The organism is Frigoribacterium sp. PhB160, from assembly GCF_003751785.1.
In the GTDB taxonomy this organism is placed as follows: Bacteria; Actinomycetota; Actinomycetes; order Actinomycetales; family Microbacteriaceae; genus Frigoribacterium.
In genome coordinates this window covers 340,266-453,241 of the sequence record NZ_RKIE01000002.1, presented here as the reverse complement: position 1 = coordinate 453,241, position 112,976 = coordinate 340,266, and the positions used below count along the sequence as shown (strand labels likewise).

Here is a 112,976-nt window from a genome sequence, read left to right as displayed (position 1 = left end):
GTCCCGACCACCGTAGACGCGCCTCCTCGTGTCGTCCGGGGCGGGGCCCCGCGAGCCCCCGGCGCCGCGGCGGCGACCTGCCTCGACGGGGCCTGTCAGGAGCGCAGGGCCGAGGAATAGGGTGCGAGCGTCATCGACCGCAAGGAGGCACCGTGACCGACCACGGAGAACAGTCCACCCCCACCGCCCAGGCGAACATCGGAGTCGTCGGCCTGGCCGTCATGGGCTCGAACCTCGCCCGCAACCTCGCCGGCCGCGAGGGCAACACCGTGGCGGTGTACAACCGCTCCCCCGAGCGCACCGACACCCTCATGAGCGAGCACGGCGACGCCGGCTTCGTGGCCTCGAGGTCGATCGAGGACTTCGCCGCGTCGCTCGAGAAGCCGCGCACCGCGATCATCATGGTGCAGGCGGGCAAGGGCACCGACGCCGTCATCGACCAGCTCGCCGACCTCTTCGAGGAGGGCGACATCATCGTCGACGGCGGCAACGCCAACTTCCAGGACACCCGGAGGCGCGAGGCGGCCCTCAAGGAGCGGGGCCTGAACTTCGTCGGCGCGGGCATCTCCGGCGGCGAGGAGGGCGCGCTCAAGGGGCCGTCCATCATGCCGGGAGGGTCGAAGGAGGCCTACGAGACGCTGGGCCCGATCCTCTCGTCGATCGCCGCGGTCGCCGAGGGCGAGCCCTGCGTCACGCACATCGGCTCGGACGGGGCCGGCCACTTCGTCAAGATGATCCACAACGGCATCGAGTACGCCGACATGCAGCTCATCGCCGAGTCGTACGACCTGCTCCGCCGCGTCGGCGGCCACGAGCCGGCCGACATCGCGGCCGTGTTCGAGACGTGGAACGAGGGCGAGCTCGAGTCGTACCTCATCGAGATCACGGCGGAGGTGCTGCGCCAGGTCGACGCGAAGACCGGCGGCCCGCTCGTCGACTCGATCGTCGACGCGGCCGGGTCGAAGGGCACCGGCGTCTGGACCGTGCAGAACAGCGTCGGGCTGGGCGTGCCCGTCGGCGGCATCGCCGAGGCCGTCTTCGCCCGGGCCGTGTCGTCGAAGCCCGATCAACGCGCGGCGGTGCAGGCCACGCTGCAGGGCCGCCCCGAGGTGCAGGAGGCGGGCGACGGCTTCGAGGACGACGTGCAGAAGGCGCTCTACGCCTCCAAGATCGTGGCCTACGCCCAGGGGTTCGACGCCATCGTCGCGGGCGCGCTCGAGTACGGGTGGGACATCGACAAGGGCGCGGTCGCGAAGATCTGGCGCGGCGGCTGCATCATCCGCGCCCAGTTCCTCAACCGCATCGTCGAGGCGTACGAGAAGGACTCCACGATCGCGACGCTGCTCGAGGACGACTACTTCGCCGCCGCCGTCCGCGACGGCGAACAGGCCTGGCGCCGCATCGTCGCGAAGGCGGCCCTCTCGGGCATCCCCGTGCCCGGGTTCGCGTCGGCGCTGTCGTACTACGACTCGCTCGCGTCGGAGCGCCTCCCCGCCGCCCTCATCCAGGGGCAGCGCGACTTCTTCGGCGCCCACACGTACGAGCGCGTCGGCGAGGAGGGCGTGTTCCACACCCTCTGGTCGGGCGACCGGTCGGAGATCGAGACGGAGCCGTCGACGCACTGAGGGTGCGGGGGGACTGAACGAACGAGAACGGCCGTGGTCGGGTGCAACCCGGTCACGGCCGTTCTGTTCGCGCAGGTGCGACAGTCCTCGGGGGCCCCGTCGGCTGTGCCTGTCGGTTCGACGGAGCCGCTACGCGGCACCGTCGAACATCGACGTGACGCTCCCGTTGTCGAAGACCTCGTGGATCGCCCGGGCGATCAGCGGGGCGATCGGGAGGATCTCGAGCTTGGGGAACTTCTGGTGCTCGGTCAGCGGCAGGGTGTCGGTGACGACGACCGAGTCGATGAACTCGCTGTTGAGGATCTCGGGCGCAGGGTCGCTGAACACCGCGTGCGTCGCCGCGACGACGACGCCGATCGCGCCGGAGGCCTTGAGGGCCTCGGCGGCCTTGACGATGGTGCGGCCGGTGTCGATGAGGTCGTCGACGAGCAGGCAGACACGGCCCTCGACATCGCCGACGATCTCGTGCACGGTCACCTGGTTCGGCACGAGCGGGTCGCGGCGCTTGTGGATGATCGCGAGGGGGGCGTCGAGCTTCTCGCTCCAGATGTCGGCGACGCGGACGCGGCCCATGTCGGGCGAGACGACCGTCAGGGTCGAGTTGTCGAGCTTGGCGCGGAAGTGCTCGAGCAGCACCGGCATGGCGAACAGGTGGTCGACGGGGCCGTCGAAGAAGCCCTGGATCTGCGGCGCGTGCAGGTCGACGCTCATGATGCGGTGGGCGCCGGCGGCCTTGAAGAGGTCGGCGACGAGGCGGGCCGAGATCGGCTCGCGACCGCGGCCCTTCTTGTCTTGCCGGGCGTACGGGTAGAACGGCGCGACGACGGTGATGCGCTTGGCGGAGGCGCGCTTGAGGGCGTCGACCATGATGAGCTGCTCCATGAGCCACTCGTTGATCGGCGCCGAGTGCGACTGGATGACGAACGCGTCCGAGCCGCGGACGCTCTCGTCGAAGCGGGCGTACAGCTCGCCGTTCGCGAAGGTGCGCGCGTCGGTCGGGATGAGCTCGGAGCCGAGCTCGCTCGCGATCTGGTTCGCGAGCTCGGGGTGCGCACGCCCCGAGATCAGGACGAGTCGGTTCTCGCCGGTGATCTTGATTCCGGACACGTCACTCGCTCTCCGGCCCCGAGGGGCCAACCCGACCGGGTTCAGTCGGTCGTTCGTTCGGCACGAGCCGCGGCCTCGGCAGCCGCGGTGCCGGGGCGGTTCGCCTCGACCCATCCGCTCGCATTGCGCTGTGGAGCGATGCTCAGGGCCAGGGCACCCGCCGGCACGTCCTTCCGCACGACGGTCCCGGCCCCTGAGTAGGCTCCGTCGCCAATCCTAACGGGGGCGACGAAGACGTTGTGCGACCCGGTGCGCACGTTCGACCCGACGGTCGTGCGGTGCTTGTGGACCCCGTCGTAGTTCGCGGTGATCGTGCCGGCCCCGATGTTCGAGTCGGTGCCGACCTCGGTGTCGCCGATGTAGCTGAGGTGCGGCACCTTCGAGCCCGCGCCGATCTCGACGTTCTTCGTCTCGACGAACGTGCCGATCTTGCCGCCCTCGCCGAGGGTCGTGCCGGGTCGCAGGTACGAGAACGGGCCGACGGAGGCGCGGGCCCCGATGACCGCGAGGGTCGCGTCGGTGCGCTTCACGACCGCGCCCTCGCCGACCTCGGTGTCGACGAGCGTCGTGTCGGGCCCGACGACGGCGCCGGACGCGACGTACGTCGCGCCCCGGAGCTGCGTGCCGGGGAGGAGCTCGACGTCGGGGCTGAGCGACACGTCGCGGTCGATCCAGGTGGTCTGCGGGTCGACGATGCTGACGCCCTCACGCTGCCAGTGCTCGACGATGCGGTCGTTGAGGCGACGGGCGGCCACGGCGAGCTGCACGCGGTCGTTGATGCCCTCGAGCCGCCAGGCCTCCTCGACGGCACGGGCGCCGACCCGCTCGCCGGCGCCCGTGAGGAGGCCGACGACGTCCGTGACGTACTTCTCGTTCTGCGCGTTGGCCGAGCCGACGCGGGGCAGGTGGGTGCGCAGCGCGGCGACGGTGAAGGCGTAGGTGCCGCTGTTGACCTCGCGCACGGCGCGCTCGTCGTCGCTGGCGTCCTTGTGCTCGACGATGCGCTCGACGTCGCCGCCCGCGGCCCGGAGCACGCGACCGTAGCCCGTGGCGTCGGGGAGGACGGCGGAGAGCAGCGTGGCGGCCAGCGCCTCCTCGCGGTGCTGCTGCAGGAGCGCGCCGAGCGTCGTGTGGTCGAGGAACGGCACGTCGGCGCTGACGACGACGACGTCGCCGTCGAAGTCGGCGGGGAGGGCCTCGACGGCCTGCTCGACGGCGCGGCCGGTGCCGGGCACGTCGTCCTGGTCGACGATGAGGGCGCCGGGCGCCGTCTCGACGATGCTCGTGACGACGAGGTCGCGCTCGTGCCGGACGACCGCGACGAGGTGCTCGGGCTCGAGGGCGGCGGCCGATTCGAGCACGTGCTGGATCAGCGGCAGGCCCGCGAGGCGGTGCAGCACCTTCGGCGTCGACGACTTCATGCGCGTGCCCTGACCTGCGGCGAGGACGACGACGGCGAGGCTGCGTTCGGGCATGGGACTCCTTGGTGAGGCGGGCGCGTGACCAGCCGATCCTCCCACGGCGAGGGCGGGTCGGAGGCCGGGCCGACGCACGGGGCCGCGAGGGCTCCGCCACCAGGATTCGAACCTGGACCTAACAGCTCCAAAGGCTGTCGTGCTGCCGTTACACCATGGCGGACCGCGCTCGCGCGCGGGTCGATTCTGCCAGACGGCGCGCGGCGCGAGCCGTCCCTGCCGTCGAGGGCGGGTCGCGGGCGACCCGCCCTCGAGCACGGATGCCCGCCCTCGGTCGTGTGGGGGCGCGGCCCGGGGCGACGGGAGGCGCGGTGCCATGATGAGGGGATGTCCGCTCCCGGCGCCCACGGCGAGGTCGACCCGCACGACGAGGTCGATCGCATCGTCGACGCCTGGACGCGGGAGCGACCCGACCTCGACTTCGCGCCCCTGCACGTCCTCTCGCGCGTCGACCGGCTCGCCAAGCACCTCGAGCGCGCCCGCCGCGACGCGTTCGTCGCCGGCGACGTCGAGCAGTGGGAGTTCGACGTCCTCTCGGCCCTCCGTCGGGCGGGCTCGCCCTATCGGCTGAGCCCGAAGGCCCTGCTGCAGCAGACGCTCGTCTCGAGCGGCGCCATGACGAACCGCATCGACCGCCTCGTCGCCCGCGGGCTCGTCGAGCGGCGCACCGACCCGAACGACGGGCGGGGCGTGCTCGTGCAGCTCACCCGCGACGGCGGACGCGTCGTCGACGACGCCATCGAGCGCCTGGTCGGCGCCGAGCGCGAGCTGCTCGGCGACCTCGACGACGACGACCGGCGCCGCCTCGCGTCGCTGCTGCGCACGCTGAGCCTCACGCTCGGCGGCTGAGCGCACCGCGGCGGCGGCGGGTGGCCGCTGAGGGCCGCCGCTACGCCAGCAGCTCGCTGAGCTCCAGCCAGCGCACCTCGAGCTCGGCCGTCTTGTGGTCGAGCGCCGTGAGCTTCGCCTGCAGCGCCGCGAGCCCGTCGAAGTCGCCCTGGTCGAACGTCGCGAACTGCTCGAGCAGTCCCGCGCGCTCGCCGCCCGCCTTGGCGAGCTTGCGGTCGATCGAGCCGAGCTCCTTCTCCGCGTTGCGCTTCTCGGCGCCCGAGAGCCCCGAGGCGGCCGCCGCCGCGGCGACGGAACCGTGCGCTCCCTGGACCGCGGTCGGGCGGTCGGTCGCGCCTCTCTGGTTGTCCGTCACCTGCTTGCGGAGCGCCAGGTACTGCTCGACGCCGCCCGGCAGGTGCCGGAAGGCCCCGTCGAGCACGGCGTACTGCTGGTCGGTGACGCGCTCGAGCAGGTACCGGTCGTGCGAGACGACGAGCAGGGTGCCGGGCCAGCCGTCGAGGAGGTCCTCCATCGCGGCGAGCATGTCGGTGTCGAGGTCGTTGGTGGGCTCGTCGAGGATGAGCACGTTCGGCTCGTTCAGCAGGATCAGCAGGAACTGCAGCCGGCGCTTCTGCCCGCCGGAGAGGTCTTTGATGGGCGTCTGCAGCTGCGCGCTCGTGAAGCCGAGGCGCTCGAGCAGCTGGCCCGGCGTCATCTCCTTGCCGGCGGTGACGTAGGAGGTGCGCTGCCGCCCGATGAGGTCGTTCACCTTCTCGTTCGCCACCTCGTGCAGGTCGGCGAGCTGCTGGTCGAGGATCGCGAACTTGACCGTCTTGCCCTGCTTGACCCGCCCCTCCGTCGGCTGCAGGTCGCCCGTGACGAGCTTCAGCAGCGTCGACTTGCCGGCGCCGTTGACGCCGAGGATGCCGGTGCGCTCGCCGGGCGCGATGCGCCACTCGACGCCGTGCAGGATGCGCTTCTCGCCGAACGAGACGCCGACCTCGACGAGGTCGACGACGTCCTTGCCGAGCCGGGCGGTCGCCATCTGCGACAGCTGCACCGAGTCGCGCGCGGGCGGCTCGTCGGCGATGAGCTCGTTCGCCGCGTCGATGCGGAACTTCGGCTTCGACGTGCGGGCCGGGGCGCCGCGGCGGAGCCAGGCGAGCTCCTTCTTCATGAGGTTCTGGCGCTTCGACTCGCTCGCCGCCGCGCTGCGGTCGCGCTCGACGCGCTGCAGCACGTACGCCGCGTACCCGCCCTCGAAGGGCTCGACGATGCCGTCGTGCACCTCCCAGGTGTCGGTCGAGACCTCGTCGAGGAACCACCGGTCGTGCGTCACGACGACGAGCGCGCCCGACGTCGGCGACCAGCGACGACGCAGGTGCTCGGCCAGCCAGGCCACGCCCTCCACGTCGAGGTGGTTGGTGGGCTCGTCGAGGAACAGCACGTCCCAGTCGCCCACGAGGAGGCGCGCGAGGGCGACCCGACGCCGCTGGCCGCCGGAGAGGTCGCCGAGCCGCGCCTCCCACGGGATGTCGCTGGCGAGGCCCGAGATGACGTCGCGGATGCGGCTGTCGCCCGCCCACTCGTGCTCGTCGCGGTCGCCGACGATGGTCGCGCCGACGGTGTCGGCCTCGGGCAGCACGTCGCGCTGGTCGAGCATGCCGATGGTGAGGCCGCGACGCGTCGTCACGCGGCCGTCGTCGGGCTCGAGCCGGCCGGCGAGCACCGACATGAGGGTCGACTTGCCGTCGCCGTTGCGTCCGACGACGCCGATGCGGGAGCCCTCGTCGATGCCGAGGGTCACCCCGTCGAGGACGACCTTGGTCGGGAATTCGAGCTTGAGGGATTCTGCGCCGAGGAGATGTGCCACCCGACGAGCGTAGGCGACGCACGGGTGGGCCTCGGTCGCGGGTTCCCTCGGCTCCGGCGACGGGCGTCAGCCGAGCGAGGCGACCCACTCGTCGGTGCCGTCGGTGAACTCCTGCCGCTTCCAGATCGGCAGGCGCTCCTTGACGAGGTCGACGAGCGCCGAGCAGGCCGCGAAGGCCTCGGCGCGGTGGGCGGACGAGACCGCGCAGGCGAGGGCGACGTCGCCGATGCCGAGGTCGCCGACCCGGTGCTGCACGGCGACGAGCACCGCCGGGTGCTCGGACGCGATCTGCTCGGCGACCTCGCGCATGACGTCGCCGGCCGAGGGGTGCCGCTCGTAGTGCAGGGCCGTCACGCCGCGCCCGTCGTCGTGGTCGCGCACGACGCCCTCGAAGGTCACGACCGCCCCGGAGGCGCGGCTCGCGACGATCACCGAGCACTCGGTCGCCGAGAGGGCCGTCGAGACCACCTCGGCGAGCAGCACGCGTCCGCTCGGGCCGTCCGCCGGCGGGACCGCGTCGGGCGACGCCTCGAGGGCCGCGGCGGCGGGGTCGGGCGCCCCGGGGTCGTGCGCCTCGGGGTCGTGGGCGACGGGGTCGTGGGCGACGGGGTCAGTCATGCGCGCCTCCGGCGATCTGGTCGACGAGGTGGTCGAGGAGCGGGTCGAGGACGTCGAGCCCGTCGCGGACTCCCCCGCGGGACCCGGGCAGGTTGACCACGACGGTGCGGCCGGCGACGCCCGCGAGGCCGCGCGACAGGACGGCGGTCGGGGTGGCGGCGGTGCCGCGACGACGCAGCTCCTCGGCGATGCCGGGGATCTCGCGGTCGAGCAGCGGCCGCGTCTGCTCGGGCGTGAGGTCGGTCGGGGTGAGGCCGGTGCCGCCGGTCGTGACGACCACGTCGACGCCGGCGGCCACGGCCGCGGCGAGCGCCGCTCCCACCGGGTCGCCGTCGGGGACGACGACGGGCGGGTCGACCTGCCAGCCGCGGGCCGCGAACCAGTCGTGGAGGACCGGCCCGGTGAGGTCGTCGGCGCGACCGGCCGCGGCCCGGGTCGAGGCGACGACCACGACGGCCGTGCGGCGGCGCTGCGGGTCGCTCATCGCGACCAGGCCCCGCTCTTGCCGCCGCTCTTCTCGAGCACCTTGACGTCGCCGATGACGGCGAGGTGGTCGACGGCCTTGATCATGTCGAACAGGGTGAGGGCCGCGACGGTGGCCGCGGTCAGCGCCTCCATCTCGACGCCGGTCGCCCCGCGGGTGGCGACGCGGGCGACGATGGTCACCGACGACTCGGCGACCTCGAAGTCGACGGTGATCGCGCCGAGCGGCAGCGGGTGGCAGAGCGGGATGAGGGCCGGGGTCTGCTTCGCCGCCATGATGCCGGCGATGCGGGCCGTGCCGAGCGCCTCGCCCTTCGGCAGGGTGCCGTCGGCGAGCCGGGCCACGACGTCGGGGCGGGTGGTGACGACCGCCTGGGCAGCCGCCTCGCGGCTCGTCTCCGCCTTGCCGGTGACGTCGACCATGTGGGCGGAGCCGTCGGCGCGGACGTGGGTGAGGCCCTCCGGGGCCGCGGGGCTCGTGTCACTCATCGAGCGCCCACACTACGACCTGGTCGCCCTCGTCGAGGCGGTCGACGCCGACCGGCACGTGGACGAGCACCGTCGCCGCGGCGTGCGCCGCGAGCAGGTGCGAGCTCGGCCCGCCGACGAGCACGACCCGGCCGTCGACGTCGAGCCTGCCCCGGCGCAGCTGGTGCTTGCCGACCGGCGAGTCGGCGGACTCGCCCATGGGCGCCGTCCGCTCGCGACGGGCACCGCCGACGCCCGTGAACGCCTGCAGCACGGGCCGCAGGAAGACCTCGAACGACACGAGCGCGCTGACCGGGTTGCCCGGGAAGCAGACGGCGGCGAGCGACCGACCGTGCACGCCGACCGTGCCCCAGCCCTGCGGACCGCCCGGCTGCATCGCCACCGACCCGAACGTGACCCCGGCGTCCTCGAAGGCGTCGCGCACGACCTCGTACGCGCCCGCGCTGACGCCGCCGGTGGTGACGACGAGGTCGACGTCGGCCGCGTGGCGTGCGACGACGGCGAGCAGGGCGGCCGCGTCGTCCGACACCCGCTCGACGACGACCTCGACGCCGACGTCGACGAGGGCCGCCGCGAGGCTCGCCCCGTTGGCGTCGTGGATCAGGCCCGGCGCGAGCTCGCTGCCCGGGGCCGCGAGCTCCTCCCCCGTCGACACGAGCAGGAGGCGCGGGCGACGGACCACGTCGACGCTCGCGATGCCGGACGCCGCCGCCACGCCCCACCGCGCGGGGGTGAGCACCGTGCCGGCCGTGAACAAGGTGCTGCCGGCGGCGACGTCGCTGCCGGCCGGGCGGACGTAGGTGCCGGGCTCGACGGGCCCGGCCACGGTGACGCGGGCCTCGGCCGACTCGGCGGGGAAGGCGGGCGGGGTCGCCCGCTCGATCGGCACGACGACGGACGCGCCCTCGGGCACCGCGGCGCCCGTCATGATCGGGGCCGCCGTGCCCGGCAGGAGCTCGGGCCCGGTGCGCCCGGCGGGGATGCGCCCGACGACCCGGAGGTCGAGGTCGCCCTCGCCCGCGGCGTCGGCGGCGGTGAGCGCGTAGCCGTCCATCTGCGAGTTGGCGAACGGCGGCAGGTCGATCGGGGCGACGAGGTCGGCGGCGAGCACCCGGCGCCGGTAGTGGTCCGGCTCGGCGACGAGGCGGGCCGGGTCGACGACGAGCGACTCCGCGGGACGGGAGCGGAGCGCTGCCTCGACGAGGGCTCGGACGTCGGCCTGGTGCTGCTCGATGGTGCGCACGGATCCCTCTCACTGCGGTCGCCAGTAGCGTACCCAGGGTGACCGACACCGATCTCCCGCAGCGCGCCTCCTCGTCCTCCGCCCCCGTCGACGGGGGCCTGCCCCGCGTCGACGTCGCCGTCATCGGCGGCTCGGGCCTCTACTCGCTCTTCGCCCCGGGCACGGCGACGAGCCACGTCGTCGAGACGCCTTACGGCCCCACCTCGAGCGAGGTGACCGTCGGCGAGATGGGCGGCAAGACCGTCGCGTTCCTCACCCGGCACGGCAAGGGCCACTCGGTGCCGCCGCACCGCATCGACTTCCGCGCGAACGTCTGGGCGCTCGCGTCGCTGGGCGCGAGGGCCGTCGTCTCGTCGTCGGCCGTCGGCGGCGTCAGCCCGGAGTACCCGCCGGGCACGATGGTCGTCACCGACCAGTTCATCGACCGCACCTGGGGCCGCGTCGACACCTTCTACGACGAGCCGGGCTCGGTGCAGCACCTCGTCGCCGCCGACCCGTTCGACCCGACGCTGCGCGCGGCGGCGGTCGCCGCGCTCGAGGCGCAGGGCGAGCCCTTCGCGCCGACCGGCACGTGCGTCGTGATCCAGGGGCCGCGGTTCTCGACCCGCGCCGAGTCGCTCTGGTTCCGCGCCGCTGGGGCGCACACGATCAACATGACGATGTACCCGGAGGTGCCGCTCACCCTCGAGCTCGGCATGGGCGCCGTCAACATCTCGTTCGTCACCGACAGCGACGCGGGCATCTCGCCGGAGGAGGGCACCGACGACGACGCGGTCAGCCACCAGCTCGTCATGGAGCGCCTCGCCGCGGCCCAGCCCCGCATCGTCGCGGCCATCGAGTCGATCGTCGCCGGGCTGCCCCACGACTACGAGCCGCGCGAGCTGATCCCGGCCGCGGCCGTCGCCGAGGTGCTGGCGCGGCCGGTGCGCGGGGTGGGCGCATGAGCGGCGGGACGGGCGACCGCGGGCTGCTGCTCGTCACGGGCGGCGCCGGGTTCATCGGCTCGGCCATCGTGGCCGGCGCCCTCGAGGCCGGCTGGCGGGTGCGGGTGCTCGACTCTCTGCGCGCCGACGTGCACGGCGGAGAGCCCGACGTCGACCCCCGGGTCGACTTCGTCCGGGGCGACGTCCGCGACGCCGCCGTCGTCGACGCGGCACTCGCCGGGGTCGACGCGGTCTGCCACCAGGCGGCGAAGGTCGGCCTCGGCGTCGACTTCCAGGACGCCCCCGACTACGTCGACAGCAACGAGCACGGCACGGCCGTGCTGCTCGCCGCGATGGACCGCGCCGGCGTCGACCGACTCGTCGTCGCCTCGTCGATGGTCGTCTACGGCGAGGGCAGCTACCGCACGAGCACCGGCGAGACCGAGCGGCCCGCACCGCGCCGCATCGCCGACCTCGACGCGGGCGTCTTCGACCCTCGCGACGCCGCCGGCGAGCTGCTCGAGCCGCAGCTCATCTCGGAGGAGGCGCCCCTCGACCCGCGCAACGTCTACGCCATCACCAAGCTGACGCAGGAGCATCTCGCGACGTCGTGGGCGCGCAGCACGGGCGGCCGGGCGGCGGCGCTCCGCTACCACAACGTCTACGGGCCGGGCATGCCGCAGAACACGCCCTACGCCGGCGTCGCCTCGCTGTTCCGCTCGGCGCTGCAGCGCGGCGAGGCCCCCCGCGTCTACGAGGACGGCGCCCAGCGCCGCGACTTCGTGCACGTGCGCGACGTGGCCGCGGCCAACCTCGCCGCCCTCGACTGGACGGCGGAGCAGCCGCCCGACACGTCCCGCGCCTTCAACGTCGGCAGCGGCACGGTGCACACCATCGGCGAGATGGCGGAGGCGCTGGCCCGCGAGGCCGGCGGACCCGAGCCCGTCGTCACCGGCGAGTACCGCGCCGGCGACGTGCGCCACGTCACCGCCTCGTCGGAGCGGCTCCGCACCGAGCTGCGCTGGGAGCCGAGCATGAGCTTCGAGGAGGGCATGCGCGAGTTCGCGACGGCCCCGCTCCGGGCGGCCGTGACGAGCTAGCGACGAGCGGGCGCCGTCGACCGGGGCACGCTCGCGCCCGACCGCGCCCGCCCCAGCCGGCCCGCGAGGGGCCCGACCGCGCCCGACCCCGCCTGGCCGTCCCGCGAGGGGCCCGACCCCAGTCCGGGGCGGCGGCGGTCGTTCCCAGGACGGCGTCAGTACGGTCGTCCCATGAGCACAGCACTGGTCGACGTGGTGCTCCCGTGCCTGGACGAGGAGGGCGCCCTCCCCTGGGTGCTGGGACGCCTGCCCGAGGGCTGGCGGGCCATCGTCGTCGACAACGGGTCGACCGACGCCTCGGCCCGCGTCGCCGCCGAGCACGGCGCCCTCGTCGTCACGGAGGCGCGTCGCGGCTTCGGCGCGGCCGCCCACGCCGGCCTCGAGGCGGCGACCGCCCCGTGGGTCGCCTTCTGCGACGCCGACGCGTCGATGGACCCCGCCGACCTCGTCGCCCTCGCCGAGCCGGTGCTCCGCGGCGACGCCGAGCTCGTGCTGGGCCGTCGCCGCCCGACGACCCGCGGTGCCTGGCCCCTGCACGCGCGCCTCGCGAACGTGGCCCTCGCGCACCTCATGCGCCGCGCCTCCGGCGTGCGCCTCCACGACCTCGGCCCGATGCGGGTCGCCAGCCGCGAGGGCCTGCTCGGCCTCGACCTCCGCGACCGCCGCAGCGGCTACCCCCTCGAGATGGTGCTGCGGGCGTCGGAGGCGGGCTGGCGCATCCGCGAGCTCGACGCGCCGTACGCCCCGCGCGTCGGCCGCAGCAAGGTGACCGGCACGATCCGCGGCACCCGCCGGGCGATCCAGGACATGTCGCGCCTGCTGCGGGAGGCCGGCCGATGACGACCGTCGTCGTGATCGCGAAGGAGACCCTGCCCGGCAAGGTCAAGACCCGCCTGCACCCGCCGCTCAGCCTCGAGCAGGCCGCCGAGGTGGCCGCCGCAGCCGTGCAGGACACCCTCGCCGTCGTGCGCGCCCTGCCGGCGACGCGCCGGGTGCTGCTCTTCGACGGCAACCGAACACCGCCCGGCTCCGAAGACTTCGATGTGATCACCCAGATCGGCGGCGGCCTCGACGCCCGGCTCGGAGCCCTCTTCGACGAGGTCGAGGGCCCGACGCTGCTCGTCGGCATGGACACCCCGCAGCTGACCGTCGCCGACGTCGCCCCCGTCTTCGACGCGTGGACCGACGACGTCGACGCCTGGTTCGGCCCGGCCAACGACGGCGGCTGGTGGGCGCTCGCGCTCGCCCGGCCGACCGGAGACCTGCTGCGCGGCGTGCCGATGTCGCAGGACGACACGGGCGCCCACCAGCTCGCCCGCCTCGCCTCCGCCGGCCTCCGCGTCGGCCGCCTCCCCGAGCTCGTCGACGTCGACACCATCGACGACGCCCGCCTCGCCGCCGCGGCCGCCCCCGGCTCGTCGTTCGCGGCGACGCTGCGCCGGGTCGATCCCGAGTCCTCGGGCGACGCGCCCCGAACCCGCACCACGACAGAGGAGGCCCGCTCGTGACCATCGCGACCGACCCCCAGCCCACCTTCGGTTCCGGAGGCGCGGAGCCCTACGCCCGCGCCCTCCGCCGTGAGGGACGACTCCAGCTCGTCCGCTCACCGGGCAGCGCCCGCCCGGCCGCCCCCTCGCGGGGTGCCCACGGCGGCGCCCTCCTCGCCGGCCCGGCCGCCCCCGCCCTCGCCACGCCCGCCGCCGACGCCTTCGACGTGGCCCGGTGGAGCCGCGGCGCCGACGCCGCCGACCTCAGCACGATCCTCGGCGCGACCTCGGTGCTCGACATCGGCTGCGGCCCTGCCCGCATGGTCCGCGCCTCGGTCGAGCGCGGCCTCGACGCCCTCGGGGTCGACGTCTCGACGACGGCGGTCGCCATGGCCGCCGACGCGGGCCTGCCCGTCGTCGCCGGCTCGGTCTTCGACGCGGTGCCCGGCGAGGGGACGTGGGACGTCGCCCTCCTGCTCGACGGCAACATCGGCATCGGGGGCGACCCGGGAGCCCTGGTGGCCCGCGCCTCCGCCGTCGTGGCCCGCTCGGGCTCGGTCGTCGTCGAGACGGCCCCCGACGCCGAGACGGACGTCGTCTACGACGCCCAGGTCGTCGACGAGCAGGGCCGCGCCAGCGCGACCTTCCCGTGGGCCGAGGTCGGGCGCGAGGCGCTCGGCCGGCACGCCGCGACCGCGGGCCTGCGCGTCTCGCAGACCTGGTCGGTCGGCGAGCGCACCTTCTGTCGCATCGTCCGCGGCTAGCGGCGGGCCTCGCCGCACGCGGTGGGCCTCGCTCGCCGCGCGCGGGGGGCCGTCTGGCGGCGGACCGCGCCGAGTCGCGTCCTAGCGCCGGGCCTCGCGGCGGCGGGCGAGCACGACCCAGGCCGTCGCGACGAGCGCCGTGAGCACGGCGATCACGAGCCACATGACGCCGAGGCGCGCGCCGTAGTCGAAGGGCAGCACGGTGTCGTTCTTGGTGCCGCGGGCCTTCGCGATGATCTCGGGCACGACGACGATCGACAGGATCGCCCCCACGACGACGGCGGTCTGCACGATCGCGAGCACGGCCGGCCGGACGCGGCGCCCTGCACGGCGGACGACGAGCGAGACGCCGGCCACGAGCGGGGCGAGGATCGCGTCGTGCACGATCACCGAGCCGATCAGCCAGACGAGGAGTCCTCCGTAGCGGTTCGGACGCACCGTCTGGGTCAGCACGTAGCCGCCGAGCGCGATGAGCAGCACGCCGACGACGACCAGCACGGCGCGCGCGACGCGGACGCCGCGGCCCGTCGAGGCGGGCACGCCGGGGGCGGTCATCGGACGACCTCGATCGTGCTCAGCCACTTCGTCTGCAGCACCCCGGGCCGCCCGGGCGCGATGATCCGCGCCGGGTACCCGTGCTCGATGTCGAGCCGTTCGCCGTTCAGCTCGAGCGCGACGAGCGTCGCGGGGTCGGTGGCGTACTCGGGGCCCATGAGCATCACGCGGTAGCCTCCTCGCTCTTCGAGGCTCGTCATCTTCAGGCGGGCGTCCGCCGGCGCCCCGACGAGCGCCATGAGGTCGACGAGCCGCACGCCGCGCCACGACGCGGTCTGGCTCCACCCCTCGACGCACGAGATGGGGAGGCGCTCGTCGCCCTGCGTCATCCCCTCGAGGTCGGCCGCGGTGAACGCCCGCGACCGCGAGCCGTTCGACACCGTCAGCTGCCAGTCGGGGTCCATCGCGGTCTCGAGCACCTTCGCCGCGGCGGCCGTGCGGTTGATCGGGAGGTCGTTCGGGCCGAGGCCCGCCTGTCGCGGGCCGAAGGCGTTGAGCGGCGAGAGCACGGCGAACGACTGCCCCGCGGTGAGCGCGACGACGCCGCCGGTCGCGACGCCGATCGCGCCGAAGAAGCCGCGACGCGAGACGCGCACCCGGGCGGGCTCGCCGTCGCCCTCGCGGGCCGTGTCGATCCACCGGGCGACCCGGCCGACGAGGCCGCGGAGGCCCGGGGCCGGCGTCGAGGCCCGGGCAGCGGGCGCGGGGGCGGGCGCCTCAGGGGCGGGGCGTCGTCGGGACGCGACCCGCGCCTCCTGCCGGCCCCGGAGGGCGGCGAGCTCACGCGTCGCCGTGTGCTCGGCCCGCGCGGGGTCGAGCGCGCCGTCGGGCTCGACGAACACGCCGCGCTCGTCGTAGCTGTCGCGCGCTCGCCAGTACCGCGTGATGAGCGGCAGCTTGACGGCGATGTGCACCGCGAGCGAGCCGATGATGACGAACGACAGCGCGAAGTGCACCTGCTTGAACGGGAAGGGCCAGGGGTACCACTGGTACGTGTTGAGCAGTCCCGTGACGAGCTGCAGCAGCGACGACGCGACGAAGAGGGCGATGGAGGCGCGCTCCAGCAGCTGGACGGGGTGCCGCACCAACGGGTACTGGAAGAGCTGGGGGAAGACGGCCCACAGCTTGCCGAGCAGCAGGGGGATGCAGGCGATGCCCGCCGTGATGTGGACGCCCTGCGACACCTGGTAGAGCCAGGTCGGCCGGGTCGGGAAGCGCATCCAGGCGGCGGGCTCCTGGAGGAAGTGGCTGTAGAGGCCGGTCAGCAGGCAGACGACGAAGAGGGCGCCGAGCAGCCGGCCGAGCACCGTCGCGGTGCGCGCGTTCCGGGTCGGTGAGGAGACCGCCGTGCGGAGGGTGAAGAGCAGCTGTCTCATGGGTGCTTCGTCCTGATCGTGGTGCCGCGACGAGCCCTCTCGGGCGGCGTCGTCCAGACTGGTCGCGTGCGTACTCTATTCGCGGCCGTGGCCGTCGCCGGATTGGCGGTCTCGGTGGCCTGGGGCATCGCGAGCATCGGGTTCCTCGAGAAGGACCTGCGGGGCGACTACCTCGTCTGGACGGCCGTGTGCTGGGGCTTCTTCGCCCTCGCGGTGCTGCTGCTGCGCCGGGTGCCCGCCCGCGCCGTCACGGCGCTCGTGCTGGCCGGCACCGCGCTGGTCGGCGCCGCGGCCCTCACCGGCCCGCCGAACACGAGCACCGACCCGGCGCGCTACGCCTGGGACGGCATCGTGCAGGTCGACGGCACCTCCCCCTACGCCTACACGCCCGACGCGGGCGAGCTGCGCGACCTGCGGCCGGAGTGGATCTTCCCGCCCGCGGCCGACTTCACGCGCGACGACGGCACGATCGGGCAGCGCTGCAGTCGGCCCGACCGGCAGATCCACCGGGCGTACGACACCGAGACGGGCGACGTGGTCTGCACGGCGATCAACCGGCCCGAGGTGCCGACGATCTACCCGCCGGCCGCCGAGCTGTACTTCTGGGGCGTGCGCGCGGTCGTCGGACCCGACGCCGAGTTCTTCCCGCTGCAGCTGACCGGCGCGCTGCTCGTGCTCGGCACGACGATCGCGCTGCTCGTCACCCTCCGCCGCCGCGGGCTCGACCCGCGCTGGGCCGCCCTGTGGGGCTGGTGCCCGCTCGTCATGAGCGAGGGCGTCACCAACTCCCACGTCGACCTGCTCGGGGCGGTGCTCGTCGTCGCGGCGACCCTCTTCGTCGCGACCGGACAGCGCTGGCGGGGCGGCGTCGCGCTCGGGGCGGCGATCGCCACGAAGCTCATCCCCGTGATCGCGGCGCCGGCCCTGCTGCGCCGACAGCCGTGGAAGGTCGTCGTGGCGTCGATCGTCACATTCCTGCTGCTCTACGTGCCGTACGTGCTGTCGACCGGCCTCGGCGTGCTCGGCTACCTGCCGGGCTACCTCACGGAGGAGGGCTACGAGGACGGCAGCCGCTTCGTCTTCGCCTCGGCCTTCGTGCCCGAGGCCGTCGCCACGCCCGTCGTCGCCCTCGTGCTGCTCGTCACGGCCGTCGTCGTCTGGCGGCGCACGCCCCCGGCCGACCCGTGGCTCGGCCAGCTCGTCATGATCGGCGTGACGCTCGTCGCGGTGAGTCCGCGCTACCCCTGGTACGCCCTGCTGCTCGTGCCGTTCGTCGCGCTCACCGGACGGTGGGAGTGGCTCGCGATCCCCGTCGCCCTGCTCGTCCGGCAGCTGCAGCCCGGCATGGCCCTGCAGAAGTCGTCGCTCGCGGCGGCGGTGCTCGTCATCGTGCTCGCGTCGATCGTGCGGTCGGGGCCGGGGTGGCTCGACCGCCTCGCCGACGTCGTGCTCGACGAGGGAAGACGGATCCGGCAGCTGCCGGGGCGCGTGCGCGAGCTGCCGAGCTCCGTCCGACGACCACGGTCGACAACGGCCGCAGCCGCGGAGCGATAGGCCACACGTCACCGCATGTGCGGTGCTGCACGTAGGATCGAGGCATGCCCGAGACCTGGTACCGCGTGAGCGAGGCCGCCGCGCTGGTCGGCGTCTCGGACGACACGATCCGCCGCTGGGCCGACTCCGGCCGCCTCGACCTCGTCGCCGGCGCCGGGGGGCGTCTCGTGGTGGCCGGCGGCCAGCTCGCCCGGCTCGCCCGCGAGCAGGCCGACGCCGCGCGGGCCGCCGCCCCCGCGGCCGCGCACCGCGACGACTCGGGGGCCACGGTCTCCGAGCGCAACCGCTTCACCGGGGTCGTCACCGCGATCGTCCGCGACGCGGTCATGGCCCAGGTCGACGTGCAGGCCGGCCCGTTCCGCGTGGTGTCGCTGATCAGCCGCGAGGCCGCCGACGAGCTCGGGCTCGAGATCGGCAGCCCGGTCGTGGCGAGCGCCAAGGCGACGAACGTCAGCGTGACGCTCGGTCGGCTCGGCGAGGCCGGACCGACCACCACCGGCACGGGCACCGGCACCGGCACCACCACCGACACCGACACCGAGGACGACCGATGACGACCCTGCGCCGCACCCGCGCCTCCTCCTCCCGCACCGCCCTGACCGCGCTCGGGGCGGTCGCGGCGCTGACGCTGGCCGCGTGCTCGTCGAGCGGCGCCGGCGACGACGCGACCGCCGACGGCACGGTGGGCGCGAGCGCCACGCCGGGCCTCACCGGCGAGATCACCGTGCTCGCGGCCGCGTCGCTGACCGAGACCTTCGACGCCCTGGCGGCCGACTTCGAGGCCGCGAACCCCGGCACGACGGTCACCCTCAGCTACGGCGGCAGCTCCGCGCTCGCCCAGCAGATCACCGCGGGCTCCCCCGTCGACGACTTCTTCAGCGCCAGCGCCGCGACGATGACGACCGTGACCGACGCCGGGCTCGTCGAGGGCGAGCCCGCCACGTTCGCGCGCAACCGCCTCGAGATCGCGGTGCCGCCGGGCAACCCCGCCGACGTCGCCTCGCTCGCCGATCTCGCCTCGCCCGACGTCACCGTCGCGCTCTGCGCCGCCGAGGTGCCGTGCGGCGCGCTCGCGACGACCGTGCTCGACGCCGCGGGCGTCAGCGTGACGCCCGCGACCCTCGAGCCCGACGTGAAGAGCGCCCTGACCAAGGTCGAGCTCGGCGAGGTCGACGCCGCCCTCGTCTACCGGACCGACGTCGAGGCCGCGGGCGACGCGGTCGAGGGCGTGGAGGTCGGCGACGACTCCACCCCGACGACGTCGTACCTCGCGGGCCGACTCGTCGACGCGCCGAACCCGGCGCTCGCCGACGCCTTCCTGCAGCACGTGCTGTCGTCGACCGGCCAGGACGCCCTCGCCGCCGCCGGCTTCACGGTCGGCTGAGCACGCCGTGGCCCGGACCCGCGCCCCGGGCGACACCCGTCTGCCCGTCGCCGTGCTCGTGCCGGCGCTGCTCGGGCTGGCCCTCCTCGTGCTGCCCGCGGTCGCGCTCCTCGCCCGGGCCCCGTGGACCACGCTCGCGCCGCGGCTCGCCAGCGAGACCGTGGTGGAGGCGCTGCGGGTCTCGGTGACGAGCGCGGTGCTGGCGACCGTCGCGAGCCTCCTGCTGGGGGTCCCCCTCGCGTGGCTGCTGACGGCCAGCGACGCCTGGCCGGCCCCGGCACGGCGCCTGCTGCGCGCCGTCGTCACCGTGCCGCTCGTGCTGCCGCCCGTCGTCGGCGGCATCGCCCTGCTCTACCTGCTCGGTCGCACGGGACTGCTCGGACGCCCGCTCGACGCGGCGTTCGGCGTGACGATCCCGTTCACGCTCGCGGCGGTCGTGATCGCGCAGACGTTCGTGGCCATGCCGTTCCTCGTGCTGAGCGTCGAGGGCGCGCTGCGCGGCGTCGACCGCGGGCTCGAGGGCGCCGCAGCCTCGCTCGGGGCGTCGCGCTGGTACACCTTCCGCCGGGTCACGGTGCCGCTGGTGGCACCGGGCGTGACGGCGGGGGCCGTGCTCTGCTTCGCGCGGGCCCTCGGCGAGTTCGGCGCCACGATCACCTTCGCCGGCACCTTCCCCGGACGCACCCAGACCCTGCCGACGAGCGTCTACCTGGCCCAGCAGAGCGACCCCGAGAGCGCGGTCGCCGTCTCGCTCGTGCTGCTCGCGGTCGGCGTGGGGGTGCTGCTGCTGCTGCGCGACCGGTGGCTGACGACGGGGGTGCGGTGAGCGGGGGGTCGGCCGGCGGCGGGTCTGCCGGGCTCGTCGCCCGGCTGCGACTCGTCCGCGGCGGCTTCGCGGTCGCGCTCGACCTCGAGGTCGCCCGGGGAGAGGTCGTCGCCCTGCTCGGGCCGAACGGCGCGGGGAAGTCGACCGTGCTGTCGGCGCTCGCCGGCCTGCTGCCGGCGGGGTCGTCGACCGTGGTCCTCGACGGCGAGGTGCTCGACTCGGGCTCGGCGTCCGCCCCGGACGGCGTGCGGGACGGCCGACCGAACGGTCGCCGGGTCGTGCACGTCCCCGCGCGCTCTCGGCGTGTCGGCACCGTCTTCCAGGACTACCGGCTCTTCCCCCACCTCTCGGCTCTCGAGAACGTCGCCTTCGGCCTCCGCGCCCGGGGCGTCCCGGCGACCGACGCCCGGTCGCGGGCCCGGGCCGAGCTCGCCCGCGTCGGCCTCGCCGAGCACGCCGGGCGGACGCCGGGAGCCCTCTCGGGGGGCCAGGCACAGCGCGTGGCGGTGGCGCGGGCGCTGGCTCCCGACCCGTGCCTCCTGCTGCTCGACGAGCCGCTCGCGGCGCTCGACGCCGAGTCGCGGGTGCTGCTGCGCTCGGCGCTCGGCGACGTGCTGCGCGACGTGTCGGCCGCGACCGTGCTCGTGACGCACGACCCCGTCGACGCCGTCGCCCTGGCCGACCGGGTCGTCGTCCTCGAGGACGGCGTCGAGGTGCAGCACGGGACCCCGACCGCCGTGCTCACCGATCCCCACACGCCGTACGTGGCGTCGTTGACCGGAGCGACGCTCTGGCGGCCGACCTGGGCGCGGGGCGACGGCGGCGGGGCCGGCTCGTCGGCCGGGCTGCCCGGCGGGCTCGTCGTCCGGTCGGCCCTGCCGGCGGCGCCCGGGCCGTCGCGGGTGTCGTTCCCGGTCGAGGCCGTCTCGCTCGTCGACCTCGACGGAGCGGCCCTCACCTCGTCGTCCGCCCCGTCGACCCCGACGCCCGCCGCGACGACCGAGATGCCGTCGGGAGGCGCGTCCCCCTCCCCCGTCCCGGCTCACGTCGTGCGCGTCGAGCAGCGCCTCTCGCGCCTGGCCGTGACCGTCGTCACCGACGAGGGGGCCCTGTCCGCCACCGCGGAGCTCCCCCTCGCGACCGCCGCCGCCGCACGGCTCCGCCTCGGGGCGCGGGTGGGGCTGCAGCTCGACCCGGCGCGCGTCACGATCGCCTGAGCGGGCCGGATCGCGCCCGAGCCGCCACGTCGCGGTCTCGGTGCGCGGGGCGCGGGGCGCGGGGCGCGGGGCGCGGGACGAGGCGGCGCGGCATCACCATGAACTCCGACACGGCCGAGACGTCGACGGAACGCAGGCGCAGGCGCAGGCGCACGGCGACGAGCACCGGCGCAGGGTGACGGGCGCGCTCTCGCGCTGTCTCGCCGCCAGGCGGAACGGAGCCCCCGGCACACCCGCTGCATCGGGGCGGAGGATTCGCCCGGGGGCGAAATGTGCTGACCGAGTCGCAGCGTCCTGGCGGGCCGAGGTGGTGCGAGCCCGGCGGCGAGATCGCCCGAGCCCAGCCCGTGACACCAGCGCCGCGCGCCGTCGTCGCCTACGCTCGACGGATGACGATCTCGCTCGGCCTCCCCACGATCCCGCGGCGCCTCGCCGAGGGCGAGACGGCCGCCGCGGGCTCGGCCCTCCCGCCCCGGCCCGCGTCCGACGCCGCCCCCGGGCTGCTCGACCGCTTCGGCCGGACGGCGACCGACCTGCGGGTCTCGCTGACCGACCGCTGCAACCTCCGCTGCACCTACTGCATGCCGGCCGACGGCCTGCCCTGGCTCCCGAAGGACCAAGCCCTCAGCGCCGACGAGATCGTCCGTCTCGTGAGCATCGGGGTCCGCGAGCTCGGCGTCCGCCAGGTGCGCTTCACCGGGGGCGAGCCGCTCCTGCGGGCCGACCTCGTCGACATCGTCCGACGCGTCGCCGCCCTCGACCCGCGGCCCGACATCTCCCTCACCACCAACGCCATCGGGCTCGCCCAGCGCGCCCGGGCGCTCGCCGACGCCGGGCTCGACCGCATCAACGTCTCGCTCGACTCGCTGCACGCCGAGACGTTCGCGACGCTGACCCGTCGCCCGTTCCTCGACAAGGTGCTCGCCGGCGTCGACGCCGCCGCCGAGGCCGGGCTCACCCCGATCAAGATCAACGCCGTGCTGCTGCCCGGCGTGAACGACCACGAGGCGGCCGACCTGCTGGCCTGGTCGCTGGAACGCGGCCACGAGCTGCGCTTCATCGAGCAGATGCCCCTCGACGCCGACCGGACCTGGCACCGCGCCTCCTTCGTGACGGCTGACGACATCCGCGGCCGCCTGGCCGAGCGCTTCGTGCTCAGCCCGCACGCCGCCCCGCGCGACGGCGCCCCCGCCGAGCGCTTCGACGCGGTCGGCCTCGGGACCGAGGCCCACCTGCACGGCACCGTCGGCATCATCGCCTCGGTCAGCGAGCCGTTCTGCGGCGACTGCCGCCGCACCCGCCTCACCGCGGAGGGCGGCGTGCGCAGCTGCCTGTTCGGCGACGCCGAGACGGGCCTCCGCGACCCGATGCGCGCGGGAGCCGACGACGTCGCGCTCGCCGACCTGTGGCGCGGGGCGATGTGGGCGAAGCCGGCCTCGCACGGCATCGACCGCGACGACTTCGTCCAGCCGCTCCGCAGCATGAGCGCGATCGGCGGCTGACCGTGAGCGCCCTGACCCCCACCCCGAACCCGACCTCGGCTGCGACCCGCGCCACCCTCCGGTTCTTCGCGGCCGCCCGCGCCGCCGTCGGCCACGACGAGCAGGTCGTCGAGGTGCCCGCGGGCGAGACCCCCACGGTCGGGCGACTCCTCCTGGCGGTCCGGCCCGCCGAGGGCACGTCGGCCGCCGACTGGCGCGACGTTCTGCTGCGCTGCTCGTTCCTCGTCGACGGCGTGACGACGCGCGACCGCGAGCAACTCGTGGCCGACGGCGACGTCGTCGACGTCATGCCGCCCTTCGCCGGCGGCTGAGCCCGCACCGACGACACGGCCCGGCCCGGGGTCGGAGGCCGAGCCCGCCCCGTCCGGCCCGGCCCGGTCGGCCCGCGACCTACGACCGGGGCGTCCCCGCCGCCCGGTCCGTCGCCCGGCCCGCCGATCGCAGCTCCCACCCGAGCATGCCGCCGTCGAGCACCGCCACGTCGAAGCCGTCGGCGACGAGCAGGTCGGCCGCCGCCCGCGCCCGGGGCCCCCGTGCGCAGTAGGCGATGACGGGCACGGCCGGGTCGAGCTCGGGACGCTGCCTCGTGCGCAGCCCGTAGCCCGGCGCGAGGACGTCGCCCGGCAGGTGCGCGAACGCGTGCTCGTCGGGCTCCCGCACGTCGAGCAGGGTGAACGCGGCCTCGCCCGCGTCGCGCGCGGCCAGCAGCTCGGCGAGGTCGTCGGCGGAGACGTCGGGGCTGCGCGTGCCCTCGGGCGCCGGAGGCGCGCCCCGGCCCCCCGAGGACGCGACCGCCCCGCTCGGCTCGACCCGCGCCTCCGCGTCGGCCTCTGCGTCGTGCCCCGGGTCGAGCCCGGCCCGGCGGGCGGCGTTCGACGAAGCCCGCGCCGCGGCCCGGTGCGGCGCCCGGCGCAGGCGGCTCTCGCGCCACGACCCCGCGGAGGCGTCGATCGTGACGACGCGGCCGAGCAGGGGCTCGCCGACGCCGGTGATCAGCTTCACCGCCTCGGAGGCCATGACCGAGCCGACCGTGCCGCAGAGCGGGCCGAGCACGCCCACGTCGGCGCACGACTCGTCCCAGCCGCCGGCCGGGGCGGAGGGGTGCAGGTCGCGGTAGTCGACCGCGCGGTCGTCGGGGGCGTCGTCCCAGAACGCGCTGACCTGGCCGTCGTAGCGCGAGACGCTGCCCCACACGACGGGCAGCCCGCGGGCGGCGGCCTCGTCGGCCACGACGTAGCAGGTGTCGAACGAGTCGCTGCCGTCGACGACGAGGTCGTACCCGTCGAGGATCGACGCCGTCTCGGCCGTCAGGCGCAGGGCGTGGACGACGACGGTCGTGTCGGGCGCCGTCGCGCGCACCCGCTCGGCGGCGACCCGCGCCTTGGGCAGCCCGACGTCGTGAGGTCCGTACAGCACCTGACGCTGTAGGTTCGAGCGGTCGACGACGTCGTCGTCGACGACTCCCAGGGTCCCCACACCGGACGCTGCGAGATAGTTGACGACCGGTGCGCCCAGCCCGCCGGCCCCGACGACGAGCACCCGCGCCGCCATCAGGCGGGCCTGGGCGTCCAGCCCGAACCCGGGCAGGCGCACGCTGCGCGACCACCGCTCGTCGGCCTCCGTCGACGTGCCGCCCGGCGCGCGACGCCCGGCACCGACAGACGAGACGAGAGGGGGCAGTGACGACATGGCAGACCTCCGAGGACGGGCCGCGGGCTCCACGACCCCGACCACTGTAACCGCGACCCCCGACGTCGCCGGCGACCCCGCCGCCCGCCGGGACCCGGCCCCGCGCGGCGACGCGGGCGACGGCGCGACGCGACCTCCGCGCTCGGCCGGCGCGCGCCTCCTGCGCTCCCGTCACGCCGACGCCGTGCTGATCGGGCTGCTCGGCACGATCGTCTCGGGCGCCTTCCTCTGGGTGCCGTCGGTCTGGTACGACGAGGCCGCCACGGTGGTCTCGGCGACCCGCACCTGGGGCCAGCTCTGGGCCATGATCCACACCGTCGACCTCGTGCACGCCGCGTACTACGCCGCGATGCACCTCTGGTTCGACGTCTTCCCGTACTCGCCGGTCTCGCTGCGCGTGCCGAGCGCGATCGTCACGGGCGTCGCGGCCGGTCTCACGGTGGCCCTCACGCGGATCCTCGTCGACCGGCGCACCGCGGTCGTCGCCGGCCTGCTCTTCGTGCTGCTGCCGCGGGTGACGTGGATGGGCGGCGAGGGCCGCTCGTACGCCCTCTCGGCCATGCTCGCCGTCGGCCTCACGCTCGTGCTCGTCGTCGCCGCGCGGCGCACCTCGGAGGCGGGCGTGGCCCGGACGCACCGCTCGGTCGTCGGGTGGTGGGTGGCGTACGCCGTGCTCGCCGTCGTCTCGGCCGCGTTCTTCCTCTACCTCGCGCTGCTCGTCGTCGGGCACGCCGTCACCATGCTCGTGCGGGTGCTGCGCGACCACCGCGACCGCCGGGCCGAGGAGGCTCGGGTCGACGAGTGGGCCCGCACCGGTTCGATCGCGGTGCCGAGCCCGAGCGTCCGGTCCTCCCGCCGGGCCCTCGTCGGCTGGTTCGCCGGGGCGGCGGTCGCGGGGCTCGCGAGCCTGCCCCTCGCCTGGTTCATCGCCGGCCAGAACGGCCAGGTCAGCTGGATCGAGCGCCCGACCTTCGGCACGCTGCGGAGCGTGCTCGTGACGCAGTGGTTCTACCAGGACGAGAACTTCGCGGTCTTCGCCCTGCTGCTGCTCGGCGCCACGGTCGTCGTGCTGACCCTGCGGCTCGCCCCGGCCGCCCGGGGCCTCGCCGAGGTCGTGCTGCCCTGGATGCTCGTGCCGACGATCGGCCTCATCGCCGTCTCGCTCGTCGCCTCGCCGCTCTACTCGCCGCGCTACCTCACCTTCGGCACCCCGGCGGTCGCGATGACGATGGCCGTCGCCGTGGCCGCGATCCCGTGGCGACGGGTGATCGCGCTCGTGCTGCTCGTCGCGGTCGTGCTGACGGCCCCGGGCTACGTCGCCCAGCGCCAGCCCGAGGCGAAGGACAAGGCCGCGTGGGACCAGGTCGCCGCGCTCGTCGCCCGCGAGCGGGCCACGGAGCCCGCCGGCACCGAGGAGGGCATCGTGTACGGCCCGGTGCGACGGCACCCGAAGGCCACCTCGCGCATCATCCAGGACACCTACCCCGACGCCTTCGTGGGCATGTCCGACTTCACCCTCGAGACGCCCGGCGCCGAGACCGACGGCCTGTGGGAGACCCAGCACGACCTCGGCGACGTGCTCGACCGCACGGCCGACCTCGACGTCGTCTGGCTCGTCACGAGCGACAAGCAGGACTGGCGGCCCCGCGTCACGGAGGAGCTCGGGTCGGTCGGCTTCCACCTCGACCAGGAGTGGGGCCTGACGCGCACGAACGTGCTGCGCTACGTGCGCTGAGCCGCGCGGCGGGCGTCAGTCGGCGACGACGCGGGCGCCGTGCACCGGGCCGGTGGCCCGCACGACGGTGAGCCGCGCCGCGCTGAGCGCGATCTGAAGCTCGAGCGCGCCGTCGAGGTCCGGCGCGAGGAACGCGACGGTCGGTCCCGACCCCGAGACGATTCCGGCGAGGGCGCCGTTGCGCTCGCCCAGCTCGATGACGTCGCCGAGCCCCGGCTCGAGGTGCAGCGCCGGGGCCTGCAGGTCGTTGTGCACGGCCTCGGCGAGCATGCCCGGGTCGCCGGCCCGCAGCGCCTGCAGCACGGCCGTGTCGACCACGGGCTGACGCACCGGCGAGATGTCGCCGTGGTGGCGCCTCCGGTGCTCGTCGAGCTCGCGGTACACCGTCGGCGTCGAGAGGCCGAAGTCGGCGAGGGCGAGCACCCACTGGAAGTGCCCCTTCGCCAGCGCGGGGCTCAGCTCGTCGCCGCGGCCGGTGCCGACGGCCGTGCCGCCGGCGAAGGCGAAGGGCACGTCGGCCCCGAGCTCGGCCGAGAGGTGCAGCAGGTCGTCGCGGCTCAGCCCGGTCTGCCAGAGGGCGTCGCACGCGAGCAGCGTGGCCGCGGCGTCCGCCGAGCCGCCGCCCATGCCGCCGGCGACGGGCACGGCCTTGTCGATGTGCAGGTCGACGCCGCCGCGGTACCCGGTGGTGGACGCGAGGAGGCGCGCGGCCCGCACCGCGAGGTTGGTGCCGTCGGTCGGCACCCCGGCCACGTCGACCCCGGGGCCGCCGGTGACCCGCACCGAGAAGCCGTCGGCGTGGCGGGCGCGCACGTCCTCGTAGAGGGAGACGGCCTGGTAGGCCGTCGCGAGCTCGTGGTAGCCGTCGTCGTGGAGGTCGCCCACGGCGAGGAAGACGTTGATCTTGCCCGGAGCGCGGGTGTGCACCACGGTCGGGGCGGTCGACGACGTCATGACGACCAACCTAGTCAGTTCTGTCGGTCGGTCATGACGCCGAACGCCGCCGTCAGCCGCTCCCGGACGGGCTCCACCCGCTCGGGCAGCCGGAGGCGCCCGTGGGTGAGGCTGACGGCGCACTTGCCGCCCCCGCCGGGGCTCACCCGCAGCTGCAGCGAGTCGCCGTGCTCGAGCGTCCAGCGGGCCGTGGGGTGCGCCGCCGACCGGCTCGTCGACTCGGGCGGCCCGCCCGCGTAGGCCGCGAAGCGCACGACGCCGAGCTCGAGCAGCTCGAGCGGCTCGCCGCGCAGGCTGCGGCTGACCGACACCTCGAACGTCCCGTCGGGCTGCTGCCCCGGCAGGCGCATGCCGCGCGCCTGCTCGTACCGCACCGTGATGCTCTGGGCCCACCACGCGGCCACCTCGAACTCGTCGACGAGGAGGCGCGCGATCTGCGCGTGGGACCGCTCGCGGGCGCCCGCCCCGTCGAGCAGGGCGAACCACTGCTCGGCGCTCCGTCCCGTGCCCGAGGCGAGCCGCGCGTCGCTGACGGTCTGGTCGGTCCGGCGCACGCCAGCGGCCCGGGAGGACGCCCCGCCCGACGCCCCGCCCGAGGCGCCCGGCCGTCCACCCCGCGGCGTCACGGCAGCCGCCTCAGTCGCCCGTCGGGCCGTCGCCGGACTCGACGTCGGGCGTCCAGGCCGCTCCCCCGCGCGGGGCGACGCCGCGATCGGCGAGCCCGCTCGCGCGGACCACGGCGAGGAAGTCGTCGACAGTGAGCTGCTCGCCCCGCTCGGTGGGCTCGAGCCCGCCGGCGACGAGCGCCTCCGAGGCGGCGGCCGACGAGCCGTAGACGCTCGACAGCGACTGCCGCAGCATCTTGCGGCGCTGCTGGAAGGCGGCGTCGACCAGGGCGAAGACCGCGAGGCGCTCGGCCTCGGTGCCCCGCGCCTCCGTCCGGTCGAAGGCGACCAGGATGCTGTCGACGTTCGGCACCGGCCAGAAGACCTGGCGGCTGACCTGGCCCGCGGTCGAGAACTCGCCGTACCAGGCGGCCTTGATGCTCGGGGCCCCGTAGACCTTCGAGCCGGGCTCGGCGGCGAGGCGCAGGCCCACCTCGGCCTGCACCATGACGAGGCCGCGCCGCAGCGTCGGGAAGTGCTCGAGGAAGTGCAGCAGCACCGGCACGCTGATGTTGTAGGGCAGGTTCGCGACGAGGTGGGTGGGCTCGCTCGGCAGCTGCACCACCCGCATCGCGTCGTCGACGATGACCGACAGGTCGGCCGCGGGCTGCAGCAGCCCGACGGTCTTCGGCAGCTGCTCGGCGAGGCGCTTGTCGATCTCGACGGCGACGACCTCGGCGCCCGCCTCGAGCAGGCCCAGGGTGAGCGAGCCGAGGCCCGGGCCGATCTCGACGACGCTCATGCCCGCGCCGACGCCGGAGGCGGCGACGATGCGCCGCACGGTGTTGGCGTCGTGGACGAAGTTCTGGCCGAGCTTCTTGGTCGGCTGGATGCCGAGCAGGTCGGCGAGGTCGCGGATCTCGGCGGGGCCGAGCAGGGTGGCGCGCGGCATCAGCCCTCGACCGTCACGGGCTCGTCGGTCCACGAGCCGTAGACCAGCTCGGTGGTCGACGAGATCTGGGCGGCGAGCATCGAGACGTCGGTGCCGATCGTCTCGGCCATCGACCGCAGGGTGTGCGGCACGAGGTACGGCGCGTTCGGGCGGCCCCGGTACGGCACCGGTGTGAGGTACGGCGCATCGGTCTCGACCATGACGAGGTGCCGGGGCAGCTGCACGAGCGCGTCGCGGAGCGGCTGGGCGTTCTTGAACGTCACCGTGCCGGCGAAGGAGGCGTACCAGCCGTTCTCGGCGAGGATCGACGCGAGCTCGGGGCCGCCGCTGAAGCAGTGGAACACCGTCTTCTCGGGGGCGCCGACCTCGAGCAGCGTGTCGACGACCTCGTCGTGCGCGTCGCGGTCGTGGATCTGGAGCGCGAGGCCGTGCTTCTTCGCGATCTCGATGTGTGCGATGAACGACTCGCGCTGGGCGTCGCGTCCCTCGGGCCCGGTGCGGAAGAAGTCGAGGCCCGTCTCGCCGACGGCCCGGACGCGCGGTCGCGACGCCAGCTCGTCGATCTCGGCGAGGGCGTCGGCCAGCTCGCCGCGGGCGGCCAGGGCGGGCGCCTCGTTGGGGTGCAGCGCGACGGCGGCGAGCACCCGCGGCTCGCGGGCCGCGATCTCGGCCGACCAGCGCGAGGTCTCGAGGTCGGTGCCGACCTGCACGACCCCGCGCACGCCGACGCTCGAGGCGCGGTCGAGGTGCTCGCGGTAGTCGAGCGAGTTCTCGCCGTCGGCGATCTCGAGGTGCGTGTGGTTGTCGTAGACCGGCACGACGAGCGCCTGCGGGCTCGGCGGGTACGTCAGGTCGCGGGTCTGGCCCCCGGACTCGGTGGAGGCGCGGTGCCGGACGTGCACCGACGTCGCCTCGGTTCCCGTCCCGTCCGTGCCCCGCCCGCCCGCGCTCCGTCCGTCCGCGCCGCGGCGGTCGGCACCCGTCACGTCGCTCACGCGGCCGGCTCGGGCTGCTCGATGCGCGGGAAGAGGCCCGCGGCGAGGGGCTGCACCTCGGGGGCGCTCGACCACTCGGCCGCACGGTCGACGGGCTGGCTCGTGAGCTCGCCCTGGCCGATCGAGAGCCAGAGGGTCTGCGTCGCCGTCGGCATGAACGGCGCGAGCAGGACGGTCAGGGTGCCGAGGCCGCGGAGGGCGGTCGCGAGCACCGTGGCCAGCCGGTCGCGCTGGTCGTCGTGCTTGGCCAGCGCCCAGGGCTCCTGCTCGGTGATGTAGCCGTTGAGCACGTCGACGAGCTCCCAGATCGACGAGAGGGCCTCGTTGATCGCGAAGCGCTCCATCGCGGCGTCGGCGGCGGCCGTGACGCGCAGCTCGGTCTCGCGGACGGCGAGGTCGGCGTCGGTCAGCTCGCCGGCGACCGGCACGGTGCCGTCGAAGTACCGCGTGATCATGGCGATCACGCGCGACGCGAGGTTGCCGAAGCCGTTGGCGAGCTCGGCCTGGTAGCGGGCGGCGATGTCCTCCCACGAGAAGTTGCCGTCCTGGCCGAACGTGATGGCGCGCATGAAGTAGTAGCGGAACGCGTCGGCGCCGAAGACGTCGGTGATCTGCTGCGGCGCGATGCCGGTCAGCTTCGACTTCGACATCTTCTCGCCGCCGACGAGCAGCCAGCCGTGGCCGAAGACGGCCTTCGGCACGGGCAGGCCCGCGGCCATCAGCATGGCGGGCCAGATGACGGCGTGGAAGCGCGCGATGTCCTTGCCGACGAGCTGCACGGCCGGCCAGCGGCGCCGGAACTGCTCGGCGTCGACGCCGTAGCCGATGGCCGTGACGTAGTTGAGCAGCGCGTCGAACCAGACGTAGACGACGTGCTTCTCGTCCCACGGCACCTTGACGCCCCAGTCGAACGTCTGGCGCGAGATCGACAGGTCGCGGAGGCCCTGCTTGACGAACTGCACGATCTCGTTCCGGACGTTCTCCGGCTGCACGAAGTCGGGCTGCTGCTCGTAGAGGTCGAGCAGGCGCTGCTCGAAGTCGCTCATGCGGAAGAAGTAGTTGCTCTCTTTCAAGAGCTCGACGGGCTTCGAGTGGATCGCGCAGACGAGCTCGCCCTCGAAGGGCCCGACGCCGTCGACGAGGTCGCCGGGCTGCTTGTACTCTTCGCAGCCCACGCAGTACGAGCCCTCGAACTCGCCCTGGTAGATGTAGCCGTCGTCGTGGAGCTTCTGCAGGAACCGCTGGACGCCCTTCTCGTGGCGCTCGTCGGTCGTTCGGATGAAGTCGTCGTTGCTGATGTCGACGGTCTCGAGCAGCGGCTTCCACGACTCGGTGACGAGCTTGTCGGCCCACGCCTGCGGCGTGACGTCGTGGCTCGTCGCCGTGCGGAGGATCTTCTGGCCGTGCTCGTCGGTGCCGGTGAGCAGCCACGTGTCGTCGCCGCGCTGGCGGTGCCAGCGGGCGAGCACGTCGGCCGCGACCTCGGTGTAGGCGTGGCCGATGTGCGGCACGTCGTTGACGTAGAAGATGGGCGTTGCGATGAAGAAGGAGTCGCCGGCGGGCATGGTGACCATCTTAGGTGCGGGCACCGACGCCGGGACGCGGCCCGCGCCTCCGCGTCGGGACGGCCCGGGAGGGCCTCAGGGGCGGGGCTGCCTCGCCGCCAGCGCCGCCTGGTAGAGGTCGCGCTTCGACAGGCCGGTGGCCTCGGCCACGTCGGAGGCGGCCTCCTTCAGCCGGGCGCCGTCGGCGACGAGGGCCTGCACCTGCGCGAGCCCGGCGTCGAGGTCGAACTCGCGCTCGGGGGCGCCCTCGACGACGACGCAGATCTCGCCGCGGACGCCCTCGGCCGCCCAGGCCGCGAGCTCGGCGGCCGGGCCGCGGCGGACCTCCTCGTGCAGCTTGGTCAGCTCGCGGCAGACGACGACGCGGCGGTCGGCCCCCAGGGCGGTCGAGACGTCGCCGAGCGACTCGGCCAGGCGGTGCGGCGACTCGAAGAAGACCATCGTGCGACGCTCGTCGGCGAGGGCGCGGAGCACGCGCAGGCGGTCGCCCTGCTTGCGCGGCAGGAACCCCTCGAAGCTGAAGCGGTCGGTCGGCAGGCCCGACACGGCGAGCGCCGTGAGCACGGCGGACGGCCCGGGGATCGCCGTGACGGTGACGCCCGCCGCCGCGGCCGCCTCGACGAGCGGGAAGCCGGGGTCGCTGATGGCGGGCATGCCGGCGTCGGTGAGGACGACGAGGTCGACGGTGCGGGCCAGCTCGACGAGCTCGGCGGCCTTCTCCCGCTCGTTGTGCTCGTGCAGCGCCACGAGGCGGGGCCGGTTCTCGACGCCGAGGGCCCGCATGAGGTGGATCGCGGTCCGCGTGTCCTCCGCGGCGACCACCTCGGCGTTGCTCAGCGTCTCGACCAGGCGGCGCGAGGCGTCGCCGAGGTTGCCGATGGGGGTGGCGGCCAGAACGATCACCCGGCCATTCTCCCCCGGGGCGCGGCGTCGGCACGACGGCGGCCCCTACGATGGCCCGATGACGACCCCGGGCGAGCGCGCGTTCGACGCGCTCGTGACCGACGACCGCCGCCCCGAGAGCCCCGGCGAGGCCGTCGTCGCGGCCCCTCCCGCCGCCGACGCGCGACAGGCCTCCACGTGGCTCGACCGCTGGTGGGGCCGGATGCTCTCGACCCCCGGCCGCCGGCGTGCCTGGGCCTGGGGCGGCCCGCTCGCCGTCACGCTGCTCGCCGCCGCGCTGCGCCTCTGGCACCTGAACACGCCGGGCACGCTCGTCTTCGACGAGACCTACTACGTCAAGGACGCCTGGACCCTCCACGAGCTCGGCTACGAGGGCTCGTGGCCGGCCGACTACGACGCGACGTTCGCGCAGGGCGGGGCCGACGGTTTCCTGCCGGCGCCGTCGTTCGTCGCCCACCCGCCGCTCGGCAAGTGGCTGATCTCGCTCGGCATGGCCGCGCTCGGGCCCGCCGACCCGGCGGGCTGGCGGCTGAGCACGGCGATCGTGGGCATCCTCGCCGTCGCCCTCGTCGCGGTGATCGGCTCGCGGCTCTTCCGCTCGACGCTCGTCGGCACCCTCGCGGGCTTCTTCATGGCGATCGACGGCCACGCGATCGTGATGTCGCGGGTCTCGCTGCTCGACGACTTCGTCATGTTCTTCGGCCTGCTGGCCTTCGGGGCGGTGCTGCTCGACCGCCGCTCGTCGGCGGCCCGCCTGGCCGACTGGGCCACGAGGAGGCGCGCCGCCGATCGCGACACCGCCTGGGGCCCAGCCCTCTGGGCTCGTCCCTGGCTGGTGACGGCGGGCCTGATGTGCGGGCTCGCCACCGCCGTCAAGTGGAACGGCCTCTACTTCCTCGCCGTGTTCGCGCTCTACACGGTGGTCGTCGACATGCTCGCGCGGCGCCGGGCCGGCGTGGAGTTCTGGCTCTCGGGCACCCTCTTCAAGCAGGCCCCGGTGAGCTTCCTGCTGACGGTGCCGATCGCCCTCGTGGCGTACCTCGCGAGCTGGACGGGCTGGTTCGTCACCGACGGCGGCTACTACCGGCACTGGGTCGAGGAGGGCGGCGAGCGCTGGACGGGGGCCCTGGCCTGGGTGCCCGACGTCGTCCAGAACTTCTGGCACTACGAGGCGGGCGTCTACGCGTTCAACATCGGCCTGCAGACCCCGCACGACTACCAGGCGAACCCGTTCACCTGGCTGCTGATGCTGCGGCCGACGAGCATGTACTACCAGGGCTCGGACCTCGGCCAGGGGGCGTGCGACGTGACGCGCTGCGGCGAGGCCATCACCTCGATCGCGAACCCGGTGATCTGGTACGCGGCCGTGGCGGCCTGCGCGTACCTGCTCTACCGCCTCGTGCGGCATCGCGACTGGCGCCACGGGGCGATCCTCGTCGGCGTGGCGGCGGGCTACCTGCCCTGGCTCGCGTACTCGGGCCGCACGGTGTTCCAGTTCTACACGATCGCCTTCGAGCCCTACCTGCTGCTCGGGCTGGCCGCCGTGCTCGGGATCGTCCTCGGCGACCGCACCGACCCGATCGACCGGAGGCGCAGCGGCATCGGCGTCACGGCCATCGTCGTCGTGCTCGCCGTGGCCGTGACGATCTTCTTCTACCCGATGTGGACGGCCCAGCTCGAGGACTGGGAGTGGATCCGCCTGCACTACTGGATCCCGTCCTGGAAGTAGCCCGCGACTGCGACGCCCTGTTACCTCCTGGGTCTCCGCGTGACGGGCAGCGGCTAGCGTTGGCGCATGGCAGATCGTGAGTACGGCTTCCGCACGCGGGCGATCCACGCGGGCAACATCCCCGACGCGGTGACGGGTGCCCGCGCCCTCCCCATCTACCAGTCGAGCGCGTTCGTCTTCGACGACACCGACGACGCCGCGGCGCGGTTCGCCCTGCAGAAGTACGGCAACATCTACAGCCGCCTCGCGAACCCGACCACCGCCTCCTTCGAGGAGCGGATCGCCAGCCTCGAGGGCGGCCTCGGCGCCGTCGCGACCTCGAGCGGGCTCAGCGCGCAGTTCATCACCTTCGCGAGCCTCGCCGGGGCCGGCGACCACATCGTGGCGAGCGCGAACCTCTACGGCGGCTCGATCACGCAGCTCGACGTGACCCTCCGCCGCTTCGGCGTCGAGACGACGTTCGTCCAGTCGGCGGAGCCCGCCGACTACGCGGCCGCGATCACCCCCGCGACGAAGCTGCTCTTCGTCGAGACCGTCGCGAACCCCTCCGGCGAGATCGCCGACCTCGAGGGCCTCGCCGAGGTCGCGCACGCCGCGGGCATCCCCCTCATCGTCGACTCGACCATCGCGACGCCCTACCTCAACCGCCCGATCGAGTGGGGAGCCGACGTCGTCATCCACTCGGCGACGAAGTTCCTCGGCGGTCACGGCACGACCCTCGGCGGCGTCGTCGTCGAGTCGGGCCGCTTCGCCTGGGACAGCGAGCGCTTCCCGCTCTTCGACCAGCCGGTGGCGAGCTACGGCGGCCTCAACTGGTCGGGCAACTTCGGCGAGTACGCGTTCCTCACGCGGCTGCGCGCCGAGCAGCTGCGCGACATCGGCCCGGCCCTCGCGCCGCACTCGGCCTTCCTGCTCGCCCAGGGCGTCGAGACCCTGCCCTTCCGGATGCGCGCCCACGTCGAGAACGCCCGCCAGGTCGCCGAGTGGCTCGACGCCGACCCCCGCATCGAGCGCGTGCGCTGGGCCGGGCTGCCCGACCACCCCCACCACGACCGCGCGGCCAAGTACCTGCCGGAGGGCCCGGGCTCGGTCTTCACGTTCGAGCTGAAGGGCGGCCGGCCCGCCGGGCGCACCTTCATCGAGTCGGTCGAGCTGGCGAGCCACCTCGCCAACATCGGCGACGCGAAGACCCTCGTCATCCACCCCGGGTCGACCACGCACGCGCAGCTCAGCGAGCAGCAGCTCGTCGACGCGGGCGTGCTGCCCGGCTCGGTGCGCATCAGCGTCGGCATCGAGGACCCGGCCGACATCATCGACGACCTCGACCAGGCGCTCGCCGCCGCGACGAAGGGCTGACCATGACCACCACCGACGACACGACCGCCGCCACCGTCACGACGCAGCTGTCGAACGGCCTGACCTGCGACCTGCCGGCGAGCTCGCCGCTCGCGAAGCTGCTGAGGTCGCAGCGCACCTGGGTCGGCCCGAGCGCCAAGGAGCGACAGGCGATCCTCCGCGGCGCGAAGAGCGTCGCCATCGTCGGCGCCTCGCCCAACGCCACGCGGTCGAGCTACTTCGTGGGCACCTACCTGCAGCAGTCGAGCGACCTGCGCGTGTACTTCGTCAACCCGAACGCCGAGACGATCCTCGGCCAGCCCGCCTACCCCGACCTCGCCTCGCTGCCGGAGGTGCCCGACATCGTCGACGTGTTCCGCAAGGCGAGCGACATCCCCTCGGTCGTCGACGACGTGGTCGCCAGCGGGGCGACGACCATCTGGGTGCAGCTCGGCATCTGGAACGAGGAGGCGGCGCGCTACGGCGAGGAGCAGGGCCTCACCGTCGTCATGGACCGCTGCATCAAGGTCGAGCACGCCCGCTTCCACGGCGGCCTCAACCTCATGGGCTTCGACACGGGCGTCATCTCGGCGAAGAAGACCGGGCGCTAGGAGCGAGCGACAGCAGCAGGGTCGCGACCGCGAGCGATCCGCCGAGCAGCGAGACCGTCACCAACGCCGGCTGGGCGGCGCCGCCGAGCCCGAGGGCCGCCGTCGCGAGGCTCGCCGCCACGATGCGCACCGTGCCCCGGCGCGTGACGGACGCGACGACGAGCGCCAGCGCGGCGACGGTGAAGCAGACGGCCGTGGTCCCCGCCGCGGACCACCAGGTGGCGGGCCAGCCCAGCGTGCGGCCGGACGAGTGCCGGGCGACGACGGCGAGCGCGACCGACGCGGCCACGACCATGGGCAGGAGGGCAGCCGCGGCGGTGCTTCGTGCCCGGGTGGCCGCCGGCACGCGGCCCTGACCGAGCAGCGCGCAGCCGAGCCCGACCGCCGCGGCGAGCGCGACGAGTGCCGTGGCGACGAGGCCGGGCACGATGAGGCCGATGCCGTCGGGCCGGTACCCGGTCGCGACCTCGGCCACGTCGGCGGCGAGGAAGACCGGGCCGCCCGCCGTCACGGTGCCGGCGACGGCCCCGACGACGAGCACGGCGAGGACCGAGCGAGCGACGGCGTGGCGCGACGTGGAGGGCATGAGGTCGAGTCCACCAGGCCGGCGGGGCCGGCGCGTCGTCCTCGGGTGGCGTCCCCCTGGTCCGCGGGTCGCGCCTCCGGTCGTCTCGAGGGGGAGGCGCGGGGTCGCAGGTGCTGACCGCGTCCGTCCCGGGGGTCGACGACCGGGGGCGGGGCACCGGGGAGGTGACGCCCCGTGAAGCCGGGGCTCACGACTGTCGGGGGCGACCGCTACCGTGGCCCGCATGTCCCCCGTGCTGACCGCCCCCGTCGTCTCGACCCAGTGGCTCGCCGACCACGTCGGCGCCGACGACATGGTCGTCGTCGACGCCTCGGTGCTGGCGCTCCGCGACGACGAGGGCACGCTCACCGGGCGATACGTCGGCGGGCACGACCAGTACCTGGCGCACGGCCACGTGCCCGGGGCGGTCTTCGCCGACCTGATCGTCGACCTCAGCGACGACCGCGGCGCACTGCCGTTCACCCGGCCCTCGACCGAGCGCTTCGCCGCCGCCGCGGGTGCGCTCGGCATCGACAACGACGTCACGGTCGTCGTCTACGACTCGGGTGCCGGGCACTGGGCCTCGCGCCTGTGGTGGCTCTTCCGCGCCGCGGGCCACGACGACGTCGCCGTGCTCGAGGGCGGCTTCTCGACCTGGCTGGCCGAGGGCCGCCCGGTCGGCGTCGGCCAGGTCGAGCCCACGCCCGCCCGGTTCGTGGCCCACGAGCGCCCCGAGCTCTGGGTCGACAAGGCCTTCGTCGAGCGCGTCGTCGCAGGCGACGAGCAGGCCGCGCTGATCTGCGCCTCGCCCCGCTCGGAGTTCGACGGCCTCACGGGCCGCCGGCCCCGGCTCGGGCACATCCCGGGCAGCGTCTCCGTCCCCGCCGACGAGCTGGTCGGCGACGACCGGCGGATCGACCGGCCGGCCCGCCTGCGCGAGGCGTTCGCCCCGGTGCTCGACGCCGAGCGCATCGTGCTCTACTGCGGCGCGGGCATCTCGGCGGCGACCGACGCGCTCGCCCTGACGCTGCTCGGCGTGCGCAACGTCTCGCTCTACGACGGGTCGCTGAACGAGTGGGCCGCCGACGCCGAGGCACCGCTGCTGACGGCGGCCTGAGCCCGGCGACGACCCGACGCCGACGGGCTCAGGCCGCCGTCATCGGAATGACCTCGTCGCGGCTGCCGGCGTCAGACGATGCCCTCGGCCAGCTCGCGGTCGAGCTCGGCCACGCCGGTGACCGGCAGGCGGCAGACGAAGTCGTGGCAGAGGTACGCCGTGACGTGGCCCCGCACGGCAGCCCGACCGGAGAAGAGCTCGAGGCCGGCCTCGGCGAACGCCGCCGCCTGCTCCTCCCCCACGACGGCGACGAGCACGCCGGGCCCGAGGGTGCGACGAGCGCGACCGCCGAGGTCGACGGCGGGCGCCCCCGCGGGCTCCACCACGACGAGCTGCGTCGACGGGGCCGCGAGGTCGGCGAGCAGGGCGGTCGTCGTGCCGTACGCGAGCGGGTTGTCGAGGGCGGCGTCGGCGGTGGGCGCGACGGCGAGCTCCGCGGCGGACCGCCACCGCGCCTCCCCGGTCATCCGGTGCAGGGTCAGCGCGGCCGTCGCGCAGGCGCTCGTTCCCGACGGGTACGCGCCCTCGGACGGGTCGGCGCCGAGCGCCGTGCCGTGCGCGGCGAGCACCGGGTCGGGCCCGCCGGCCGCGGCGAACGGCGGGACCGCGACGCTGCCGTCGTCGCCCGTGACGAGGCAGCCCTCGAGCAGCCCGCGAGCCGCGACGGCGTAGCGCGGCAGGCCCGTGGCGAGGCTCAGCTGCAGCAGGCCCTCGGCGAGCATGCCGTGGTCCTCGAGGGTCGCCACGGCCGACGACGCCCCCGCCGACCCGGAGGCGCGCAGCAGCCGCCCCTCGGCCGTCACGTGCTCGTCGAGCAGGAGGTCGGCCGCCGCCCGTGCCGCCGCCACCCAGGCCGGTCGGTCGTGTCGGGCCCCGGCCTCCGCCAGCGCGGCGACGGCGAGGCCGTTCCAGCCGGTCAGCACCTTGTCGTCGACGGCGGGCGGCACCTGCCGGGCCCGCGCCGCGGCGTCGAGCGCGTAGTACCCGCCCTCGACGCGGCGGCCGTCGACGGTGCTCTCCGAGTCCTGGGCCGAGCCGAAGGCGCCCCGCGGCGTGCGGAGGGTCGCGAGCAGGAACCCCGCGACGCCCTCGGCGACCGACAGCGGGTCGAGGGCGGTCTCGGCGGGTCGGCCCGCGCCTCCGGCGCTGCGGTCGGGAGAGGTCGAGGAGCCCGCGTCGCCGACGGCCCTCGGTTCGAGCAGGGCGAGTCGCGAGTACGCGGTGAGCAGCAGGGCGTTGTCGTAGAGCATGCGCTCGTAGTGCGGGTCGCCCCAGTCGCGCCGGGTCGAGTAGCGGAAGAAGCCGCCCTCGACCGGGTCGCGCAGCGGCGAGGCCGCCATCCGCCGCAGGGTGCGCGAGGCGAGCGCGAGGGCGCCGCGGTCGCCGCCGGCCCCGAGCGAGAGCAGGGCGAGCTGGGCCGGTGCCACCGGGAACTTCGGCGCGCCGCCGAACCCGCCGTGCTCGCCGTCCTCGGCGGTGGCGACCCGGGCGGCGGCGTGGCGGACCGCGTCGGTCGGCGGCAGGACCGCGATCCCGCCGACGGCGGCCGGAGGCGCGGCCCGGCTGGCCAGCGCCTCCGCCACTCCCCGGGCGGTCGCGTCCACCTCGGCCCGGCGGCCGGTGAACGCCTCGGTCACGGCGTCGAGCACCTGCCGGAACGCCGGGTGCCCCTGCACCGGCACCGGCGGGTAGTACGTGCCCGCGAAGAACACCCGGCCCTCGGGCGTCGCGAAGCCGGTGAGCGGCCAGCCGAGGCTCGGCGTGAAGGCCGACGCCGCGGCGAGGTAGCTCGAGTCGACGTCGGGGTGCTCTTCGCGGTCGACCTTGACGGCGACGAAGCGCTCGTTGAGGTGCGCCGCGAGCTCGGGGTCGGAGAAGCTCTCGCGGGCCATCACGTGGCACCAGTGGCAGGTCGAGTAGCCGATCGAGACGAGCACGGGCACGTCGCGGCGGCGGGCCTCGGCGAAGGCCTCCTCGCCCCACGGCCACCAGTCGACCGGGTTGTCGGCGTGCGAGCGCAGGTACGGGCTGACGGCGTCGGCGAGGCGGTTCGGCATGCCCGCCACGGTAGGCGCGTCGGCCGCGCACGGGCTCGGCGCGCGAGGGCTAACCGTGCGGCGGCACGTCGCGCAGCGCCGGTCCGTCGTAGTGCGACAGCGGCCTGATCAGCGAGTTCGCCTCGCGCTGCTCGATGACGTGGGCGCTCCAGCCGAGCACCCGCGACGCGACGAACAGCGGCGTGAACACCGCGGTGTCGAACCCCATGAGGTGGTACGCGAGCCCCGACGGGTAGTCGACGTTCGGCTTGAGGCCCTTGCGCTCGAGCACCCCGGCGGCGAGCGCGTCGTAGACGGCGGCCAGCTCGTCGACGCGGGGGTGTCCGGAGGCGCGGGCCCGGTCGACGAGCCCCGCCAGCGACGCCTCCATGGTCGGCACCCGGCTGTCGCCGTTCTTGTAGACGCGGTGCCCGAAGCCCATGATCTTCTCCCGCCGGGCGAAGGCGGCGTCGAGCCAGTCGCCCGCCCCGTCGGCACCGCCGTCGTCGGCGACCCGCTCGAGCAGGTCGAGGGCGGCCTCGTTCGCGCCGCCGTGCAGCGGGCCCTTGAGGGCGCCGATGGCCGCGACGATCGACGAGTGCAGGTCGCTGAGCGTCGACGCCACGACGCGGGCCGTGAACGTCGAGGCGTTGAACGAGTGCTCCGCGTAGAGCACCATCGACGTGTCGAAGGCGTCGACGTCGACGGGGTCGGGCTCACGGTCGAACACCTGGTGGAGGAAGTCGGCGCTGTACCCCAGGTCGTCGCGAGGGGGCACGGGCGGGAGGTCGCGCCTCCGGCGCTGGTCGTACGCCACGACGGCGGGCAGGGCGCCGAAGAGTCGCGTGGCGAGGCGACGGGTGTCGTCGACGTCGTAGCTGCCGGGCGCCGCCGAGGGCTCGGGCATCGCCGCGCCGAGGGCGCTGACGGCGGTGCGCACGACGTCCATGGGGTGCGCGGTCGTCGGGATGAGGTCGATGACGTGCAGCAGGCCGGGGGCGAGCGGGCGCGCGGCGCGCAGCTCGGCGTCGAAGGCCTCGCGCTCGCTCGGCGTCGGGAGCTCGCCGTGCAGGAGCAGGTAGGCGACGTCCTCGATCTCGCGCTCGGCGGCGAGCTGCTGCACGGGATAGCCGCGGTAGAGCAGCGAGTTGCTCGCCGCGTCGACCGACGAGACGGCCGTGCGGTCGACGACCACCCCGGCGAGGCCCTTGTGCAGCTCGGGTGCCGGCTCGGCGGCGGGCGGGGCGGTGACGGTGTCGCTCATGGTCACTCCTTCGTGAGGTGAGGCGGGGTCGTGCGGTGCTGCGGTTCGTGCTGTGCTGCGGTGCTGCGGGTCGAGCGGTGCTCCGGGGCGGGGCGGCCCGGGCTCAGCGCTCGACGGTGAAGTCGAACACCCCGCCGTCGAAGGCCGAGTAGCCCTCGTAGTCGACGAGGTCGTACAGGTCGGCGCGGTGCTGCATCCGGTCGAGGAGGCGCGCCTGCGTGCCCTCCTCGGCGATCTCGTCGAGGCCGCGCCCGGCCTCGCCCATCGCGAGCCGCAGCAGCGTCACCGGCCAGATGACGATCTTCACGCCCGCGTCCTGCAGCTGCCGGGCGGTGTGCAGCTCGCCCTTGCCGAACTCGGTCATGTTCGCCAGCACCGGCACGTCGACCGCCGACGCGACGGCCTCGAACTCGGCGAGCCCGGTGAGCGCCTCGGGGAAGATCGCGTCCGCGCCGGCGTCCACGAGCCTCCGGGCCCGGTCGACGGCGACGTCGAAGCCGTCGACGGCGCGCACGTCGGTGCGGGCCATGACGACGAAATCGGGGTCGCGGCGCCCCTCGACGGCGGCCTTGACCCGCTTGACCGCCGTGTCGAGGTCGACGACCTGCTTGCCGTCGAGGTGGCCGCAGCGCTTCGGGTTGACCTGGTCCTCGACGTGGAGCCCCGCCAGTCCCGCGTCCTCCATCGTCTGCACCGTGCGCGCGACGTTCATCGGCTCGCCGAAGCCCGTGTCGGCGTCGACGAGGGTCGGCAGGTCGGTCATGCGGGCGATCTGCCCGGCCCGGGTCGCGACCTCGGTCAGCGTCGTGAGGCCGATGTCGGGCAGGCCGAGGTCGGCGGCGACGACGGCGCCCGAGACGTAGACGCCGTCGAAGCCCTTGCGCTCGATCAGCCGCGCGCTGAGGGGGTTGAAGGCCCCCGGCATGCGCACGAGCTCGCCGCCCGCGAGCGCCTCACGGAAGCGCCGCCGCTTCTCGGCCGGCGTGAGCGTCGAGTACAGCATCAGAACAGCCCGTCCGGCGAGGCCGCGTCGGCCCGGTCGAGGGCGCCGGCCGGGGGCGTGATCGTCAGCCCGGCCAGCTCGTGCGGCTCCAGCGTCCGGAGGCGCGTGGCCACCCCGAGGAACCGCTCGACCTCCTCCGGTGCGAGCACCCCGTCGGCGAGGGTGCGGAACTTCCGCACGTAGTCCTCCCGCGCGAACGGCCGCGCGCCGAGCGGGTGCGCGTCGGCGACGGCGATCTCGTCGACGAGTCGCGACCCGTCGGCGAACTCGACCTCGATGCGCCCGCCGAACGCCTTCTCGGCGGGGTCGGCGGAGTGGTAGCGCCGGGTCCACTCGGCGTCCTCGGCGGTCGAGATGCGCCTCCAGAGCTCGACGGTGTCCGGGCGCTGCGCGCGCTCGGGCGCGTAGCTGCGCTCGTGGTGCCACTCGCCGTCCTGCAGCGCCACGGCGACGATGTACGGGATCGAGTGGTCGAGGGTCTCGCGGCTCGCGGTCGGGTCGTACTTCTGCGGGTCGCCGGCGCCCGAGCCGATGACGACGTGCGTGTGGTGGCTCGTGTGCAGGACGATGCTCCGGACCGCGGCGGGGTCGCGCAGCTCGGGGCGCTCCCGGCCGAGGCGGCGGGCGAGGTCGATCCAGGCCTGCGCCTGGTACTCGGCGCTGTGCTCCTTCGTGTAGCTGTCGAGGATCGCCCGCTTCGCCTCGCCGGGGCCGGGCAGCGGCACCGAGTAGCGCGCGTCGGGGCCGTCGAGCAGCCACGCGACGACGCCGTCCTCGCCCTCGTAGATCGGGCTCGGGCTCGTCTGGCCGCGCATCGCCCGGTCGATCGCCTCGATCGCCTGCTTGCCCGCGAACGCCGGGGCGTAGGCCTTCCAGGTCGAGATGAGGCCCTTGCGCGACTGCCGCGTGGCCGTGGTGGTGTGCAGCGCCTGGGCGATGGCCTGCGCCGTGGTCTCGACGTCGAGGCCGAGCAACGCGGCGATGCCACCCGCCGCGCTCGGGCCGAGGTGCGCGACGTGGTCGATCTTGTGCGCGTGCAGGCTGATCGCCCGCGCGAGGTCGATCTGCAGCTCGTAGCCGGCGGCGATGCCGCGGACGAGCTGCTCGCCGCCCGCGCCGACGTGCTGCGCCGCCGCGAGCACCGGCGGGATGTTGTCGCCCGGGTGCGAGTACTCCGCGGCGAGGAAGGTGTCGTGGAAGTCGAGCTCGCGCACCGCCACGCCGTTGGCCCACGCCGCCCACTCGGGCTGCGCGCGCAGCTCGGGGTCGAGCCCGAAGACCGTCGCGCCGGCACGGGGGCTGCGGGCGTCGGAGCTCGCGACGCCGGTCGGCCCGGCGGCGCGGAGCGTGCTCTCGGGGCGGTCGGACGTGTCGGCGGGGCTGTCGCCCGGGCCGGCTCCGGCGTGACGGGCGCGGTGCTGGAGGCGCGCGGCCGCCTGCGCGCGGGCTGCGGCCACGGGTGCGCGGCCCAGGCTCGCGGCGGCGACGGCCGCGTTGTCGATGACGCGGTTGATCACCATCTCGGCCACGTCGTCGTCGACCGCGACGGGGTCGACCGCGACCGCGGCCAGCCGGTGGGCCAGCTCGTCGTGTCGCAGCAGCGGGTCGTCGGAGCGGTGGACGTGCACGTCGTTGAGCATCACGAGCGTCACTCTATGCGCGGGCAGGCGCCCCGTGCACGGGGGCGCGAGGCGTCCCGGGCGTGGCGACGACGACCACGACGCCCGCGAGCACGAGCGCCAGGCCGACCCAGCCGAGCACGCTGAGGCGCTCGCCGACGACGACCACGGCGAGGAGCGTGGCGACCACGGGCTCGAGCAGCGTCACCGTCGTCGCCCGCGAGCTCGACACCCTCCGCAGGCCCGCGCCGAAGAGCAGGTAGGCGACGAACATGGGGCCGAGCGCGAGGTAGGCGTGCACGCCGAGCGACGTCGCGGAGGCGGTGATCGCGCCGCCCGTGGCCAGCAGCACGGGCACGAGCAGCACGGCGCCGACCCCGAACTCGGCGGCCATCGCGCCGCGGGCCGGGTGCCCCTGCTCGATGAGGCGTCCGGCGGTGTACGCGTAGGTCGCGTAGGCGAGCCCGGCGAGCAGCCCGAGGGCGACCCCGGCGACGAGTCCCGCGCCGGGCGCGAGGGCGTCGCGCGGGTCGGGGCCGGCGCCGGCCACGAACGCGTAGTCGGTCGGCTGGTCGCGGTGCCCGACCGCGGCGAGGAGGGCGACGCCGACCACGGCCGCTACGGCCGAGGCGATCCACCGGCGCTGAAGGGGGCGTCGCCGGGCGGGCGGGTCGAGCGTCCGCTCGAGCAGTGCCGCGAAGAGCGGGGCCGTGCCGAGGGAGACGACGTTGCCGATCGCGACCCCGGCCAGCGACATCGAGGCGTAGAAGGCGAGGGGGTAGGCGACGACTCCGAGCGCGCCCGGGACGATCCAGCGCCACGCGGGCGCGCCTCCCCGGAGCACCGACGCCGTCAGCCGCGGAGCCGTCGCCGCGAGCAGCAGCCCGCCGACGGTCATCGTGGCGGCGCCGGTCGCCACCGGGCTCACCGCCGACGGCAGGAGGCTCGCCGCCGTGCCGGTGGTGCCCCAGAGCAGGGCCGCGAGCACGATGCCGATCACGGGGCCCGAGCCTACCGAGCGTCGGGCTGCGCCGAGCAGGCCCGGCCCGGCCCGACGGCCCCGGGGGGACGTCGGGCCGGGGGCGGCCCTCAGGCCGGGGGTGCCGCGAAGCGCTCGACGAGCTCACGCTTGAGGATCTTGCCGCTCGGCCCGAGCGGCAGCGCGTCGACGACGTGCACCACGCGGGGGAATTTGTAGGCCGCGATCTCGTCCGAGACGAACGCGACGAGCTCCTCGGGCGTGACGGTGGAGCCGGGGCGGAGCACGACCGCCGCCTCGACCTCCTGGCCGTGGGTCTCGTGGGGCACGCCGAAGACGGCGGCCATGGTCACGTCGTCGTGCTGGGCGAGCACCTCCTCGACCTGCCGCGGGTAGACGTTGTAGCCGTTGCGGATGATCATGTCCTTCGTCCGGTCGACGACCGTGAGGTAGCCGTCGTCGTCCTTCGTGCCGAGGTCGCCCGTGCGGAACCAGCCGTCGACGATGGCCTCGGCCGTGTCGTCGGGGCGGTTGAGGTAGCCGTTCATGAGGTTGTGGCCGCGGATCACGAGCTCGCCGATCTCGCCGCGGGGCAGCAGCACGATCGAGTCGGCGGACGCGGGGTCGGCGATCTCGACGTCGACGCCCCAGATCGGCGTGCCGATGGTGCCGGGGCGGGGCGGTCGGCCGACGTGGTTGAACGTGGCGACCGGGCTCGTCTCGGTGAGCCCGTAGCCCTCGTGCACGGGCGCGCCGAAGACCTGCTCGAAGCGCTGCAGCACCGCGAGGTGCAGCGAGGCCCCGCCCGAGATCGCGTAGCGCAGGGGCGGTCGGGCGTCGCTGCGGCCCGCGGCGTCGAGCAGCGCCATGTACATGGTCGGCACGCCCATGAAGATCTCGCAGCCGTGCTCGACGAGCGCGGCGAGCGCCGCGTCGCCGGTGAACCTCGGCACCATGACGATCGTGGCGCCGGCCCGGAACCCGGTGTTCATCGTGCAGGTCTGCCCGAAGGTGTGGAAGAGCGGCAGCGCCCCGAGCAGCACGTCTCCGCGCTTCATGTCGAAGGTGCCCATGAGGTTGGTGTTCACCTGCTCGATGAGGGCGAGGTGCGAGCCCTCGGCGCCCTTCGGCTGGCCCGTGGTGCCGCTCGTGTAGAGGATGGTCGCCGTGTCGAACGGGTCGCGGGGGACGTACGTGGCGAGCGGCTCGGCCGACTCGGCCAGCGCCTCCAGCCGGTCGTGCCCGGTTCCGTGCGGGTCGACGGACTCCGGAGGCGCGAGCACCGTCACGACGTCGACCTCCGCCAGCTGCGCCCCGGCCGCGCCCTCGGCGAGCAGCGGTGCGGCGCAGACGAGCATCGTCGCCTCGCTGTCGCGCAGGACGTACTCGATCTCGTGCCGCTTGAGCAGGGCGTGCACCGGCACGACGACGGCGCCGAGGGCGAGCACCGCGTAGTAGACGCGGGCGAAGTCGGCGACGTTGGGGACGAGCATGGCGACCCGGGAGCCCTCGCCGACGCCCTTGGAGCGCAGGGCCCCGGCGTAGCCGAGCGTCTGCGACCAGAGCTGCGAGTAGGTGGTGCGCTCCTCGCCGACGACGATCGCGACGTCGTCGGGGTACCGCTGCGCCGACTCGGCGAGGATCGCGGCGACCGACGCGGTCGCGTGCCCGCGCCTGTGCCCTCTCTCGCTCGCGGTGCCGCTCGGGCTGGTGAGGGTGCTGGTCATCGTGTTCTCCGTCTCCGTCGACGATCGAGTCCCCCGGATCATACGTCCCCGAGGTCCGCTCACCCGGGGCGGTCCTGGCGACGCGCTACTCCATGCTGCTGCTGCCGTCGCCGGAGTCGTGGCTCCGGCCGACCCCGCGGGCGCTGAGGTCGCGACCGCTCGGCAGCGCCCGGGGAGGGGTCGGCGCCCCTCCCGCTCCCCAGCCGGGGCGGCTTAACATGGAGGGTCATGCCACCCACCCAGCCCGCGCCGCGCACCCCGGCCGCCCCGCGCACCCCGCGCACCCCGCCGGTCATCACCTACCCGGCCGAGCTGCCCGTCAGCCAGCGACGCGACGACATCGCCGCCGCGATCCGCGACAACCAGGTCGTCATCGTGGCCGGCGCGACCGGCTCGGGCAAGACGACGCAGCTGCCGAAGATCTGCCTCGAGCTCGGTCGCACGAGCATCGGGCACACCCAGCCCCGGCGCATCGCCGCCCGCACCATCAGCGAGCGCATCGCCGAGGAGCTCGGCGACGAGGTCGGCGGCCTCGTCGGCTACCAGGTGCGGTTCACCGACAAGGTGTCGGCCGACACGCAGATCAAGCTGATGACCGACGGCATCCTGCTGAACGAGATCCACTTCGACCGCGACCTCACCCGCTACGACACGATCATCATCGACGAGGCCCACGAGCGCAGCCTCACCATCGACTTCCTGCTCGGGTACCTGAAGCAGCTGCTGCCCCGCCGACCCGACCTCAAGCTGATCATCACCAGCGCGACGATCGACCCGCAGTCGTTCTCGCGGCACTTCGACGACGCCCCCGTCGTCGAGGTCTCCGGTCGCACGTACCCGGTCGAGATCCGCTACCGGCCGCTCGTGGCGGACGACACCAGCGACGGCGACGGCGGCGACCCCGACGACGACCCCGACGAGGCACCCCGCCGCCCCCGCGACGGCCGCGGCGGCTCCGACCGTCCGCAGCGCGCCGACGACAAGGACTACCTCCAGGGCATCAACGAGGCCCTCGACGAGCTCGCCCGTGAGAGCAGCGGCGACGTGCTCGTCTTCCTCAGCGGCGAGAACGAGATCCGCGACGCCGAGGACGCCATCCGGGGCCGGAACCTCCCCCACACCGAGGTGCTCCCGCTCTACGGCCGGCTCAGCGCCGCCGACCAGCACCGCGTCTTCCAGCCGAGCACCACGGCGGGCACCCGTCGCCGCATCGTCCTCGCGACCAACGTCGCCGAGACGAGCCTCACCGTGCCCGGCATCAAGTACGTCATCGACGCCGGCACCGCCCGCATCAGCCGCTACTCGACCCGGGCCAAGGTGCAGCGCCTCCCCATCGAGGCCATCTCGCAGGCGAGCGCGAACCAGCGCTCGGGCCGCTCCGGCCGCACGAGCAGCGGCATCGCGATCCGGCTCTACAGCGAGACCGACTTCGGCAAGCGTCCCGAGTTCACCGAGCCCGAGATCCTCCGCACCAACCTCGCGGCGGTCATCCTCCAGATGATCTCGCTCGGCCTCGGCGAGATCTCGGCGTTCCCCTTCCTGCAGCCGCCGGACTCGCGCGGCATCAAGGACGGCCTCGACCTCCTCCGCGAGCTCGGCGCCGTCACGCAGGGCGGCCACGACGGCTCGAAGCCGCAGATCACGCGCGTCGGCAAGCAGCTCACGCGCCTGCCGATCGACCCCCGCCTCGCCCGCATGGTGATCGAGTCGAAGACGCAGGGCACCACGCGCGAGGTCATCGCGATCGTCGCCGCGCTCAGCATCCAAGACCCCCGAGAGCGCCCCCTCGAGCGTCGCGCGCAGGCCGACGAGAAGCACTCGCGCTTCAAGGACCCCAAGGGCGACTTCCTCAGCCTGCTCAACCTCTTCGAGTACCTCGAAGACAAGCAGCAGGAGCTCAGCGGCAACGCCTTCAAGCGCCTCTGCCGCGAGGAGTTCCTCAACTACCTCCGCGTCCGCGAGTGGCAGGACGTCTACCGCCAGCTCACCCGCGCCGCCCGCCCGCTCGGCCTGCACATCGGCGAGCGCAGCGCGAACCCCGACGGGGTGCACCGCAGCCTGCTCGCCGGCCTGCTCAGCCAGATCGGCCTGCTCGACCCGCAGAAGAAGGACTACGTCGGCGCCCGCCAGACGCGCTTCCTGCTCTTCCCCGGCAGCAGCCTCGCGAAGAAGCAGCCCGCCGCGATCATGAGCGCCGAGCTCGTCGAGACGAGCCGCCTCTTCGCCCGCGTCGCCGGCGTCATCGACCCCGCGTGGGCCGAGCCGCTCGCCCCCGACCTCGTGAAGCGCAGCTACGGCGAGCCGCACTGGGAGAAGAAGCAGGGCGCCGTCGTGGCCTACGAGCGCGTGACGCTCTACGGCGTGCCGATCGTCGAGCGGCGCCGCATCCAGTTCTCGCGCATCGACCCCGGGTACGCCCGCGAGCTGTTCATCCGGCACGCCCTCGTCGAGGGCGACTGGGAGTCGCGGCAGTCGTTCGAGAAGGCCAACGCCGACCTCGTCCGCGAGCTCACCGAGGTCGAGGAGCGCACCCGCCGCCGCGACATCCTCGTCGACGGCGACGCGCAGTTCGAGTTCTTCCAGCGGCGCATCCCCGCCGACGTCGCGAGCACGCGCGACTTCGAGGGCTGGTGGCGGAAGGCGAAGGCCGAGACGCCCGACCTCCTCACCATGACCGCCGCCGACCTCCTCGGCGACGACGAGCCCGACGTCGACGAGGCGGCCTTCCCCGACACGTGGCGGCAGGGCGACCAGACGCTGACGCTCCGCTACAAGTTCGAGCCCGGGGCGGAGGACGACGGGGTGACCGTCGTGGTGCCGCTGCCGCTGCTCGCGCGCCTCCGGCCCGTGGGCTTCGACTGGCAGGTGCCGGGCCTCCGCGACGAGCTCGTGACCTCGCTCATCAAGTCGTTGCCCAAGCAGCTGCGCAAGAACGTCGTGCCCGCGGCCGACTGGGCGGCGAAGATCACGGCCGAGCTGCCGACCGATACCCCGGGCGACGTCGACGAGCCGTTCACCGCGACCCTCGCCCGCGTCATCAAGAAGCTCACCTACGCGCCCGTGACGGCCGACGACTTCGACCTCGACCGGGTGCCCGCGCACCTGCGCGTGACGTGGTCGGTCGTCGACGAGCGCGGCCGCACGGTGGGGTCCGACAAGCGCCTCGACGCCCTCCAGCAGCGCCTCGGCGACGACGCCCGCGAGAGCGTCGCCCGGGTGACGCAGGGCGCCGGAGGCGCGGGTCGAGGCCGGCGCGGACGCGGCGGCCCCGCAGACCCCGCCGCCGCGCGCCCCGTGCCGAACGCCATCGAGCGCTCGGGCATCACGACCTGGGACTTCGACGAGCTGCCGACCGTCGTCGACACGCGGCACGGCGAGACCGTCATCCGGGCCTACCCGGCCCTCGTCGACGAGGGCGCCTCGGTCGCGATCCGGCTCATGGCGACGCCCGCCGACCAGGCGCGCGAGACCCCGCGGGGCGTGCGCCGCCTCCTCATGCTCGCCGTCCCCAGCCCGGTGGCCTACGTGCAGCAGCACCTGACGGCGCCCGAGAAGCTGATCCTCGCGACGAGCCCGTACCAGAACACGGCCGCGCTCTTCGCCGACTGCCTCGTGGCGGTCGTCGACGACGTGCTGCGACGGGTGAAGCCCGACGGACAGCTGTACACGAAGAAGGAGTTCCTCACGGTGCGCGACCGGGTCTCGGCCGCGGTCATGGACTCCATGTTCCAGACCGTGTCGCTCGTCGCCCGCACCCTGACCGCGGCGCGCGACGCCGACAAGGCGATGAGGTCGGCGACCTCGATGGCCCTGCTCACGGCGCTCACCGACATGCGGCAGCAGCGCGACCGGCTCGTGTACCCGGGCTTCGTCTCCGCGACGGGCCTGCAGCAGCTCCAACGGGTGCCGGTCTACCTGGTCGGCATCACCCGCCGCACGGCGAAGCTGCTCGAGGCGCCCTCGCGCGACCGCGCCTGGCTCACCGAGGTGCAGCAGGCGACGGAGCGTTACGAGGAGGCGGGCGGGACGTTCCCGCCGACCGACGCCGCGCCTCCGGCCCTCGTCCGTGCCCGGTGGCTGCTCGAGGAGTTCCGCCTCAGCCTCTTCGCCCAAGACCTCCGGCCGAGCGAGAGCGTCTCGCTGCAGCGCATCGCGAAGGTGCTCGCCTCGGTCTGACCGCGCACTAGCCTGGCGTGATGCGAGCGACGGTCAAGGACGTGGCGGCCCGTGCCGGCGTGTCGCCGAAGACGGTCTCGAACGTCATCAACGGCGTCGTCCCGGTGAGCCCCGACACGCGCTCGAGGGTCGAGGAGGCGCTGGTCGCCCTCTCCTACGTGCCCAACCTCAGCGCGCGCGGCCTCCGCAACGGCCGCACGGGGGCGATCGCGCTCGCCTTCCCCGACCTGACCACGCCCTACAGCGCCGAGATGTCGCACTGGTTCGTCGAGGTCGCGCACGAGCGGGGCTGGTCGGTGCAGCTCGAGCAGACCGGCATGCGGCCGGAGCGCGAGCGCGAGCTGCTCCTCCGCGGCAAGGAGCACCTCGTCGACGGCCTCGTGCTGAACCCGGTCAGCCTCGACGAGAGCGCGATCGTCGGCGCCGAGTCGCTGCCGCCGGTCGTCGTCATCGGCGAGGTCGAGCAGAGCCTCGTCGACCAGGTGCGGGTCGACAGCGTCGCCGCCGCCCGCGACATGACCGACCACCTCATCGCGCTCGGGCACCGGCGCATCGCGGTGCTCGGCACCTCGGGCGAGGGCCTCGACACCGCCACGGCCCGGGCCCGGACGCTCGGCTGGGCGCAGGCCATGGCCGCGGCCGGCCTGCCGACCGGCGACGACCTGCGCTGGGCCTGCGCCGCGTGGTCGCCCGGGGCCGCGGCCGACGCCGTCCGCCGCCACCTCGAGCACGGCGACGCCCCCGACGCGCTCTTCTGCTTCACCGACTCGCTCGCCATCGGCGCGGGCCACTCGCTGTGGGAGGCGGGCCTCCGCGTGCCCGACGACGTCTCGCTCGCGGGCTTCGACGACGTCGCCGACGGCCGCTACGCCCTGCCCCCGCTCACCACCGTCGGGCTCGACAAGCGCCTCTACGCCGAGCGCGCCCTCGAGCTGCTCGCCGCGCGCATCGCCGACCGCGACCGGGCGCCCGAGCTCGTCGTCATCCCGCACGAGGTCGTCCCCCGAGCGAGCACCGCCCGCTCCCCGCGCTGAGCCCCGCCTGTCAACCCCTCACGAGGAGGCGCGGAGCAGCCTACCGTGCCACTCCCGAGCACGAGACAGAGAGGCACCCATGTCTGCTGACCAGTACGCATTCGAAGACCCCACCAAGAAGTTCGCCGACATCACGCCGAAGGCCCAGTACCTGGAGGGCGCCGGCACCGACGAGGAGCTCTCCTCCTCCGCCGACCACGGCGAGGAGACGTACCGCGGCTCGGGTCGCCTCGAGGGCCGCAAGGCCCTCGTCACCGGCGGCGACTCCGGCATCGGCGCGGCCGTCGCCATCGCCTACGCCCGCGAGGGCGCCGACGTCGCGATCAGCTACCTGCCCGAGGAGGAGGAGGACGCCCAGCGCATCGTCGGACTCGTCGAGGCCGCGGGCCGGAAGGCCGTCGCCCTGCCCGGCGACATCACCGACCACGACTTCTGCCTCGACCTCGTCGCGAAGGCCGTCGAGGGCCTCGGCGGGCTCGACATCCTCGTCAACAACGCCGGCAAGCAGCAGCACGTCGAGGAGTTCCTCGACCTCGACGACGAGAACTTCGACGAGACGTACAAGACCAACGTCTACGCGATGTTCTGGATCACGAAGGCGGCCTTGCCGCACCTCGCCCCCGGCTCGACGATCATCAACACGACGTCGATCCAGGCGTACCAGCCGGCCCCGATGCTCGTCGACTACGCGTCGACGAAGGCCGCCATCAACACCTTCTCGAAGGGCCTCGCCATGCAGCTCGCGCCGAAGGGCATCCGCGTCAACGCGGTCGCCCCGGGCCCGATCTGGACCCCGCTGCAGCCGGCCGGCGGCCAGCCGTCGGACGCCCTCCCCGACGTCGGCAGCCAGACCGCCCTCGGCCGCTGGGGCCAGCCCGCCGAGCTCGCGCCCGCCTACGTCTTCCTGGCGTCGGGCGAGTCCAGCTACGTCGTCGGCGAGACCCTGCACGTCGACGGCGGCATGCCCACGCCGTGACCTGAGCACCACCGCCGAGGGGCCGTCCGCGCAGCTGCGCGGGCGGCCCCTCCGTCGTCGGGCCGCCCGACGCATCCGTCGCCGTCGGCGCTTGCGCTCGCGTTACAACGATGTAATGCTGTCGCCAGTCGACGCATCACGAAGGAGTGACCACCGATGACACCCCCTGAACCGAACCCCGGTCCGTCCCGCCGCACGATCCTCCTCGGCGCAGCCGGCCTCCTGAGCGTGGTGGCCGTGGGCACCCTCGCGGGCTGCGCGCCCGGCGCGACCACCGCCTCCGGCGCCACGGTCGAGCAGCTGAAGTTCTGGCACCTGCTGAGCGGGGGCGACGGCGTGAAGATGTCCGCCCTCGTCGACCAGGCGAACGAGCAGAACCCCGAGTTCGTCGCGACCCAGACCGTGCTCGCCTGGGGCACCCCGTACTACACGAAGCTCGCGATGGCGTCGGCCGGCGGCCGGGCCCCCGACGTGGCGATCATGCACGCGTCACGCGTGCCCGGCTACGCCCCCGGCGGCCTGCTCGACCCGTGGGACGTCGAGAAGCTCGCGTCGTACGGCCTGCGCGAGGAGGACTTCGCGCCCGCCGTCTGGAAGGCCGGCTTCAGCGGCGACCAGCTGTTCTCGGTCGCGCTCGACTCGCACCCGTTCATCCTGCTGTACAACACCGACGTCGCGCGCGAGGCCGGCGCCCTCGGGCCCGACGACCGGCTCGTCGAGATCACGAGCCCCGAGCAGTTCCTCGAGGTCGCGAACGCGATGCAGGCCGTGACGGGCAAGCACGGCGCGTCGTGGGGCTACCTCAACGACGGCGCGCAGCTCTGGCGCATGTTCTACACGTTCTACAAGCAGCAGGGCGCCGACATGGTGCTGCGCGAGGGCCGCACCGTCGAGTACGACGAGGCCGCCGCCGTCACGGCGCTCGAGTTCATGCAGCAGCTCACCGACGGCACCGCGATGGCGACCGCCAGCGACATCCAGTCGGGCATCGCCGAGTTCGTCTCCGGCGAGAGCGGCATGCTCTTCACGGGCGTGTGGGAGGTCCCGAGCGCCGAGGCGTCGGGCATCGCCTACGACGCGAGCATCATCCCCACGCTCTTCGGCACGCCCGCCGTCTACGCCGACTCGCACGCCTTCGTGCTGCCCCGGCAGAGCACGGTGGACGACGCCAAGCGCGAGGACGTCTACAAGATGGTCTCGACCATCCTGAAGGACTCGATCTCGTGGGCGCAGGCCGGGCACATCCCCGCCTACGGCCCGGTCGTCGACAGCAGCGAGTACGCCGTGCTCGTCCCCCAGTCGCACTACGCCGAGGCGGCCGCGTACCTGAACTACGACCCGCCGGCCTGGTTCAGCGGCTCGGGGTCGGACTTCCAGACGTACTTCCTCGACAGCATCCAGTCGGTGATCCTCGCCAAGGACGACGCCGCGGCCGGCATGCGGCGGTTCGTCGACCGGGTGGACACGCAGCTGTCGCGACCGGCACCCGTGTAGGCGACCCGTGCCTCCTGCCCCCTCCTCCCCTGACCTGCACGACGACGAAGGAGTCGATCTGTGACGACCACGACGGCCAAGGCCCCGGCGGCGACCGCCGACCGCAGCGCGGCCAGCGACCGCAGCCGCACGACGGCGCGGAGGCGCTCCGGCGGCTCGGGCGAGAACCGGATCGGCTGGGGCTTCGCCGCCCCGTTCACGATCCTGTTCGGACTCTTCCTCGTGTGGCCCCTGCTGCACGGCCTCTACCTCAGCTTCACCGGCCAGAGCCTCACCGGCCAGGGCGGCGAGCTGATCGGGTTCGCGAACTACGTCGAGGCGTTCGGCGACGGCGCGATGTGGCGCTCGATGCTCAACACCTTCTGGTTCACGCTGCTGAGCACGGTGCCGCTCGTCGTCATCGCCCTCGTGCTGGCGCTGCTCGTCAACACGGGGCTGCCCGGGCAGTGGCTCTGGCGCCTGAGCTTCTTCCTGCCGTACCTGCTCGCGTCGACGGTCGTCTCGCTGTTCTGGATCCAGCTCTACAGCCCGACCCTCGGCCCGATCAACAACGTCCTCGCCACCCTCGGCCTGCCCCAGCCCGCCTGGCTGCAGGACCCGGACACGGCCATGGTCGCCGTCGTCGCGACGACGGTCTGGTGGACGGTCGGCTTCAACTTCCTGCTGTACCTGGCCGCGCTGCAGAACATCCCCGACCAGCAGTACGAGGCCGCCTCGCTCGACGGCGCCGGTCGCTGGCGCTCCCTGTTCTCGATCACGATCCCGCAGCTCGGCCCGACCACCGGCCTCATCGTCATCCTGCAGGTGCTCGCGTCGCTGAAGGTCTTCGACCAGATCTACCAGATGACGAACGGCGGGCCCGCGGGCACGACGCGCTCGACCGTCCAGTACATCTTCGAGTCGGGCTTCACCGGCTACCGCTTCGGCTACTCGAGCGCCATCTCGTACATCTTCTTCGCCGTCATCGTCGTCATCTCGATCGCGCAGTTCTCGATCACGGCCCGCAACCGCAAGGGAGCCCAGCGATGACCGCACCTGCCGTCGCCCCCACCAGCGACCTCCGCGCACCGACGGCCGACCGCGGCCGTCGCGCCGGGAGGGCCGGCTCGCCCGTCCGCGGCGGCAGCGGCGGGCACAAGCCCGGCCAGTCGCGCTTCGGCGTCATGGGGGTGCTGAGCGTCCTCGTGCTCGTCGTCCTCGCCGTGCTCTGGCTGCTGCCCTTCCTCTGGTCGCTCGCCACGTCGTTCAAGAGCGAGGCCGACGCCGCCGCCACCCCGCAGACCTGGCTGCCCGCGGGCGGCTTCACCCTGCAGGCCTACCGGGCGATCCTCGAGCAGGGCAACATCCCGACGTGGCTCTTCAACAGCCTGTTCACGTCGATCGTCATCACGCTGATCGTCGTGGCGACCTCGGCGCTCGTCGCCTACGCCTTCTCGCGCCTCGACTTCCGCGGCAAGAAGTGGCTCTACGTGGCGACGATCGCGTCGATCATCATCCCGCCGCAGGTGCTCATCGTGCCGCTCTTCTACCAGATGCTGGCCTTCGACATGGTCGACACGTACTGGGGCATCATCCTGCCGCAGGCGATCGCGCCGGCCATGGTCTTCGTGCTGAAGAAGTTCTTCGACCAGGTGCCGATCGAGCTCGAGGACGCCGCCCGCGTCGACGGGGCCGGCCGCATCCGGGTCTTCTTCACGATCCTGCTGCCGCTCTCGCGGCCCATCCTCGGCGCGGTGTCGATCTTCGTCTTCATCGGCGCGTGGAACAACTTCCTCTGGCCGTTCATCGTCACGAACGACGCGTCGCTGCTCACGCTGCCCGTCGGGCTGCAGACGATCAAGAGCGCGTACGGCATCCAGTACGCGCAGAACATGGCCGCGGCGATCCTCGCGGCCCTGCCGCTCATCCTCGTGTTCCTCTTCTTCCAGCGCCAGATCATCAAGGGCATCTCGACCACCGGGTTCGGGGGGCAGTAGCAGCCGCGCCTCGCTCGATCCGCGCCCCTCCCGTCCGACCCTCATCACCGCCAGCACGCCGCTCCCCCTCTACCTAGGAGAACCATGACCACCGCCCGCATCACCGTCGACCGCGAGTTCACGATCGGCTCCGTGCCGCGCCGCCTCTTCGGCTCCTTCGTCGAGCACATGGGCCGGTGCGTCTACACCGGCATCTACGAGCCCGGCCACGAGACCGCCGACGAGAAGGGCTTCCGCCGCGACGTCCTCGACCTCACCAAGGAGCTCGGCGCGACCGTCGTCCGCTACCCCGGCGGCAACTTCGTCTCGGGCTACAACTGGGAGGACGGCGTCGGCCCCGTCGACCAGCGCCCCCGCCGCCTCGACGGCGCGTGGCACACCGTCGAGACCAACGCCTTCGGCCTGCACGAGTTCGTCGAGTGGTCGAAGCTCGCCGAGGTCGAGGTGATGGAGGCCGTCAACCTCGGCACCCGCGGCGTCGACGCGGCCCGCGAGCTCGTCGAGTACGCCAACCACCCGGGCGGCACCGCGCTGAGCGACCGCCGCATCGCCAACGGCGCGGCCGACCCGTTCGACATCAAGCTCTGGTGCCTCGGCAACGAGCTCGACGGCCCGTGGCAGATCGGCCACAAGACGGCCGCCGAGTACGGCCGCCTCGCGCAGGAGGCCGCCAAGGCGATGAAGTTCGTCGACCCCACGATCGAGCTCGTCGCCGTCGGCAGCTCGGGCCGCGGCATGCCGACCTTCGGCGCCTGGGAGCACGAGGTGCTCACCCACGCCTACGACGAGGTCGACTACGTGTCGATGCACGCCTACTACCAGGAGCACGACGGCGACGCGACGAGCTTCCTCGCGACGGCGGTCGACATGGACGCCTTCATCGAGGAGGTCGTCTCGACCATCGACGGCGTCAAGGCCGCGGGCAAGCACGACAAGCAGGTGCACATCTCGTTCGACGAGTGGAACGTCTGGTACCAGACCGGCCTCGACACCGACGACCAGCCGCACAACGTCTCGAAGGGCTGGGTCGAGCACCCGCGCCTCATCGAGGACCAGTACAACGTCACGGACGCGGTCGTCGTCGGCACCTTCCTCAACTCCCTGCTGCGCCACGGCGACCGGGTGAAGATCGCCAACCAGGCGCAGCTCGTCAACGTCATCGCCCCGATCCGCAGCGAGCAGGGCGGACCGGCCTGGCGCCAGACGATCTTCTGGCCGTTCGCCCGCATGGCGGCGCTGGCGAAGGGCGAGATCCTCCGCACCGTCGTGACGAGCGACAAGATCGACACCCCGAAGTACGGCGACGCCGACCTCGTCGACGTCAGCTCGACCTGGGACGAAGAGACCGGGCGCGTCGCGTTCTTCCTCGCCAACCGCGGACTCGAGGAGGCGGCGGACGTCGAGCTGGTCCTCCGCGGCTTCGCGGACGGTCGCGTCACCCGCGCCGAGGTGCTGGCCGTGCCGGAGGGCGGCGACCGCTTCACCGCCAACACGGAGCAGGCCCAGGACGCGGTCGGCCTCGTGCCGCTCGACGGCGTCACGGTCGACGGCGGCAGCGTCCGCCTGACGCTGCCGGCCCTGTCGTGGGCCGTCGTCGAGCTCGAGGTCGCCCAGGCCTGAGGCTCCGCGCCACACATGACGCGGGCACGTCCACACCGGGTGCGGACGTGCCCGCCTCGCTGTGCGCGGGTCGCCGCCGCCGCCGTGCCTACTTCTTGCGGCGCGGGAAGAGCCGCGAGATGGAGTCGCGCACCGACTCCTCGATGGTGTCGCTGAAGCCGTTCGAGAAGGCGAGGGAGTCGGCGGCCGCGCTCTCGGCCGTCATCGACGCGATCACGGCCTGCCCGTGGTGGGCCCTGGCCTCGCGCGGCCCGGCGAAGGCGAGGCCCTGCGAGGCGGCCAGGCGTGCCAGGTGGTCGAGCCGCGCCTCCAGCGGGATGCCCGCCGTGTCGGCGAGGGCGCGCGCGTGCTCGTCGTCGACGCCGTCGGCGACCCAGCGAGCCGCCCGCTCGGGCAGGACGCCGTCGGCCAGGAGCCCGATCACGCGCTTGGCCTCGTCGTCGCGGATCTCGCGCCGCGCCGCCTCGACGCCGCGGGAGGCGGGCTCGGAGGGACGCGCGGGGTCGATCGGGTCGCTGGACATCCGCCCACGATAACCCCTGGTCGTGGCGGCGGTCGTCCTCCTCGGGGAGGGACCTCCCGCCGGGGCCCTCACCGCGGTCGCTAGCTGAACAGGCGCGTCGGCGTCGTCAGGTCGAGCTCCGCCGCGCGGAGGTCGGGCCGTGCGCCGTCGTCGCCGGCCACAGCGCGCTCGATGCGCTCCTTCTCGGCGATGCTCGAGCGGATGAGGGGCAGGCCCCGGGCGATCGCGGCGCGGATGCGCTCCTGCAGCAGCGGCGCCGTCACGCGCCGGTCGGTGAAGTCGCTCGCGTGCGCGTAGACGCCGAGCGGCAGCGTCAGCGCCTGGAAGAAGCCGAACAGCGGCCGGAGCGAGTGCTCGAGGATGAGCGCGTGCCGCTCGCTGCCGCCGGTCGCGGCGAGCATCACGGGCACGTCGACGAGCGCGTACTGCTCGACGAAGTCGAACAGGTGCTTGAAGAGCCCGGTGAAGGAGGCGCGGTACACCGGCGAGGCCGCGATCAGCAGGTCGGCCCCCTCGATGGCCCGCAGCTCGCGCTCGACCCGCTCGTCGAGCTCGTCGCGCGTGAGCGCCCCCGCGAAGAGCGGCCCGAGCTCGCTCACGCGGATGACGTGCCGCTCGATCGGCAGCACGAGGGCGAGCTCGTCGAGGATCGCCTCGACGAGGGCGTCGGTCTTCGACGGGGTGCTGAGGGTGCCCGACACGGCGACGACGCGCAGCGGGGTCGCCGTCGGCCGGCTCGGGTGCGGAGGGTTCTGCGTCATGCCGTCATGCTCCCCCGGCCGCCGACGTAACGCAGCCCGTGTGACGACATGAGTCGTGCGAGGGTGTCCTGGTGACGCATCACCTACCTGAGCCGGCCCCGACCGACGCGCCCGCCGGCGAGCACTTCGACCCGACCGACCCGCGGGTCGCCCACGCCGCCTCCTTCGGCCGGGCCGCCGACGTGTACGAGCGCGGCCGCCCGCCGTACCCCCGCGACGCCGTCGGCTGGCTGCTGCCCCACGGCGCCCGCGACGTCGTCGACCTCGGCGCGGGCACGGGCAAGTTCACGCGCGCGCTGCTCGACGCCGGCGTCGCCGTCACCGCCGTCGAGCCGAGCGACGGCATGCGCGCCGTCCTCGAGCAGGTCGTCCCGGCCGCCCGCTCGGTCGCCGGGTCGGCCGAGCGCATGCCGCTGCCCGACGCCTCCGTCGACGCCGTGCTCGTCGCGCAGGCCTGGCACTGGGTGCAGCCCGAGAGGGCCGTGCCCGAGGTCGCCCGCGTGCTGCGCCCCGGGGGCACCCTCGGCCTCGTGTGGAACATCCGCGACGAGACCGTGCCGTGGCTCGCCGAGCTCAGCCGGGTGCTGAACCAGCCCGCCGAGCGCGACATGCAGTCGGGGTCGCCGGTCGTCGGCGCTCCCTTCGGCCCCGGCGAGCGCCACGACGTCGAGTGGGTGCACGAGCTCGACCGCGAGGCGTTCCTCGCCATGGTCGCCTCGCGCAGCTACGTCATCACGCTCACCGACGACGATCGCGCGCAGGTGCTGCGCGACGTCGAGCACCTGCTCGACACGCACCGCGACACGCGCGGCGTCGACCTCGTGCGCCTGCCCTACGTCACCCGCTGCAGCCGCTTCACCCTGCCCGCGTAGGGTCGACCCCATGGACCTGGAGGCGCGGCTCGTCACGGTCGACCACGTCTGGTCGGGACGATGGCTGGGCCCGCACGTCGTGCGCGCCTCCGACGCCGGCATCCACCTGCTCGGCGCCCCCGACGCCGCCTCCGGCGGGCTGCCGCACCTGCGCGGCACGCTCCTCTCGCCGTTCACCGACTCGCACGTGCACCTCGGCCTGGTCGACCCGGTCGCGCTCGGCCCCGGCGGGATCGGCCGGGTGCTCGACCTCGGCTGGGACCCGGACGAGGCCAGCCTCTGGCCCGAGCACGGCCGCCTCGACGACGCATGGCCGGAGGCGCAGGTCGCGGGCGGCCTGCTCTGCCCGCCCGGCGGCTACCCGAGCCGGGCCGGCTGGGCCCCGAGCACGGCCTCGGTCGAGGTGGCCGACGCCGCCGACGCCCACCGCGAGGTACGGCGCATGCGCGACCTCGGGGCCTCCGTCGTCAAGGTCACGCTCAACTCCGACGTCGGCCCGGTCTTCGGCGACGCCGTGCTGCACGCCATCGTCGAGGCCGCGGCCGACGTGCAGCTGCTGACGATCGCGCACGTGCAGGGCGTCGGCCAGGCGCGTCGAGCGCTCGACGCCGGCCTGCTGCGGTTCGCGCACGCGCCCTTCAGCGAGGTTCTCACCGACGACCTTGTCGACGTCGCGGCCGACGGCACGTGGATCAGCACCCTCGACATCCACGGCCGGGGCCGCCGCGGCCCGACGCACGAGATCGCCGTCGCCAACCTGACCCGCTTCCGCGCCGCGGGCGGGCACGTCCTCTACGGCACCGACCTCGGCAACGGCGAGCTGCCGGTCGGCGTGAACGAGCGCGAGCTGCGGGCCCTCGAACGCTGCGGGCTCGGCCTCGACGCGCTGCTGCACGCCCTCGGCAGCGACGACTCCCTCGACGCCGGGCACGACGGGCGGCACTGGTCGAGGCGGGCCACGTGGATCCCGAGCGCGCCGCCGACCGGCGAGCTCGACGAGGGGCGGGCGGCGGCGTGGCTCGCGGAGGCGACCGTGCTCACCGTCGACACGCTCGTGGCCGCGGCCGCGGACTAGCGTGGGCGGGGTGACCGACCCGACCCGCGCCTCCTCGTCCGCCCTCGAGCCGGCGGGCGCACCGGCCGACCTGCCGGCGGGGCCGCTCGACGCGGCCGACCCGCTCGCCGCGTTCGTCGGGCGCTTCCTGCCCGCGGGCGACGTCGTCTCGTACCTCGACGGCAACTCGCTCGGCCGACCGCTGGCCGCGACGGCCGCGCGCCTCGACCGGCTGCTGCGCGAGGAGTGGGGCACGCGCCTCATCCGCTCGTGGGACGAGCGGTGGATGAGCCTGCCGACCGAGGTGGGCGACCGCATCGGGGCGATCGCGCTCGGCGCGGCGCCGGGCCAGGTCGTCGTCGGCGACTCGACCACCGTGCTGCTCTACAAGGCGATCCGCGCGGCGCTCGACGCCCGGCCCGGCCGCACCGAGATCGTCATCGACGACGACCAGTTCCCGACCGACCGCTTCGTCGTCGAGGGCATCGCCCGCGAGCGCGGCGCCGTCGTGCGCTGGGTGGAGGTCGACCCGACGCTCGGCGTGACGCCCGAGCTGCTCGCGCCCGTGCTCGGGCCCGACACGGCCGTCGTGCTCGTCAACCACGTGTCGTACCGCTCGGCGTTCGTCGCCGACCTGCCGGCGATCGCGAGCCTCGTCCACGAACACGGCGCGCTGCTCGTCGCCGACCTCTGCCACTCGGTCGGGGTCGTGCCGACCGAGCTCGACGCATGGGGCGTCGACCTGGCGGTCGGCTGCACCTACAAGTACCTCAACGGCGGGCCCGGCGCCCCCGCGTTCGTCTACGCCTCGGCCGCGCTGCTCGCCGACGAGGCCCGCGTGCTCGCGCCGCCGATCCAGGGCTGGATGGGCGCCGCCGACGTCTTCGCGATGGCGGCGGGGTACGAGCCGGCCCGGGGCGTGAGGCGCTTCGTCAGCGGCACTCCCCCGGTGGTCGGCCTGCAGGCGATGCAGGACATGCTCGACGCCCTCGAGGAGGCCGGGCTCGACGCGGTGCGCGCGAAGTCGCTCGCCCTCACCGGGTACGCCCTCGACCTCGTCGACGCGTGGCTCGTGCCCCTCGGCGTCGAGGTCGCGACGCCGCGGGAGCCCGAGCGCCGCGGCAGCCACGTCATGATCACGCACCCGGCGTTCCGCGAGGTCGTCACGACCCTGTGGGCGGACGGCGTCGTGCCCGACTTCCGCAACCCCGACGGGCTGCGGATCGGGCTCTCGCCGCTCAGCACCACGTTCGCCGAGGTGCGCGTCGGCCTGGCCGCGGTGCGGGAGGCGCTGCGGGCGGCCTGAGGCGCGCCTCCCCGGGGCGGTGATCGCCCGCGGTCGGCGTCGAGCGCGACACGGACGCGGCGGCCGTCGCGGACGGCGTCAGGCGGGCGGGGGCCCCGAGCTGCGCCGGACGACGAGGCGGGTCGGCACGATGCGGTCGTCCGAGGGCGGCGCCCCGTCGAGCATCTCGAGCATGACCCGCATCGAGCGGGAGCCGATGCCGCCGAAGTCCTGGTGCACCGTCGTGAGCGGCGGCCAGAACGACCCCGACTCGTCGGTGTCGTCGAAGCCGACCACGCTGATCTCGTCGGGGATGCGGCGCCCGCTCTCGTGCAGCGCCCGCATGACGCCGAGGGCCATCTGGTCGTTGGCGGCGAAGACCGCGGTGACGTCGTCGCGGGCGGCGAGGCCGAGGCCCAGCCGATAGCCGGAGGCGGTGGTCCAGTCGCCCTGCAGCGGCGCCTCGGGATCGAGGCCGGCGTCGCGCATCGCCCCGAGCCAGGCCGTCGACCGTCGGGTGGCCGAGTACGACGTCGCGGGGCCGGCCACGTGCACGATGCGCGTGTGCCCGAGGTCGAGCAGGTGCTGAGTCGCGAGCCGCGTGCCCTGCTCTTGATCGGTGTCGACGACGACGTAGGGCTCGCCCGCGTCGGAGTCGATGATCACGACGGGCAGGCCCACCGGCACGATGACGTCGGCACGGTCGAGCATGTGCGCCTCGATGATGATGACGACGCCGTCGACCGCCTCCTCCTGCAGGCGGCTGAAGGCCCCGGCGACCTCGCCCTCGGTCGGCTGGGCGACCGGCATGAGGGTGATCGTGTAGCCCGCGCCCGACGCCGCGGTGACGATGCCGTCGAGGGTTCGCATGTTGCCGAGCGTCGACAGGGTGAACATGATGACGCCGATGCTGCGGAAGCGCCCGGTCTTGAGCGCCCGCGCTGCGCTGTTCGGCCGGTAGCCGAGCTCGGCCATGACGTCGAGCACGCGCTGACGGGTGCCCGCCTCGACGTTGCGGGCGCCGTTCGACACGCGGGAGACGGTCTGCGACGAGACCCCGGCACGCGCGGCGACGTCGGCCATCGAGACCGTTCGGCCTCGAGGCAGGCGGGCGGGGGCCGACTTGACGTCCGCCGTCGGAAGTGTCATGGTTGCGAGCATCCCAGATGTTTACGTAAACACCAAGCTGGATCAGCAGCGGTGTTCACGAGGCCTACCCCGATGAAGTGGATCACCATGACGACGTTGTCGACACCTGCGGCCGCCCGGCCGGGCGCCGCCCAGGCCGCGCCCCGAGGCGACCGCCCGATCCGCCGCGACAAGCGGCGGTGGACCGGCTGGGGCTTCGTGCTCCCCTTCCTCGTCGTCTTCGCCCTGGTGCTCGTCGCGCCCGTCGTCTACGCGATCTACCTCAGCCTGTTCAAGGAGCAGATGATCGGGGGCAACTCCTTCGTCGCCCTCGAGAACTACGTCCAGGCGCTGACCGACCCGAACTTCTGGGACTCGCTCCGCCGCGTCGCGCTCTTCCTCGTCGTGCAGGTGCCGATCATGCTGATCGTCGCCCTGGCCGCCGCCCTGGCCCTCGACTCGGCCCGCCTGCACCTGACGGCGTTCTTCCGCATCTCGATCTTCCTGCCGTACGCCGTGCCCGCCGTCGTCGCCGCCCTCATGTGGGGCTTCATCTACGGAAACCGCTTCGGCCTCGTCGGCAACCTCGAGGACGCCACCGGCTGGGACCTGCCCGACCTGCTCTCGCAGAGCTGGGTGCTCGCGTCGATCGGCAACATCGTCACGTGGGAGTTCGTCGGCTACAACATGCTGCTGTTCTACGCCGCCCTCCGCGTCATCTCGCCCGACCTCTACGAGGCCGCCGAGCTCGACGGCGCCGGCCCGTTCCGCATCGTCCGCAACATCAAGCTGCCGGCCATCCGCGGAGCCCTCGTCATCGGCGTCATCTTCTCGATCATCGGCAGCTTCCAGCTCTTCAACGAGCCGAACATCCTGCAGACGCTCGCCCCGAACGCCATCAGCACCTACTTCACGCCGAACATGTACGCCTACAACCTGTCGTTCGCGGGCCAGCAGTACAACTACTCCGCCGCGATCGCCATCATCATGGGCGTCCTGACGATGGCCGTCGCCTACGTGGTCCAGCTCGTCGGCTCCCGGAAGGACTCCTGACCATGTCGACCCTCACCGGCTCCCCGATCGCCGCGCCCGACCAGGGCACGCCCACCGTCGCCCCGACCCGCGCGACGCAGGCCCGCAAGCGCCGCGCCGGCGCCCCCCGCGACAAGCGCAGCATCCTGCTGACGCTCGTCATGGCGCTGCTGCTCATCTACTCGGTGCTGCCGCTGTTCTGGCTGCTCGTCAACTCGACGAAGACGCAGGAGGCGCTGTTCAGCTCCTTCGGCCTGTGGTTCAGCGGCGACTTCGCCCTGTTCGACAACATCCGCGGCGTCTTCACCTACGGCGACGGCGAGTTCGTCCGCTGGCTCGGCAACACCCTGCTCTACGTCGTCGTCGGGGCCGGAGGCGCGACCCTCCTGGCCACGCTGGCCGGCTACGGCCTCGCGAAGTTCGACTTCCCGGGCAAGAAGGCCGTGTTCGCGGTCGTCCTGGGCGCGGTCGCCATCCCCGGCACCGCCCTCGCGGTCCCGACCTTCCTCATGTTCAGCCAGCTCGGGCTCACGAACACCCCGTGGGCGATCATCCTGCCGTCGCTGATCAGCCCGTTCGGCCTCTACCTGATCTGGACCTACGCCGTCGACTCCGTGCCGACCGAGATCCTCGAGGCCGCCCGCATGGACGGCTCGAGCGAGGTGCGCACGTTCTTCACGATCAGCCTGCGCCTGCTGAGCCCCGGCCTCATCACGGTGCTGCTCTTCTCGATCGTCGCGACCTGGAACAACTACTTCCTGCCGCTGATCATGCTGAGCGACTCGCGCTGGTACCCGCTGACCGTCGGCCTCAACCAGTGGAACGCGCAGTCGACCACCGTCGGCGGCGACCCGATCTACAACCTGGTCATCACCGGCTCGTTCCTCGCGATCATCCCGATCGTCGTCGCGTTCCTCTTCCTCCAGCGCTACTGGCAGTCCGGCCTCTCGGCCGGCGGCGTCAAGGCCTGACGACCTCTCCCCGACCTTCCCTCCGCACCGTCCCCCACAGCACCACCCCGCACCACCACCTCCACGACGAAGTGAAAGGCACCACCACCATGACCCGATCCCTCCCCCGCACCGCGAGGCGCGTCGTCGCCCTCGGCCTCGGCATCGCCCTCGCGGGCTCCCTCGCGGCGTGCTCCTCCGGCGCCGGCGGCGGCGCCAGCAGCGACACGGCCTCGTCCGACGAGCTGGCCGCGGCCCTCGACCAGAAGAGCACCATCACGGTCTGGGCCTGGGCCCCCGCGGTCGAGCCCATCGCCGAGGCGTTCGAGAAGGCGCACCCCGAGATCACCGTCGACGTGCAGAACGTCGGCACCGGCGCCGACCAGTACACGAAGCTGCAGAACGCCATCAAGGCCGGCAAGGGCGCGCCCGACGTCGCCCAGGTCGAGTACTTCGCGATCCCGCAGTTCTCGCTCGGCGGCTCGCTCGCCGACCTCAGCGGCTACGGCTACGGCGACCTCGAGGAGGACTTCACGGCCTCGACCTGGAACTCCGTCACCGACGGCGACGCGGTCTACGCCCTCCCCCAGGACTCGGGCCCCATGGCGATGTTCTACCGCCAGGACGTCTTCGACAAGTACGGCATCGCCGTGCCGAAGACCTGGGACGAGTACCTCGCGGCCGCCGAGACGATGCACTCGGCCGACCCGAACCAGTACATCGCGGGCGACACCGGCGACGCCGGCTTCACCACGAGCATGATCTGGCAGGCCGGCGGCCACCCCTACACGGTCGACGGCGAGAACGTCACCATCGACCTGCAGGACGAGGGCGCCAAGCGCTGGACCTCGACCTGGAACACGCTCGTCGAGAACGGCTCGCTCGCCCAGACCCCCGGCTGGACCGACGAGTGGTTCCGCGCCCTCGGCGACGGCTCGATCGCCACGATGCTCACCGGCGCCTGGATGCCCGGCAACCTGACGGCCCAGGCCGCCGAGGGCTCCGGCCAGTGGCGCGTCGCCCCCATGCCCCAGTACGAGGAGGGCGACACCGCGACCGCCGAGAACGGCGGATCGTCCATCGCCGTCATGGACCAGTCGCAGAACAAGCTCGTCGCGGCGGAGTTCACCAAGTTCGCCACCGCCGAGGAGGAAGGTCGTCAGATCTCCTTCGACGCCGGCGGGTTCCCCTCGACCGTCGCCGACCTCGACGACGAGACCTTCCTGAACGAGGCTCCCGAGTACTTCGGCGGCCAGAAGATCAACGAGGTGCTCTCGCAGGCCGCCAAGGACGTGCTGCCCGACTGGCAGTACCTGCCCTTCCAGGTCTACGCGAACAGCATCTTCAGCGACAGCGCGTCGTCGGCGTACACCAACGGCACCTCGCTCGACCCCGTCCTCGAGGACTGGGCGAAGGCCACCGCCGCCTACGGCGAGCAGCAGGGCTTCACGGTCGAGACCAAGTAGTACACCACCGCAACAGCACCGCCTCACCACCGCAGCGGGGAGGCGCGACCCCGGTCGCGCCTCCCCGTCGCCACGTCCCCCGCCGTCACGTCCCCCTCGGAGGAACACCATCAGCACCACCGCCCCCACGAGCACCCGCTTCGTCATCGGACCCGAGCACTTCGAGCTCGACGGAGCACCCCACCGCGTCGTCGCGGGTGCCCTGCACTACTTCCGCGTCCACCCCGACCAGTGGGCCGACCGCATCCGCAAGGCCCGGCTGATGGGCCTCAACACCATCGAGACCTACGTCGCGTGGAACGCGCACTCGCCCCGCCGCGGCGACTTCGACACGAGCGCCGGGCTCGACCTCGGCAGGTTCCTCGACCTCGTCGCCGCCGAGGGCCTGCACGCGATCGTGCGGCCCGGCCCCTACATCTGCGCCGAGTGGGACGGCGGCGGCCTGCCCGGCTGGCTGTTCGACGACCCCGCCGTCGGCGTCCGCCGCAGCGAGCCGCTCTACCTGGCCGCCGTCGACGAGTTCCTCGAGCGCGTCTACGAGATCGTCGTCCCCCGCCAGATCGACCACGGCGGCCCCGTCGTGCTCGTGCAGATCGAGAACGAGTACGGCGCGTACGGCGACGACTCCGGGTACCTGCGGCACCTCGTCGACCTGACCCGCGCCTCCGGCGTGGTGGTGCCCCTGACCACGGTCGACCAGCCGACCGACGAGATGCTCGAGGCGGGCAGCCTGCCCGAGCTGCACAAGACGGGCAGCTTCGGCTCGCGCGCGGCCGAGCGGCTCGCCACGCTGCGCCGCCACCAGCCGACCGGGCCGCTGATGTGCTCGGAGTTCTGGGACGGCTGGTTCGACCACTGGGGCGAGCACCACCACACCACCCCGGTCGAGGAGGCGGCGCGCGAGCTGGACGCGCTGCTCACGGCCGGTGCGTCGGTGAACGTCTACATGTTCCACGGCGGCACCAACTTCGGCTTCACCAACGGCGCCAACCACAAGGGCACGTACCAGTCGCACGTCACGTCGTACGACTACGACGCCCCCCTCGACGAGGCCGGGTGGCCGACGGAGAAGTTCTTCGCGTTCCGTGACGTCATCGCTCGGCACATGCCGGTGCCCGACGAGGTGCCGTCGACGCGCTCGGACGCGCCCGTGCTGGCGACGACCTTCGACCAGGCGGTGCCGCTGGCGGAGGCCGTCGGGCTCGCGGGCGCCGACGCGTCCTGGCTCGCGAGCGACGCCGTGCCGACCATGGACGCGCTCGGCACGTACCGCGGCTTCTCGCGGCACCGGGTCGCCCTGCCCGCGGGCGGGTCGTCGCGCGTGCTGTCGTTCGCCGGCGTGCGCGACCGCGCCGTCGTGTCGGTGGACGGGCGCCGGGTGGGCGTGCTGCAGCGCGACCAGCACGAGCGCGCGATCGCCGTGCCCCCGGGCGCCGTGCTGGAGGTGCTCGTCGAGGACCAGGGACGCGTCAACTACGGCGTCCGCATCGGCGAGGCGAAGGGCCTGATCGGCCCGGCGCTGCTCGACGGCGAGGAGCTCGTCGGGTGGGAGAGCACGCCGCTCGACCTCGACGCGGTCGTCGCGGCCCTGGCGGGCACCGGCGAGCCGGGCACGCCGGGGGTCTCGTCGTTCGACGGGCCCCTCGTCGCGCACGCCACGGTGACGCTCGACGAGCCGCACGACCTCTACCTCGACACGCGCTCGTGGGGCAAGGGCGTCGTGTTCGTCAACGGCTTCGCGCTCGGCCGCTACTGGACGCGCGGCCCGCAGCACACGCTCTACGTGCCGGGCGAGCAGCTGCGCGCCGGCGACAACGATCTCGTCGTGTTCGAGACGGGCGCCGCCGCGGCCCCGGTCGTGTCGTTCGTCGCCCGGCCCGACCTCGGCCACACCGAGCAGTAGACCGGCCCGGCCCGGCCGGCCCGGCCCGGCCGGCCGGGCCTCGCACCCCCCGCCCGGCGTTGCACCCTCAGGACCGACGGTGCGGCGCTGGTCCGGGGGTGTCGCGCGTCCCGCCCTCCCCCGGACGACGACGGAGGTGGCACCGACCTGGTCTGGTCGGTACCGCCTCCGGGGTGGTGCGGTGGTGCGCTCGGGGCTAGAAGTCCCAGTCCTCGTCCTCGGTGTTGACGGCCTTGCCGATGACGTACGACGAGCCCGACCCCGAGAAGAAGTCGTGGTTCTCGTCGGCGTTCGGCGAGAGGGCCGACAGGATCGCCGGGTTCACGTCGGTCGTCTCCTTGGGGAACATCGGCTCGTAACCGAGGTTCATCAGCGCCTTGTTGGCGTTGTAGTGCAGGAACTTCTTGACGTCCTCGGTCAGGCCGACGGAGTCGTAGAGGTCTTGCGTGTACTGGATCTCGTTCTCGTAGAGCTCGAACAGCAGGTTGAACGTGTAGTCCTTGATCTCCTGCTTGCGCTCGTCCGAGGCTCCTTCGAGCCCCTTCTGGAACTTGTAGCCGATGTAGTACCCGTGCACGGCCTCGTCGCGGATGATGAGGCGCACCAGGTCGGCCGTGTTGGTGAGCTTCGCGCGCGACGACCAGTACATCGGCAGGTAGAAGCCGCTGTAGAAGAGGAACGACTCGAGCAGCGTCGAGGCGACCTTGCGCTTCAGGGGGTCGTCGCCCGTGTAGTAGTCGAGGACGATCTGGGCCTTCTTCTGCAGGTTCGGGTTCTCGACCGACCAGCGGAAGGCGTCGTCGATCTCGGGCGTCGACGCGAGGGTCGAGAAGATCGACGAGTAGCTCTTCGCGTGCACCGACTCCATGAACGAGATGTTCGTGTAGACGGCCTCCTCGTGGGGCGTGATCGCGTCGGGGATGAGGCTGATCGCGCCGACGGTGCCCTGGATGGTGTCGAGCAGCGTCAGGCCCGTGAACACGCGCATGGTGAGCTGCTGCTCCTCCGGCGTGAGCGTGTTCCACGACTGCACGTCGTTCGACAGCGGGATCTTCTCGGGCAGCCAGAAGTTGTTGACGAGGCGGTTCCACACCTCGACGTCCTTGTCGTCCTGGATGCGGTTCCAGTTGATCGCGTTGACGCTGCGCACGAGCGGCACGGACTTGCCGGTCGCGTGCACCGGGTCGCCGGCGACTGCGTCGAGCTTGTCGGTGATGGTCATGTCATCTCTTCCGTCGGGGTGGTGCCGTGGGTGTCAGTTCGGGAGGCGCGGGCCGGTCGTCGAGACCGGCCCGCGCCGGGTGGCCGTGGGGCCTAGAGCATGCGGTGCGCTGAAGGGTCGGCGGCGCTCACAACATGCACGAGACGCAGCCGTCGACCTCGGTGCCCTCGAGGGCGAGCTGGCGGAGACGGATGTAGTAGATCGTCTTGATGCCCTTGCGCCATGCGTAGATCTGCGCCTTGTTGATGTCGCGCGTCGTCGCGGTGTCCTTGAAGAACAGGGTCAGCGAGAGCCCCTGGTCGACATGCTGCGTCGCCGCGGCGTACGTGTCGATGATCTTCTCGGGGCCGATCTCGTACGCGTCGGTGTAGTACTCCAGGTTGTCGTTCGACATGAACGGCGCCGGGTAGTAGACGCGGCCGAGCTTGCCTTCCTTGCGGATCTCGATCTTCGACGCGATCGGGTGGATCGACGACGTCGAGTGGTTGATGTACGAGATCGACCCGGTCGGCGGCACCGCCTGCAGGTTCTGGTTGTACAGGCCGTGCTCCATGACGCTGGCCTTCAGCTGACGCCAGTCCTCTTGCGTGGGGATCGCGACGCCCGACGCGGCGAAGAGGCCGGCCGCGCGCTCGGTCGCGGGCACCCACGCCTGCTCGGTGTACTTGTCGAAGAACTCGCCCGACGCGTACTTCGAGTCGGCGAAGCCGCCGAAGGTGACGCCGCGCTCGATCGCGATGGTGTTCGAGGCCCGCAGGGCGTGGAACAGCACCGTGTAGAAGTAGATGTTCGTGAAGTCGATCGCCTCCTCGCTGCCGTAGTGCACGTGCTCGCGCGCCAGGTAGCCGTGGAGGTTCATCTGGCCGAGGCCGATGGCGTGCGACTGGTCGTTGCCGACCTCGATCGAGCGCACCGACTGGATGTGGCTCATGTCGCTGACGGCGCTGAGGCCGCGGATCGCCGTCTCGACCGTCTTGCCGAAGTCGGGGGCGTCCATCGACAGCGCGATGTTCATCGAGCCGAGGTTGCAGGAGATGTCCTTGCCGATGACGTCGTACGACAGGTCTTCGTTGAACGTGGTCGGGGTGTTGACCTGCAGGATCTCCGAGCAGAGGTTCGACATGTTGATGCGGCCCTTGATCGGGTTGGCCGCGTTCACGGTGTCTTCGAAGACGATGTAGGGGTAGCCCGACTCGAACTGGATCTCGGCGATTGTCTGGAAGAAGTCGCGCGCCTTGATCTTGGTCTTCTTGATGCGGCCGTCGGCCACCATCTCGCGGTACTTCTCGCTGATCGGCACGTCGCCGAAGGGCACGCCGTAGACCTTCTCGACGTCGTACGGCGAGAACAGGTACATGTCTTCGTTGTTCTTGGCGAGCTCGAACGTGATGTCGGGCACGACGACGCCGAGGGACAGCGTCTTGATGCGGATCTTCTCGTCGGCGTTCTCGCGCTTGGTGTCGAGGAACCGCATGATGTCGGGGTGGTGGGCGCTGAGGTACACGGCGCCGGCGCCCTGACGCGCACCGAGCTGGTTCGCGTAGCTGAAGCTGTCTTCGAGCAGCTTCATGACGGGGATGATGCCCGACGACTGGTTCTCGATCTGCTTGATCGGGGCGCCCGCCTCGCGGATGTTCGAGAGCGACAGGGCGACGCCGCCGCCGCGCTTGGAGAGCTGCAGCGACGAGTTGATGCCGCGCGAGATCGACTCCATGTTGTCTTCGATGCGCAGCAGGAAGCAGCTGACGAGCTCGCCGCGCTGCGCCTTCGCCGTGTTGAGGAAGGTCGGCGTGGCCGGCTGGAAGCGCCCGCCGATGATCTCCTCGACGAGGTCGATCGCGAGCTGCTCGTCGCCCTGGGCGAGGCCGAGGGCGGTCATGACCACTCGATCTTCGAAGCGCTCGAGGTAGCGCTTGCCGTCGAACGTCTTGAGCGTGTACGAGGTGTAGTACTTGAACGCGCCGAGGAAGGTCTGGAAGCGGAACTTCTTCGAGTAGGCGAGGTCGTTCAGCTTCTCGATGAAGGAGAAGTCGTACTGCTCGATGGTCGCCAGCTCGTAGTACTCGTTCTCGACGAGGTAGTCGAGGCGCTCGCGCAGGTTGTGGAAGAAGACCGTGTTCTGGTTGACGTGCTGCAGGAAGTACTGCTTCGCCGCCTCTCGATCTTTGTCGAACTGGATCTCGCCGGACGGGCCGTAGAGGTTCAGCATCGCGTTGAGCGAGTGGTAGTCCATGGTCATGCCCTGGCCGGGAGCTGCGATCACTTCGAGATCGTCGACTGCTGCGTCCAAAATTCTTCCAATCCGTTCTGTACTGCGGAGACGTCCTCCGGGGTCCCGAAGACCTCGAATCGATAGAGGAGGGGCACGTCGCACTTGGCGGCGACGATGTCGCCGGCCAGGCAGTAGCCCTCGCCGAAGTTGGTGTTGCCCGCCGCGACGACTCCGCGGATGAGCGAGCGGTTGCGCTCGTCGTTGAGGAACCGGATGACCTGCTTCGGCACGGCGCCCCGGCCCTCGCCCCCGCCGTAGGTGGGGAGGACGAGCACGTAGGGGTCGCTGACGTGGAGCGGCTGTTCCGACGGGAACAGGGGGATGCGCTCTGCGGGCACGCCGAGCTTCTGGACGAAGCGGTGGGTGTTGCCCGAGACGCTCGAGAAGTAGACGAGGTGGGTCATGGTGCTGGCCGCCTCCCTGCTCGCGGTGCGTTCCGTCTCGCTGTCGCGTCGCCCGGCCGACTGGTCACCGGCCGGGGGACGCGAGGAGGCGCGGGTCAGGAGATGCGCGCGGCCAGACCGGCGATCTTGTCGGGGCGGAAGCCGCTCCAGTGGTCGTCGTCGGCGATGACCACGGGGGCCTGCAGGTAGCCGAGGGCCTTGACGGTCTCGAGGGCGGCGTCGTCGGCCGTGACGTCGAGCACCTCGTACTCGATGCCCTTGTTGTCGAGGGCGCGGTAGGTGGCCGTGCACTGCACGCAGGACGGCTTGGTGTAGACGGTGATGGCCATGGGTTCCCCTGTGTTCTCGGGCCGACACGGGAGGTCGGACGCGGTGGTTCTGGTGCGGGTCTGGGGCAGCGGGCGTGGTGCCCGCGGCGACTCCTCGATACTACATCTAGTGGCCGACACTCGCGCCCACAACTAGATGCGGTGTTACACGGCTGTAGTTATCCACACGCTCCTCCCCAGGTTGTGAACAGTTCTGGGCCGGTTATCCCCCGGTCTGCCGGGGGTTCTGCACATGTTTCTCCCCACCACCGACATCCGCGCCTCCTGACCCCAGTTCGAGGCGTCGGCGTGTCGCGGACCGGTCCGTAGACTCGACCTCTCGTGAGCACCTACACCGCCCTCCTCAAGACCCCCGGGGTCGCGCGCGTCATCGCCGCGCAGCTGACCGCCCGGTTCCCGTTCGGCATGCTCTCGCTGGCCTTCCTCCTGCACGTCGAGCACGTGCACCACAACTACACGGCGGCCGGCCTGGTGCTCGCGGCCACCAGCCTCGGCCAGGCCATCTCGGGCCCGCTCACCAGCCGGTGGATGGGCCGCTGGGCCATGCGCCCCGTGCTCGTCCTGACCCTCGTGGTCTGCCTCGCCTCGATGATCACCTTCACCCTGTACGACTTCTCCGTCCCCGTCTTCATGGCGCTCGGCTTCGTCACCGGGCTGAGCGTGCCGCCGATCCAGCCCGCCGTGCGCACCATCTACCCGAAGATGGTCAACTCGTCGCAGCTCACGCCCCTCTTCTCCCTCGACGCGTCCGCGCAGGAGATCATCTGGGTCCTCGGCCCGGTCATCACGACCTTCGTGGGCACGCAGGTCGGCACGCAGGAGGCCATCTGGCTCGCGGCCGTCTTCCTCGTCGGCGGCGGCGTGTGGTTCATCGCCTCCCCCGAGGTCGGCCGCGTCCGCATCCCCCGCAGCAAGCGCGCCTTCGGCAAGGTGCTCGCCCGGCCGACCGTGCTGCTCGCCACGGTCGCGGGCTTCCTCCTCATCGGCGCCTGCGCCGCGGTCGAGGCGGGCGTCGTGGCGCTCTTCGGCGAGGGCAGCGCCGACTCGGGCATCGCCCTGGCCGTCTTCGCCCTCGGCTCGCTCGTCGGCGGCCTCGCGCTCGGCCACGTGCCGGTCGGGCCGTGGGCGCTGGCCCGTCGCCTCACCATCGTCTTCGTCGGCATGGTGCTGGCGATCTTCGTCTCGGGCCTGCTGCCGCTCAGCGCCGCGCTGCTCGTCGCGGGCATCGGCATCGCGCCGGCCCTCGCCGTCATGTTCGCCGTGGTCTCGTCGAGCGTGAAGTTCAGCGACACGGCCGAGGCCTACGGCTGGGCCGGCACCGGCCAGCTGATCGGCTCGGCCCTCGGCTCGGCGATCGCCGGATTCTGGATCGACCGCATCGGCGGCCAGGGTGGTCTCGTCGTCGCCGCGGCCTTCGCCTTCGTCGGCATGGTCGTCGGGGTCGTGTTCCACCGCGCGCTCCCCGACCTGCGCGGTCGCGACGCGAGCCCGCTGCCCGACACCGAACCGGTGGCGGTCCAGCCCAGCTGACCCGCGCCTCCCGGCGGCACGGCACGTCGCCCCGCGTCCGCCGCGGCGTCGCCGGGCGGTGCCACGATGGGGGCATGCCCGACCTCGACACGATCCCCCTCGTCCCGCTCAACGACGGCAACGCGATCCCCCAGCTCGGCCTCGGCGTCTACAAGGTGCCCGACGACGAGGCGGAGGCGGTGGTCGCCACCGCGCTCGAGGCCGGCTACCGGCACCTCGACACGGCCTCGTTCTACGCGAACGAGGCGGGCGTCGGCCGCGCTCTCCGCGCCTCCGGCCTGCCGCGCGACGACGTCTTCCTGACGACGAAGGTCTGGAACACCGACCACGGCCACGACGAGACCCTCCGCGCCTTCGACGCGAGCCTCGAGGCGCTCGGCACCGACCACGTCGACCTCTACCTCATCCACTGGCCCGCGCCCCGGCAGGACCGCTGGGTCGAGACGTACCGCGCCCTCGAGCGCATCGCCGCCGAGGGGCGGGCCCGCTCGATCGGCGTCAGCAACTTCCAGGTGCACCACCTCGAGCGCCTCCTCGCCGAGACCGGCGTCGTGCCCGCGATCAACCAGGTCGAGGTGCACCCCTGGCTGCAGCAGCACGAGGTGCGCGCCTTCGACGACCGGCACGGCATCGTCACCGAGGCGTGGTCGCCGCTCGCCCGCGGACGCATCCTCGACGACCCGACGCTCGCGCGAGTCGCGGCGGCGCACGGCGTCTCGACGGCGCAGGTGATCATCCGCTGGCACCTGCAGCAGGGGCTCGTCGTCATCCCGAAGTCGGTGACGCCCGACCGCATCCGCGCGAACCTCGACGTGCTCGGCTTCGAGCTCGACGCCTCCGACCTGGCCGCGATCGCGGCGCTCGACATCGGCGAGCGCACCGGCTCCCACCCCGACCACAACGGCTGACGCCGACCGACGGCAGGAGGCGCGGTGCGGCGGCACCCGTCCGCTCGCGTACCGTGGTCAGGCACCTCACGAGCAAGGAGACCCCCATGACGATCGTCGCCGCCGCAGACGGATCCGCCCTCGGCAACCCCGGCCCCGCCGGCTGGGCCTGGTACGTCGACGACGACCGCTGGGCCGCCGGCGGCTGGCCGCGGGCCACGAACAACCAGGGCGAGCTGACCGCCGTGCTCGAGCTGCTGCGGGCCACCGCCGGCACCGACGAGCCCGTGCACGTCCTCTGCGACAGCCAGTACACGATCAAGGCCTGCACCGAGTGGATGCCGGGCTGGAAGCGCAAGGGCTGGCGGAAGGCCGACGGCAAGCCCGTGCTCAACGTCGAGATCCTCAAGGAGCTCGACTCCGCCCTCGCGGGGCGGAAGGTCACCTTCGAGTGGGTGCGCGGCCACGTCGGCCACGAGATGAACGAGGCGGCCGACGTGCGCGCCCGCGGCGCGGCGACGGCCTTCCAGAACCGCGGCGAGGTGCCGGCCGGGCCCGGCTGGCCGGGCGCCCCGGTCGCGACGACGTCGCCGGTCGCGGCCCCGCCCGAGCCGCCGGCCACGCTCTTCTAGGCCCCTCCGCCGGGCCCGCGACGGCGCGCCGCCGCCGAGCTACATCGAGGGGTGGGTGCTCGACAGGCCGCCGTCGACGACGAACTGGGCGCCGGTCGAGAACGCGGAGTCGTCCGAGGCGAGGTGCAGGGCGAGCCCCGCCACCTCCTCCGGCCGGGCGAGCCGGCCCCGCGGGCTCATGCTGCGGAAGGCGTCGAGCAGCGCCGGCTGCGCCTCGACCTGCCGGCGGAACAGCGCCGTGTCGGTCGGGCCGGGGTGGAGCGAGTTGATGCGGATGCCCCAGCCCTCCTGCGCGGCGTGCGCCGCGCTCGACCGGGTGAGGCCGACGAGGGCGTGCTTGCTCGCGGTGTACGCCGCGTCGTCGCCGAAGCCGAGGAACGACGTGGCCGGCGCGAGGTTGATGATGGAGCCGCCGACGCCGCCGGGGTTCGCGCGCATCTGCTCGATGGCGAAGCGCGTGCCCAGCATGACGCCCGTCACGTTGACGGCGAAGACCCGGTTCCAGCTCTCGAGCTGCGTGACGTCGATCGACTGGCCCGAGACGATGCCGGCGTTGTTGACGAGCACGTCGAGACGGCCGTGCTGCTCGGCGACGCGGTCCATGACCCGCTTCCAGTCGCCGCCGTTGGCGACGTCGTGCTGGAGGAAGTCCGCCCCGGAGTCGGCCGCGACGGCCGAGCCGTCGAGGATGTCGGTGGCGACGACGCTCGCGCCCTCCTCCGCGAAGCGACGCACGATGGCCTCGCCGATGCCGGAGGCCGCACCGGTGACGATCGCCACCTTCCCGGTCAGGCGAGACATGGATCCTCCTCGGGGACGGAGCACGGTGGTGCTGCGGACGGCGCGTCGAGGACGCTCCAGGTCGACCGCCCGGGTGGGGCTGGCCGACGACAACGTTACTCCCCGACGGGTGCCGAGCCGACCCGCTCGGAGGCGGGGCCGACGGCGGTGACGGTGACCACCGCCTCCCCCCGCTCGTCGCTCGAGGCCAGGTCGACGACGGCCGAGACGCCCCAGTCGTGGTCGCCCTCGGGGTCGGCGAGCACCTGGCGCACCCGCCAGACCGTGGGCAGCTGCTCGATCTGCAGCATGTGCGGCCCGCGCGCGTCGGTGTCGGTGCCGATCGACTCGTACTCGTCGAAGTAGCGGTCGAGCACCTCGCCCCAGCGGTCGACGTCCCAGCCCGACGAGGCGTCGAGCTGGCCGAGCGCCTCGGCGTCGTCACGGGCCATCAGCTGCACGCGGCGGAACATCTCGTTGCGCACCGCGATGCGGAAGGCCCGGTCGTTCGCCGTGAAGCGCCGCAGCACCGGGGGCACGATCTCGTCGTGGGCCTCGGCCTCGCGGGGGTTGAGCATCTCCTCCCACTCGTCGAGCAGGCTCGAGTCGACCTGTCGCACGAGCTCGCCGAGCCACTCGACCAGGTCGGCCAGCTCGTCGGTCTTCGCCTCGTCGGGCACCGTCTGGCGGAGCGCGCGGAAGGCGTCGGAGAGGTACCGGAGCACGAGGCCCTCCGACCGGGCGAGCCCGTAGAAGCCGACGTAGTCGACGAAGGTCATGGCGCGCTCGTAGAGGTCGCGCACGACCGACTTCGGGCTGAGGGCGAAGTCGCCGATCCAGGGCTGCGACGCCGCGTAGGTCTCGAACAGGGCCGTCAGCAGCTCGTCGAGCGGCTTCGGGTGCGTGACCTGCTCGAGCAGCTCCATGCGCTGGTCGTACTCGATGCCCTCCTGCTTCATGGCCGCCACGGCCTCGCCGCGGGCCTTGAACTGCTGCTGGGAGAGGATCGGGCGCGGGTCGTCGAGGGTCGCCTCGACGACGGAGACGACGTCGAGGGCGTAGGTCGGCGACTCGACGTCGAGCACGTCGAAGGTGGCCAGCGCGAACGGCGACAGCGGCTGGTTCAGCGCGAAGTTGGCCTGCAGGTCGACGGTGAGGCGGATGGTCGGGCGGCCGCCGTCGACGCCGGGCTCCTGCACGACGACCTCGGCCGTGCGCAGGGTGCGGTAGATGGAGATCGCCTGGCGAGCCATCGCGTACTGCTTGGCGAGGGGCTCGTGGTTGTCGAAGACCAGCGACCGCACGTTCTCGAAGACGTCGCCGCCCCGCCCGATGACGTTGAGCAGCATCGCGTGGGTGATCTGCATGTGCGAGACCAGGGGCTCGGGCTCGGCCGCGATGAGCTTGTGGAAGCTCGGCTCGCCCCACGAGACGAAGCCCTCGGGCGCCTTCTTGCGGACGATCTTGCGCTTCTTCTTCGGGTCGTCGCCGGCCTTCTCGATCGCCTTGAGGTTGTCGATCTCGTGCTCGGGCGCCTGCAGCACGACGGTGCCGCTCGTGTCGTAGCCGGCCCGGCCGGCGCGACCGGCGACCTGGTGGAACTCCCGGGCGCTGAGCTGGCGCATGCGCGTGCCGTCGAACTTCGTCAGCGCGGTGAGCAGCACGGTGCGGATCGGCACGTTGATGCCGACTCCGAGCGTGTCGGTGCCGCAGATGACCCGCAGCAGGCCCCGCTGGGCGAGCTGCTCGACCAGCCGCCGGTACTTGGGCAGCATGCCGGCGTGGTGCACGCCGATGCCCGAGCGGACGAGCCGCCCGAGAGTCTTGCCGAACCCGGTGCTGAACCGGAACCCGCCGATGAGCTCGGCGATCTCGTCGCGCTGCTCGCGGGTCGCCACCTTGATGCTCGAGAGCGCCTGGGCCCGCTCGAGCGCCGCGGCCTGCGAGAAGTGCACGACGTAGACCGGCGCCTCGCCGGTGGAGAGGAGCTCCTCGACCGTCTCCTGCACGGGCGTCTGCGCGTACGAGTAGTGCAGGGGCACCGGGCGCTCGACGCCCGTGACCCGAGCGACGGGTCGCCCCGTGCGCCGGGAGAGGTCGTCGGTGATGCGCGTGACGTCGCCGAGCGTCGCCGACATGAGGAGGAACTGCACGCGCGGCAGCAGCAGCAGCGGCACCTGCCAGGCCCAGCCGCGCGACTGGTCGCCGTAGAAGTGGAACTCGTCCATGACGACCTGCTCGACCTCGGCGTCCTCGCCCTCGCGGAGGGCCAGGTTCGCGAGGATCTCCGCGGTGCAGCAGATGATCGGGGCGTCGGCGTTGACCGACGAGTCGCCCGTGACCATGCCGACGTTCTCGGGGCCGAACAGCTCCACGAGCTGGAAGAACTTCTCGCTGACGAGGGCCTTGATCGGGGCCGTGTACCAGCTGCGCAGCCCCTGGCTGAGGGCGACGAAGTGGGCGCCCGCGGCGACGAGCGACTTGCCCGTGCCGGTCGGCGTGCTGAGGATCACGGAGGCGCCCGAGACCAGCTCCATCATCGCCTCGTCCTGGGCGGGGTAGAGGGGCAGCCCCCGGCCCTCGGCCCAGTCGGCGAAGGCCGTGTACGCGGCGTCCGCGTCGTACGACGCCCGGCTCGGGCTCTCGGGCAGCAGGGCGGCGAGCGGGGCGGTGGGAGCAGGGGGCATGATGACTCGATCCTGCCCCATCGGGCCGCGCCGCGCCTCCGGCGCACGGCCCTCGTGGACGCGAGCAGGCCCGGGGGACGGCAGGAGGCGCGTCCCGGCCCCTCGAGGACCCCGCCGCGGGGGCGAGGCGACACCCGCCCCCACGGGGATCCCCTCTCGGGCCCTGAACCAACCCCGAGATGAGATTGTGTCGATATTGCCACGGCGAGCCTGTCGGGACAACCGTGAGCAGGCTGGGAGGCCACTGGGGGGGGGACGAGACACGCCCCCGTCGACGAGCGAGCTCGGACGGGGGCGTGCAGTCGTGCCCTGGGGAGGGGCTGCGCGAGATCGGATCAGGAGACCACGCGTCGCCCGCCACCGTGGCAGGCACGATCGCCCCGGTAACCAGCCGGGAGCGGACCCCACGCTAGCGGCAACCGGCTCTCCCGTGTCGGGTGATGTCCGGGTGATCCATGCAGAAGAGTGGATCTCACGTCGCGAGGGGCCGCCCGGCGGCCGCCCGCTCGCGCCGCGACCGACGACGAGCGAGCCCGACCGTGGCGACGGCCAGGGCGACGGCGACGGCGGCGACCGCGAGCGAGAACGCGTCCGGCCGCCCGACGACCACGAGCTGCACGGCGGCGACCCCGGCCCAGGGCGCGAGCGACGCCAGCGTGACGAGCGCCGCGGTGGCCCGCCCCGCGGCGGCGAGGACGAACGCGGCCACGACCGCGAGCAGCCCGCCCAGGGCGAGGTTGCCGAACTGCGCGGGGCTCGCCCAGAACCAGGCCCCCGACGTGCCCAGCATGCCGTTGCCCAGGTACACGGCCGAGAAGGCGACCGCCCAGACCAGCGTGGCCAGGGCCAGCCGGGCCCGACGTCGCGGCGTGCCGACGAGTGCCAGCACGGCGAGCAGGGCCTGGAAGCCGAGGTTCGTCGACGTCGGCCCGTCCCAGCCGAGGGCGAGGCCGTCCGCCCCGGTGAGCGGGAGGCCGACGAGCACGACGAGCAGCACCACGAGCGCTCCCCGGGCGACGCGGTCGTCGTCGACGAGCCACAGGGCTGCCGCCGTCGCCCAGAGCAGGCCCAGCACGACCCCGGGGTCGGTGAACGGGCCGAACACGGACGTCGTCGGCCACGCCTCCCCGTCGGGGACGAGGGGCGCCCACGACACGAAGAGCACGTAGACGAGCGAGAAGGCGGTGCCGGTCGCGAGGGCCACGGCCGCGGCCCCGTCGCGCACCGCCTCCGGCACGACCACGCCGAGGCGCGCGGCGAGCCCGCCCCTCGCGAGGTCGACGGACTCCGACCAGGTGGGCTCGTGCCGGCCCTGGGCGTCGGCGACGTCGAGCAGGGTGCCGACCATGGCGTCGCCGTGGCGCTCACGCCACGACCGCGGGTACCAGCCGAGCAGGCGGCGGTAGCGCTGCTCCAGCACGCCGCTCACGACGCCGCTCCGGCGGTGCGGACCCGCAGCCGGGACGCCCCGCTGCCCAGCCCGCCCTGGTCGGCCCGGAGGGCCGACGCGGGCCGCGACCGGCGGCCGAGCCGGACCCGTGCCTCCCGCGCGTTCTGCTCGAGCCGGGCCGCCTCGGCCTCGAGGGCCTGGGCCCCGGCGTCGGTGAGCTCGTGGTACCGGCGGTGCCGGCCGTCGACGACCTCGGTGCCGTGCTCGCGGACGAGCCCCTGCTCGGCGAGCCGTTGCAGTGCCGCGTACAGGGTGCCGACCGCGAGCCGCACGCGGCCCCCGGAGAGCGTCTCGGCCTCGCCGATCAGGGCGTAGCCGTGCTTGGGCCCGTCGGCCAGGGCGGCGAGCACCAGGAAGGTCGGCTCGCGCATCTCGTTGTCTGCCATGCTCCGACGATAGTCAGATCATCGATGCATCCCATCCGTCGAGGGGTGGAGATGCTCGTCGCGACGTCGTCCGCCAGGACGACGAGGTCAGCGCAGCGGGCCGTTGCCGCCGAGGAGGTCGTCGACCTGCTCGACCGCTCCCTCGACCGCGGCGTCGTCGGCCTCGGACCGGCCGTGCGGCTCGACGGGGGCCGGGTCGTCGCCGTGCACGGCGGCGCTGTCGGCACGCTCGTCCAGCTCGCGGTCGGCGGGGTCGGTGTCAGGCGTGGAGCTCATGGCGGGTCCTCTCGGTCGGGGGCGGGCAGGTCGGTGCCCGTCCTCGACACCGTACGCGTGCCTCCTCGGGGGCCGTCGGACGGACGGCGCGACGCGGCGACGCGGCCGCCCGGCTCGTCCGGCACGCGCATCCGGGCGCACGGCGCACCCGCCCAGGCAGTAGAACGGAGGGACGCACGGAGGCGCGCCCCGCGTCGCCGCCCGACCCCACCCCCAGGAAGTGCAGACGATGTCGTCACCCACCCCCTCCCCCGCACCGCAGCGCGTCGCCGTCACCGGCGGCAGCGGCAAGCTCGGCCGCGCCGTCGTCCGCCACCTCGCCGAGTCCGGCTGGGAGGTCGTGCTGCTCGACCGCGTGCCGAGCCCCGACCCGGTCGACGGCGTCACCTACGTGCAGGTCGACCTCGCCGACTACGGCCAGGTGCTGCAGGCGCTGACCCACGTCGACGACCGCTACGACTCGATCGACGCCGTCGTGCACCTCGGGGCGATCCCGGCCCCCGGCCTCGTGCCGAACGCGACGCTCTTCACCAACAACGTCACCGCGAGCTACAACGTCTTCGCCGCGGCGCGCGCCGCGCACATCCGCAACGTCGTGTGGGCCTCCAGCGAGACCCTGCTCGGCATCCCCTTCGACCTCGACCCGCCGTACCTGCCCGTCGACGAGGAGTACGCCGTCCGGCCCGAGTCGTCGTACTCGCTCGGCAAGGCCGTCGACGAGGAGATGGCACGCCACTTCACCCGGTGGGACCGCCAGCTCAAGATGATCGGCCTGCGCTTCTCGAACGTCATGGACGACGGCGACTACTCCGAGTTCCCCTGGGACGACACCCCCGAGAAGAAGACCTTCAACCTCTTCTCGTACATCGACGCCCGCGACGGGGCGCAGGCCGTCCGCCGGGCGCTCGAGAGCGACCTCGTCGGGTACGAGACGTTCATCATCGCCGCGACCGACACCGTCATGGCCACGCCGACCGCGGTGCTGGCCGAGCAGTTCTACCCGACGGTCGAGCGCCGGGCCGCGGTCGAGGGCACCGACTCGCTGCTCAGCAGCGACAAGGCCCGCGACCTGCTCGGCTTCGTGCCCGAGTACAGCTGGCGCACCTGGGGCGACCGGGTCGGCAAGCAGGAGGCGCCGGCCGACGACCAGGACGACGCCGTCGACGCCCGCTAGGCGCGCCGACACCGCCCGCGGGTCAGGCCCGGAGCATCCCCGTCGTCACGAGCTCGCGCACGCGCGGCAGCAGCTCGGCGGCCAGCGCCTCGTCGTCGGCGCCGAGCAGCTGTCCGAGGGCACCGACGATCGCCCCGACGCTGAGCTCGCCGTCGCAGGCCCCGACGAGGGCGGACAGCGCCGTGCCCGACTCGACCGTGCGGGCGAAGCCGCCGCCCTGCCGCAGCGTGATGACCGTGGGGTCGTCGTTGCCGGGCCAGTAGTGGCGCTCCTCGGTCACGTCGCCCGCGACGGTGAGGCGCGACGCCAGCAGGTCGGCGTCGTCGGTCGACCGCAGCGCCTGCACGGCGTCGAGGGTCTGCAGCAGGTGCGTGCCGAGCCCCACGTCGTCGGTGCCGAGCCCCCCGAGGAGGCGCTCCGTGCGCACCACGGGGAGGTCGCCCCCGTCGACGGGTCGCCTCAGCGTCACGTAGCCGAAGCCGACCTCGACGACGTGCCTCGCCTCGAAGTCGCCGAGCCAGGCCTCGTAGAGGCGCTCGAAGTCGTCCGTCCCGGGCCGGGTGCCGCCGTCGCGGATCCACGTCTCGGCGTAGGCGGCGGGGTCCTGCAGCTCGCGCTCGACGACCCAGACGTCGAGCGGCACGCCGCCTCGCGCGGCCCAGTCGGCGACCGACGCGGCTCCCCGCTTGCCGACCGTGCCCGCGCCCCCGGTCTCCCAGTTGCCGAGCAGCTGCGCGACCCCGCCCGGCGTCAGGTGCGCGCCGACCTGCGCGACGACGGAGGCGACGAGGTCGTCGCCCACCATGCCGCCGTCGCGGTACTCGTACTCGGGCACGCCGGGCACCCGGGGGGTGATGACGAACGGCGGGTTCGACACGACGTGGTCGAAGGTCTCGCCGGCCACCGGCTCGAAGAGGCTGCCGAGCCGCAGCTCGATGCCGTCGACGAGGTTGAGCGCGGCGTTGAAGCCGGCGAAGTCGAGGGCCCGCGGCGAGATGTCGGTCGCGACGACCCGACGGGCGTGCCGGGCGACGTGCATCGCCTGGATGCCGCAGCCGGTGCCGAGGTCGAGCGCGCTGTCGACGGTGCGGGGCAGCAGCAGCCCCGCGAGCGTCGCGGACGCACCGCCGACGCCGAGCACGTGGTCCTCGCGGAGCGCCCCGCCGAGCGCGAGCTCGCCGAGGTCGGAGGCGATCCACCAGCTGGCCTCGCCCGCGGCGTCGACGAAGGCGTACGGCCGCAGGTCGACGGTCGCGCGCACCTCGTCGCCCTGGGCCTCGACGAGGCCGAGGCGCACGGCGCCGTCGACGCCGAGGGTCGGCAGCGCTGCCTCGACCTCGGCCCGGCCCTGCGCGTAGCCGAGGATGAACAGCAGGGCGAGCGTCGCCGACGGGCCGACGGCGGGGTCGCGCTCGACGCTCCGCCGCAGCGCGCGCCGCGCCGCCACCCGCTCGCCGCGGAAGAGCGCCGCGCCGGCGCTCGCCCCCCAGGCGTCGGCGCTGCCGAGCCGGTCGACCGTGAAGGCCGAGGTCGTCAGGTCGGAACGGAGTCGGGCGAGCAGGTCGGGGTCGGTCGAGAGCGCAGGCACCCGACCATCATTCCCGATCCCGGGACGCCAGGAGGCGCGGCGGGGGTCGCCGGGTCCGCTCAGCTCGTGAAGACCGCGTCGTCGTAGTCGAAGCCCGGCGCGATCTCGAAGACGACCTGCGCGGGGTCCGCGACCGAGAACGCCTCCTGCCAGGTGACCGACTGGCCCGCCGGCACGGTGGTCGACGGCGAGCCCTGGACGCCCTGCTCGAAGTCGTAGACCGCGTCGGCCTCGGTGCCGCCCGACGACACCGAGGTGAAGACGAGCGCGGGGTCGAAGTTCGCGGTCGAGTCGTTCTGCACCGTGACGGCGAAGACGACCGTGGCCGCCTGGTCGGCGCCGCTGGCGTACTCGCCGGGAGTGAAGGGCTCGGGCGCCGCGACGCTGACCGAGATGCCGTCGTCGTAGGTGAAGACCTCGCCGAAGGCGGCGTTCTCGGCCGCGTCCTCGGTCGGCGCGGCCGCGTCGCTCGGTGCGTCGCTGCTCGAGGAGCCCGACGAGCCTTCGAGACCCTCGCCGAGGCCGCGCTGGAAGTCGTCCTGCACGGACTGGCTGACGACGATCGCGAAGACGACGACGCCGATCGCGACCACGATCGCCAGGGCCGACACGATCACGCCGACGATCGCGAGCACGCGACCACCGGTCTTCTTCGCGAGCGCGATGATGCCGAGCACCAGGCCCACGAGCCCGATGACGCCGCCGACGGCGATCCACGACAGGAGCAGGCCCGCGCCGCCGACCGCGAGGGAGGCGATGGCGAGGCCGTTGCCCGAGGACGGTCGCGGGGCCTGGCCGGCCCCGCCGTAGGGCGCGTACGGCGCCCCCGGGGCCTGCCCGTACGTCGGCTGGCCGTAGCCTGGGGCACCCGGCGCGCCGGAGGGCTGCCCGTGGCCCGCCGTGCCGGACGACTGCCCGTACGGCGGCGCGCCCGGGGCCCCGTAGCCGGACGCACCCGGCGTCTGGCCGTACGCCGGCGCGCCGGGCGGCGGCGTCTGGCCGGACGTCGCGCCCGGGTACGGCGCCGGGGCGGGCGGCTGCGGGGCGGACGGGGGCCGGGGCACGTCGGGGTCGGTCGGACCGGACGGCTGCTGCGGATCGCTCATCCCCCGAGCATGGCATGACGTGCACTCCGTGCAGGAGTCGATGCACGCGCATGACGTCGGTCGCTCGGCGACGCCTCCTGGGGAGGGATCACTCGGACGAGCGGCGCGCCGGTCCCGGCCGAGGGTCAGGCCCGGTGGACCGAGCTGAACTCGTACTCGCCGTACGACTGGGCGCACTCCTTGAGACGAGCGAGCGCCTCCTGCGCCGCGGCCTGCGAGGGGTACGGTCCGCGGGCCGGCTCTCCGGGCAGGTGCGCGGGGTACGACCAGTGGAGGTACCAGACGGGGACGCCGGAGTTCGTGTGCTGCATGATCTCGACTTCGAGTGACATGACCGGATGCTAGGACCCCTGCACCGCCGCCGACCCCGTCCACAGCAGACTCATCAGGAGCCGGGACGAGAGAAGGCCCTCCCGGTCGGGAGGGCCTTCTTCTGGTGGAGCTAAGGGGATTCGAACCCCTGACCTTCTCATTGCGAACGAGACGCGCTACCAACTGCGCCATAGCCCCAGAACTGCTCCGCCACACTAGCACCTCGCCGGTGCTCGCTCCGAATCGACCGGCTGGCGAGGGTCAGACCGCGCGACGCCGCTCGAGCGCCTCGTCGAGCCGGAACGACGACTCGCCCAGGTCGTCGATGATGCCCATGCGCGCGAACCGGCTCGGCGGGGCGGCAGGCGCCGGAGGCGCCGTGCGCGTCGCCTGTCGCGCCTCCGCACCCGAGGCGGTCGCCTCGCCGCGCGGGGCCTCGGCCGTGACCCGTGCGGCCGGGCGCGGCGCCCGGCTCGCGGAGAGCGCCGCCTCGGCCCGGGCCGCCTCGCGGAGGGCGTCGTGCTGGGCGCGCTGCGACTCGCGGAGCGCCTGCACCGAGCGCTCCGACTCCGCCCGCAGCACGGCCGCGGGCGTGGTCGCCGCGGACGAGGCAGCCGCGGACGAAGCAGCCGCAGCCGCGGCCGAGCGGCGACGAGCCGCCGCGAGGCCCGTCACGGGCGCGTCGGCCCGGGACGCGGTGACGGTCGACCCGGCACCGGCACCGGCCGCGACGGCACCCGCGGCGGGAGGAGGAGCAGCAGCAGCAGCGGCAGCGGCGTCGAGCCGGGCCTGCGCACCGACGGGCGGCACCGCCGCGAGCCGCTGGCGGCCACGACGCAGGTAGAGCGGGCGGGGCACCGGCACCGGCGTCCACTCGCGCGACGTCGCGGGCTGGGCCTGGGCGGCCGCGTCGTCGAACCCGTCGGAGAAGTCACGGAGCGGCTGGGCCTCGCCCGGCGCCGCGGCGGCCTGCTGCAGCCGACGGCGGGCCCGGGCACGGGAGACGGCGGCGAGCTGCGTGAGCAGCACCACCGAGCCGGCGCCGAAGACGAGGCCGGCGACGGCGAGCAGCCAGAGGGCGGCGAACGACGCGAGGCCGGCGACGAGGGCGACGGCGCTCAGGGCGAGCACGAGCGTGGCGACGAGACGTGACCGGCGGAGGCGCCGGGCCGCGAGGGCCGGGTCGTGGTCGGCGGCCCGGAGCACGGGCGCCGCGGCGGCCAGCTCGCGGGTCAGGGCACGCTGGCGGGCGGCCTCGTGGGCGCGGCGCAGGGCCTCGCGCTTGCCCTCCTCGTCGCGGAGGATGCGCTGGGCGTCGGCGACCGACCGGGCGTTCGCCTCGACGCGGACCTCCTCGGGCAGCTCGGCGGTCTGCGCGAGGACGCGGAGCGTCTGCTGCAGCCGCACGGCGTTGCGCTCCGTCGCGAGGTACTCCTGGCGCTTGTGCCAGGTCGGCACGAGGTAGACGAGCCAGAGCACGGCGACGAGCGCCAGCACGGCGCCACCGCCCCACGACCCGATGTCCATGGTGACGACAGTAGGAGAGCCGACCCGCGCATCCGGCGCACTGCACAGGTGTGTCTGCGCGGATGTCGCGCATCCACAGGCCGCGGGGGACGGATCGCCGCGGTGCCGCGCGCCGGGCTCAGACCGGGAAGGGCCGCTCGGCCTCGGCCAGCGCCTCGGGCGGCACGCTGCCCAGCCCGGCCGGCACGTGGCCGGAGGCCCACCGGCGGAGGACGCCGCCGGGCACCTCGTCGGCGACGAGGGCGAAGCAGAAGTGGTCGCGCCAGAGCCCGTTGATGTGGATGTAGCGGCGACGCAGCCCCTCGTAGCGGAAGCCGAGCTTCTCGACGACGCGGAGGCTCGGGCCGTTCTCGGGGCGGATGCAGATCTCCATGCGGTGCAGCCCGAGCACCGAGAAGCAGTGGTCGGTCGCGAGGGCGACGGCCGTCGGGGTCGCGTCGTGGCCGGCGGCGTCCTCCGTGACCCAGTAGCCGATGGTGGCCGAGCCGAGCGAGCCGTAGGTGATGCCGCTGACGTTGAGCTGGCCGACGAAGCGGCCGTCGAGCTCGATCGCGAACGGCAGGCCGAGGCCGGCGCGCGCGTTCATCTGCAGCGAGCGGATGCTGCCGCGGACGTCGTGGCTCGTGAAGCCGTTCGGGTTCGTGGCCTCCCACTGCCGCAGCCACGAGCGGTTGAGCGTCAGCGCCGCGTCGAGGTCGCGGGTGTCACGGAGGCGGAGGGGCCGGATCGAGATCCGCCCCTCCGCCAGCGTGGGGATGGTCGTCACGCGCGTCGCCTACTCCAGGCCGGCCGTGAACTCCTTCAGCCACGGGCGGAGCTCGGAGCCGATGTCGTCACGGTCGGAGGCGAGCTGCACGATCGCCTTGATGTAGTCGAGCTTGTCGCCGGTGTCGTAGCGGCGTCCGCGGAAGACGACGCCGTAGACGCCGCCCGTCCACTCCTCGGCGCTGGCCATCTTCATGAGCGCGTCGGTGAGCTGGATCTCGCCGCCCTTGCCGGGCTCCTGCTTCTCGAGGACGTCGAAGACCTCGGGACGGATGACGTAGCGGCCGATGATGGCCAGGTTGCTCGGCGCCTCGCCCTGCGCGGGCTTCTCGACGAGGCCGGTGATCTTGACGACGTCGTCCTCGGTCGTCTCCTCGACGGTGGCGATGCCGTAGAGGTGGGTCTGCGAGGGGTCGACCTCGAGCAGCGCGACGATCGTCGCGTTCTTCTCGCCCTGCACCTCGATCATGCGGGTGAGCAGCGGGTCGCGGGCGTCGATGATGTCGTCGCCGAGCAGCACGGCGAAGGGCTCGCGGCCCACGTGCATCTTGGCGCGGAGCACCGCGTGGCCGAGGCCCAGCGGGTCGCCCTGGCGCACGTAGTGCATGTCGGCGAGGTCGGTCGACTGGTTGACCTTGGCGAGCTTGTCGTGGTCGCCCTTCTTGCGGAGCGTCTCTTCCAGCTCGCTGACGTGGTCGAAGTGGTTCTCGAGCGCGTTCTTGTTGCGGCCCGTGATCATCAGCACGTCGGTCAGCCCGGCCGAGACGGCCTCCTCGACGACGTACTGGATCGCCGGCTTGTCGACGACGGGGAGCATCTCCTTCGGCATTGCTTTGGTGGCGGGAAGGAACCGAGTCCCCAGGCCCGCGGCGGGAATGACTGCTTTCGAGATCGTGAAGCCCATGCGGGTCAGCGTATCGACCTGGCGGGCCTCGCGGGGACCCCCGTTCGTGCACCGTACGATCGGGGGCATGACCGACGAGGTGGGCGACGCCAAGAGGGCCCTTCGAGCAGAGCTGCGACAGCGGCGCCGCAACCAGACGAGCACCGAGAGGGAGCAGGCGACGACCGCGCTGACGGCGCACCTCGTCGACCTGGCCACCCGCACGGCGGCCCGGTCGGTGTCGGCGTACCTGTCGGCCGAGACCGAGCCGAACACGCGCCCCTTCCTCAACTGGGCGTTCGCGCACGACGTCCGGGTGCTCTTCCCCGTGTCGCGCCCCGACGGGCTCCTCGACTGGAGCGTCGGCGACGGCGAGAGCGAGACGCGCGGCCTCTTCGGCCTGCCCGAGCCGGTGGGCGAGCTGCTCAGCCCGATGGCGATCAACGACGTCGACCTCATCATCGTGCCGGCCGCGTGCATCGACCACGGCGGCATGCGCATGGGCTGGGGCCGCGGCTACTTCGACAAGACGCTCGGATCGATGGAGAAGCGCCCCCCGGTCTATGCTGTGGTGTTCGATTCCGAGTACGTCGAGTCGGTGCCGCGCGAGCGTCACGACATGCCCGTCGACGGGGTCGTCACCCCCTCCGGCATCCACGAGTTCTGACCTCGCCCGAGGCCGACCCGCCCGTGTGCCCCCTCCCTCGCTAGGACCGCCGTGCCCACCTACTCCTACCGCTGCACCGAGTGCGGCAACGCGTTCGACATCGTCCAGTCGTTCACCGACGACAGCCTGACCGAGTGCCCGGTCTGCTCCGGCGTGCTGCGCAAGGTCTTCAGCCCGGTCGGCGTGACGTTCAACGGGTCGGGCTTCTACCGCACCGACTCGCGCAGCTCCGCCGACAAGAAGTCGGGCTCGAGCTCGTCGAGCTCGTCCGAGAAGTCCTCCGGCAGCTCCGGCTCGTCGGAGAAGTCCTCGAGCCCTGCGCCGAGCACCAGCACCAGCACCGGAGGCGCGTCGTCGTCGGGCTCGTCGGGGACGTCCTCGAGCGGGTCGGGGAGCTCCTCCGGGGGCTCGGGCAGCGCCTCCTGACGGCCCTCGCGACGGCGCCCGCGACGCCCGGCGTCGCGGACGACGCCCGTCGCGTGGTTGGGTGGTCGCCGAGAGTCCGTCTCGTCCCCCTCGACCCGAAGGAGCACCCGTGAAGGGTTTCAAGGAGTTCATCCTCCGCGGCAACGTGATCGACCTCGCCGTCGCCGTCGTCATCGGAGCAGCGTTCACCGCCATCGTCACGAGCCTCGTGACGAACGTCTTCAACCCGCTGATCGGCGCGGCGTTCAACGCGTCCATGCTCGACGAGGCGCTGATCGTCACCATCCCCACCGTCTCGGGCGGCGAGGCCGAGCTGAGGTTCGGGGCCGTGATCGGTGCCCTCATCAACTTCCTCGTGATCGCCGCCGTCGTGTACTTCGTGCTCGTGCTGCCGGTGAACAACCTGCTGAAGCGCACGTTCGCGAAGCAGTCCGACCCGGCCGAGGCACCCGTCGACGTGCCGCCGACCGACGTCGAGCTGCTCAGCGAGATCCGCGACCTGCTGCGCCAGACCGTGACGCCCACGACCGAGGGCTCGCACGGCAGCCACGCGGCGCCGACCGGCTCGACGCCCGTCGTCGGCGAGGGCAACGGCCCGCTCGGCAGCCGCTAGGCCGAGGCCCGGCGCCCGCCGCACGCACGAGACCCGCCGCCCCCTCGGGGGCGGCGGGTCTCGTGCGTGCGGCGGGCCTCAGCCCCAGTGCGGCGGGACGTCCTCGCGCAGCTGGCGGTCGTTCTCGCCCGAGGAGTGCCGGGGTGGCTCGGGGGCGGGAGCCGGATCGCTGCCCGGCACCGGGTCGGTCACCACCCGCCGCCCGCCCGGTCGCCGCACCACGAGGCGGGGCGACCCGGCCGTCTCGACGACCGGGGCGGGCGCCGGGTGCGGCACCGCGCCTCCGGACCGTGCCTCGGAGGGCTGGGGCAGCGTCTCGGGCACGACGTCAGCCGCGGTTGACGTGGTGGTCGGCCGGCACGCTCGGCACCTCGCGGGTGCGGGCGCCGTCGAGGCCGAGCACGGCCGCGACGCGGTCGGCGACCGAGTCGGGGTCGGTGAAGAGCTGGAACGCGTGCACGCGCACGTAGTGCCAGCCGAGCCGCCGGAGGGTCTCGGGCCGGGCGCGCAGCGACTCGCGGAGGCTCGTGCGCGACAGCGTCGTGTCGGTCTCGATGGTGACGCAGACGCCGTCGTGCGCCGCGACGAGGCCGAGCTTGCCGCGGTGCCCGAGGGCGACGGGGATGCCGCGCGCCTCGAGCCGGCGCGCGAGGTCGACGAGCATCGGCTCGGAGTCGTCGGGCACGTGCTCGGCCGTCGTGCGCGCCTGCACCTCGGTGAGGATCTCGGAGAGCGCGACGGTGCCGTGGCCCATGCGCGAGCCGTCGATGTCGGCCGGCTGGAAGCACGTGACGATCACCATCGAGCGACGGGCGCGGGTCATCGCGACGGCGAGCAGGCGCTCTCCCCCGGGCTGGCCGAGCGGGCCGAAGTCGCTCAGCACGCGGCCGTGCGGCGTCCGGCCGTAGCCGATCGAGAAGATGACGTGGTCGCGGCTCTGCGCGACGCTCTGCTCGAGCGTGGCGACCATGAACGGCTCGCTGCGGTCGCCGACGACGAACTCGGTCAGGTCCTTGTGGCCCGAGACCGCGCGGAGCACGGCCTGCTGTACCCGGACGGCGTGCTTGGCACTGGCCGTGATGACCATGAGCGACTCGCTCGTGCGGGTGCGGGCGTGCTCGACGACGAGCGAGACGACGCGGTCGACCTCGGCGTCGACGCTCTCGACGGCGCCCGACTCGGGGTCGGGGACGGCTGTGCCGCCCGAGACGTAGTCGAGCGCGATGCTGCCGTGCCCGAGGAAGCTGCCCGCCCACGGGATCGACTCGATGCGGCCGCCGTAGAACCGGCGGTTGACGAGCTCGGCCAGGTCTTCGCCGCCGGCGCGGTAGCTGCGGGTCAGCGAGAGGGTCGGCAGCAGCGTCGACAGGCGCGCGAGGGCGCTGTCGGCGTGCAGGGCGTCGAGCTCGGCGTCGTCGTGGCGGGGCGGCTGCTTGCCGGGCGTGACCGCGACGTCGAACTCGGACGGGGTCTGCGTCACCGGGTCGCCGAACGCGACGGTCTGCTTGCCGCGACGGATCGCCCCGACGTTCTCGGCGATCGTCGTGGCGCCGGCGTCGACGAGCACGACGGTGTCGAAGGGCACGGTGTCGGCGATCGTGTGCACCTCGTAGGGCGAGGCCAGCCAGACCGGCGCGACGGTGCGCGAGAGGTGCGGTGCGGCGTCGTGCAGGAGGCGCGCGGTGACGTGGCCCTGGCGCAGCAGCATCTTCAGCGCCGACGCCTCCTCCGGCCAGTCGACGAGCCCGATCTTCCAGTTCTCGGCGAGCTGCCACCCGAGCAGCTGCGCGCTGCCCGCGGCGTGGGCCTCGTCGACGAGGCGGAAGTCGGCCTCGAGGCGGTCGAGCATGGCCGTGTTCGCGCCGAGCAGGGCGCGGTCGGCCTCGAGCAGCGACTCGAGGGCCGAGCGCCACCAGGCCAGCTCGAGCTCGGCGGCGACCTGCTGCTCGGGCACGTGGCGGTTCGCGAGGTCGGTGATGAGCGGCGTCAGCTCGAGGTCGCGCAGCGTCGTCATGAGCTCGGTGCGCTCTTGCAGGTTCTGCAGGACGTCGCTCTCGGCGGCGAGGGCGGCGAGGCGCTGCTGCAGCTCGACGACGCCGATCTCGGTGAGGCCGTCGGCGTCGTGCAGGCCGAGCGGCCCGTCGAGGCGCTCGAGGTCGTGCGACACCTGCTGGTGCAGCACGTGCGCGTCGGCGATGCCGGTCGGCACCTCGGGCGGGGTGCCCGCCGAGACGTAGCGCTGCCAGAGGATGCGCTGCTGCTGGATGCGCTGCAGCGCGCCGTGCAGGTCGGCGACGTGCACCCCCGGCCGCACGTACTCTTTCGCGAGCTTCTTGAGGCGTCGACGGTTCGCGCTCGACATGTCGGGGGCGTCGCGCTTCGGCGCGGTCGCCGCGACGAGCTCCGCCACCGAGCGGTCGAAGACCACCGGCAGGAAGCGGTCGAGGGTGTCGCGGATCTCGATGAGGAGGCGCAGGTACGTGCCCAGCTCCGCCACCGACTCGAAGGGGCGCATCCGCGTCCCGCCGATGACCTCGTTCGCCCGCTCGAGCAGGCGCGGCAGGTCGCGGTGGTGGAGGTTCTTCGCCAGCTGGTGGGCGTCGCCGGCGCCGAACGCGTCGGTGAAGCGGGCGCCGTACCAGGGCGAGTCGCCGGGGCCGTAGCGGAACTCGCCGAGGTTCGCGGCGTTGACCATCGTCTCGGCGACGCGTCCGCGGCCCTCGACCATGGCCTCGACGCTGCGGCGGCTGAGGCGCGCGGTCGTCGCGGGGGCGGCGGGCAGCAGGGCCAGGCGCGAGAGCTCGGTGAGGCAGTCGAGCACCGACACGCGGAGCTCGGGGTCGCGGCGGCTGAGCGCGCCGCGGTAGTCGACGAGCACCTTGCGGAGGCGCACGAGCGCGTCGTCGACCTCGCCCATCTGCGGGTGCGTGGCCTTCTCCGCCCGGGCGATCGAGCGGACGACGTCGCGACGGAGCGTCGTCGGCGACACCGCGACGCCGGGCAGGCCGATGTCGGCCAGGCGTGCGGTGATGCCGCGCAGCGACGCCCGACGGGCGCTGACGACGAGCACGCGCTTGTTCTGCGAGACCAGGCGGCCGACGGCGTTGACGATGGTCTGGGTGCCGCCGGTGCCGGGCAGCGTCTTGACGACGACCGAGTTGCCGGCCGCGATCTCGGCGACGACGGCCTCCTGCTCGGGGTCGGCGTCGAGCAGCAGGGTGTCGGTCTCGGGGCTGCGCTCGTCCTGCGGCGTCGCCGTGGCGGGACGGTGCGCCTCCGCGACCTGGCGGATCGCCATGGCGTTGCCGCCCAGGGCGTCGAGCACGGGGTGCCCGAGCTCGCGGGCGTCGAGCGCCATCTCGGTCGCCACGTCGGCGAAGGTCGACACGACGAGCCGCGGCTGCACCGTGAACCACTCGAGGTGCGCCGTCAGGCCGCGCAGCCGGTCGATGACCGGGTTCGGGGTGAACGAGCCCTCGCGGCTCGCCAGCGCGACGAACGCGTCGGCGTCGAGCGAGATGTCGAACTGGTCGTGCAGCGCGTCGGCGAGCGCCGGGTTGAGGTAGGGCTCGCCGAGCAGCTTGACCTCGAAGTCGCTGCCGTGGCGGCGGATGGCGAGCGGGCGCAGCAGCACGGGCGCGCGGTGGTCGTCGCCGGCGAACGACCAGGCGGCCATGCCGATCGCGAGGTGGACGGCGTCGATGCCGCGCACGGTCGCGAGCTCGAGGCCCTTCGCGGCGATCTCGCCGGCCGCGACGCGGGCTGTGCGGAGAGCCAGGTCGTCGCGGATGAGGCTCGACAGCAGCGTCGTCTTGCCGGTGATGAACTGGGCGAGGCCGCCGGGGTGCGTCGTGCTGAGCTCGATGCGGGCGCGCTGCTCGTCGCCGAAGTGCAGGAGGGTCGACGTGCCGCCGACGCCGGAGAGCGTCTCGCGCCAGGAGGCGCGGATCGGCTCGGCGACGTTGCCGACGGCGAGGCCGGGCGAGCCGAGGCTCAGCGCGCCGGGCGACGTCGCCGACCCGGGCGCGCCCGTCGGGCCGGCGACGGAGTCGGTTCCGTCGTCGTCGTTGTCATGCTGTCTGTCGGGGCGCCACACACGGCCTACCTTAAGCCGTCCGGCTGGCCGTGCCCGTGACGACGGGCTGACGGCCACGAGGAATGTCGGCGATCCGCCCCGGCCCGGCCCGGCGCGTGAGACACGTGTGGCACACGACGACAGGCGTCGCACCATGAGGGAATGTCGACACATCGTCGCGCAGCACGGCTTTCTATGTGACGTCTCATCATGTCGATCGGACGCTACGGAACGTCGATGATGCACTACCGTCGAGTCATCACCACACCCGGCCCTCGGTGACAGAAGTTCATCATCTCGACGCCCCCGTCGACACGACATCCAGGAGCCCCCATGCCCTTCGAGCAGAAGTACACCGACGAGACCCGCGAGAAGTCCCTCGCCCGCGTCCTCGAGCGCCGCGAGGCCGAGCCGGGCAACCGCTCCATCATCCGCGAGACCGCGGAGGAGTTCGAGGTCGGCGAGCAGTCTCTCCGCGGCTGGATCCGCGCCCACGAGAAGTCGATCGCCCCGGCACCGGTCGAGCCCGAGATCGCGGCCGACGCCGCGGAGGAGGACGAGAGCCTGGCGGAGGCGGCGAGTGCCTCCCCGGCGCCTCGTCGCGGTCGCCCCCCGGGCAGCGGCAGCGCGGCGACCTCCGAGCGCGTCTCCGAGCTCGAGGCCGAGGTCGCCCAGCTGCGCCGTGACCGCGAGGCGCTGAAGCGCGCCATCGCGGTGCTCGTCTCCGAGTAGCGCCGCCGCCCGGCTCGCCTCGGACGAGGGAGGAGCGCCCGACCCCGCGACTGCCATCAGGGGCCGGGCGCTCCGGTGTCGCGGCTCCGCACCGGGTCCTGAGGGGGAAGGACCACCGGGGCCGCAGCGACTCGTCCATTGTGGCACCTGAAATATGGCATGTCAATCAGGGCTCGTCCGTGGTCGACGACGCGGGCGCAGGCGCGGCGACGGGCGGCGTGACATGCTGACCCGCACACGCGTCGCCGCACCGACGGCGACCGCACCTCGGACCCGGGAGAAGACCATGGCAGGCAAGTTCGTCGTCACGCAGGACGACTCCGGCGAGTACCGCTTCGCGTTGACCACCCACGGCGGCGACGTGATCGTCTCGTCGATCGGCTACGCGACGAAGGGCTCGGCCCTCAACGCCGTCGACGGCGTGCGCAGCACCGCCGCGGACGCCGTGCTCGACGACCGCACGCCGTCGCAGGACCCCGTCCTCACCGACTGAGCGGCGCACGCGTGAGCGACCACGACGCCGCGACCGGCGACACCGTCGGCGGACCGGCACGCACCGAGCACGTCGTGCTCGCCGGTGCGAGCGGCTTCATCGGCCAGCACCTCGCCGAGGCCTACCGGGCGCGCGGCGCCCGGGTCAGCCTGGTCGGGCGCGACGGCCCCGACGCCCGCTGGGGCGACACGGCCGGCATCACGGCCCTGCTCGAGGGCGCCGACGCGCTCGTCAACCTCGCCGGCAAGAGCGTCGACTGCCGCTACACCGCGGCGAACCGGCGCGAGGTCATGCGCTCCCGGGTCGAGACGACCCGGGAGCTGAAGGCGGCGGTGCAGGCCTGCGCCGTGCCTCCCCCGGTCTGGCTCAACTCGTCGACCGCGACGATCTACCGCCACGCGGAGGACCGTCCGATGACCGAGTCGACGGGCGAGATCGGCAGCGGCTTCTCGGTCGACGTCGCGACCGCCTGGGAGCGCGAGTTCTTCTCCGGCCAGACGCCCGGCACCCGCCGCGTCTCGCTGCGCATGGCGATCGTGCTCGGCGACGGCAGCGCGCTGGTGCCGCTGATGGGCCTGGCCCGCGCCGGACTCGGCGGGCCTCAGCTCGACGGGCCGTGGCCGGCCACCCGCGCCCGGCTCGCGGCGGGCACGCACCACCGCGAGGGCACGCACGGCGGTCGGCAGAAGTTCAGCTGGATCCACGTCGACGACGTGCTCGGCAGCATCGAGTGGCTGCGCGAGCACGACGAGGTCGAGGGCGCGGTCAACCTCTCGTCGCCGAACCCCAGCGACAACCGCACGATGATGGGCATCGTGCGACGGGCCGTCGGTCGCCGTGTCGGCCTCCCCGCGACGCGGTGGATGCTCGAGCTCGGCACGTTCGCCCTCCGCACCGAGACGGAGCTCGTGCTGAAGAGCCGATGGGTGCTGCCCGAGCGGCTGACCGAGGGCGGCTACGCCTTCCGGCACCCGCACCTCGACGAGGCCGTCAAGTCGGTCGTCGCCGCACGGCGCGAGGGGTAGCGGCCGAGGTCGGTAGCGAACGAGGTCGGCGGCCCGGCTAGAGCTTCGCGGCGAGCTCGGGGTCGGTCGGCTCGACGAGGTGGCTGCCGTCGGGGAAGACCACGACGGGGATCTGCGTGCGGCCGCTGATCGCGTAGGCGCGGTCGGCGCCGTCCTCCACCGCCTCGACGTCGACGTAGTCGTACGCGACGCCCTCGCGGTCGAGCAGCGCCTTCGAGCGGCGGCAGTCGCGGCACCAGTCGGCGCCGAACATCAGGATGCGGTCAGGTGAGCTGTCGGACATGCCGCCAGCGTAACCGCGAGCGCCGACACCGCGACCGGGAGGCGCGGCCCGGCCTGGTCGGCGGCGAAACGTCCCCGACACACGTCGCTGCTAGAACGTCGGCATGCTCGAGTTCAGGGGCGCCGTGCGCGTCGTCGTCGACGAGGCGACCGAGACCACCGACAGCCTCTTCGTGGACGGCGGTCGCGTCGTCGACCGGCCCGCCGACGACGTGCCCCGCGAGGTCGTCGACGCCGGCGGCTGCGTCGTCACGCCGGGGCTCGTCAACGCGCACCACCACCTGCTGCAGAGCGGCTTCCGCACGCTGCCCGGCACCCGGGGAGTGCCGATGGCCGACTGGCTGCCCGCCATGGCGGCCGCCTACGGCGCCGCCCGCATCGACCCGTCGCTCGTCGCGGCGACGACCGCCGTGGGCGTCGCCGAGGGCCTGCTCGCCGGCGTGACGACCGTGGCCGACCACCAGCTCAACTGGCCGGCGGGCCACGGCGACGCCGGGCAGGCGGGGGTCGACGACACCGTCGCGATCGCCGTGAGCATCGCCCGGGAGGCGGCGGCGCTCGGGGGACGGCTGGTCTTCGTGCGCGGCTCGGCCCGGGACGACCCCGAGGCGGCGGCCACGTCGGCGGAGGCGATCGTGCAGGCGCTGGTGGGGGGCGCCTCCGGCGGGGTGTCGGCCACTGGCACGGCGGGGACGGGCGGGGTCGGCGACGACGGCATGCTGCAGGTGGCGGTCGGGCCGGCGGGGGTGCACAGCGACTCCCGCGAGACGTTCGCCCTGCTCGACGAGGTCGCGGCGCGGCACGGACTGCGCCGACGCACCCAGGCCAACGAGCAGGTCGACGTCGCGATCGCCCTCGAGCGGTACGGACGGCGGCCCCTCGACCTGCTCGACGACTGGGGCTGGGTCGCCGACGACGTGACGATCGCGCACCTCTGCGCGGTCACCGACGACGAGATCGCGCGGCTCGCACGGGCCGGGGTCACGGCCACGCACGCTCCCGGCTGCGACCTGCCGATGGGGTGGGGCATCGCGCCGGTGGCGGCGCTGCGGGCCGCCGGCGTGACGGTCGGCCTCGGCACGAGCGGCGGCGGCAGCAACGACGCCGGGCACCTGCTCGCCGACGCCCGGCTCGCGATGCAGGTCGCGCCGCTGGTCGGGCCGCCGGTGCCGGCGCGGACCGTGCTCGGCATGGCGACGGCCGGCTCGGCGGCGGGGCTGGGACGGCCGGAGCTCGGCCACCTGCGACCGGGCGCCGCGGCCGACCTGTGCCTCTGGGACGTGTCGGGCGTCGCCGACGCCGGGGTCGCCGACCCCGTCGCGGGGCTGCTCTGGGCGAGCCCGGGGCGGCGGCCGCGGGAGGTCTGGGTGGCGGGGCGTCCTGCGGTGCGCGAGGGGCGCCTCCTCGGGGCCGACGAACGCGACCTCGTCGCGGCGCTCGAGCGGCGGCTGCGCGGCTGACGCCCGCGGGCGGGCTAGAGGTCGAGGACGAGGCGGGGGCAGGCGGCCCGCGAGACGCAGATGAACATGCGGTCGCCGGCGGCCTGCTCGTCGGGCGTGAGGATCGAGTCGCGGTGGTCGACCTCGCCCTCGAGCACGGTCGTCTCGCACGTGCCGCAGGTGCCCTCGCGGCAGCTCGAGAGCACGAGCACGCCGGCCTCCTCGACGACGTCGAGCACCGAGCGGTCGGACGGCACGGTCACGGTGCCGCCGGTCAGCGCGAGCTCGACCTCGAACGACTCGTGCCGCACGGGCTCGCCGACGGCCTTCGGCTCGAACCGCTCGACGACGACCTGACGACCCGCGCCCGCGGCCTCGACCGCGTCGATCATCCGCTCGGGGCCGCAGCAGTAGGTCGTGGTGAACGGCGGCATGCCGGCGAACAGCGCGTCGAGGTCGAGGCGGGCGCCCTCGTCGGCCGCGTGCACGTGCAGGCGGTCGCCGTGCAGCTCGGCCAGCTCGTCGAGCAGGGCCATGGAGGCGCGCGACCGGCCCGCGTAGTGCACGACGTACTCGACGCCCGCGTGCGCCGCCGCCCGCGCCATGGCCGAGATCGGCGTCACGCCGACGCCGCCCGCGACGAGCACGTACGACGTGCCGCGCCGCGGCTCGAACTCGAAGTGGTTGCGGGGCCCGGCGACGCGCACCGTCGACCCGACGGCCAGGTGGTCGTGCAGCCAGGCCGAGCCGCCGCGGCCGTCCGGCTCGCGCAGCACCCCGATGCGCCAGGTGCCCTCGACGGGGTCGCCGCAGAGCGAGTACTGCCGCACGTCGCCGTCGGGCAGGGCGACGTCGACGTGGGCGCCGGCCTCCCAGCGGGGCAGCGGCGTGCCGTCGGGCGCGGCGAGGTCGAACAGGTCGACGGCGTCCGACGAGCGGGTGCGGGCCGTCACGACGACGTCGAGGGCCGTCTCGGGCAGGCGGGTGGGGGCGGTCACAGGCTCTCCGGTCTCTGCTTGACGACGAACAGCCGGTAGCCGTCGTCGCCGACGGCGCTCCAGCGGTGGGCGGTGCCGCCGACGTAGTACAGCGAGTCGCCGGCCGCGAGGTCGTGCGCGCCCTCGTCGCCCAGGTCGACGCGGAGGCGGCCGGCGAGCACGTGAACGAACTCGTCCTCGGCGTGGCGGAAGTAGTCGCCGGGGTCGAGGTTGGACCCGGTCATCTCCATGGCGCGGAACGGCCGGTCGCCGGGCGTGAGGAGGCGCGCGGCCGCCTGCCCGTAGCGTCCCGTCGCGCCCTCGGCGGCGGCCACGAGCTCCACCCCGGGCTGGTCGGCGGCGCGGTCGTCGTCGCCCGAGGCGCCGAGGATCTCGACCTGGCTCGAGCCGAGGGCGCGCGCGATGCGCTCGAGGGAGGCGATGCTCGGCCGGGCGAGGCCGCGCTCGAGCTGGCTGAGGAACGGGTGCGACAGCTGCGCCTCGGCGGCGAGCTGCACGAGGGTGAGGCCGCGGCCGCGGCGCAGGCGGCGGACGTTGGCGCCCACGGCGAGCGCGACGTCGTCGGCCGTCGTCGCGGCGGCGGGTGCGTCGAGGGACGTGACGGGGGCCTCCTGGGTCGGGTGGTCAGACGAGGTCTACCACGACGGTCTCGCGGCCCGTCGAGCAATTAACACGTGGAAACGACCACGACACGTGCCGGAAACGAGCCGTCCCTAGATTGACACATGTTGACGACATCAACATTCTCCGGCTCGCCCGACATCGTGCCGCCCTCGCCCCGCCCGCCCCTCTGGAGGGACCCCGTGACCCGACTCCCCCGCCCGATCTCGCTGCTGCGGGACGCGACCCTGCCCGACGGCACGGTGGTCGACGTCGTCCTCGCCGGCGAGCTCGTCGAGGCCGTCGTGCCGGCCGGCACGGGACGGGCCCCCGAGGGAGCCGCCGCCGACGCGACGCTCGACCTCGCCGGCCACCTGCTGCTGACGGCTCCGGCCGAGCCGCACGCCCACCTCGACAAGGCCCTGTCGTGGGACGCCATCCGCCCGCCGATGGGCGACCTCGAGCTCGCGATCTCGTCGTGGCGGGCCTACGCCGCGACGATGACCGTCGACGACGTGGCCGACCGTGCCCGCCGCCAGCTGCTCGCGATGCTCGCGCAGGGCACGACCTCGGTGCGCACGCACGTCGACGTGCTGCTCGGGGACGCCCCCACCCGCGGCGCCGAGGCGCTGGTGCGGGTGCGCGACGAGCTGCGCGGCCTCGTCGACGTCGAGATCGTCGCCCTCGCCTCGCAGGACAGCCCGGACGCCGACGTCGAGGCGGTGCTCGACCTCGGCGTCGACCTCGTGGGAGGCGCGCCCCACCTCTCGAGGGACCCGCACCGCGACCTCCACCGCCTCCTCGACCTCGCCGAGCGCCGCGGCGTCGGCGTCGACCTGCACACCGACGAGAGCCTGGACGGGCCCGACACCCTGCTCGAGCTGGCCGCCCGCGTCGCCGGCTGGACGACGAACGTCACGGCCGGGCACTGCGTGCGGCTCGGCAGCATGCCGGCCGACCGGCGTGACGAGGTCGTCGCCGCGGTCGTCGCCTCGCGCATCGGCGTCGTCGCGAACCCCATCACCAACCTCTACCTCCAGGGGTGGGAGGCGCCGGTCGCCACCCCCCGCGGGCTCACCGCCGTGCGCGAGCTGCTCACGGCCGGGGCCCGGCTCGCGGCCGGCGCCGACAACGTGCGCGACCCCTTCAACCCCCTCGGCCGCAGCGACGCCCTCGAGACCGCGATGCTGCTCGTCACGGCGGGCCACCTCACCATCGACGAGGCGTGGCACGCGGTGAGCGACGGAGCCCGCGAGGTCATGGGCCTGCCGCGGGCCGGGGTCGTGCCCGGGGCGCGGGCGGAGCTGCTGGCGGTCCGCGCCTCCTCGTTGGCCGAGGCCGTCGCGTCGGCGCCCGCCGACCGCGTCGTCCTGCACGGCGGACGGCTCGTCGCCCGCAGCGTCGTCACCCGCGAGACGGCCGAGCCCCCCCGCCCGCACGCCGCGCCGCGCCACGCCGCCGAGCGCCCCGCGCTCGCCCCCTCGACCGACCGCACCCTCACGGAGACCAGGTGACCGTCATGACCAGCACCACGACCACGAGCCCCACGCCGGCGGCGAGCGCGCCCCCGGCGGCCGCGCCGCACGGCGGGCAGGGCACGCTGCTCGACTTCCGCGACGTCGCCATGCAGTTCCCCAACGGCACGGTCGCGCTCCGCGGCGTCGACCTCACCGTCGACCGCGGCGAGTTCGTCACCGTCGTCGGCCCCTCGGGCTGCGGCAAGTCGACGCTGCTGCGCATCGCCTCGGGCCTCGAGAACGCCTCCGAGGGCACGGCCGAGGTCGACACCGACCGCATCGGCTACGTGTTCCAGGACGCGACCCTGCTGCCCTGGCGGAACGTCGAGGCCAACGTCGAGCTGCTCGCCGAGCTCAACGGGCTCGGCGCGGGCGCCCGCCGCGCCGCGGCCGCCGAGGCGATCGAGCTCGTCGGGCTGGCCGGCTTCGAGAAGTCGCTGCCGAAGGAGCTGTCGGGCGGCATGCGGATGCGCACCTCGCTCGCGCGGTCGCTCACCCTCGACCCCGAGCTCTTCCTCTTCGACGAGCCGTTCGGCGCCCTCGACGAGATCACCCGCGAGCGCCTCAACGACGAGCTGCTGCGGCTCTTCGTCGAGAAGCGCTTCGCCGGCCTCTTCATCACCCACTCGGTGTCGGAGGCGGTCTACCTCTCGACCCGCGTCATCGTCATGTCGGGCCGCCCGGGGGCGATCGTCGGCGAGTTCGACGTGCCGTTCCCGATGCCGCGCGACCCCGACATCCGCTTCACCCCCGAGTTCGCCGAGCTGGTCGGCGAGGTCTCGCACGCACTCCGAGAAGGGCACCGCTGATGGCCGTCGACACCCGCGTCTCCGCCGCCGAGCCGGGCGCGGTCGCCGCGGCCCCGCCCCGCCTCTCCGGGCCCCGCCCGGTCCGCAGGGCCCTCTCGCCGCGGGCGGCGCGCACGCGCAACGTCGTGCTGCCGATCGTCGTCTTCGTCGCGCTGATCGGCCTCGGCTACCTCATCGCGCTCTACTACGACCGGGTGCGCGGGCTGCCGTTCCTCGTGCCGTACCCGCACCTCGTCGTCGACCGGATCTTCCTCGACGCCGACTTCCGCCCCGACCTGCTCGAGGCGCTCGGCAACACGGCGCTGATCGCCGTCATCGGGCTCGCCATCGCGATCGTGCTCGGCGTCGCCTGGGCCGTGCTCATGGTGCAGGCGAAGTGGATCGAGAGCGCGCTCTTCCCCTACGCCGTCGTGCTGCAGTGCATCCCGATCCTCGCGCTCGTGCCCCTGATCGGGTCGCTCTTCGGCTACGAGATGCCCTCGCGCATCATCGTCACGGTGATGTTCGCGCTCTTCCCGATGGTCGCGAACACCCTCTTCGGCCTGCAGTCCATCGACCGCGGCCAGCGCGAGCTCTTCCAGCTGCAGGGCGCCTCGCGGCTCACGCTGCTGGTGAAGCTGCGCTTCCCCGCCGCCCTGCCGTCGATCTTCATCGGCCTCCGCAACTCGGCCGGCCTCTCGGTGATCGGCGCGATCGTCGCCGACCAGTTCTTCCAGCGCGGCCGCGGCGGCCTCGGCGTCCTCATCTCGGTGATGAACCAGCGCCTCAACGGCGCCGAGATGTTCGCCGCGATCGTCGTCGCCAGCGCCCTCGGCGTGCTCGTCTTCGTCGCCTTCGGGTGGCTGCGACGACTCGCCATCGGCCGCTGGTACGACGCGAACTGACGGCGGCACCGCCCCGACGACGGGGAGGCGCGCGGCCGGCCCGCACCGCGCCTCCCCGCCCTCCCCCCACGACCCTCCCTCCGCACCACAGCACGCACCACTCCCCTGCTCCATCCCCTGACAGGAGACACCCATGCCCCGACCCTCCCGCCGCATCGTCACGGCCCTCGGCCTCGTCGTCGTCACGGCCGCCTCCCTCACCGCCTGCTCGTCGGGCGACGCGGGCGGATCGCCGTCGGCCTCGGCCGCGATCGGCTCCGTCGACCTCTCGGGCGTCTGCCCGGCGACCGTCGTGATCCAGACCGACTGGAACCCCGAGGCCGAGCACGGCCACGCGTACCAGCTGCTGAGCGACGACTACGCGGTCGACGCCGAGCAGAAGACCGTCACGAGCGACCTCATGGCGGGCGGCGAGCCGACCGGCGTCAAGGTCGAGATCCGCGCCGGCGGCCCGGCCATCGGCTTCAACACCGTCACCTCGCAGATGTACCAGGACGACGACATCACCCTCGGCTACGTCACCACCGACGTCGCCGTGCAGAACTCGGCCGACCTGCCGACCACCGCCGTCTTCGCCGAGAACGACATCTCGCCGCAGATGATCATGTGGGACCCGGAGACCTACCCCGACGTCTCGACGATCGAGGAGCTCGGCAAGGAGCTCGAGGCCGACGGCGGCGTCGTGCGCTACTTCGGCGGGGCGGCCTACATGTCGTACCTGACCGGCAACGGGATCCTGCCCGAGTCGGTCACCGACGGCAGCTACGACGGCACCCCCGCGTCGTTCGTCGTCGCCCAGGGCAAGGACGCGCAGCAGGGCTTCGCGACCGCGGAGCCGTTCGTCTACGAGAACCAGGTCGCGGCCTGGGGCAAGCCCGTCGACTACCAGCTGATCAACGACACCGGCTACCCGATCTACCCCGAGTCGATGGCCGTCAAGACCGGCGACCTCGAGGAGCTCAGCCCCTGCCTCGAGCAGCTCGTGCCCGTGCTGCAGCAGGCCGACGTCGACTACTTCGCCTCGCCCGAGTCGACCAACGAGAAGATCGTCGACCTCGTCGACCAGTACGACACCGGCTGGGTCTACGACGCCGACGTCGCCGCCTACGCGGTCGACAAGATGAAGGAGCTCGGCATCGCGACCGACGGCGACAACGGCTACGTCGGCGACATGGACGAGGAGCGCATGCAGAAGGTCATCGACCTCGACACGGAGATCTTCGAGTCGCAGGGCTCCACGGTCAAGGAGGGCCTCGTGCCGTCCGACCTCTACACGAACGAGTTCCTCGACGACTCGATCAGCCTCGGGTTCTGACGCCCGACACCCGCTGAGGGCCCGGGCACGCCTCGTGCCGGGGCGTGCCCGGGCCCTCTCCTCTCTCCTCCTCCCGTTCTCGCTCTCCGATCTGCCCGACAGGACGCACCGATGACCGACACCACCACCGCCCCCGCCGCCGACCTGGCCGCGCCCGACCTCGCGGCCCTCGAGGCCGAGCTGCGCGAGCTGCTCGGCGACCGGGGCGTCTCGGTCGAGCTGGCCGCCCGCGAGCGCGCCTCCCTCGACGGCTCGCGCCTCTCCCCCGTCATCAGCGAGCAGCTGCCGCTCGGCCTCGCCGACCTCGTCGCCTACCCGGCCGACGCGGAGCAGGTCGCCGTCGTCGTGGCCGCGGCCGTCCGGCACGGCGTGCCCGTCACCCCGCGCGGCAAGGGCACCGGCAACTACGGCCAGGCGATCCCGATGCAGGGCGGCCTCGTGCTCGACCTCACCCGCGCCCGCGCGGTCGTCGAGGTGGGCGACGGCTGGCTCACCGCCGAGGCCGGGGCCACGATGGTCGCGCTCGAGCAGGCGGCGACCAAGGCCGGCCAGCAGATCCTCATGTACCCGTCGACGGCGCAGTCGACCATCGGCGGGTTCCTCGCCGGCGGCTCGGGCGGCACCGGCAGCATCAAGCACGGCTCGAACAGCATGGGCTTCGTCAAGGCCCTCGACGTCGTGCACGCGACGCCCGACGCCGGGCTCGTCCACGTCGAGGGCGACGACGCCCAGCCCTACGTCCACAACTACGGCACGGCCGGCGTCATCGCCCGGGCCACCGTCGCCCTCGAGCCCCTGCAGGACTGGCGCGGCTTCTTCGCCAGCTTCGACACGTTCGAGCAGGCCCTCTCGCTGATCCGTCCGTTCGCCGACCTCGAGCCCACCCCGCGGCTCGTCAGCGCCGACCTGCCGACCCTCGCCGACGCGCTGCCCGACGACCCGGGCATCCCGGCGGGCCGAGTGAGCCTCCGCGGCATCCTCGACGCCGCCACCGTCGACGTCGCCACCCGCATGGTCGAGGAGGCGGGAGGCCGCGTCGAGGACGTCCGAGAGGGGGCCCAGACCTCGATGAAGATCAGCATGATGTCGTACAACCACCCGATCGAGTGGCTGCAGAAGGCCTACCCCGACACGTACTTCCACGTCGAGGTCTCGGGCGACGCGCTCGTCGACCGCATCGACGAGGTGCACGCCGTCTACCCGGGCGGGATGCTGCACGTCGAGTCGCAGCACGGCCGCCCGATCGGCATGCTCGCCGGCGTCTACACGAGCGCCGCCGACGTCTGGGCAGGCTTCGCGAAGCTGCGCGCGCTCGGCGTCGGCTACCACAACCCGCATCAGTGGTTCGTCGACTACGAGCCCGACCGCACCCGCGAGCTCGCGGCGACCACCGACCCGCGCGGGCTGCTCAACCCGGGCAAGCTCGTCGACCCGGCGAGCGTCACGGCGCCGACCGGCGTGAAGGGCGGTCACGCGGCACCGGGGGCCACGGGCATCGACACGGGGGCGAAGGTCTCGTGAGCGGCCTCGACGACGCGACCCGCGCCTCCTCGTCGGGGTCCGCCCTCCCGACCCCGCGGTCACGCGACCTCATCGAGCTGAGCGGGCCCGCCGCGGCGGCCGCGCTCACGGAGGACAGCGTCCTCGTGCTGCCGACGGGCGCGATCGAGCACCACGGCCCGCACCTGCCGCTCGCCACCGACTGGCTGATGGCCGACCTGATCGGCCGCTCGGTCGTCGAGGCCGCCGCCGCCGACGGGCAGGACGTCTGGCTGCTGCCGTCGCTCGCCTACACGAAGTCGGACGAGCACCACTGGGCCCCCGGCACCATGTGGCTGACCGCCGAGACGCTGCTGCACACCGTCGTGGACATCGGCCGGTCGATCGCCGCCACCCCGGCGCGCACGGTCGTCTTCTACAACGGTCATGGCGGCAACATCGCGCTGCTGCAGGTGGCCCTGCGCGAGCTGCGGCGTCGGTTCGGCCTGAGGACCTTCCTCACGGGCACCGGCATGACCGGGGGCGACGGCACGAACGGGCCCGACGAGCACGGCTTCGGCGTGCACGGCGGCCACAGCGAGACGTCGATGATCTTGCACCTGCGGCCCGACCTCGTCGACATGAGCAAGGCCGAGCGGTGGATCCCCGACCACATGATCGACCTCGACTACGTCAAGTTCAACGGCGGACCGGTGCACTTCGGCTGGACGAGCGACGACTTCGGCCCGGCCGGCGTCGTCGGCGACGCGACCGGCGCGAACGCCGCCTGGGGCGCCGAGCTGCACGAGCGCGCGGTGCGCACGGGCGTGGCCCAGCTGGCCGAGATCGCCCGCTTCCGGCACGCGCCGGCCGGGCGACCGGCCGGGTTCCGGGCGGAGGGGTGAGCGGCGGGGCGCCTCTGCCGGACGACGCCTGGGAGCTGCTCGCGGACTGGCTGCCGGGCGACGACGAGCCCGACCGACCGCAGGTCACCCTGTCGACGGTCGACGCCGACGGCGGGCCCGACGCCCGCACGGTGCTGCTCTCGTCGGTCGCGCGCGACGGGCTGTCGTTCCACACCGACGCGGCCAGCCGCAAGGCGGCCCAGATCGCGGCGAACCCCCTCGTCGCCGTGACGGTGCTCTGGCCCGGCTTCACCCGGCAGCTCGTCGTGCGCGGCGTCGCCTCGACCGCCGACCCCGTCGACGTGGCCGCGGCCTACCGGGCCCGCTCGCCGTACCTGCAGCAGCTCGCCTGGCTCAACTCGCACGACTTCGCCGCGCTGCCGCTCGACGAGCGTCGGGCCCGGTGGGCCGCCTTCGCCGACGAGCACCCCGACGGGTTCGGGCAGCCCGCGGGCTGGACCGGCTTCGTCGTGCGCCCGACCCGCGTCACGGCCTGGGAGAGCGCGCCCGACACCGCCAGCCGCCGCCGCGAGTGGACGGCCGGGCCGGACGGCTGGTCGCTCAGCCACCGCGCAGGCTGACGCGGCCGGTCCCTCCCCCGGGCGTCCGCCGTCGGCGCCCTCCCTCACGACGCCCGTCCCGTCGGCACCGCCGCGCCGGGCTGCCAGACTTGCCCGAGCCCCTCAGGAAGGACCCCGTGAAGAGACTCCGCGAGAACCAGGCGCGCATGCACCTGATCATGATGCTGGCGCTGACGTTCACCACCGGCATCATCGACGCCGTCGGCTACCTCGGCCTCGACCGGGTGTTCACCGCGAACATGACCGGCAACGTCGTCATCCTCGGCATGGCGATCGCGCAGGCCGACGGCCTGCCGATCCTCGGGCCGGTCATCGCGCTGGTCGCGTTCCTCGTCGGCGCGGCCGCCGGCGGCCGCCTGCTGCGCGGGTCGCGGAAGGGCTGGTCGGGCCGCAGCACGATCGCCTTCTCGATCACGGGCACCGTGCTGCTCGGGCTCGGCCTCACCTGCTTCCTCGTCGTGCCCGAGGAGGGCACGCCGTGGGCCTACACGATCACCGGCCTGCTGGGCGCGGCGATGGGCGTGCAGGCCGCCGCGGCCCGCAAGATCGCCGTCGCCGACGTCACCACGGTCGTGGTGACGTCGACCATCGTCGGCCTCGCCAGCGAGTCGAAGCTCGCGGGCGGCGACGGCAAGAACTTCCCGCGGCGCGTGCTCGCGGTCGTCATGATCCTCGTCGGGGCCGGCGTCGGCGCCCTGCTGCTGCAGGTGCACATCGGCGTCGGCATGGGCGTCTCGGGCGGCCTCACGCTGCTCGTCGCCCTCGCCGGGCACCTCATGCGCGAGAAGGTGAAGGCGGCGGAGGCCGAGGAGGCCGCGTCCGTCGGCGCCGACGCCGGTGCGACGGCGGGCTCGAGCGCAGCGGCGGGCTCGGACGCGACGGCGGGCTCGGGTCGTGGCTGACGCGGGCGTCGCCGGCGACGCGGGCCGCGCCTCCTCCGACCTCGTCGTGCGGGCCTCGCGCGTGCTCGTCGACGGTGCGTGGCAGCCCGCGGCGGTCGCCGTGCGCGGCGGGCTCGTCGTCGCGATCGAGGCGGTCGACGCCGTGCTGCCCGTGCACGACGGCGGCCGCGACGTGACCCTGCCCGACGACGAGGTGCTCATGCCCGGCGTCGTCGACACGCACGTGCACGTCAACGAGCCCGGCCGCACCGAGTGGGAGGGCTTCGCGTCGGCCACCCGCGCCGCCGCCGCCGGGGGCGTGACGACGATCGTCGACATGCCGCTCAACAGCATCCCGCCGACCACGACGGTCGAGGCCCTCGAACTCAAGCGGGCCGCGGCGGGCCCCCAGTCGGTCGTCGACGTCGGCTTCTGGGGCGGCGCCGTGCCCTCGAACCTCGGCACCGGCGACCTGCGGGCGCTGCACGAGGCCGGGGTCTTCGGCTTCAAGGCGTTCCTGTCCCCCTCGGGCGTCGACGAGTTCCCCCACCTCGGCACCGACGAGCTGCACGCCGCGATGCGCGAGATCGCCGCCTTCGACGGGCTGCTCATCGTCCACGCCGAGGACCCCGACCGGCTCGACGAGGCCGCCGCCGCCCTGCCCGAGGGGGCCGGAGGCGCGGTGTACGACGACTTCGTCGCCTCCCGCCCCGAGGCGGTCGAGCAGACCGCGATCGAGCACGTGGTCGAGGCCCTCCGCGCGACCGGCGGCCGGGCGCACGTGCTGCACCTCTCGTCGGCGTCGGCGCTGGCGACGATCCGCGCCGCGAAGGCCGAGGGCCTGCGACTCACGGTCGAGACCTGCCCGCACTACCTGACCTTCGACCAGGCGGGCATCCCCGACGGGGCCACGCAGTACAAGTGCTGCCCGCCGATCCGCGACGCGGCCAACCGCGAGCTGCTCTGGGCGGCGCTCGTCGACGGCACGATCGACGTCGTCGCCTCCGACCACTCCCCGTCGACGGCCGAGCTGAAGTTCGCGGGCGACGGCTCGTTCGACGAGGCCTGGGGCGGCATCGCCGGGCTCGAGCTGAGCTTCCGCGCCGTCTGGTCGGGCGCCCGTGCGCGCGGCATCGCGCTCGAGACGGTGCTCGGCTGGATGAGCCGCGGCACCGCCGACCTCGTCGGCCTGGGCGCCCCGCGGTCCGGAGGCGCGAAGGGGCGCATCGAGGTCGGCGCCGCCGCCGACCTGGTCGCCTTCGCCCCCGACGAGCCGTTCGTCGTCGACGCGGCCCTGCTCGCCCACCGCAACCCGGTGTCGGCGTTCGACGGGGCCGAGCTGGTCGGGCGGGTCGGGGCGACGTGGGTCGCCGGGGTCGTCGTGGACGCGGCGGCGCCTCCGGCTCGGTTGATCACGCGGCGGTAGGCGATCGGCTCGATCGAGCCTGGCCTGCCCGGGGCTGACGGGTCTGCCCGGTCTGCCCGGCCTCCGGGGCTGACTGGTCTGCTCGTCGACCGCTCTCGGGGCGGGACGTCCGGTCGACAGGGGCGGGCGGTGCCCGGAGCACGCGGCGGGCGACCTGTTCGGGCAGGTCGTGCGCCTCGCCGCGTGCTCGGTTCGACCAGGCGTTTCGGGTTCGCCTGGTCCCTTGATGGTAGCGCTGCGATACCAGCGAGTATGCAAGTCGGGACGCCCCCTTTCGGGGGGCACGAGAGCGAGCCGCGGCGACCGGTCGGGGGCACGAGACGGGACGGATATGGTGGGGCACATGCCTTCCGACGGACGGGTCCCCGTCAGCCGCCCGCCGAGGGCCGAGGTGCGGGAGCGCCTCCTCGACGCCGCGACCGCCCTCATCTCGCAGCGGGGCGTCCACGCCACCACGCTCGACGACGTCGCCCGGGCCGCGGGCTTCAGCAAGGGCGCCGTCTACTCGAACTTCGCCTCGAAGTCGGAGCTCGTCGTCACACTGCTGACCCGCGAGACCGAGGGGGCGCTCGACGCCCTCCGCGAGATGGGGCTGCCCGGGACCGACCTCGCCGACCTGCCCGGGGCGGTGCGCGACGCGTTCGCGCCGTACGCGCAGAGCACGGCGGACGACTTCAGCCTGATGTCGGAGTTCCGCGCGCACGCCCTGGAGGACGACGTCGTCATGGCGGCCTTCGTCGCGAAGCGCCGCGCGGTGCTGGACACGCTGCGCGAGCAGGTCGAGCTCGTCTTCGGCGGGCAGACGGAGGCGGCGACGGGCCTGTCGTCCGACCTCCTGGCCCGCCTGCTCATCGACGTCGCGCTCGGGTCGGCCTTCGACGCGCCCGCGACCGGCGACGTCGGGCCCGGCGAGCTCATGGGGCACGTCGTCGGGGCGCTGACGCGGAGCGTGCTCGGCCGGGCCTGAGCCGGGCCGCGCCGGCCGCGCTGCCAGACCCGGCGCGCTACTCGAGCTCGGCGAGGTCGGCGTAGAGCCCGGTGACGTCGCCGACGCGGGTGCGGCCGGTGCGCGGGTGCTCCGCGAGCACCGACGAGGCGAGCAGCGCGGCGAGGCTCATCGCCGCGGCGTAGCTGTCGAACGGCGACGGGTTGTCGACCGGGCACTCGAGCCGCACGGCGACGTCGGCGGCGCGGGCCGAGGCGTCGCCGACGAGCACCACGGGGACGGAGCGGGCGGCGAGCGACCGGACCACTCCCGCGAAGCCGGCAGGGCGCCTCCGGAACCCCACGAGCACCACGACGTCGCCCGGGCCGAGGCCGACGAGCTCCTCGCCGACCGACTGCCCCGGCTGCGGCGCCAGCCGCACGTCGTCGCGCACCTGCACGAGCTGCTGCCGCAGGTGCATCGCGACCGGGTAGCTGTTGCGGAAGCCGACCACCACCACCCGCCGCGCGTCGGCGACGAGGCGCGCGGCGTCGGCCAGCCGACCGTCGGCGAGGCCGTCGAGCATGCGCTGCAGGTTCCGCTGCTCGGCCGCCGCGTGCGGGGCGAGATCGGAGGAGGCGCTGGTCGGGCCGACGGGGACGCCCCGGTTGCGGGAGGCGCGGGCCTGGTCGCGGACCTCCTGCGCGTCGGTGAACCCGAGCCGGCGGAAGAGCCGCGACACGGTCGCCTTCGAGACGCCGCTCTGCTCGGCGATCTCGGTCGCGGTCACCACCGCGAGATCGTCGAGGTGGTCGAGGATGAAGTCGGCGGCCCGCTGCTCGCGCGGGCTCAGCGCGCCGTAGCCGGAGTCGATCCGGTCGCGGATGCCGGGCTCGGCGGTGCCGGGCGCGGCAGTGGCGGGCTCGGCAGTGGCGGGCTCGGTGGAGACGGGCTCGGCGGAGACGGCCTCGGGCGTGCCGGGCTCCTCTCCTGCGCTCACCGCGACCGCTCCGCCAGGGCCCGCACCGACGCCTCGAACGCGTCGAGGGCCACGGCGACGTCGGCGAGCGTGACGATCTCGTCAGGGTGGTGGCTGATGCCGCCGTTGCCGCAGCGGACGAAGAGCATCGCCCAGTCGGTCAGCTCGGCCACGGCCATCGCGTCGTGCCCGGCCTTCGAGAAGAGCACCATCGGGTCGGTGTCCCCCGTCGCGGCGATGCCGTCCCGCACCACGTCGCGGAGCGCCGGCGACGCCACGACGGCGGGCGCCGAGTGCGTCTCGTGCGCGGCGAAGGCGAGCCCGCGCCGCTCGCCGACCTCGGCCGCGGCCTCGCGGACAGCCGCCCAGACCTCGTCCCGTCGGTCGTCGTGCTCGCCGCGCAGGTCGAGGCTGAACTCGACGAGCCCGGGGATCACGTTGACCCCGCCCGGGAACGCCTCGAGCCGCCCCACGGTCGCGACGCAGTCGGCGTCGCGCGCGAGCCGCTCGACGGCGAGCACGACCTCGCTCGCGCCGGCGAGGGCGTCGTGGCGGCGGTGGAACGGCACTCCCCCGGCGTGACCCGCGACGCCGGTCATCGTCAGCTCGAAGCGCCGCGCGCCGGCGATCGACGACACGACGGCGAGCGCTCGGTCGGCCTCGAGCAGGTAGGGCCCTTGCTCGATGTGCGCCTCGAGGTAGCCGACGACCGAGCCCCGGGGAGGCGCGGCGTCGCCCACGGCCGCGGGGTCGAGGCCGAACGCGGTGAACGCGTCGCGGAGCGTCGTGCCCGCCTCGTCGACCAGCTGCCACCACGCGTCGTCCCACGTGCCGGCGAGCGCGCGCGACCCGAGCAGCGCGGTGCCGAACCGCGTGCCCTCCTCGTCGCCGAACGCGGCGACCTCGACGGCGACGGGGAGGCGCGTGCCGGCCCGGTGCAGGCGCTCGACCACCGCGATCGCGAGCAGCACCCCGAGGATGCCGTCGTACCGGCCGGCGTCGGGCACCGTGTCGAGGTGCGAGCCGAGCAGGATCGCGGGGGCCCCGGGCTCGGCGGCCTCGTAGCGGCCGCGCTGGTTGCCGGCGGCGTCCTGCCACGTCGTCATGCCGGCGGCCGTCATCCAGCCGGCCGCGAGGGCGTTGACCCGGGCGTGCTCCGGGCTGAGGTAGACGCGGGTGATGCCGTGGTGGGTGCTCGACACGGCGGCGAGCTCGTCGCAGCGGTCGAGGATCGTGCGGGCGTCCGAGGGGTGCGGGACGGGGTGCGGGTCAGGCGCGGGGCGCCCGGCCGGGGCGGGCTGGGCGGCGGCGGGGACCGCGGGGCTCACGCCGCGCCTCCCCCGGTGGCTGCGCCTCCGGCGGTCGCCGCGTCGAGGTCGTCGGCCGGGTCGTCGGCCCCGGCCACGGCCGTCGCGGCCGTCGCGGCCGTCGCGTCGGCGGTCGCGTACGCGTCGTAGGCCGCGTCGACGCCGCCGCCGGCCGAGACGCGCGCGCCTGCCCGGCGCAGCACCGACTCGAGGGCCGAGAGGGTCGTCAGCACGGTGTCGCGTCGGGCGTTGTAGCCCATGGTGCCGATGCGCCAGACCGTGCCGTGCAGCGGGCCGAACGAGGTGCCGATCTCGATGCCGAAGTCGGTGAGCAGCTCGCCGC

Annotated in this window: 103 protein-coding genes and 2 tRNA genes (1 of these 105 only partly in view); 54 read left to right on the top strand and 51 right to left on the bottom strand. The window is 73.7% G+C overall.

Annotated features, from left to right (window positions below; genetic code table 11):
- The first annotated feature begins 221 nt into the window (after positions 1 to 221).
- Positions 222 to 1,625, top strand: a complete 1,404-nt coding sequence (gene gndA / locus EDF38_RS11115) for an NADP-dependent phosphogluconate dehydrogenase (protein WP_123355976.1) — start codon at positions 222 to 224, stop codon at positions 1,623 to 1,625.
- A 129-nt stretch (positions 1,626 to 1,754) separates the two neighbouring features.
- Here the strand turns inward: gndA and EDF38_RS11110 are convergent, their stop codons facing one another.
- The 3 genes from EDF38_RS11110 to EDF38_RS11100 all read right to left on the bottom strand — a co-directional run bounded on the left by EDF38_RS11110 (position 1,755) and on the right by EDF38_RS11100 (position 4,370).
- Positions 1,755 to 2,732 carry a ribose-phosphate diphosphokinase gene (locus tag EDF38_RS11110; RefSeq protein WP_123355476.1) on the bottom strand — a complete coding sequence of 326 codons (978 nt, stop codon included), beginning with the start codon at positions 2,730 to 2,732 and terminating at the stop codon, positions 1,755 to 1,757.
- Positions 2,733 to 2,773: 41 nt separating this feature from the next.
- Positions 2,774 to 4,207, bottom strand: coding sequence for a bifunctional UDP-N-acetylglucosamine diphosphorylase/glucosamine-1-phosphate N-acetyltransferase GlmU (gene glmU, locus EDF38_RS11105; protein ID WP_123355475.1), 1,434 nt, complete (start codon positions 4,205 to 4,207; stop codon positions 2,774 to 2,776).
- A 91-nt stretch (positions 4,208 to 4,298) separates the two neighbouring features.
- Positions 4,299 to 4,370, bottom strand: a tRNA-Gln gene (locus EDF38_RS11100).
- A gap of 164 nt (positions 4,371 to 4,534) precedes the next feature.
- Here EDF38_RS11100 and EDF38_RS11095 point away from each other — a divergent pair.
- Positions 4,535 to 5,056: a MarR family winged helix-turn-helix transcriptional regulator gene (locus tag EDF38_RS11095; RefSeq protein WP_123355474.1), complete on the top strand. Its 522-nt coding sequence runs from the start codon at positions 4,535 to 4,537 to the stop codon at positions 5,054 to 5,056.
- A gap of 40 nt (positions 5,057 to 5,096) precedes the next feature.
- Here EDF38_RS11095 and EDF38_RS11090 read toward each other — a convergent pair whose 3' ends face one another.
- From EDF38_RS11090 to glp, 5 genes are all read right to left on the bottom strand, one after another.
- Positions 5,097 to 6,911, bottom strand: a complete 1,815-nt coding sequence (locus EDF38_RS11090) for an ABC-F family ATP-binding cassette domain-containing protein (protein ID WP_123355473.1) — start codon at positions 6,909 to 6,911, stop codon at positions 5,097 to 5,099.
- 66 nt (positions 6,912 to 6,977) lie between these two features.
- The gene (locus EDF38_RS11085; protein WP_123355472.1) at positions 6,978 to 7,529 is read right to left on the bottom strand and encodes a molybdenum cofactor biosynthesis protein MoaE; all 552 of its coding nucleotides are present in this window, start codon (positions 7,527 to 7,529) and stop codon (positions 6,978 to 6,980) included.
- Positions 7,522 to 8,013: a molybdenum cofactor biosynthesis protein B gene (locus EDF38_RS11080; RefSeq protein WP_123355471.1), complete on the bottom strand. Its 492-nt coding sequence runs from the start codon at positions 8,011 to 8,013 to the stop codon at positions 7,522 to 7,524. Before EDF38_RS11080 ends, EDF38_RS11085 begins: the two co-directional genes overlap by 8 nt.
- Entirely contained in the window at positions 8,010 to 8,501 is a 492-nt protein-coding gene (gene moaC / locus EDF38_RS11075) for a cyclic pyranopterin monophosphate synthase MoaC (RefSeq protein ID WP_123355470.1), read from the bottom strand. Before moaC ends, EDF38_RS11080 begins: the two co-directional genes overlap by 4 nt.
- A complete protein-coding gene (gene glp, locus EDF38_RS11070) occupies positions 8,494 to 9,744 on the bottom strand; it encodes a gephyrin-like molybdotransferase Glp (protein WP_123355469.1) in 1,251 nt (416 codons plus the stop codon). Before glp ends, moaC begins: the two co-directional genes overlap by 8 nt.
- Positions 9,745 to 9,782: 38 nt before the next feature.
- Here glp and EDF38_RS11065 point away from each other — a divergent pair, with 38 nt between their 5' ends.
- From EDF38_RS11065 to EDF38_RS11045, 5 genes are all read left to right on the top strand, one after another.
- Entirely contained in the window at positions 9,783 to 10,688 is a 906-nt protein-coding gene (locus tag EDF38_RS11065; RefSeq protein WP_233572396.1) for an MTAP family purine nucleoside phosphorylase, read from the top strand.
- Positions 10,685 to 11,767 carry an NAD(P)-dependent oxidoreductase gene (locus EDF38_RS11060; protein ID WP_123355468.1) on the top strand — a complete coding sequence of 361 codons (1,083 nt, stop codon included), beginning with the start codon at positions 10,685 to 10,687 and terminating at the stop codon, positions 11,765 to 11,767. Before EDF38_RS11065 ends, EDF38_RS11060 begins: the two co-directional genes overlap by 4 nt.
- A 171-nt stretch (positions 11,768 to 11,938) precedes the next feature.
- On the top strand, positions 11,939 to 12,607 hold the full coding sequence (locus EDF38_RS11055) for a glycosyltransferase family 2 protein (RefSeq protein WP_123355467.1): 669 nt from the start codon (positions 11,939 to 11,941) through the stop codon (positions 12,605 to 12,607).
- The gene (locus tag EDF38_RS11050; RefSeq protein WP_123355466.1) at positions 12,604 to 13,275 is read left to right on the top strand and encodes a DUF2064 domain-containing protein; all 672 of its coding nucleotides are present in this window, start codon (positions 12,604 to 12,606) and stop codon (positions 13,273 to 13,275) included. The genes EDF38_RS11055 and EDF38_RS11050 overlap by 4 nt, the downstream gene beginning before the upstream one ends.
- The gene (locus EDF38_RS11045; RefSeq protein ID WP_233572395.1) at positions 13,272 to 14,018 is read left to right on the top strand and encodes a bifunctional 2-polyprenyl-6-hydroxyphenol methylase/3-demethylubiquinol 3-O-methyltransferase UbiG; all 747 of its coding nucleotides are present in this window, start codon (positions 13,272 to 13,274) and stop codon (positions 14,016 to 14,018) included. Before EDF38_RS11050 ends, EDF38_RS11045 begins: the two co-directional genes overlap by 4 nt.
- Before the next feature lie 81 nt (positions 14,019 to 14,099).
- Here the strand turns inward: EDF38_RS11045 and EDF38_RS11040 are convergent, their stop codons facing one another.
- Complete coding sequence (locus tag EDF38_RS11040; protein WP_123355465.1) at positions 14,100 to 14,573, bottom strand: hypothetical protein; 474 nt, start codon at positions 14,571 to 14,573, stop codon at positions 14,100 to 14,102.
- On the bottom strand, positions 14,570 to 15,949 hold the full coding sequence (locus EDF38_RS11035) for a molybdopterin-dependent oxidoreductase (protein WP_123355464.1): 1,380 nt from the start codon (positions 15,947 to 15,949) through the stop codon (positions 14,570 to 14,572). Before EDF38_RS11035 ends, EDF38_RS11040 begins: the two co-directional genes overlap by 4 nt.
- Before the next feature lie 66 nt (positions 15,950 to 16,015).
- Between EDF38_RS11035 and EDF38_RS11030 the strand changes: the two genes are divergently transcribed.
- The 7 genes from EDF38_RS11030 (at position 16,016) to EDF38_RS10995 (ending at position 22,743) form a co-directional block, all read left to right on the top strand.
- Positions 16,016 to 17,503, top strand: a complete 1,488-nt coding sequence (locus EDF38_RS11030) for a glycosyltransferase 87 family protein (RefSeq protein WP_123355463.1) — start codon at positions 16,016 to 16,018, stop codon at positions 17,501 to 17,503.
- Between the two features lie 44 nt (positions 17,504 to 17,547).
- Entirely contained in the window at positions 17,548 to 18,057 is a 510-nt protein-coding gene (locus EDF38_RS11025) for a molybdopterin-binding protein (RefSeq protein ID WP_123355462.1), read from the top strand.
- A complete protein-coding gene (gene modA / locus EDF38_RS11020) occupies positions 18,054 to 18,887 on the top strand; it encodes a molybdate ABC transporter substrate-binding protein (protein ID WP_123355461.1) in 834 nt (277 codons plus the stop codon). Before EDF38_RS11025 ends, modA begins: the two co-directional genes overlap by 4 nt.
- A 7-nt stretch (positions 18,888 to 18,894) precedes the next feature.
- Entirely contained in the window at positions 18,895 to 19,713 is an 819-nt protein-coding gene (locus EDF38_RS11015; RefSeq protein ID WP_199734700.1) for an ABC transporter permease, read from the top strand.
- A complete protein-coding gene (locus EDF38_RS11010; protein WP_123355460.1) occupies positions 19,710 to 20,930 on the top strand; it encodes an ABC transporter ATP-binding protein in 1,221 nt (406 codons plus the stop codon). Before EDF38_RS11015 ends, EDF38_RS11010 begins: the two co-directional genes overlap by 4 nt.
- Before the next feature lie 389 nt (positions 20,931 to 21,319).
- Positions 21,320 to 22,432, top strand: coding sequence for a GTP 3',8-cyclase MoaA (gene moaA, locus EDF38_RS11000; RefSeq protein ID WP_123355458.1), 1,113 nt, complete (start codon positions 21,320 to 21,322; stop codon positions 22,430 to 22,432).
- A 2-nt stretch (positions 22,433 to 22,434) separates the two neighbouring features.
- Positions 22,435 to 22,743 (top strand): MoaD/ThiS family protein, encoded by a 309-nt coding sequence (locus tag EDF38_RS10995; RefSeq protein WP_233572394.1) that lies wholly within the window; start codon positions 22,435 to 22,437, stop codon positions 22,741 to 22,743.
- 79 nt (positions 22,744 to 22,822) lie between these two features.
- On the opposite strand, the gene EDF38_RS10990 is transcribed toward EDF38_RS10995, so the two are convergent.
- A complete protein-coding gene (locus EDF38_RS10990; protein ID WP_123355457.1) occupies positions 22,823 to 24,121 on the bottom strand; it encodes a ThiF family adenylyltransferase in 1,299 nt (432 codons plus the stop codon).
- Between EDF38_RS10990 and EDF38_RS15925 the strand changes: the two genes are divergently transcribed.
- Positions 24,120 to 25,856, top strand: coding sequence for a hypothetical protein (locus tag EDF38_RS15925; RefSeq protein WP_158613360.1), 1,737 nt, complete (start codon positions 24,120 to 24,122; stop codon positions 25,854 to 25,856). The genes EDF38_RS10990 and EDF38_RS15925 overlap by 2 nt on opposite strands.
- Before the next feature lie 15 nt (positions 25,857 to 25,871).
- Here the strand turns inward: EDF38_RS15925 and EDF38_RS10980 are convergent, their stop codons facing one another.
- From EDF38_RS10980 to rsmI, 6 genes are all read right to left on the bottom strand, one after another.
- Positions 25,872 to 26,810 (bottom strand): 4-(cytidine 5'-diphospho)-2-C-methyl-D-erythritol kinase, encoded by a 939-nt coding sequence (locus EDF38_RS10980; RefSeq protein ID WP_123355456.1) that lies wholly within the window; start codon positions 26,808 to 26,810, stop codon positions 25,872 to 25,874.
- A gap of 14 nt (positions 26,811 to 26,824) precedes the next feature.
- Positions 26,825 to 27,364 carry a hypothetical protein gene (locus EDF38_RS10975; RefSeq protein WP_123355455.1) on the bottom strand — a complete coding sequence of 180 codons (540 nt, stop codon included), beginning with the start codon at positions 27,362 to 27,364 and terminating at the stop codon, positions 26,825 to 26,827.
- Between the two features lie 82 nt (positions 27,365 to 27,446).
- Positions 27,447 to 28,367 (bottom strand): 16S rRNA (adenine(1518)-N(6)/adenine(1519)-N(6))-dimethyltransferase RsmA, encoded by a 921-nt coding sequence (gene rsmA / locus EDF38_RS10970; protein WP_123355454.1) that lies wholly within the window; start codon positions 28,365 to 28,367, stop codon positions 27,447 to 27,449.
- Entirely contained in the window at positions 28,367 to 29,269 is a 903-nt protein-coding gene (locus EDF38_RS10965; RefSeq protein WP_123355966.1) for a TatD family hydrolase, read from the bottom strand. Before EDF38_RS10965 ends, rsmA begins: the two co-directional genes overlap by 1 nt.
- 89 nt (positions 29,270 to 29,358) lie before the next feature.
- The gene (gene metG / locus EDF38_RS10960; protein ID WP_123355453.1) at positions 29,359 to 30,927 is read right to left on the bottom strand and encodes a methionine--tRNA ligase; all 1,569 of its coding nucleotides are present in this window, start codon (positions 30,925 to 30,927) and stop codon (positions 29,359 to 29,361) included.
- A gap of 75 nt (positions 30,928 to 31,002) precedes the next feature.
- Positions 31,003 to 31,830: a 16S rRNA (cytidine(1402)-2'-O)-methyltransferase gene (gene rsmI, locus EDF38_RS10955; protein WP_123355452.1), complete on the bottom strand. Its 828-nt coding sequence runs from the start codon at positions 31,828 to 31,830 to the stop codon at positions 31,003 to 31,005.
- Positions 31,831 to 31,888: 58 nt separating this feature from the next.
- On the opposite strand from rsmI, the gene EDF38_RS10950 reads away from it, so the two are divergent.
- From EDF38_RS10950 to EDF38_RS10940, 3 genes are all read left to right on the top strand, one after another.
- Complete coding sequence (locus EDF38_RS10950) at positions 31,889 to 33,559, top strand: dolichyl-phosphate-mannose--protein mannosyltransferase (RefSeq protein ID WP_123355451.1); 1,671 nt, start codon at positions 31,889 to 31,891, stop codon at positions 33,557 to 33,559.
- 66 nt (positions 33,560 to 33,625) lie between these two features.
- On the top strand, positions 33,626 to 34,915 hold the full coding sequence (locus EDF38_RS10945) for an O-acetylhomoserine aminocarboxypropyltransferase/cysteine synthase family protein (RefSeq protein WP_123355450.1): 1,290 nt from the start codon (positions 33,626 to 33,628) through the stop codon (positions 34,913 to 34,915).
- Between the two features lie 2 nt (positions 34,916 to 34,917).
- Positions 34,918 to 35,505: a CoA-binding protein gene (locus EDF38_RS10940; protein ID WP_123355449.1), complete on the top strand. Its 588-nt coding sequence runs from the start codon at positions 34,918 to 34,920 to the stop codon at positions 35,503 to 35,505.
- On the opposite strand, the gene EDF38_RS10935 is transcribed toward EDF38_RS10940, so the two are convergent.
- A complete protein-coding gene (locus tag EDF38_RS10935) occupies positions 35,477 to 36,091 on the bottom strand; it encodes a hypothetical protein (RefSeq protein WP_123355448.1) in 615 nt (204 codons plus the stop codon). The two genes, EDF38_RS10940 and EDF38_RS10935, sit on opposite strands and share 29 nt — an antisense overlap.
- Positions 36,092 to 36,314: 223 nt before the next feature.
- Between EDF38_RS10935 and EDF38_RS10930 the strand changes: the two genes are divergently transcribed.
- Positions 36,315 to 37,187: a sulfurtransferase gene (locus tag EDF38_RS10930; protein WP_148061489.1), complete on the top strand. Its 873-nt coding sequence runs from the start codon at positions 36,315 to 36,317 to the stop codon at positions 37,185 to 37,187.
- A 71-nt stretch (positions 37,188 to 37,258) separates the two neighbouring features.
- Here the strand turns inward: EDF38_RS10930 and EDF38_RS10925 are convergent, their stop codons facing one another.
- From EDF38_RS10925 to EDF38_RS10900, 6 genes are all read right to left on the bottom strand, one after another.
- Entirely contained in the window at positions 37,259 to 39,244 is a 1,986-nt protein-coding gene (locus EDF38_RS10925) for a thioredoxin domain-containing protein (protein WP_123355446.1), read from the bottom strand.
- Between the two features lie 49 nt (positions 39,245 to 39,293).
- Positions 39,294 to 40,487 carry a bifunctional 2-methylcitrate synthase/citrate synthase gene (locus tag EDF38_RS10920; RefSeq protein ID WP_123355964.1) on the bottom strand — a complete coding sequence of 398 codons (1,194 nt, stop codon included), beginning with the start codon at positions 40,485 to 40,487 and terminating at the stop codon, positions 39,294 to 39,296.
- Positions 40,488 to 40,590: 103 nt separating this feature from the next.
- On the bottom strand, positions 40,591 to 41,490 hold the full coding sequence (gene prpB / locus EDF38_RS10915) for a methylisocitrate lyase (protein WP_123355445.1): 900 nt from the start codon (positions 41,488 to 41,490) through the stop codon (positions 40,591 to 40,593).
- Positions 41,490 to 43,133, bottom strand: coding sequence for an MmgE/PrpD family protein (locus EDF38_RS10910; protein WP_370275625.1), 1,644 nt, complete (start codon positions 43,131 to 43,133; stop codon positions 41,490 to 41,492). The genes prpB and EDF38_RS10910 overlap by 1 nt, the downstream gene beginning before the upstream one ends.
- Before the next feature lie 10 nt (positions 43,134 to 43,143).
- The gene (locus tag EDF38_RS10905; protein WP_233572393.1) at positions 43,144 to 44,109 is read right to left on the bottom strand and encodes a DMT family transporter; all 966 of its coding nucleotides are present in this window, start codon (positions 44,107 to 44,109) and stop codon (positions 43,144 to 43,146) included.
- A gap of 89 nt (positions 44,110 to 44,198) precedes the next feature.
- Complete coding sequence (locus EDF38_RS10900) at positions 44,199 to 45,815, bottom strand: long-chain fatty acid--CoA ligase (protein ID WP_123355960.1); 1,617 nt, start codon at positions 45,813 to 45,815, stop codon at positions 44,199 to 44,201.
- 228 nt (positions 45,816 to 46,043) lie between these two features.
- Between EDF38_RS10900 and hrpA the strand changes: the two genes are divergently transcribed.
- The 7 genes from hrpA (at position 46,044) to EDF38_RS10865 (ending at position 57,091) form a co-directional block, all read left to right on the top strand.
- Positions 46,044 to 49,991: an ATP-dependent RNA helicase HrpA gene (gene hrpA, locus EDF38_RS10895; RefSeq protein WP_123355443.1), complete on the top strand. Its 3,948-nt coding sequence runs from the start codon at positions 46,044 to 46,046 to the stop codon at positions 49,989 to 49,991.
- 20 nt (positions 49,992 to 50,011) lie between these two features.
- The gene (locus tag EDF38_RS10890) at positions 50,012 to 51,025 is read left to right on the top strand and encodes a LacI family DNA-binding transcriptional regulator (protein ID WP_123355958.1); all 1,014 of its coding nucleotides are present in this window, start codon (positions 50,012 to 50,014) and stop codon (positions 51,023 to 51,025) included.
- 79 nt (positions 51,026 to 51,104) lie between these two features.
- Positions 51,105 to 52,001 carry a glucose 1-dehydrogenase gene (locus tag EDF38_RS10885; protein WP_123355442.1) on the top strand — a complete coding sequence of 299 codons (897 nt, stop codon included), beginning with the start codon at positions 51,105 to 51,107 and terminating at the stop codon, positions 51,999 to 52,001.
- A gap of 156 nt (positions 52,002 to 52,157) precedes the next feature.
- Positions 52,158 to 53,495 (top strand): extracellular solute-binding protein, encoded by a 1,338-nt coding sequence (locus EDF38_RS10880; protein WP_123355441.1) that lies wholly within the window; start codon positions 52,158 to 52,160, stop codon positions 53,493 to 53,495.
- A 60-nt stretch (positions 53,496 to 53,555) separates the two neighbouring features.
- Positions 53,556 to 54,524, top strand: coding sequence for a carbohydrate ABC transporter permease (locus EDF38_RS10875; protein ID WP_123355440.1), 969 nt, complete (start codon positions 53,556 to 53,558; stop codon positions 54,522 to 54,524).
- The gene (locus EDF38_RS10870) at positions 54,521 to 55,471 is read left to right on the top strand and encodes a carbohydrate ABC transporter permease (RefSeq protein ID WP_233572392.1); all 951 of its coding nucleotides are present in this window, start codon (positions 54,521 to 54,523) and stop codon (positions 55,469 to 55,471) included. Before EDF38_RS10875 ends, EDF38_RS10870 begins: the two co-directional genes overlap by 4 nt.
- 84 nt (positions 55,472 to 55,555) lie before the next feature.
- Complete coding sequence (locus tag EDF38_RS10865) at positions 55,556 to 57,091, top strand: alpha-N-arabinofuranosidase (RefSeq protein WP_123355439.1); 1,536 nt, start codon at positions 55,556 to 55,558, stop codon at positions 57,089 to 57,091.
- An 88-nt stretch (positions 57,092 to 57,179) separates the two neighbouring features.
- Here EDF38_RS10865 and EDF38_RS10860 read toward each other — a convergent pair whose 3' ends face one another.
- Together EDF38_RS10860 and msuE are read right to left on the bottom strand one after the other, a co-directional pair.
- Entirely contained in the window at positions 57,180 to 57,614 is a 435-nt protein-coding gene (locus EDF38_RS10860; protein WP_123355438.1) for a hypothetical protein, read from the bottom strand.
- An 80-nt stretch (positions 57,615 to 57,694) separates the two neighbouring features.
- Positions 57,695 to 58,375, bottom strand: coding sequence for an FMN reductase (gene msuE, locus EDF38_RS10855; protein ID WP_123355437.1), 681 nt, complete (start codon positions 58,373 to 58,375; stop codon positions 57,695 to 57,697).
- Positions 58,376 to 58,446: 71 nt separating this feature from the next.
- Here msuE and EDF38_RS10850 point away from each other — a divergent pair, with 71 nt between their 5' ends.
- The 3 genes from EDF38_RS10850 to EDF38_RS10840 are packed head-to-tail and all read left to right on the top strand — an operon-like array spanning position 58,447 to position 61,607.
- Complete coding sequence (locus tag EDF38_RS10850) at positions 58,447 to 59,247, top strand: class I SAM-dependent methyltransferase (RefSeq protein WP_199734698.1); 801 nt, start codon at positions 58,447 to 58,449, stop codon at positions 59,245 to 59,247.
- A 10-nt stretch (positions 59,248 to 59,257) separates the two neighbouring features.
- Positions 59,258 to 60,322 (top strand): amidohydrolase, encoded by a 1,065-nt coding sequence (locus EDF38_RS10845; protein ID WP_123355435.1) that lies wholly within the window; start codon positions 59,258 to 59,260, stop codon positions 60,320 to 60,322.
- Between the two features lie 10 nt (positions 60,323 to 60,332).
- Positions 60,333 to 61,607, top strand: a complete 1,275-nt coding sequence (locus EDF38_RS10840; RefSeq protein WP_370275624.1) for a kynureninase — start codon at positions 60,333 to 60,335, stop codon at positions 61,605 to 61,607.
- Positions 61,608 to 61,685: 78 nt separating this feature from the next.
- On the opposite strand, the gene EDF38_RS10835 is transcribed toward EDF38_RS10840, so the two are convergent.
- Positions 61,686 to 62,735 carry a LacI family DNA-binding transcriptional regulator gene (locus EDF38_RS10835; protein ID WP_123355434.1) on the bottom strand — a complete coding sequence of 350 codons (1,050 nt, stop codon included), beginning with the start codon at positions 62,733 to 62,735 and terminating at the stop codon, positions 61,686 to 61,688.
- A gap of 87 nt (positions 62,736 to 62,822) precedes the next feature.
- Here EDF38_RS10835 and EDF38_RS10830 point away from each other — a divergent pair, with 87 nt between their 5' ends.
- The 4 genes from EDF38_RS10830 to EDF38_RS10815 all read left to right on the top strand — a co-directional run bounded on the left by EDF38_RS10830 (position 62,823) and on the right by EDF38_RS10815 (position 68,065).
- The gene (locus EDF38_RS10830; protein ID WP_123355952.1) at positions 62,823 to 63,767 is read left to right on the top strand and encodes a carbohydrate ABC transporter permease; all 945 of its coding nucleotides are present in this window, start codon (positions 62,823 to 62,825) and stop codon (positions 63,765 to 63,767) included.
- Between the two features lie 2 nt (positions 63,768 to 63,769).
- A complete protein-coding gene (locus tag EDF38_RS10825; protein ID WP_123355433.1) occupies positions 63,770 to 64,717 on the top strand; it encodes a carbohydrate ABC transporter permease in 948 nt (315 codons plus the stop codon).
- Positions 64,718 to 64,806: 89 nt separating this feature from the next.
- Complete coding sequence (locus tag EDF38_RS10820) at positions 64,807 to 66,162, top strand: ABC transporter substrate-binding protein (RefSeq protein WP_123355432.1); 1,356 nt, start codon at positions 64,807 to 64,809, stop codon at positions 66,160 to 66,162.
- A 109-nt stretch (positions 66,163 to 66,271) separates the two neighbouring features.
- Positions 66,272 to 68,065: a beta-galactosidase family protein gene (locus EDF38_RS10815; protein ID WP_123355431.1), complete on the top strand. Its 1,794-nt coding sequence runs from the start codon at positions 66,272 to 66,274 to the stop codon at positions 68,063 to 68,065.
- 196 nt (positions 68,066 to 68,261) lie between these two features.
- Here EDF38_RS10815 and nrdF read toward each other — a convergent pair whose 3' ends face one another.
- From nrdF to nrdH, 4 genes are all read right to left on the bottom strand, one after another.
- A complete protein-coding gene (nrdF, locus tag EDF38_RS10810; protein WP_233572391.1) occupies positions 68,262 to 69,287 on the bottom strand; it encodes a class 1b ribonucleoside-diphosphate reductase subunit beta in 1,026 nt (341 codons plus the stop codon).
- 127 nt (positions 69,288 to 69,414) lie between these two features.
- Positions 69,415 to 71,520, bottom strand: a complete 2,106-nt coding sequence (nrdE, locus tag EDF38_RS10805; protein ID WP_199734733.1) for a class 1b ribonucleoside-diphosphate reductase subunit alpha — start codon at positions 71,518 to 71,520, stop codon at positions 69,415 to 69,417.
- A gap of 26 nt (positions 71,521 to 71,546) precedes the next feature.
- Complete coding sequence (gene nrdI / locus EDF38_RS10800; RefSeq protein WP_123355429.1) at positions 71,547 to 71,963, bottom strand: class Ib ribonucleoside-diphosphate reductase assembly flavoprotein NrdI; 417 nt, start codon at positions 71,961 to 71,963, stop codon at positions 71,547 to 71,549.
- Positions 71,964 to 72,058: 95 nt separating this feature from the next.
- Positions 72,059 to 72,292 (bottom strand): glutaredoxin-like protein NrdH, encoded by a 234-nt coding sequence (gene nrdH / locus EDF38_RS10795; protein ID WP_123355428.1) that lies wholly within the window; start codon positions 72,290 to 72,292, stop codon positions 72,059 to 72,061.
- 321 nt (positions 72,293 to 72,613) lie between these two features.
- On the opposite strand from nrdH, the gene EDF38_RS10790 reads away from it, so the two are divergent.
- From EDF38_RS10790 to EDF38_RS10780, 3 genes are all read left to right on the top strand, one after another.
- Complete coding sequence (locus EDF38_RS10790) at positions 72,614 to 73,822, top strand: MFS transporter (protein WP_123355427.1); 1,209 nt, start codon at positions 72,614 to 72,616, stop codon at positions 73,820 to 73,822.
- 74 nt (positions 73,823 to 73,896) lie between these two features.
- Positions 73,897 to 74,730, top strand: coding sequence for an aldo/keto reductase (locus tag EDF38_RS10785; protein ID WP_123355426.1), 834 nt, complete (start codon positions 73,897 to 73,899; stop codon positions 74,728 to 74,730).
- 86 nt (positions 74,731 to 74,816) lie between these two features.
- Positions 74,817 to 75,341: a ribonuclease H gene (locus EDF38_RS10780; protein WP_123355948.1), complete on the top strand. Its 525-nt coding sequence runs from the start codon at positions 74,817 to 74,819 to the stop codon at positions 75,339 to 75,341.
- A gap of 39 nt (positions 75,342 to 75,380) precedes the next feature.
- Here EDF38_RS10780 and EDF38_RS10775 read toward each other — a convergent pair whose 3' ends face one another.
- The 5 genes from EDF38_RS10775 to EDF38_RS10755 form a co-directional block, all read right to left on the bottom strand.
- On the bottom strand, positions 75,381 to 76,142 hold the full coding sequence (locus tag EDF38_RS10775; RefSeq protein ID WP_123355425.1) for an SDR family NAD(P)-dependent oxidoreductase: 762 nt from the start codon (positions 76,140 to 76,142) through the stop codon (positions 75,381 to 75,383).
- A 95-nt stretch (positions 76,143 to 76,237) separates the two neighbouring features.
- Positions 76,238 to 78,808, bottom strand: a complete 2,571-nt coding sequence (locus EDF38_RS10770; RefSeq protein WP_123355424.1) for an RNA helicase — start codon at positions 78,806 to 78,808, stop codon at positions 76,238 to 76,240.
- A 472-nt stretch (positions 78,809 to 79,280) separates the two neighbouring features.
- Positions 79,281 to 80,237 carry a hypothetical protein gene (locus EDF38_RS10765; protein WP_123355423.1) on the bottom strand — a complete coding sequence of 319 codons (957 nt, stop codon included), beginning with the start codon at positions 80,235 to 80,237 and terminating at the stop codon, positions 79,281 to 79,283.
- On the bottom strand, positions 80,234 to 80,644 hold the full coding sequence (locus tag EDF38_RS10760) for a PadR family transcriptional regulator (RefSeq protein ID WP_123355422.1): 411 nt from the start codon (positions 80,642 to 80,644) through the stop codon (positions 80,234 to 80,236). The genes EDF38_RS10765 and EDF38_RS10760 overlap by 4 nt, the downstream gene beginning before the upstream one ends.
- A gap of 87 nt (positions 80,645 to 80,731) precedes the next feature.
- Positions 80,732 to 80,920: a hypothetical protein gene (locus EDF38_RS10755; protein WP_123355421.1), complete on the bottom strand. Its 189-nt coding sequence runs from the start codon at positions 80,918 to 80,920 to the stop codon at positions 80,732 to 80,734.
- A 229-nt stretch (positions 80,921 to 81,149) separates the two neighbouring features.
- On the opposite strand from EDF38_RS10755, the gene EDF38_RS10750 reads away from it, so the two are divergent.
- A complete protein-coding gene (locus EDF38_RS10750; RefSeq protein ID WP_123355946.1) occupies positions 81,150 to 82,094 on the top strand; it encodes an NAD(P)-dependent oxidoreductase in 945 nt (314 codons plus the stop codon).
- A 22-nt stretch (positions 82,095 to 82,116) separates the two neighbouring features.
- Here EDF38_RS10750 and EDF38_RS16240 read toward each other — a convergent pair whose 3' ends face one another.
- From EDF38_RS16240 to galU, 7 genes are all read right to left on the bottom strand, one after another.
- The gene (locus EDF38_RS16240; RefSeq protein ID WP_123355420.1) at positions 82,117 to 83,682 is read right to left on the bottom strand and encodes a methyltransferase; all 1,566 of its coding nucleotides are present in this window, start codon (positions 83,680 to 83,682) and stop codon (positions 82,117 to 82,119) included.
- Between the two features lie 59 nt (positions 83,683 to 83,741).
- Entirely contained in the window at positions 83,742 to 84,788 is a 1,047-nt protein-coding gene (locus EDF38_RS16235) for a DUF4190 domain-containing protein (RefSeq protein WP_123355419.1), read from the bottom strand.
- 125 nt (positions 84,789 to 84,913) lie between these two features.
- Positions 84,914 to 85,120 carry a hypothetical protein gene (locus EDF38_RS10735; protein ID WP_123355418.1) on the bottom strand — a complete coding sequence of 69 codons (207 nt, stop codon included), beginning with the start codon at positions 85,118 to 85,120 and terminating at the stop codon, positions 84,914 to 84,916.
- A 102-nt stretch (positions 85,121 to 85,222) separates the two neighbouring features.
- Positions 85,223 to 85,298 (bottom strand) — tRNA-Ala (locus EDF38_RS10730).
- A gap of 63 nt (positions 85,299 to 85,361) precedes the next feature.
- Entirely contained in the window at positions 85,362 to 86,627 is a 1,266-nt protein-coding gene (locus tag EDF38_RS10725; RefSeq protein ID WP_123355417.1) for a hypothetical protein, read from the bottom strand.
- A 118-nt stretch (positions 86,628 to 86,745) separates the two neighbouring features.
- Positions 86,746 to 87,393 (bottom strand): GNAT family N-acetyltransferase, encoded by a 648-nt coding sequence (locus EDF38_RS10720; protein WP_123355416.1) that lies wholly within the window; start codon positions 87,391 to 87,393, stop codon positions 86,746 to 86,748.
- A gap of 9 nt (positions 87,394 to 87,402) precedes the next feature.
- Entirely contained in the window at positions 87,403 to 88,296 is an 894-nt protein-coding gene (gene galU / locus EDF38_RS10715) for a UTP--glucose-1-phosphate uridylyltransferase GalU (protein ID WP_123355415.1), read from the bottom strand.
- Positions 88,297 to 88,363: 67 nt separating this feature from the next.
- On the opposite strand from galU, the gene EDF38_RS10710 reads away from it, so the two are divergent.
- The 3 genes from EDF38_RS10710 (at position 88,364) to mscL (ending at position 89,981) form a co-directional block, all read left to right on the top strand.
- Positions 88,364 to 88,942 carry a 5-formyltetrahydrofolate cyclo-ligase gene (locus tag EDF38_RS10710; RefSeq protein WP_123355944.1) on the top strand — a complete coding sequence of 193 codons (579 nt, stop codon included), beginning with the start codon at positions 88,364 to 88,366 and terminating at the stop codon, positions 88,940 to 88,942.
- A 51-nt stretch (positions 88,943 to 88,993) separates the two neighbouring features.
- Positions 88,994 to 89,368 (top strand): FmdB family zinc ribbon protein, encoded by a 375-nt coding sequence (locus tag EDF38_RS10705; RefSeq protein WP_123355414.1) that lies wholly within the window; start codon positions 88,994 to 88,996, stop codon positions 89,366 to 89,368.
- A gap of 109 nt (positions 89,369 to 89,477) precedes the next feature.
- Positions 89,478 to 89,981 (top strand): large conductance mechanosensitive channel protein MscL, encoded by a 504-nt coding sequence (mscL, locus tag EDF38_RS10700; protein ID WP_123355413.1) that lies wholly within the window; start codon positions 89,478 to 89,480, stop codon positions 89,979 to 89,981.
- 78 nt (positions 89,982 to 90,059) lie between these two features.
- On the opposite strand, the gene EDF38_RS10695 is transcribed toward mscL, so the two are convergent.
- Both EDF38_RS10695 and EDF38_RS10690 read right to left on the bottom strand, forming a co-directional pair.
- Positions 90,060 to 90,305: a hypothetical protein gene (locus EDF38_RS10695; RefSeq protein ID WP_123355412.1), complete on the bottom strand. Its 246-nt coding sequence runs from the start codon at positions 90,303 to 90,305 to the stop codon at positions 90,060 to 90,062.
- 4 nt (positions 90,306 to 90,309) lie between these two features.
- Positions 90,310 to 94,077: an AAA family ATPase gene (locus tag EDF38_RS10690; RefSeq protein WP_123355411.1), complete on the bottom strand. Its 3,768-nt coding sequence runs from the start codon at positions 94,075 to 94,077 to the stop codon at positions 90,310 to 90,312.
- A gap of 312 nt (positions 94,078 to 94,389) precedes the next feature.
- Here EDF38_RS10690 and EDF38_RS10685 point away from each other — a divergent pair, with 312 nt between their 5' ends.
- The 3 genes from EDF38_RS10685 to EDF38_RS10675 all read left to right on the top strand — a co-directional run bounded on the left by EDF38_RS10685 (position 94,390) and on the right by EDF38_RS10675 (position 96,306).
- Positions 94,390 to 94,788, top strand: a complete 399-nt coding sequence (locus EDF38_RS10685) for a hypothetical protein (protein WP_123355410.1) — start codon at positions 94,390 to 94,392, stop codon at positions 94,786 to 94,788.
- Positions 94,789 to 95,074: 286 nt separating this feature from the next.
- The gene (locus tag EDF38_RS10680; protein ID WP_123355942.1) at positions 95,075 to 95,281 is read left to right on the top strand and encodes a DUF1508 domain-containing protein; all 207 of its coding nucleotides are present in this window, start codon (positions 95,075 to 95,077) and stop codon (positions 95,279 to 95,281) included.
- 11 nt (positions 95,282 to 95,292) lie between these two features.
- The gene (locus EDF38_RS10675; RefSeq protein ID WP_123355409.1) at positions 95,293 to 96,306 is read left to right on the top strand and encodes an epimerase; all 1,014 of its coding nucleotides are present in this window, start codon (positions 95,293 to 95,295) and stop codon (positions 96,304 to 96,306) included.
- 37 nt (positions 96,307 to 96,343) lie between these two features.
- Here EDF38_RS10675 and EDF38_RS10670 read toward each other — a convergent pair whose 3' ends face one another.
- Positions 96,344 to 96,589: a glutaredoxin domain-containing protein gene (locus tag EDF38_RS10670; RefSeq protein ID WP_123355408.1), complete on the bottom strand. Its 246-nt coding sequence runs from the start codon at positions 96,587 to 96,589 to the stop codon at positions 96,344 to 96,346.
- 103 nt (positions 96,590 to 96,692) lie between these two features.
- On the opposite strand from EDF38_RS10670, the gene EDF38_RS10665 reads away from it, so the two are divergent.
- Positions 96,693 to 98,048: an amidohydrolase family protein gene (locus EDF38_RS10665; RefSeq protein ID WP_123355407.1), complete on the top strand. Its 1,356-nt coding sequence runs from the start codon at positions 96,693 to 96,695 to the stop codon at positions 98,046 to 98,048.
- A 14-nt stretch (positions 98,049 to 98,062) separates the two neighbouring features.
- On the opposite strand, the gene EDF38_RS10660 is transcribed toward EDF38_RS10665, so the two are convergent.
- Together EDF38_RS10660 and EDF38_RS10655 are read right to left on the bottom strand one after the other, a co-directional pair.
- Positions 98,063 to 99,025, bottom strand: a complete 963-nt coding sequence (locus EDF38_RS10660) for a PDR/VanB family oxidoreductase (RefSeq protein ID WP_123355406.1) — start codon at positions 99,023 to 99,025, stop codon at positions 98,063 to 98,065.
- Positions 99,022 to 99,570, bottom strand: coding sequence for a helix-turn-helix domain-containing protein (locus EDF38_RS10655; RefSeq protein ID WP_123355405.1), 549 nt, complete (start codon positions 99,568 to 99,570; stop codon positions 99,022 to 99,024). Before EDF38_RS10655 ends, EDF38_RS10660 begins: the two co-directional genes overlap by 4 nt.
- A gap of 258 nt (positions 99,571 to 99,828) precedes the next feature.
- Here EDF38_RS10655 and EDF38_RS10650 point away from each other — a divergent pair, with 258 nt between their 5' ends.
- The 10 genes from EDF38_RS10650 to EDF38_RS10610 all read left to right on the top strand — a co-directional run bounded on the left by EDF38_RS10650 (position 99,829) and on the right by EDF38_RS10610 (position 110,389).
- Positions 99,829 to 101,139 carry an amidohydrolase family protein gene (locus EDF38_RS10650; protein ID WP_199734696.1) on the top strand — a complete coding sequence of 437 codons (1,311 nt, stop codon included), beginning with the start codon at positions 99,829 to 99,831 and terminating at the stop codon, positions 101,137 to 101,139.
- Between the two features lie 5 nt (positions 101,140 to 101,144).
- Positions 101,145 to 101,951 (top strand): ABC transporter ATP-binding protein, encoded by an 807-nt coding sequence (locus EDF38_RS10645; protein WP_123355940.1) that lies wholly within the window; start codon positions 101,145 to 101,147, stop codon positions 101,949 to 101,951.
- Complete coding sequence (locus EDF38_RS10640; protein ID WP_123355403.1) at positions 101,951 to 102,835, top strand: ABC transporter permease; 885 nt, start codon at positions 101,951 to 101,953, stop codon at positions 102,833 to 102,835. Before EDF38_RS10645 ends, EDF38_RS10640 begins: the two co-directional genes overlap by 1 nt.
- Before the next feature lie 133 nt (positions 102,836 to 102,968).
- Positions 102,969 to 104,150, top strand: coding sequence for an ABC transporter substrate-binding protein (locus EDF38_RS10635; protein WP_123355402.1), 1,182 nt, complete (start codon positions 102,969 to 102,971; stop codon positions 104,148 to 104,150).
- A 111-nt stretch (positions 104,151 to 104,261) separates the two neighbouring features.
- Positions 104,262 to 105,671 (top strand): FAD-binding oxidoreductase, encoded by a 1,410-nt coding sequence (locus EDF38_RS10630; protein ID WP_123355401.1) that lies wholly within the window; start codon positions 104,262 to 104,264, stop codon positions 105,669 to 105,671.
- The gene (locus EDF38_RS15920) at positions 105,668 to 106,534 is read left to right on the top strand and encodes a creatininase family protein (protein WP_158613359.1); all 867 of its coding nucleotides are present in this window, start codon (positions 105,668 to 105,670) and stop codon (positions 106,532 to 106,534) included. The genes EDF38_RS10630 and EDF38_RS15920 overlap by 4 nt, the downstream gene beginning before the upstream one ends.
- Positions 106,531 to 107,115 (top strand): pyridoxamine 5'-phosphate oxidase family protein, encoded by a 585-nt coding sequence (locus EDF38_RS15915; protein ID WP_158613358.1) that lies wholly within the window; start codon positions 106,531 to 106,533, stop codon positions 107,113 to 107,115. Before EDF38_RS15920 ends, EDF38_RS15915 begins: the two co-directional genes overlap by 4 nt.
- A gap of 116 nt (positions 107,116 to 107,231) precedes the next feature.
- The gene (locus EDF38_RS10620) at positions 107,232 to 108,017 is read left to right on the top strand and encodes a YoaK family protein (protein WP_233572390.1); all 786 of its coding nucleotides are present in this window, start codon (positions 107,232 to 107,234) and stop codon (positions 108,015 to 108,017) included.
- The gene (allB, locus tag EDF38_RS10615; protein ID WP_233572389.1) at positions 108,010 to 109,422 is read left to right on the top strand and encodes an allantoinase AllB; all 1,413 of its coding nucleotides are present in this window, start codon (positions 108,010 to 108,012) and stop codon (positions 109,420 to 109,422) included. Before EDF38_RS10620 ends, allB begins: the two co-directional genes overlap by 8 nt.
- Positions 109,423 to 109,765: 343 nt before the next feature.
- Positions 109,766 to 110,389 carry a TetR/AcrR family transcriptional regulator gene (locus EDF38_RS10610; protein WP_158613357.1) on the top strand — a complete coding sequence of 208 codons (624 nt, stop codon included), beginning with the start codon at positions 109,766 to 109,768 and terminating at the stop codon, positions 110,387 to 110,389.
- Positions 110,390 to 110,426: 37 nt separating this feature from the next.
- Here the strand turns inward: EDF38_RS10610 and EDF38_RS10605 are convergent, their stop codons facing one another.
- The 3 genes in view from EDF38_RS10605 to EDF38_RS10595 are tightly spaced (each overlapping or abutting the next) and all read right to left on the bottom strand, a layout consistent with a single transcriptional unit that may run on beyond the window.
- Entirely contained in the window at positions 110,427 to 111,347 is a 921-nt protein-coding gene (locus EDF38_RS10605; protein WP_233572388.1) for a MurR/RpiR family transcriptional regulator, read from the bottom strand.
- Positions 111,344 to 112,654: an allantoate amidohydrolase gene (locus EDF38_RS10600; protein ID WP_123355399.1), complete on the bottom strand. Its 1,311-nt coding sequence runs from the start codon at positions 112,652 to 112,654 to the stop codon at positions 111,344 to 111,346. The genes EDF38_RS10605 and EDF38_RS10600 overlap by 4 nt, the downstream gene beginning before the upstream one ends.
- Positions 112,651 to 112,976, bottom strand: the end of a protein-coding gene (locus EDF38_RS10595) for an alanine--glyoxylate aminotransferase family protein (RefSeq protein ID WP_123355398.1). 964 nt of this gene lie beyond the right edge of the window; only the last 326 of its 1,290 coding nucleotides appear in the window; its start codon lies off the right edge, out of view; its stop codon occupies positions 112,651 to 112,653. The genes EDF38_RS10600 and EDF38_RS10595 overlap by 4 nt, the downstream gene beginning before the upstream one ends.

Bases quoted from the DNA above. Each gene is read 5' to 3' on its own strand.
- EDF38_RS11060 (WP_123355468.1), top strand. From the start codon at position 10,685: ATGAGCGGCGGGACGGGCGACCGCGGGCTGCTGCTCGTCACGGGCGGC.
- EDF38_RS10680 (WP_123355942.1), top strand. From the start codon at position 95,075: ATGGCAGGCAAGTTCGTCGTCACGCAGGACGACTCCGGCGAGTACCGC.
- EDF38_RS10935 (WP_123355448.1), bottom strand. From the start codon at position 36,091: ATGCCCTCCACGTCGCGCCACGCCGTCGCTCGCTCGGTCCTCGCCGTG.
- EDF38_RS10885 (WP_123355442.1), top strand. From the start codon at position 51,105: ATGTCTGCTGACCAGTACGCATTCGAAGACCCCACCAAGAAGTTCGCC.
- gndA (WP_123355976.1), top strand. From the start codon at position 222: ATGGGCTCGAACCTCGCCCGCAACCTCGCCGGCCGCGAGGGCAACACC.
- EDF38_RS10870 (WP_233572392.1), top strand. From the start codon at position 54,521: ATGACCGCACCTGCCGTCGCCCCCACCAGCGACCTCCGCGCACCGACG.
- nrdE (WP_199734733.1), bottom strand. From the start codon at position 71,520: ATGGACTACCACTCGCTCAACGCGATGCTGAACCTCTACGGCCCGTCC.
- EDF38_RS11095 (WP_123355474.1), top strand. From the start codon at position 4,535: ATGTCCGCTCCCGGCGCCCACGGCGAGGTCGACCCGCACGACGAGGTC.
- EDF38_RS10725 (WP_123355417.1), bottom strand. From the start codon at position 86,627: ATGGACATCGGGTCGTGGGGCGGTGGCGCCGTGCTGGCGCTCGTCGCC.
- prpB (WP_123355445.1), bottom strand. From the start codon at position 41,490: ATGCTGTACTCGACGCTCACGCCGGCCGAGAAGCGGCGGCGCTTCCGT.
- EDF38_RS10635 (WP_123355402.1), top strand. From the start codon at position 102,969: ATGCCCCGACCCTCCCGCCGCATCGTCACGGCCCTCGGCCTCGTCGTC.
- EDF38_RS10930 (WP_148061489.1), top strand. From the start codon at position 36,315: ATGTCCCCCGTGCTGACCGCCCCCGTCGTCTCGACCCAGTGGCTCGCC.
- EDF38_RS10775 (WP_123355425.1), bottom strand. From the start codon at position 76,142: ATGTCTCGCCTGACCGGGAAGGTGGCGATCGTCACCGGTGCGGCCTCC.
- nrdI (WP_123355429.1), bottom strand. From the start codon at position 71,963: ATGACCCACCTCGTCTACTTCTCGAGCGTCTCGGGCAACACCCACCGC.
- EDF38_RS10665 (WP_123355407.1), top strand. From the start codon at position 96,693: ATGCTCGAGTTCAGGGGCGCCGTGCGCGTCGTCGTCGACGAGGCGACC.
- moaA (WP_123355458.1), top strand. From the start codon at position 21,320: ATGACGATCTCGCTCGGCCTCCCCACGATCCCGCGGCGCCTCGCCGAG.
- glmU (WP_123355475.1), bottom strand. From the start codon at position 4,207: ATGCCCGAACGCAGCCTCGCCGTCGTCGTCCTCGCCGCAGGTCAGGGC.
- EDF38_RS10760 (WP_123355422.1), bottom strand. From the start codon at position 80,644: ATGGCAGACAACGAGATGCGCGAGCCGACCTTCCTGGTGCTCGCCGCC.
- modA (WP_123355461.1), top strand. From the start codon at position 18,054: ATGACGACCCTGCGCCGCACCCGCGCCTCCTCCTCCCGCACCGCCCTG.
- EDF38_RS10865 (WP_123355439.1), top strand. From the start codon at position 55,556: ATGACCACCGCCCGCATCACCGTCGACCGCGAGTTCACGATCGGCTCC.
- EDF38_RS10830 (WP_123355952.1), top strand. From the start codon at position 62,823: ATGACGACGTTGTCGACACCTGCGGCCGCCCGGCCGGGCGCCGCCCAG.
- moaC (WP_123355470.1), bottom strand. From the start codon at position 8,501: ATGAGTGACACGAGCCCCGCGGCCCCGGAGGGCCTCACCCACGTCCGC.
- EDF38_RS10925 (WP_123355446.1), bottom strand. From the start codon at position 39,244: ATGCCGAACCGCCTCGCCGACGCCGTCAGCCCGTACCTGCGCTCGCAC.
- EDF38_RS10940 (WP_123355449.1), top strand. From the start codon at position 34,918: ATGACCACCACCGACGACACGACCGCCGCCACCGTCACGACGCAGCTG.
- EDF38_RS10710 (WP_123355944.1), top strand. From the start codon at position 88,364: ATGACCGACGAGGTGGGCGACGCCAAGAGGGCCCTTCGAGCAGAGCTG.
- EDF38_RS10900 (WP_123355960.1), bottom strand. From the start codon at position 45,815: ATGACCAGCACCCTCACCAGCCCGAGCGGCACCGCGAGCGAGAGAGGG.
- EDF38_RS10890 (WP_123355958.1), top strand. From the start codon at position 50,012: ATGCGAGCGACGGTCAAGGACGTGGCGGCCCGTGCCGGCGTGTCGCCG.
- EDF38_RS10610 (WP_158613357.1), top strand. From the start codon at position 109,766: ATGCCTTCCGACGGACGGGTCCCCGTCAGCCGCCCGCCGAGGGCCGAG.
- EDF38_RS10880 (WP_123355441.1), top strand. From the start codon at position 52,158: ATGACACCCCCTGAACCGAACCCCGGTCCGTCCCGCCGCACGATCCTC.
- EDF38_RS10990 (WP_123355457.1), bottom strand. From the start codon at position 24,121: ATGTCGTCACTGCCCCCTCTCGTCTCGTCTGTCGGTGCCGGGCGTCGC.
- rsmA (WP_123355454.1), bottom strand. From the start codon at position 28,367: ATGCCGCGCGCCACCCTGCTCGGCCCCGCCGAGATCCGCGACCTCGCC.
- EDF38_RS10845 (WP_123355435.1), top strand. From the start codon at position 59,258: ATGGACCTGGAGGCGCGGCTCGTCACGGTCGACCACGTCTGGTCGGGA.
- EDF38_RS10750 (WP_123355946.1), top strand. From the start codon at position 81,150: ATGTCGTCACCCACCCCCTCCCCCGCACCGCAGCGCGTCGCCGTCACC.
- nrdF (WP_233572391.1), bottom strand. From the start codon at position 69,287: ATGACCATCACCGACAAGCTCGACGCAGTCGCCGGCGACCCGGTGCAC.
- EDF38_RS10820 (WP_123355432.1), top strand. From the start codon at position 64,807: ATGACCCGATCCCTCCCCCGCACCGCGAGGCGCGTCGTCGCCCTCGGC.
- EDF38_RS10780 (WP_123355948.1), top strand. From the start codon at position 74,817: ATGACGATCGTCGCCGCCGCAGACGGATCCGCCCTCGGCAACCCCGGC.
- EDF38_RS10670 (WP_123355408.1), bottom strand. From the start codon at position 96,589: ATGTCCGACAGCTCACCTGACCGCATCCTGATGTTCGGCGCCGACTGG.
- EDF38_RS10770 (WP_123355424.1), bottom strand. From the start codon at position 78,808: ATGCCCCCTGCTCCCACCGCCCCGCTCGCCGCCCTGCTGCCCGAGAGC.
- EDF38_RS10860 (WP_123355438.1), bottom strand. From the start codon at position 57,614: ATGTCCAGCGACCCGATCGACCCCGCGCGTCCCTCCGAGCCCGCCTCC.
- metG (WP_123355453.1), bottom strand. From the start codon at position 30,927: ATGCCCGCCGGCGACTCCTTCTTCATCGCAACGCCCATCTTCTACGTC.
- EDF38_RS10630 (WP_123355401.1), top strand. From the start codon at position 104,262: ATGACCGACACCACCACCGCCCCCGCCGCCGACCTGGCCGCGCCCGAC.
- EDF38_RS10980 (WP_123355456.1), bottom strand. From the start codon at position 26,810: ATGACGTCGTCGACCGCCCCGACCGTGGTGCACACCCGCGCTCCGGGC.
- EDF38_RS10950 (WP_123355451.1), top strand. From the start codon at position 31,889: ATGACGACCCCGGGCGAGCGCGCGTTCGACGCGCTCGTGACCGACGAC.
- EDF38_RS11085 (WP_123355472.1), bottom strand. From the start codon at position 7,529: ATGACTGACCCCGTCGCCCACGACCCCGTCGCCCACGACCCCGAGGCG.
- EDF38_RS10920 (WP_123355964.1), bottom strand. From the start codon at position 40,487: ATGAGCGACACCGTCACCGCCCCGCCCGCCGCCGAGCCGGCACCCGAG.
- EDF38_RS10945 (WP_123355450.1), top strand. From the start codon at position 33,626: ATGGCAGATCGTGAGTACGGCTTCCGCACGCGGGCGATCCACGCGGGC.
- EDF38_RS11035 (WP_123355464.1), bottom strand. From the start codon at position 15,949: ATGAGACAGCTGCTCTTCACCCTCCGCACGGCGGTCTCCTCACCGACC.
- EDF38_RS11080 (WP_123355471.1), bottom strand. From the start codon at position 8,013: ATGAGCGACCCGCAGCGCCGCCGCACGGCCGTCGTGGTCGTCGCCTCG.
- EDF38_RS10755 (WP_123355421.1), bottom strand. From the start codon at position 80,920: ATGAGCTCCACGCCTGACACCGACCCCGCCGACCGCGAGCTGGACGAG.
- EDF38_RS10685 (WP_123355410.1), top strand. From the start codon at position 94,390: ATGCCCTTCGAGCAGAAGTACACCGACGAGACCCGCGAGAAGTCCCTC.
- EDF38_RS11050 (WP_123355466.1), top strand. From the start codon at position 12,604: ATGACGACCGTCGTCGTGATCGCGAAGGAGACCCTGCCCGGCAAGGTC.
- msuE (WP_123355437.1), bottom strand. From the start codon at position 58,375: ATGACGCAGAACCCTCCGCACCCGAGCCGGCCGACGGCGACCCCGCTG.
- nrdH (WP_123355428.1), bottom strand. From the start codon at position 72,292: ATGGCCATCACCGTCTACACCAAGCCGTCCTGCGTGCAGTGCACGGCC.
- EDF38_RS10645 (WP_123355940.1), top strand. From the start codon at position 101,145: ATGACCAGCACCACGACCACGAGCCCCACGCCGGCGGCGAGCGCGCCC.
- galU (WP_123355415.1), bottom strand. From the start codon at position 88,296: ATGGGCTTCACGATCTCGAAAGCAGTCATTCCCGCCGCGGGCCTGGGG.
- EDF38_RS11055 (WP_123355467.1), top strand. From the start codon at position 11,939: ATGAGCACAGCACTGGTCGACGTGGTGCTCCCGTGCCTGGACGAGGAG.
- EDF38_RS10835 (WP_123355434.1), bottom strand. From the start codon at position 62,735: ATGACACTTCCGACGGCGGACGTCAAGTCGGCCCCCGCCCGCCTGCCT.
- EDF38_RS10640 (WP_123355403.1), top strand. From the start codon at position 101,951: ATGGCCGTCGACACCCGCGTCTCCGCCGCCGAGCCGGGCGCGGTCGCC.
- EDF38_RS15925 (WP_158613360.1), top strand. From the start codon at position 24,120: ATGGCAGACCTCCGAGGACGGGCCGCGGGCTCCACGACCCCGACCACT.
- EDF38_RS16235 (WP_123355419.1), bottom strand. From the start codon at position 84,788: ATGAGCGATCCGCAGCAGCCGTCCGGTCCGACCGACCCCGACGTGCCC.
- hrpA (WP_123355443.1), top strand. From the start codon at position 46,044: ATGCCACCCACCCAGCCCGCGCCGCGCACCCCGGCCGCCCCGCGCACC.
- EDF38_RS10735 (WP_123355418.1), bottom strand. From the start codon at position 85,120: ATGTCACTCGAAGTCGAGATCATGCAGCACACGAACTCCGGCGTCCCC.
- EDF38_RS10785 (WP_123355426.1), top strand. From the start codon at position 73,897: ATGCCCGACCTCGACACGATCCCCCTCGTCCCGCTCAACGACGGCAAC.
- EDF38_RS11040 (WP_123355465.1), bottom strand. From the start codon at position 14,573: ATGACCGCCCCCGGCGTGCCCGCCTCGACGGGCCGCGGCGTCCGCGTC.
- EDF38_RS10825 (WP_123355433.1), top strand. From the start codon at position 63,770: ATGTCGACCCTCACCGGCTCCCCGATCGCCGCGCCCGACCAGGGCACG.
- EDF38_RS11025 (WP_123355462.1), top strand. From the start codon at position 17,548: ATGCCCGAGACCTGGTACCGCGTGAGCGAGGCCGCCGCGCTGGTCGGC.